Here is a 110684-nt window from a genome sequence, read left to right as displayed (position 1 = left end):
CCGGTGACGGCGGCCTTGGCCTCGCTCGGGGTGTGCAGCGCGACGGGCAGGCCGCGGCGGGCGGCGAGCAGCATGGCGATGCCGGCGGCCTGCGCCGTTCCCATCACGGTGCGGACGTTGTGCTGGGAGAACACGCGCTCGACGGCGACGGCGTCGGGGCGGAACTCGTCCATGAGCGACGCGATGCCCGTTTCGATGCCCAGCAGGCGCAGGGCGTGGTCCTCGTCGGGGGCGGTCCGCACGACCGACACGTGCACCAGACGCAGGCGCTTTCCGGGGGCGCCGTCGACGACGCCCACCCCGCACCGGGTGAGCCCGGGGTCCACCCCCATCACCCGCACGGCCGCTCCTTCGATCATCTGTTCGGCCGACAACGCTATCAATCCGCGCCGCCGGTCAGAAGTAATCGAGCGAGAACGGCATGGCCGCGAACGCGGCCGAGAGAGCGTCCGCGTCTCCGCCGTGGAGCAGGCCGGTGCGGCGCAGCGTAGGCACCGGGACCCCGGCATAGAGGGCCGACAGCCCGCACGGGCCGAGGCGCACGGCGGCGGTGTTCTCGGCGGAACGCTCCAGCCGCCCGTTCCCGTCCTTGACCTCCAGCGACCAGTGACCCGAGTTCGCCGGGCACTGCGGGTCGTCGATCTCCAGAGGGACCGCCGCGGTGACACCGGCCGGGTAGCCGCGCGCCTCGATCGCCGCGGGCGCGTCGACGACCCGCAGCATCCACTGGTGCCGCTCGACGGCCTCGTACTCGCGTTCCCGGAGCAGCCACAGCACCGGATCCATGGGCGACACGCACGCCCTCACGGACTCCGCGGTGGACGACCCGGACCCGACGATCGCCCACAGCGCCCTCAGCGTGCTCTCGGAGCACGCGACGAGCCGGGCGACCTCAAGCGCACTGTTGCCCTCCGCCCAGCGGTAGGCGAGAAACCCGTCCTCGGCCAGGTAGACGTAGTCGTCCTGGTTCTCCAGGTGGGCGCGCCACCTTGGCTCCGTCCAGCCGACGGGGCCGCAGTCCCGAGCCGTCTCGTGGACGCGGCCGATGACGGCGGCGACCTCGGCGGCGTCGTCCGGCCCCGCCCTGCGGACCGGGACCCGCCCGGCGGGGACGGTGCGCAGCGCCTCCGCGGAGACGGCGACGTGGTGCTGCGCGCCCGCGTGCTCCCAGCCGAGCGAACGGTACAGGCGCGTCGTCGCGGGATAGAGCACGGCCAGCGGGTGACCGAACGCGGCACAGCGCTCCAGCAGGTCGGTCATCAGCCGGCGTCCGAGCCCGCGGCCGCGTTCCTCCGGCGCCACCGTGATCGCGCTGACGCCCGCCATGGACACGGCCCGCCCGTGCCACCACTGCGTCATCTCGTGCAGCGCGCCCGTGGCGACGATCCGGCCGCCGTCGACACCCGCGAACACCCGACCGGCCTCCGCCGACGGCCGCCAGACCCGGACGCGGGGCTCCCACACCGCGTCCGGTATCGGGCCGAAGGCGCGGGCCCGGATGTCGCGGACGGCGTCGATCTCGTCTGGTGCCAGCGTGCGGATCTCCATGATCCAGACGGTAGGCCATGCCGGAGCCGCCAGGCCGGAGACGCCGAACGCCGCCGCCCGGAGCGCGGGCGGCGGCGTTCACGCGGATGACGGCGCCTCAGGCGTCGATGGAGGCCATGACCTCGTCGGGGACGTCGAAGTTCGCGTAGACGTCCTGGACGTCGTCGGAGTCCTCCAGGGCGTCCAGGAGCCGGAAGACCTTCTTGGCGTTGTCCTCGTCGAGGGGGACGGTGACGCTCGGCAGGAACTTGCTCTCGGCCGACTCGTAGTCGATCCCGGCGTCGACCAGGGCGGAGCGGACCGCGACGAGGTCACCGGCTTCGCTGACGACCTCGAAGTTCTCCTCGTCGAGCTCGTTGACCTCTTCGGCGCCCGCGTCCAGGACGGCCATCATCACGTCGTCCTCACTGGTGCCCGCCTTGGGGACGATCACGACGCCCTTGCGGGTGAACATGTACGAGACCGAGCCCGGGTCGGCGAGGGAGCCGCCGTTGCGGGTGAGGGCGACGCGGACCTCGGAGGCGGCCCGGTTGCGGTTGTCGGTCAGGCACTCGATGAGGACCGCGACACCACCGGGGGCGTAGCCCTCGTAGGTGATGGTCTGCCAGTCGGCGCCCCCGGCCTCCTCACCGGCGCCGCGCTTGCGCGCGCGCTCGATGTTGTCGTTGGGGACCGAGTTCTTCTTCGCCTTGTAGATGGCGTCGTAGAGGGTGGGGTTCGCGTCGGGGTCGCCGCCGCCGGTGCGTGCCGCCACCTCGATGTTCTTGATCAGCTTGGCGAAGAGCTTGCCCCGCTTGGCGTCGAGGGCCGCCTTCTTGTGCTTGGTCGTCGCCCACTTGGAATGGCCGGACATCTGTCAATCCTCCTCTGTCGTCCGGCGCACCAGATCGGCGAAGTAGTGGTGCACGCGGAAATCGCCGGTCAACTCCGGATGGAACGCGGTCGCCATGAGGCGCCCCTGGCGGACGGCGACGATCCTACCGGCGTTCGGCCCGCCCTCCGCGCGTCCGAGGATCTCCACGGCGTCGCCGACGGACTCCACCCAGGGCGCGCGGATGAAAACGGCGTGGTACGGCGTGTCCCCCATGCCGGTCAGCGGGACGGCGGCCTCGAACGAGTCGACCTGCCGGCCGAACGCGTTGCGCCGCACCGTCATGTCGATCCCGCCGGCGGTCTCCTGGCCGGCGGCGCCGTCCCGGATCCGGTCCGCCAGCATGATCATGCCGGCGCAGGAGCCGTACGCGGGCATGCCCGCCTCGATCCGCTTGCGCAGCGGGTCCAGCAGCTCGAACGAGCGGGCGAGCCGCCACATGGTGGTGGACTCCCCGCCCGGCAGGACCAGCCCGTCGACGCGTTCCAGCTCCTCGGGCCGGCGCACGGTCAGGGTGCGCGCCCCGGAGGCCTCCAAGGCGCGGACGTGCTCTCGCACGTCACCCTGGAGGGCGAGGACACCGATCGTGGGCACAGCAGTCACGTAGGAACCTTCCGGGGTACGGGGGTCGTCTCAACCCTAGACGTTCCTTACAACGCGGCACGACCTGGCCGGTCTTCCCCCGGCGGCGCGCCACGCTGGCACGGCGGGACGGCTCAGCCGGGAACGGCCTGGTTTCAGGCGTGCTTGAACCGGCGGACGGGGAGTTCCAGCGGGAGGAAGCCGTCCTTGCCCCGGTCGGCGATACCGCGGCCGAACATGTGCGCCTCGGCGAGGGCGAGGCCGAACTCCTCGGGGTCGAACGGCAGCGGGACGTCCGGGGCACCCGCGTCGATGGCCCGCCAGAACGGCCGCTCGGCGGGCAGCCGCTCGCCCTGGTCGACGACGACGCCGTCCTCGGCGGTGACGAAGACGTCGCGCAGGAGTTCGCCGGACTCGTACCAGCGGAACCAGCAGCCGTGGATGACGTTGTGCAGGACGAGCACGCCGCAGTGCGAGCCGGGGAGCGCGGCGGCGGCGGTGTCGGCGATCCGGCGGGCGTCGTCGTCGAGGCAGAACAGCCGCCGGTCGCACAGCAGGAGGGCCCGCTCGAACGCCCCGACGAACAGCTCGTCCTCGTACGGCCAGAGCGCGAAGTCCAGGACCGTGTCACCGGTCTCGGTCAGGGTGGCCGCCGGATAGAGGCCGCGCGCGATCGCCGCCGCGGCGTCCGGGTCGGGCACCAGGCCCGGCCGGAACACCTCGGTGAGTTCACCCGCGCTCGCGCACGCCAGCGCGACCGACCAAGCCATGCTCTCCCCTCCCGCGGCCGGGCACCGCCCAGGGCCTCGCCCTTCATTCTGGGGGGACGACCCCCAGACCCCCGGAACCGCTCCTGAACCGGCCGCGCCGCCAGCGTAACCCTGTCAGGGAGCGCTGTGGAGTGGAGTACCCAAGTATCCGCCCGGTCATCCGGACCGGGCGGATACTCCCCTCACGGCCGGTCCGTCACCAGCCGCGGCCGGCGAACTTCTGGTCCTCGCCGAGGGAGGCGGCGCTGATGCCGACCATCGCCTCGCCGAGGCCGCGGGAGACCTTGGCGATCACGTCGGGGTCGTCGTGGAAGGTGGTGGCCTTCACGATGGCCTCGGCGCGCTGGGCCGGGTTGCCGGACTTGAAGATCCCGGAGCCGACGAAGACGCCCTCGGCGCCGAGCTGCATCATCATCGCGGCGTCGGCCGGGGTGGCGATGCCGCCGGCGGTGAAGAGCACGACGGGCAGCTTGCCGGCCCGCGCGACCTCCTTGACCAGCTCGTAGGGCGCCTGGAGCTCCTTGGCCGCGACGAACAGCTCGTCCTCGGGCAGGTTCTGCAGGCGGCGGATCTCCTGCCGGATCTTCCGCATGTGGGTCGTGGCGTTGGAGACGTCGCCGGTGCCCGCCTCGCCCTTGGAGCGGATCATCGCCGCGCCCTCGGTGATGCGGCGCAGGGCCTCGCCGAGGCTGGTGGCGCCGCACACGAACGGGACGGTGAACGCCCACTTGTCGATGTGGTTGTCGTAGTCGGCGGGGGTCAGCACCTCGGACTCGTCGATGTAGTCGACACCGAGGGCCTGCAGCACCCGGGCCTCGACGAAGTGCCCGATGCGGGCCTTGGCCATCACCGGGATGGAGACCGCGCGGATGATCCCGTCGATCATGTCGGGGTCGCTCATCCGGGAGATGCCGCCCTCAGCGCGGATGTCGGCGGGGACCCGCTCCAGGGCCATGACGGCGACCGCGCCCGCGTCTTCGGCGATCTTCGCCTGCTCGGGCGTGACGACGTCCATGATCACGCCGCCCTTGAGCATCTCCGCCATGCCGCGCTTGACGCGGGCGGTCCCCGTCTCGGGCGCGGCGTTCTCAGGGGCGGAAGTGGAAGTGGACACGGGCATTCCTTACGTGGACGGACGACAAGTCACTTTCCATGATATTGCCTGCTCGTACGACCTCTCGACCCGGCAGAGTGTCAACGTGGGGCACCGGCCGCTTACGAACTGACGGCCGGATCCGGTGCGACGCTATGGCGTGTAGGGCTTGCCGTCGTTGACGAGCACCACCCAGACCTGGCCCCGGGCGAAGTTCATCGGCTTGCCGTCGGCGGTGGTGAAGGTGGTGCCCTTGCTCTCCGACGACCGTGACCACTTGGCCTTGTAGGACTTCCCGTCGCGCAGGACGACGGCACGCCCCGTGCCGGTGGTGTGGATCAGCGGCGTGTAGCTGCCGAGGAAGTCGTGGAACTTGGAGCGGGTCGTCTTGGCGTACTGGACGACGACCGTCTTGCCGCCCAGGCGTCCGCCCTCGGCGGCGCGGTCGGGGCGCCCGCCCCAGCTGGCGAGCCATCGCTTCTCCTTCGCCGACCAGGTGAAGCCCATCGTCGCGGCGGGCCATCTGGCGGTGAACGACCTGGTGGGCTTGCCGCCCTCCGGGGCGTCCCCGAAGGTGAACCCGATGTCGCGCGGCTTCGCCGCCTTCGGCGCCCGCTTGAGCAGGCTCTTCGGATCGCCGTAGAGGTTGTACGGGATCTGCTTGGCGCTGGACCGGACGTAGGCGCCGCCCGCGTTCTCCTGTGAGATGTCGTACAGGGGCGCCTTGCGGATGTACTTCTTCATCTTGCTCTGGACGCCGGAGAAGGCGAAGGCGGGACGGCCGAACTGCGGCAGGATGTGCAGGTCGGAGATGCGGGCGCTGCGGACCGGCCCGACCCGCTTCGGCAGCTTGGACGAGTAGACCGCCATCAGCCGGGTCTCCCCGCCCTCGACCTGCTCGACGTAGACGATGTCGGCCGCCGACACCCCGCTCTGCGGGAACGCGGGCGCCGTGTTCTCGATCTTGACGGCGAGGACGGGGTTGTCCAGGCCCTTCGTGCCGCCGTTGAACGGGTGGGTGGCGGGCTCGGGCGTCGCGCTCTGCGATGGCGCGCCCGTGCTGCTCGGCGGCGCCGCCGCCTTGGAGCCGCCCGATCCCGAGCCCGAGCAGGCCGACAGGGCGGCGCCCACCATGAGGACGCCGAGTCCCGCGGCCGCGCGGCCCGGGGCGGTGTCCCAGACGAATCGCACGAATACCCCTCCCTAGGACGATCTGCCAGAGGGTAGCGAACGCGGCCGGGTGCGCCGCCCGTCCAGCGGTACGGCCGGCCGGGCCGATCCGATCAACCCCGGGTCAGATCGCGGGCGGATCGTCGTCGATCTCGAAGAAGTCCGGGAGCGGGGCGCGCCCGGCGAGCGGCAGGAGCCGGATGAGCAGCTTGCGGCGCGCGATACGGGCCTGGGAGACGGCGTCGTTGTAGAAGCGGCGGGCGTAGGCGACCTTCGCGGCGGCGGACGACAGCTCCTCCAGCACCGCCTTCCCGTCGCCGGCGCCCCGGGCGGTGAGGGCGTCGACGAACCCCGGCTGGTCGACGGCAGCGCGGAGGGCCCGCGACAGGTCGCTCTCGGCGAACTCGCGGCCGTCGGCGTCGGCGGTCCGGGCCTCGTGGGCCGCGGTGGCCAGCACCAGGCTGGTGGCGGGGTCCAGGAGCCGTGAGGCGGCCACCTCCAGCGTCGCGGCGGCCCGCCTGACCAGCGCGGCGTCCAGCGCGGCGCGGGCCGTCTCGACGCGGACGTGCAGCCGGTCGAGCCGGGTGGCGCGCCACGACACGTACACGCCGACCAGGAAGACGACGGCGATCCAGAACAGGACGTCGATGATCCAGTCGTAGGACATCGGCGGCCCCCTAGGCGCCGAGGCCGGACTCGACGACGCGGGCGCCGCCGTCGGTGACGGTCTCGTACACCCGCAGCACGTCGCGGGCCACGGCCGACCAGTCGTAGGCGCGGACGGCGGCGCGCGCCTCGGCGGACAGCTGCTTGCGGCGGGCCGGGTCGTCGAGCAGTTCGCAGGCCGCCGCCGCGAGCGCCTCGTGGTCCCCCACCGGGAACAGCGCCCCGGCCCGCCCGCCGCGCAGCACCCGGTCGAACGCCTCGATGTCGCTGGCGAGGATGGGCGCGCCCGCCGACATGGCCTCGGCGAGGACGATGCCGAAGCTCTCGCCGCCGAGGTTGGGCGCGACGAACACGTCCACCGAGTGGTAGGCGCGGATCTTGTCCTGCTCGCTGACCAGGCCGAGGACGACGACGCGGTCGCGCAGCTCCGGGGACACGCGGGCCACGACGTCGTCGGCGTCGCCCGGCCCGGCGAGGAGCAGCCGAGACCCGGGCCGGCGGCGGCCGACGATCTCGAAGGCGCGCAGCAGCACCTGCAGGCCCTTGCGCGGCTCGTCCATCCGGCCGAGGAACCCGAGCGCTCCGCCGTCGCCGGCGTGCGGCGCCTCGGCGCGGCCGCGCCAGCCCGGGAGCGGCTCCGCCATCGCGTACCGCTCGGTCGCGACGCCGTTCGGGATCAGCACGGCGTCGCCGCCGAGGTGCTCGACGAGGGTGGTGCGGGCGGCCTCGGACACCGCGATCCGGCCGGTGATCTTCTCCAGGGCGCTCTGCAGGATCGGTGCGGTGACCGACAGCGCCCGCGACTTCTCGTAGGACGCGTGGAACGTGCCGACGATGGGCCCGTCCGCCGCCCAGCAGGCGAGCAGCCCGAGGGAGGGCGCGGCGGGCTCGTGGACGTGCAGGACGTCGAAGCCGCCCTCGTTGATCCAGCGCCGGACCCGCCCGGCCGACAGGAACCCGAACGCCAGCCGGGCCACCGAGCCGTTGTAGGGGACGGGGACGGCGCGCCCGGCGGACACGACGTAGGGCGGCAGATCGGCGTCGTCGTCGGCGGGCGTGATGACGGACACGTCGTGGCCGAGCGCGACCAGCGCCTCGGCGAGGTCGCCGATGTGCTGCTGGACCCCGCCCGGCACGTCCCAGGTGTAGGGGCAGACGATTCCCACCTTCATCGGACGGTCCTCATCGCCGGCCGTCCGCCAGGTCGTCCACCCAGACCTTCTGCAGCATGTGCCAGTCCTCTGGGTGGGCGGCGATGCCCTCCTCGAAGGCATGCGCGAGCTCCTGGGTCATGGCCTGGATCTTCTCCTGTCTGCCGCCCTCGCCCGGGACGGGGATCTCCTCGTGGACGCGCGCCGCCCAGTACTCCCCCTCGTACCAGAGTGTCACGGGAATGAGGGCGGCGCCCGTCTGGGCCGCGAGCGCGGCCGCCACCGCGGGCATCCGGGCGGTGGCGCCGAAGAACTCGACGTCGATGCCGCTCTCGGTCAGGTCGCGGTCGACGACGAGGCAGACCGGCCGCCCGGCGCGCAGCCGCTGGGCCATGCGCCCGTACGCGGAGGCGCCCCTGTGCGCGAGGACCTCCATGCCGAGGCTCTCGCGGAACTCGACGAACCGGTCGAACAGCGACTCCGGCTTGAGCCGCTCGGCGACGGTGGTGAACGGGTAGCCGCAGTGCACCAGCCACGCGCCGGCATGCTCGTAGTTGCCCATGTGGGGCAGGGCGAGGATGACGCCGCGGCCGGAGTCGAGGTTGGTGAAGATCTTCTTCTCGCCGGTGACCCGCATCCGGCCGAGGATCCGCGCCCGGTCGTACTCCGGCAGCCGGAACACCTCCAGCCAGTAGCGGAAGTAGGACCGCAGCACCTTCTTGCTGAGGATGCGGACCTCGTCGTCGACGGCGTCCTTGCCGAGGACGCGGCACAGGTTCTTCTCCAGCTGCCTGACGCCGGCACCGTAGCGGTGCCAGGTGCGGTCGGCGAGGGCGGCGAACGCCAGCCGCGCCGCGCTCTCGGGCATCTTGCGGACGACCGTCCAGCCCATCGCGTAGACGGCGTCGGTCACCTCATCGCGGAGCGACGGCGTCGCCTCTCCGCGGCGGGGCGTGGTCATGGACGCGGCTCCGGTGTCCTCTCGGCCCCGTTCCCGGCCGTGTCGGGGGCGCCCGCCCCCTCCTTCGCCTGCGCGTACACCGTGGCGAACCGCTGCCCGACGGTGATCGTGCTGAGCACCGCGAGCGCCCACAGCGCGACCGCGAGGATGAAGGGGACGCCGAGCCCGTCGAAACCGGCGGCGACCAGCGCGACGATGAGGCGCTCCGCGCGTTCGGCGATGCCGACGTTGCAGGTGTAGCCGAGCCCTTCGGCGCGGGCCTTGGCGTAGGACACCACGACCCCGGAGACCAGGCAGTACAGGGCGACGGCGGCGAGGGGCTCCTGGCCGTCCCGGTACAGCCCGATCATCAGGCCCGAGAAGATCGCGGCGTCGGCCACCCGGTCCATGGTGGAGTCCAGGAAAGCGCCGAACTTGGAGATCTTCCCGGTGACCCGCGCGACCGCGCCGTCGAGCATGTCGAACAGCACGAACGCGGTGATGACCATCGTCCCCCAGAAGAACTCGCCCCGCGGGAACAGGACGAGCGCGCCGGCGGCGACGCCGACCGTGCCGATGACGGTGATGGCGTTGGGCGAGACTCCGGTCCGCGCGACCGCCTGACCGACCGGGGTGAGGACGCGCCCCAGCGCGGGCCTGATCTTGTTGAGCATCGCCGTCCGTTCTCGTGATCGGAAAGGTTCCCGGGTCGCGGGGAGAAAGGGGCCCCCGCGGGCCGCCTCAGCGGGCCCATCGTAGTGCGGTCCGTGCCGGACGCATGGGCCGTACGGGTGGTCAGGGCGGGGTTTGGGGGCGGCACCGGGCGGACAGATCGCAGTTGATTGCCGTTCACCCCTTGAGATCCCGGCCCCCACGGGAAAGGGTGGTGAGCACGAGTGTGACGCCGGTCACGCACGTCAGGGGGATGGCCGAGCGCCGCACTCGGACGTCAGGCCCGGGCCGCCATGCCCGGGCGCGCGCTACGTCCGAGGAGGCATCATGGCGGACAAGCACAACCCGGGAGGCCCCGGCAGGGCACCGGAGGCCGGCGGGTGCGACAAGGTGCGCAATGTCGCGCTGGTCGGCCACTCGGGGGCCGGCAAGACCACGCTCGTCGAGGCGCTGCTCGCCGCCACGGGCACGCTGCAGCGGGCGGGCAAGGTCGAGGACGGCACCACGGTCAGCGACTTCGACGACGTCGAGGTGCGCCAGCAGCGCTCGGTCAACCTCGCGCTCGCCCCGCTCACGCACGGGGACGTCAAGGTCAATCTCATCGACACGCCCGGCTACGCCGACTTCGTCGGCGATCTGCGGGCCGGGCTCCGCGCCGCCGACGCGGCGCTCTTCGTGATCTCGGCGGTGGACGGCATCGACGGGCTCACCCGGATGATCTGGGAGGAGTGCGCCGCGGTCCAGATGCCCCGCGCGGTCGTCATCACCAAGATCGACCAGCAGCGTGGCGACTACGACGACGTGGTCCTGACGTGCCAGGACGTCTTCGGCGAGGGCGTCGCGCCGCTGTACTTCCCGGCCGCGGGCGAGGACGGGCTGAAAGGCCTGATCGGGCTGCTGTCGCAGCGCTGCCTCGACTACTCCAGCGGGGAACGCGTCGAGTGCATGCCGGACCCCGAGTACCTGGACCCGATCTCCGAGCAGCGCGCGTCGCTGATCGAGGGGATCATCCAGGAGAGCGAGGACGAGACCCTCATGGACCGGTACCTGTCCGGTGAGGAGATCGACGTCAAGGCGCTCATCGAGGACCTGGAGACCGCGGTCGCCCGGGGCAGCTTCTACCCCGTCCTCGCGACGTCGGTCCCGCACGGTGACCACCCCGGCCCGGTCGTCGGCATGATGGAGCTGCTGGAGGTCATCACCCAGGCGTTCCCGTCCCCCCTCGAACACGGCATTCCTCCTGTGACCCCGGTGAAGGGCGGACCGCCCAAGGAGTTCTCCTGCGACCCCGAGGGGCCGCTCGTCGCCGAGATCGTCAAGACCACGTCCGACCCCTATGTCGGGCGGATCTCCCTAGTCCGGGTGTTCTCCGGGACGCTGCGCCCCGACACGACCGTGCACGTCTCCGGCCACGGCCTGGAGGAGCGCGGGCACGAGGACCACGACGTCGACGAGCGCGTCGGCGCACTGACCTCGCCGCTGGGCAAGACGCAGCGGACCGCGTCGTCCTGCATCGCCGGCGACATCTGCGCGGTGGCGAAGCTCAGCCGCGCCGAGACCGGCGACACCCTGTCCGATCCGGGCTCGCCCATGGTCATGGCGCCCTGGTCGATGCCGGACCCGCTGCTGCCGGTCGCGATCCGCGCGAAGTCCAAGGCCGACGAGGACAAGCTCAGCCAGGCGCTCGGCCGCCTCGTCGCCGAGGACCCGACGCTGCGGCTCGAGAACAACGCCGAAACCCGCCAGTTGGTGCTGTGGTCCATGGGCGAGGCGCACGCCGACGTCCTGATCGACCGCCTCCACGCCCGGTACGGTGTCGAGGTCGAACGGGTCGAGCTCCGCGTGCCGCTGCGGGAGACCTTCGGCGGAACCGCCAAGGGCCTCGGCCGGCACGTCAAGCAGAGCGGCGGGCACGGCCAGTACGGCATCTGCCACATCGACGTGGAGCCGACGCCCTCCGGCGAGGGCTTCGAGTTCGTCGACAAGATCGTCGGCGGGGTGGTGCCCCGGCAGTTCATCCCGTCGGTCGAGAAGGGCGTCCGGCAGCAGATGGAGCGCGGCGTGTCCGCCGGCTACCCGCTGGTCGACATCAAGGTCACCCTGCACGACGGGAAGGCGCACTCGGTCGACTCGTCCGACATGGCGTTCCAGGCCGCCGGCGCGCTGGCGCTCAAGGACGCGGCGAGCCAGGTGCCGGTCCTGCTGCTGGAGCCGGTCGACGAGGTGGACGTCCTGATCGCCGACGACTACGTGGGCCAGATCATGTCCGACCTCACCTCGCGGCGCGGCCGGGTGCTCGGCTCCCAGGCGGTGCCCGGCGGGCGCACGATGATCAAGGCGGAGGTGCCGCAGCTGGAGATCATCCGGTACGCGATCGACCTGCGGTCGATGTCGCAGGGCACCGGCACGTTCAGCCGCTCGTTCCTCCGGTACGAACCGCTCCCCACGCACCTCGCCGAGAAGATGGCCGCCGGGTCCAAGCACTCCTAGTCTCGCGGAGACGGGCGGGGCCCGGCACGCGCCGGGCCCCGCCCGCCGTCCTGAGGCCCGCCGTCCTACGGCCCTGCGACGAGGGGCCCGCGCCGCGGACTCGACCTCCGGCGGATCCCGGCTCATCCCGCAGAGTGAGTGCGATTCGGCCGCTGGGCCGATGATCAGCGGGGGGCTCCGATGTCATCGTTGTTCCACAATGGAAAAAGCGGACGACCACCGGAATCCGGCCGCCCCCGGACGCCGGACGTTCCTCAAGGGGCTCGGACTCGCGGCCGCCGGTGCGGTGACGCTGGGCGCCGGGGCGGACACGGTCAGCGGCATGATCGATTCGGGGAGTGCGCCGTCGTCGGCGATGGCGGTGCCGATCGCCGGCCCGTGGCGGCCCGGCCACGCGCACGTGGAGGTCATCTGGGGGGTCGACACCAGCCAGAAGCTCGTCGCGCTCACCTTCGACGACGGCCCGATGCCCAACTGGACGCCCATGGTGCACGACATCCTGGACGCCGAGAAGGTCAAGGCCACGTTCTTCCTCGTCGGCGAGCGGCTCGTCCGCAACGCCCGGCTCGTGCACGGCCGGATGGACCGGCATGAGGCCGGCAACCACACCTGGCAGCACCAGGACCTCTCCCGCCTGTCCAACGACCGGGCCGTGGACCAGCTGCGGCGCGCGCACGACGCGATCGCGCGGATCGTCGGCAAGGAGCCCCGGTTCCTGCGGCCGCCGTTCGGCCACCTGGGCGGGACCACGCTGAGCGCCGCCTGCAAGTTCGAGTACGACATCGCGCTCTGGTCCATCAAGATGCTCGAGAAGACCTACGAGGACGACCCGCCGCAGCTCGTGGACTACATCGTCGGCAACACCGGTCCCGGCACCGTCCTGCTCGCCCATGACACGGGCAACCACGACCGCCTGGTCGCGATCCGCAACCTCGTCCCGATGATCCGGGGCCTGCGCGCCAAGGGCTTCGAATTCGTCACGATGTCGGAGCTGACGAGCGTCTCGCAGGCCCCGCCCCGTCCCGCCGTGCCCGGGCCCCGGCGCGGGACGCCGCCCGCGTAGACGCATCGACGCCGACCGAAGAACGGTCGACGGTCACGCGTCCTGCGGCCAGGCGTCGGCGAGCAGCCGGCGGGTGTCGCGGAGCAGCTGCGGCAGCACCTTGGTGTGCCCGACGACCGGCATGAAGTTGGTGTCGCCGCCCCAGCGCGGGACGACGTGCTGGTGCAGGTGCGCCGCGATCCCCGCGCCCGCGACGAGTCCGAGGTTCATGCCGACGTTGAAGCCCTGCGCGCCGCTCGCCTTGCGCAGCGCCGTCAGGGAGCGCTGGGTGAAGGCGGCCAGCTCCAGGTACTCCGGCTCCTCCAGGTCGGCGTAGTCGGCGACGTGCCGGTACGGGACGACCATGAGGTGCCCGGAGTTGTACGGGTAGAGGTTCAGCACCGCGAACACCGACTCGCCGCGGGCCACGACGAGGCCCTCGTCGTCGGTCATCTTCGGGATCTCACAGAACGGGCAGCCGTCGCCGGAGCCCCCGCCCGCCGGCTTGTTCTCGCCCTTGATGTAGGCCATCCGGTGCGGGGTCCACAGCCGCTGGAAGTTGTCGGGCGTGCCCGCGCCGCCCCGTTCCTCCTCGAAGCGGGGCATGCGCTCGTTCCCGGCGCCGGCCCCGGGCGCGTCCTCGCGCCCCTGCTGCACCACGGACTCCTCCGGCTCTGCGCTCAAGGCGGCGGTCTCCTTTTGTTCACGGCCTGACCAGCAGCATAGAGAGAAGGGGGCGCGGGACTGTAGCCGGGATCCCCTAGCATGGCCCGTCGGCGCGCCCCCGGACGCGCCCGCGATCCGGTGCCTGCGTGACGTCCCGCGCGTCGCTCCGACACCATGGTCACCCGACGAACCCCAGGGAGCGATCATGACCGGGCTCGACAAGCGCCAGACCGGGAACGCCGAGCAGGGGCCGGAGCCTGGCGCGAAACCGCTGTTCCCCGGTGCCCCCGCGAGCCGCCCGGGGACGGCGGCGCCCCAGGGGACACCGCTGTCCGCGCCTCCCGCGGCTCCCGCGCAACAGCAGGTCCCCCCTCCGCGGGGCGTCCTGTCGTCCGGGCAGAACCCGTCGTCCGGACCGAACCCGCTGCCGATGACGCTGCACGGCTCGTCCGGCGATCTCACGGCGCCGGTGGAAGGCCGCATCACCATCGGCGACGCGGTGATCGGGAAGATCGCCGCCCTCGCCGCGCTGGAGGTGGCCGGCGTCGCCGCGCTCACCGGCCCGGACGGGCCCGCCGGTGCGGGCGTACGCGTGGCCCAGGGCGATGACGAGGTGACGGTCGACGTCGCCATCGCCGTCGAGTACGGCACCGTGATCAAGGACGTGGCGAAGGTGGTGAAGGCCAACGTGGCGCGGGTGGCGGGACTGATGCTGGGTGCGCGGATCGCCGCGGTCAACGTGTCCGTCGAGGACGTCCGCATGCCCTCCGGGTCTCAGGCGGCGGGGCGGGCGTAGCAGGTCTGCATGGCCACGCCGACGGAGACCGTGGTGACCTTGACGCGCTCGACCAGCTGCGGCGGAACGCCCGTGAAGTGGAAGGTGTGCGGCCCGCCGCTCCGCACCGTGGTCTGCTGGGACTTGGGCGCCTGCCCCCGCAGCGACAGCTCCGCCCGGATCGCGCCGCTCGCGGAGACGGCGACGACGACGTCCACACCGGTGGCGGTGGCCTTGTAGTAGGCCGTTCCCTTCGGGCACTGGCCGATGCCGGCCGAGCCGTTCTGCGCGGGTATCTGCGGCCCGCCCCCCTGCCCGCCGGAGCCGTCGTTCTGCCCGCCCGGGTAGGGCCGGCCGCTCCCGCCCTGCTGCGGCCCCGGGCCGGTCGGAGTCACCGGGAGGCCGGACCCTCCTGGACCGCCGGTCCCGCCGCCCGCGGACGCCGAGGGGCTCACGGTCCCGGCGGCGCCGGCGCCGCCCTTCTTCCCGTCGTCCATCAGCGGCATGAGGAGGACGATGACGGCCGCCGCGACGAGCAGCAGCGTCCCGGTGTAGCCGGCGATCCGCGCCCAGAGCGACCGCGCGCGCCGCGCCGGCCTCCTGGACTTCATCGGCTGTCTCCCCGGTCGTCGCACGTGATCGATGAGGCTACCAACTCCGGGGGCCGTGCCCGCGCCGTGCGGGCACGGCCCCGGCTCAGATCTGGACGCGCGCCTCGACGGCCTTGACGATCTCGTCGACGGCCTCGCCGATCGGGATCCCGTTCTTCTGCTCGCCGCTGCGGTACCGGAACGACACCGCGTCCTTGGCGATGTCGTCGTCGCCCGCCAGCAGCATGTACGGGATCTTCTGCTTCTGCGCGTTGCGGATCTTCTTCTGCATCCGGTCGGAGGAGGCGTCGACCTCGACGCGGATACCGCGCTCGCGCAGCTTCGCCGCGACCTTCTCCAGGTGCGGGACGTGCGCGTCGCCGATCGGGATGCCGACGGCCTGGACCGGCGCCAGCCACGGCGGCATGGCGCCCGCGTAGTGCTCCAGCAGCACGCCGAAGAACCGCTCGATCGATCCGAACAGCGCCCGGTGCAGCATCATGGGCCGCTGCCGGGTGCCGTCCGCGGCCTGGTACTCCAGGCCGAACCGCTCCGGCTGGTTCGGGTCGACCTGGATGGTGGACAGCTGCCAGGTGCGGCCGATCGCGTCCTTGGCCTGCACGGAGATCTTGGGCCCGTAGAACGCGGCTCCGCCCGGGTCGGGGACGAGGTCGAGGCCGGTGGACTCGGCGGCCTCCCGGAGCGCGGTGGTCGCCTTCTCCCACATCTCCTCCGAGCCGATGAACTTGTCGGACTCGTCGCGGGTGGACAGCTCCAGGTAGAACTCGTTCAGGCCGTAGTCGCGCAGCAGGCCGAGGACGAATTCGAGCAGCCGCTTGATCTCCTCGCCCATCTGCTCCTGGCTGCAGTAGATGTGCGCGTCGTCCTGGGTCATGCCGCGGACGCGGGTGAGGCCGTGCACGACCCCCGACTTCTCGTACCTGTACACCGAGCCGAACTCGAACAGCCGCAGCGGCAGCTCCCGGTAGGACCGGCCGCGCGCCCGGAAGATCAGGTTGTGCATCGGGCAGTTCATCGGCTTGAGGTAGTAGTCGCCGCCGTCGACCTCCATGGCCGGGAACATGTCGTCCTTGTACCAGCCGAGGTGCCCGGAGGTCTCGAACAGGTGGCCCTTGGTGATGTGGGGGGTGTTGACGAACTCGTAGCCCTCCTCCTCGTGCCGGCGGCGCGAGTAGTCCTCCATCACCTTGCGGACGGCGCCGCCCTTCGGGTGGAAGACGGCGAGCCCGCTGCCGATCTCGTTCGGGAAGGAGAACAGGTCGAGCTCGGCGCCGAGCCTGCGGTGGTCGCGCTTCTCGGCCTCCGCGAGGAACTTCAGGTACTCGTCCTGCTTGTCGCGGGACTCCCACGCGGTGCCGTAGATCCGCTGCAACTGCGGGTTCTTCTCGCTGCCGCGCCAGTAGGCGCCGCCCGAGCGCATCAGCTTGAAGGCGGGGATGACCCGGGTGGACGGCAGGTGCGGGCCGCGGCACAGGTCCTTCCAGCGCAGCTCGCCGGACTTGGCGTCGAGGTTGTCGTAGATGGTCAGCTCGCCACCGCCGACCTCGACGTCCGCGCCGTCGGCCGCGTCCTCGACCGGGCCGGATCCCTTCAGGCCGATGAGTTCGAGCTTGTAGGGCTCGGCGGCCAGTTCCGCGCGCGCGTCGTCCTCGGAGACGGGACGGCGGGCGAACCGCTGGCCCTGCTTGACGATCTCGCGCATCCGCTTCTCGATGCGCTTGAGGTCGTCGGGGGTGAACGGCTCGGCGACCTCGAAGTCGTAGTAGAAGCCGTTCTCCACCGGCGGGCCGATGCCCAGCTTCGCCTCGGGGAACAGCTCCTGGACGGCCTGCGCCATCACGTGCGCGGCGGAGTGCCGCATGATCGCCCGGCCGTCGCCGGAGCCGATCTCGACCGGTTCGACGGCGTCGCCGTCGCGCAGCTCGCCGGCGAGGTCGCGCAGCTCGCCGTTGACCCGGGCGGCGATCACGGTGCGGCCGTCGGCCTCCAGTGCCTGGCCCGCGGTGGTGCCCGCCGGCACCGCCCGCTCGCTCCCGTCGAGGGTGATGCGCAGCTCAGACACGGTGGACACGGGTACTCCTCGCGATGACGGGTTGGGATCAGCGGATTCCGATGCTATCGACTCGGGGTGTCCCCCGGACGCATCCGGCTCCATCGGGCGTTCCTCTCCTCGGCGGAGGGCCCGGAGCGTCCCCGGAAAGCGAAGGGCCCCGGGGATCGCTCCCGGGGCCCTGCCGCATGTGATGTCAGTTCATGCCGCAGCCGCGCCGGGGATGACCCGGCGTCGTCGTCTCTGCGAACAGGTGCGGCATGACTCCACTGTAACCGACGGGCACACGCGCGGCACGGCGATACCGCCCCGTCAGACGCGCGCCCTGGGGGCGGCCAGCCGGTCCATGTCCTCCAGTTCGCGCCCCTTGGTCTCGGGGACCGCACGGATCACGAACACGAACGCCAGGATGGAGAACAGCGTGTAGATGCCGTAGGCCAGGCCGAGGGAGAAGCCGGAGATGCCGGGGAACGTCGTGGTGATCACCCAGTTGGCGAGCCACTGCGCGGCGGCGGCGACGGCCAGCGCGGAGGGAGACGGCCATGCCGGCGGCGCCGGCGAGCAGCAGCGGACGCCTCCCGATCCGGTCCACGAAGGCAATCGCGACCAGCGTGAACGCGACGTTGACGATCGAATTGATCACCGAGGTGAGCATCGTATCGCGTCGTTCTCGGAGAAGCCGACCGCCTGCCACAGCGAGGACGAGTAGTAGAAGATCACGTTGATGCCGACGAACTGCTGGAAGACCGACAGCAGGATGCCGACCCAGACGATCGGCAGCAGGCCGAGGCGGGCGCCGCGCAGGTCCCTGAGATGGACGGGGCGGTCCGCGGCGATGGACCGGGCGATCTCGCCGATCTTGACGTCCACGTCGCCGCGGCCCATGGCCCGCGCGCAGCACCTGCCGCGCGCGGGCCATCTATCTCGTCTATCGATCGTGCTTCTTGACGAGTTGACGCGCTCCCCGGCTGAAGGCCAGAGATCTGGTCCGTGCCACACCTCTCAGCGCGACACCCCCACGGCTTCCTGCTTCACCGACCTGAGCCGCCGCAGGCGACGGTCTTACCTGGTCTCCACAGGCTTTGAACCTTGAGGTTCCGTTCCCGCCCGTCCGGCGGTACCTGACGGTGGGATACCAGATTCCGACACGCTTTGGCAGCGAATTGACACTCTCCGCTACCGGCATGCAACCCGCTTTAGCTCAAGCCCAGAGACCCGACACTGGAGACGGTGCACCTCAAGGGCTCAAATGGCCGACCAGCCGCCAGAAGGTCAGGTCGACGGCGCTGAAGGCCAGCGCCGAGCCGAGCGAGCTGATCACGAACAGCACGGACGCGATGAGCAACACCCGCACCCGGCCGATCCGGTCGCTGCGGCCCCGCGAACCAGGCGCCGGCGGCGCAGCCGAGCAGCGCGGCGGACACCACGAAGCCGACGGCGAAACCGCCGAGGCCGAACTGGTCCTTGAGCGCGTCGACCGTCCCGTTGATCACCGAGGAGTCGTAGCCGAACAGGAAGCCGCCGAGCGCCGCCGCGCCCGCGAGGAGCGCCGCGACGGCCGCCGAGTGGGACGGCCCGTCCCGCTGCAGGTCGTCCGCCGGTGCCGGTCCGCCGCCTGGTGCTGTCATGGAGGCGGATCTTCCCGAGAGGAAGGACCTTATGCGAGCCCTTGTCCTCGGTCAGTCGCGGATTGCGATTCCGAGAACATGCGGTGAGGCCGGGTTGGCCCCGCCGGACTCCGGGAACTCGAAGTGCCGCTCGTCCCGGACGGCGAAGCCGCTGCGGGCGATCCACTCGCCCGTCGGGCGGGTGACGTGGCATCCGGCGGCGAGGAACGGCCACACCACGTCGACGCACCGCTGGAACCGCACCTTCCCGGGCGTGCTCCCCCGCACGTGCTCGTAGTAGCGCAGTTCGCCGCCCGGCTTCAGGACGCGCCGGATCTCGGCCAGGGCCCGGACCGGGTCGCGCACGGAGCACAGCACGAGCGACGCCACGGCCACGTCGAACGACGCGTCGTCGAGGTCGAGATCCTCCGCGACGCCGGGACGCACGGTGACCGGAACCGGCGCCCGGCCCGCGGCGTGACCGGCCTTCGCGCGCAGCCGCGGCTCGGGTTCGACCGCGACCACCTCGGTGACCTCCGGCGGGTAGTGCGCGAAGTTGGCCCCATAGCCGGCGCCCACCTCCAGCACCCGGCCGGACGCCCCGGCGAGCAGCTCGGCGCGGTGCGCGTCGCCGCCCGACTTGGCGCACTGGGCGTCCAGCCGCGGATAGAGCCGGGCGAAGATCGGATGGCTCAGGTCGGTCATTCCCGCAGTCTCCGCCGCCCCGGCGATCACCGCAAGATCGCGGCCACGGCCTCCCGGTTCACCAGTCGGCGGCGGACTCGTCGGCGAGGCGGACGAGCTCGCCGTCCGCGTCGACGTCGTAGCGGCGCATCGTGGCCAGCGGCGGTGAGTACACGTGCACGCTCACTGCGGGCGCGCCGGAGGTGTTGCGCACGTCGTGGACGTAGCCGGGCCCGAAGGCATGGGACTGCCCGGCGCCGACGTCGCGCCGGGCGCGGACGCGGTCCTCCTCCAGCGTCCCGAGGGCGACCGCGAACGCGCCGGCGGAGCCGCCGTGGTCGTGGAATCCGGTGGACTGGCCGGGAAGCCAGCTGATCAGCCAGACCTCGTGGTCCGCGTCCAGGTGAAGGCGCTCGTACCAGCGTCCGTGCGGGTCGAGCCGGACCCGGTGCAGCCACTCTTGCGGGGCGGCGGCGAGCTCACGGGCCTTCTCGGCCAGGCGCGGCGGTGTGAAGGCGGCGTCCCCGGACCCGGGCGCGACGAAGCCGGTCGTGGTGACGGTCATGGTGGGTTCTCTCTCCTCGCGGTGTGCGGCCGGTCGTCCTCGCTGGTTTCAGGACGGCCGGCGACACAGCGCGCTGGCCTGGCGGCGCAGGTCGACGTGCAGGCGCTCGTAGCGGAGTCCGGAGATCGTCACGGCGACCAGGGTGGCCCAGATTTCCTATAAAGTCAATCGGAAATAGCTGCTACGGTCTTCCGGCCGCGGCGAACGCGCCGGTCAGGGCCGACGGCGCTGATACCCGAGGGGGCGGATCGGATCTCCCTCCCCGGGGTCAGGCCGCCGGGGCGCCGCACGTTCTAGGCTCGCTGCCAAATGAACGATCCAGTCCACTCACCGTCCGGCCGCCGCGGCCGGCTGCTCGCCGGGGTCCGCGCCGCCCTGGTGCCCGGCGGCGACGACCGGCCGGTCACGCTGCTGCCCGGACGGCTCGTGCTGCGCATCCCGATCCTGGCGCTGCTGGCCGCGCTGACGATCGGCTTCACCGGCGGGTCGATCGCCATCCCGATCCAGGCCTACCACGTCCCGACGGGGCTGGCGTGGCCCCTCGGCGTGCTGCAGGCGACACCGCTGATCTTCGCGGCCCGGTGGCCGCTCGCCGCCTGGCGGGTGGCGGCCGCCGGCCTGCTGGTGACGGTCTTCGTCCGGCACGGCACCGGCTTCATGCCGTGGCCGGTGACCGCGATCCTGGCCCTGGTCGTGATCCTGTTCTTCACCGGGGTCGGCTCCGACCGGCAGACCACGGTCGGCGTCGGCGCGGTGACCATCGCCGGGGTTCTGGTGCCCGCCGTGCTGTTCGGCATGCCGGGCTGGTTCGGCATGATCCTCGCCGGGATCGCCGCGCTCGCGCTGACGTTCGGCGACGCGGTCGGGGGACGGCACTCGGCCGTGGAGGAGCTGCGCCGGCGCGAGGAGCAGCACCGGGCCGACCTGGCCCGGCAGGCGGTGCTGGAGGAGCGGGCCCGCATCGCCCGCGAGCTGCACGACGTGGTCGCGCACCACATGTCGGTGATCGCGATGCAGGCGGAGGCCGCCCCGTACAAGATCCCGGATCTGCCGGACGCCGCCCGGCAGACGTTCGGGGTGGTCCGGGACGCGGCGCGCGAGGCCCTCACCGAGACGCGCCGCGTCGTCGGGCTGCTGCGCTCGGACGACGAGGGCGCGGAGCGCGCCCCGCAGCCCGGCCTGGAGCGGCTGGACGAGCTGGTCGCCGCGGCCCGCCGGTCCGGGCTGGCGGTCGCGACCGTCGTGGTCGGGATGCCGCGCCCGCTGACCACCGGGGTCGACCTGTCGGCGTACCGGATCGTCCAGGAGTCGCTGAGCAACGCGTCCCGCTACGCGCCGGGCTCGCGGGTCCACGTCGAGGTGAAGTACGGGACCGACGCGCTGACGGTGTCGGTCGCCGACGACGGCGCCCGCTCCACGCCCGAGAAGTCACAGGGCGGCGGCCACGGCCTCGTCGGGATGCGCGAGCGCGTCACGATGCTCGGCGGCGGCCTGGACGCCGGCCCCCGCGAGGACGGCTGGGCGGTGGTGGCGGACTTGCCGTACGGAGATCCGGACTGATCTCCGGAGCCGTAGGGTTGGGTCGTGATGATTCGGGTGCTGATCGCCGACGACCAGGTGATGATCCGCGACGGCCTCGCGGCGCTGCTGTCCTCCGATCCCGGGATCGAGGTGATCGGGCAGGCCGGCAACGGCCGCGAGGCGGTGGAGATGGCCCGCCGGCTCGATCCGGACGTGATCGTGATGGACATCCGGATGCCGGAGATGGACGGCCTCGCCGCGACCGCCGAGCTGGCCGGCGGCGCCGACCCCGACGCCGACCCCGCCGGCGCACGGCCGAAGGTGCTCATGCTCACGACGTTCGACCTGGACGAGTACGTCTACGAGGCGCTGGGCGCGGGCGCCAGCGGGTTCCTGCTGAAGGACGCGTCGGCCGCCGATCTCGTGAACGGCGTGCGGGTGGTGGCGGCGGGCGACGCGCTGCTCGCCCCGTCCATCACCCGGCGGCTGATCGGCGACTTCGCCCGCCGGCGCCGGCACCAGCGGCCGAGCCCGCAGGCCACCGCGGGCCTGACACCGCGCGAGCTGGACGTGCTGCGGCTCATCGCGCGCGGCCTGTCCAACGCCGAGATCGCGGCCGAGCTGGTGCTGGCCGAGCAGACGGTCAAGACGCACGTGGGGCACGTCCTGACCAAGCTCATGCTGCGCGACCGCACCCAGGCCGTGGTGTACGCCTACGAGAACGGCCTGGTCGGCTAGCCGGCCTGGTCTCAGCGCGAGGGGTCGAGGACGAGCTTGCCGGTGGTGCGGCGGGCGCGCAGGTCCTCGTGGGCACGCCGCACCTCGCCGAGCCCGTAGTCCCCGCCGTGGATCACGCGGAGCCGGTCGCCGGCGGCGAGGCCGAACAGCTCGTCCAGGGCCTCGCGCATCACGTTGCCGGGGAGCTGGAAGACGTGCGCCAGCCACATGCCCGAGATCGTGGTGGAGTGCGCCATCAGCGTGGCGGGCCGGACGGGCGACGGCTCCTTCCGCGACGCCATGCCGTAGAAGGCGAGCCGCCCGAACGGCGCGAGGGCCTGCAGGCTCTGGTCGGTGACCGTCCCGCCGGTCATCTCCAGGACGGTGTCCACGCGCTTGCCGCCGTTGGCGTCGATGAGCGCGTCCTTGAGGTCGGGCTCGTTCGCGTCGATCGCGACGTCGGCGCCGAGGTCCAGGGCGAGGTCCCGCTTCTCCTTGGACGAGGCGGTGGCGATGACCCGCCCGGCGCCCCAGGCTTTGGCGAGCTGGACGGCGAGCGTCCCGACGCCGCCCGCGGCGGCGTGCACGACGACGGACTCGCCCGGGGCGAGGTGGACGCTGCGGCGCAGCAGCACCCACGCCGACGCGCCCTGGACGATCATGCCGAGCGCGGTGACGTCGTCGATGGCGTCCGGGACGTCCCAGGCCAGCGCTTCGGGCGCGACGGCCTTCTCGGCGTAGCCGCCGGTGCCGACGAGCGCGACGACGCGGCGGCCGTCCGCGGTGGTGCCGACGACCTCGCCGCCCGGCACCATGGGCAGCGTGGACGCCGACAGGTAGCTGTTCTCGGCCTGATGAGTGTCGGCGTAGTTGATGCCGGCCCGCGAGACGTCGATGAGCAGGTGCCCCGGCCCGGCGGACGGGTCGGGAAGCTCGGTGACGGTCAGGACCTCGGGCCCGCCGAACTCGGTGATCTGGATCGCGCGCATGTCTCTCCTGTCAGAAGTCTTCGGATGCTCAGCGGGGGCCGGGGACGCCGCGGAACCGGAACGGCTCGGACGGCCGGCCGGGCACCACGTACCAGGCTTCGCCGGCGCCGTCCGCGTCGAGGATCCGCATGAACGCCTCGACGACGTCGCCCACATCCAGGATCGGAAAGCCGCTCTCCTGGAGCTGCCCCTTCATCGGGGTCAGGATGTCGGTGTCGGCGAAGGACGGGCACAGCGCGTTCACGCGGATGCCCTCCTTGGCGAACGTGGGGCCGAGCGCGCGGACGAGACCGACGACGGCCGCCTTGTTCGCGCCGTAGACGGGGTCGAACGGCGTCGCGGTCAGCGCCGCCATGCTCGCGGTGGCGACGATGTCGCCGCCGCCCCGGGCGCGCAGCGCGGGAAGCGCGGCGTGCGCGCCGAACACGACGCCGTCGAGGTTGATGCCCATCGCCCGCCGGTACGCCGCGAGGTCGAAGTCGTCTCCCACTCCGCCGCCGTCGGCGACCCCGGCGTTGAGGAACGCCACGTCCAGGCCGCCGAAGCGCTCGACGGCGACGGCGACGGCCGCCTCGCTCTCGGCGGGCTCGCGGACGTCGCAGCGGACGAACGCCCCGTCCAGCTCCTTCGCGAGCGCGTCCCCGGCCGCCGCGTCGACGTCGGCGAGGACGACCCGGGCGCCCTCGCGGGCGAGCCGGCGCGCCACCGCCGCGCCGATCCCGTTGGCTCCGCCCGTGATCAGCGCGACCTTGCCGGTGCCGTCGAAGGCTGTCATGGGGACTCCCCTCCCGAAGTAACTGACCCGTCAGTTACTCTAGCGGAATGGACTTCGGTTTGAGCGAGCGGGCCCGGGACCATCTCGGCCGTCTCCAAGAATTCATGGACTCCCACGTCTACCCCGCCGAGCCGGTCTACACGGCCCAGCGGGCGGAACTGCGCGCGGCCGGCCGCGAGCACCACGTCCCACAGGTCGTCGAGGACCTCAAGGTCGAGGCCCGCAAGCGCGGTCTCTGGAACCTGTTCCTGCCCGACAGCGAGGACCCTGCACACGGCCTGACCGTCACCGACTACGCCTCACTCGCCGAAGTGACGGGGCGCTCCCCCAATCTGGCCCCTGAGGCCATCAACTGCGCGGCGCCCGACACCGGCAACATGGAGGTGCTGCACCTGTTCGGCACGCCCGAGCAGAAGGAGAAGTGGCTCACGCCGCTGCTGAACGGCGAGATCCGCAGCGCGTTCGCGATGACCGAGCCGGACGTGGCGAGCTCCGACGCCACCAACATCTCCACCCGGATCGAGCGGGACGGCGACCACTACGTCGTCAACGGCCGCAAGTGGTGGATCAGCGGCTCCGCCGACCCGCGCTGCAAGATCATGATCGTGATGGGCAAGACGGACCCGGAGGGTCATCCGTACCGGCAGCAGTCGATGGTGCTGTTGCCGATCGACACGCCGGGGGTGGAGGTCGTCCGGCCACTGCCCGTGTTCGGCTACCAGGACCAGCACGGCCACTGTGAGATCACCTTCACCGACGTCCGCGTCCCGGTGGAGAACCTTGTCGGCGAGGAGGGCGGCGGCTTCGCCATCGCGCAGGCCCGCCTCGGCCCCGGCCGCATCCACCACTGCATGCGCGCGATCGGGATGGCCGAGCGGGCGCTGGAGCTGATGTGCGAGCGCGCGGTGTCCCGGGTGGCGTTCGGCGGCCCGCTCGCGAAGCAGGGCGTGGTGCGCCAGCAGATCGCCGAGTCGCGGATGGCGATCGAGCAGGCCCGGCTGCTCACGCTGAAGACCGCGTGGCTGATCGACAAGCACGGCGTCCAGGCGGCCCGGTCCGAGGTCGCGGCGATCAAGGTGATCGCGCCGCGGGTCGCGCTGGACGTCGTGGACAAGGCGATCCAGGTGCACGGCGGCGCCGGCGTCAGCGACGACACCCCGCTCGCCGCGATGTGGGCGGGCCTGCGCACGCTGCGTCTGGCGGACGGACCGGACGAGGTCCACGTGCGGTCCGTGGCCCGCGCCGAACTGGGCAGGTACCCCGGCGCATGACGAACGACACGGGGGAGGCGGCGCCGGGCGTGCGGCGGCGCATGCCGCATGCCCGGCGGCGCGAGCAGCTGCTTCAGGTGGCGCTGGCCGAGTTCGGCAGGCGCGGCTACCACCTGACGCAGATGGAGCACGTGGCCACCGCCGCGCAGGTGTCCAAGGCGCTGCTGTATCAGCACTTCGCGTCCAAGGAAGAGCTGTTCGCCGAGGTCACCGAGGCGATCGTCGCCGAGCTCACGGCCCGGCTGAACGAGGCCGTGCTCGCCGCGCACGGCTCGGCGGACGGCATCAGGGCGATGATCCGGGTGCTGTTCGGCTACGCCACGGAGGAACCGGACGCGTGGGCGCTGCTGGTCCGGCACCTCGACAAGCCCGAGGTCGGGCTGGAACTGCGAGGGCTGCGCGACCGGCTCGGCGCCGCGTTCGCCGACCTGCTGCTGCGCCGCCGCCGGGCCGACCCGGCGCTGTCGCCGGCCGCGCTCGCGGTGAACGAGCGGCGCGCGCGGCTGCTCGTCCCGCTGATGTACGGGTCGATGCTGTCGATCGTGTCGTGGTGGCTGGAGCATCCCGACACTCCGCGGGACCGCGCCGAGCAGATGGCGGTGGAGTTCATCTGGCTGGGCCTGGACCGGCTCCGCTCCGGCGAGCGGCTGCCCAAGGACTAGGGCGGCCTAGCCGAACACGTCGTCGCGGACGAGGTCGAGGGCCGTCAGCACGGCACCGCGCAGAACGGCGTCGCCCTCGACCAGGCTCGCCCGCACCTCGGCGGCGGCCGGGCTGAGCTCACCGAGCCGCTCGCCGACCAGTCCGGCGAGCCGGTCGCCGCCCGCGCGGCCCAGCGACCCGCCGAGTACGACGAGCCCGGGGTCGAGGACCGCGACGAGCACGAACACGGCCTTGGCGATGCGGGCGGCGACGACCCGGTCGCCGAGGCCCGCCACGGCCCGCTCGTCCAGCAGGTCGCAGAAGTTCGCCCCGCCGAACTTCAGCAGCCCGACCTCGCCGGCGCCGCCGGACGCGCCGCGCCGCAGCCGGCCGTCCAGCACGACGGCGCCGCCGACACCGTCGTCCAGCCAGAGCAGCGCGAAGTCGTCGCGGCCCGCCGCGGCGCCCTCCCGGTGCTCGGCGATGGCGCCGAGGTTCACCTCGTTCTCCACCAGCACCGGCGCGCCGAGCCGGTGCTGGAGCGCCGCGCCGAGGTCGGGCCGATGGCCGGGGACGCCGCTCTCGCTCGCGAGGCCGGTGTGCGGGTCGATCAGGCCCGGGGTGCCGAGCACCACCGTGTGCGGGACACGGCCGCCGGCCGCCTCGGTGACCGCGGCGGCGACGACCGCGGCGAGATCCGCGGCCGGGGGGAGCGGCCGGGACGCCGCACCGGCCGGGTTCCCCGCGATGTCGGCGACGCTCACGTGCACCGCGTCCCGGCGCAGGTCGACCCCGGCCACGTGCGCGCGATCCGCGACGAGCCCGTAGAGCCGGGCGTTCGGGCCCCGCCGGTCCGCGCCCGTCTCCCCCGCGACCTCGATCAGCCCGGCGGCGCGCAGCCGCTCGATCAGGTCGGACACCGTCGGCCGGGACAGCCCGGTCAGCGCCCGCAGCTGCGGCGCGGTCAGCGGGCCGCGCTCCAGCAGCAGGTCGAGCGCGAGCCGGTCGTTGATCGCGCGGGCCATCGTGGGGTCGGCGGTCTTCACGCTGCCATGTTAGTAGGCAGGGAGCCTGCCTGAATCGCTTTTAATCAGGAAGCCTACCTGTTAGTTTTCGAAGCATGAGTTCTCCGCACCGCGCCATCGCGATCGTCTTCGCCTTGCACGGCGCCGTCGCCGGCACCCTCGCCACCCGCATCCCCTGGATCCAGGAGCGGCTCGACCTCTCCCCCACCGTCCTCGGCCTCGCCCTGCTGTGCCCGTCCATCGGCGCCTTCACCGCGATGCCCACCGCGGGCCGCCTCGCGCACCGGATCGGCGAGCGACGGGCGACCAGCCTCCTCATCGCGGCGTGGTGCGCGGCGGTGGCGCTGCCCGCGCTCGCCCCCGCACCCGTCTTCCTGTTCGCCGCGATGCTGCTCTTCGGCGCCGCCGCCGGCATGTCCGACGTGGTGATGAACGCGCACGCGGTGTCGGTGGAGCGCCACCTGCGGCGGTCGATCATGTCGGGCCTGCACGGCCTGTGGTGCGTCGGCAGCCTCGGCGCGGGCGGGGTCGGCATCCTCGCGGCGCACGCCGGGATCGACGCCCGGCTGCACCTCGGGGTGGTCGCGGCCGTGCTGCTGGCGGCCGGCGCCGTGGCGGGACGCGGGCTGCTGCACGTCCGCCCGGCCCCCGGCGATCCGGCCCCGCGCCGCTTCGCGCTGCCCACGCGGGCCGTCCTCGCCATCGGCGTGGTCGGCTTCTGCGCGACGTTCGCCGAGGGCGCGAGCGCGGACTGGACGGCCGTCTACCTCACCGAGGTGGCGGACGCGGGGCCCGGGCTGGCCGCCGCCAGCTACACGATCTTCATGTCGTGCATGGCGGGCACCCGGCTGGCCGGCGACCGGCTGGTGCGGCGGCTCGGCCCGGACCGGGTCGTCCGGTGCGGGGGCGTGGTCGCGGTCCTCGGCGGGGTCCTGGTCGTGGTGTCCCGCGCGCCGTGGCCGGCCATCGCGGGGTTCGCGCTGCTCGGCGTCGGGGTCGCGACGGTGGTGCCGCTGGTGTTCGCGGCGGCCGGCGACGTGGGCGCGACGCCGGGCGAGGGCGTGGCGGGCGTCGCGACGATCACCTACCTGTCCGGGCTGACCGCGCCGGCCATCACCGGCTGGGCCGCCGGGGCGCTGTCCTACCCGGCCGCGTTCGCGCTGATCACCTGCGTGGTCGCGGTGATGACCGTGACCGCCGGCGCACTGCGCCCGCGCGGCGGCGGGACGTCCGCGCCGGTGTCCGAGCCCGCCGGGACGGCCCTGCGCTAGGCGCCGGTGAGCCGGGCCAGCGCGGCGGCCGTCGCGCTGCCGGGCGGGGCATAGTGGACGAGCACGCTCTGGTCGGGGTCGTTCTCCACGTTGATCTTCATGAAGCGGAGCGTGATCTCCCCGAGCGCGGGATGGCGGAACCGGCGCTCGGACGGCGTGAACGGGGTGATGTCGTGGGCCGCCCAGAACGCGCGGAACTCCGGGCTCGTCGCGTTCAGCCGGTCCACGAGCCGCTGGAACCGGGGGTTGCCGGCCTGCCGTCCCGCCTCGTTGCGCACCAGGGCCGTCAGCCGGCGGGCCTCGGCCTCCCATTCGGGGAACCGGTCGCGCATCCACGGATTGTGGAACATCAGCCAGACGACGTTGAGGTCCTCCGCGGCGGGCGGCCTCGGCATGTCGCGGAACAGCGCGTCCACGGGCGCGTTCCAGGCGACGAGGTCGAAGCAGCGGGTCACCACGTGCCCGAGGTTCGGCTCCACCATCCGGAGGAGGTCGCGGATCTCGCGGGTCACCGCGGCGGGTGCGGCCGGTTCGGCCGCGGGGTCGCCGGCCAGCTCCAGCAGGTGCCGGTGCTCGGCGTCGCTCAGCCGCAGCGCGCGGGCGAGGCTGTCGAGGACCTGCCGGGACACCCCGTTCACCCGGCCCTGCTCCAGCCAGGTGTACCAGGTGAGGCTCACATCGGCCGCCGCCGCGACCTCCTCACGGCGTAGGCCCGGCGTGCGCCGGCGGGGGCCGGCCGTGAAGCCGGCGTCCTGCGGCGCGAGCCTGTTCCGCCGGGACCGCAGGAAGTCACCGAGTTCCCTGCGCCTGGCCTCGATCGTTCGTGTGGACAGGACCGGTCACCCCGCTTCACCCGAGCCTGTTAGTGCTGTTAATACCGTTAACTCTATCTTCATCCGGTCCGTCCGGACGCGGAGCATGGCCGCATGAGCACACGAACCGTTCTGATCACAGGTGCGGGCGGGGGCGTGGGCGGCGCTGCCGTCCACCGGCTGCACGACCTCGGCTGGGAGGTGTACGCGGGCGTCCGCCGGGCGTCGGACGCGGACCGGCTGCCCGGCGGGGTCCGCCCGCTCACCATCGACCTCATCGACGAGGAGACGGTCGAGGCCGCCGCGAAGGAGATCGCGGCGCGCACCGGCGGCCGCCTCGACGCGCTGGTGAACAACGCCGCCGTCATCGTGGAGGGACCCGTCGAGCTGGTGCCGCCGGACGACTGGCGCCGCCAGTTCGACGTCAACGTGACCGGCCAGATCGCGATGACGCAGGCGGTGCTGCCGATGCTGCGCGCCACGAAGGGCCGGATCGTCAACATCGGGGCTGTCAGCTCCCGGATGAGCGGACCCACGTTCGGGCCGATCGCGGCGTCAAAGGCGGCGCTGGCGTCGGTCACCGAGGCACTCCGGACCGAGCTGCGGCCGCTCGGCCTCGCGGTGTCGCTGATCGAGCCGGGACTCATGGAGACCGCGATCTTCGAAAAGTCCCGCACCGACCGCCGGGCGACCGGCTGGCGGGGCGACGCGGACACGCGGCGGCTCTACGAGGGGGTGACGGCGAAGACGGCCGAGTTCAACGCCCGCTCCACGGCGCGCCCGGTGGACGGCACCGTGAAGGTGATCGTCAAGGCGCTGACGGCGCGCCGCCCGAAGACCCGCTACCTCGCCGGGCGGGACGCCCGGATGATCGCCACGCTCGCGCGGCTGCCCGACCGCGTCAGGGACGGGCTCCTGCTGCGCAGCCTCGGCATCGACGCGGCGACGTACGGCGAGTAGGGACGCGAAAGGCCGGGGACGACGGACGTCCCCGGCCTGACGTGCGCTGTGGCGGGCCTTAGAGCGGGTAGACGCCCTCGGCCTGCGGGCCCTTCTGGCCCTGGGTGATCTCGAACCCGACGCGCTGGTTCTCGTCGAGGCTGCGGTACCCGTTGGTGGTGATCGCCGAGTAGTGGACGAACACGTCGGGGCCGCCGCCGTCAGGCGCGATGAACCCGAAGCCCTTTTCGGCGTTGAACCACTTCACGGTGCCTTCGGCCATGCTTTTTCCTTCTGGGTGTAACCTCACCGGCCCGCCGGGCGGCGGACCGGGCTGCAAGCGGACTCATCCCACGTCCGCCGGTCACCCGGAGAAAACGCTTCGAGACTGCTAGACGCCGGTCGGACCGACGTCATCGTGCAACGCATCCGAACTTACCCGATACAGCCCCCACTCATGCAACGACACTCCTAAAGAAGATCCACGAGAGCCTCGGCGGCGCGGTGGCAGTCGTGGAACGTGCAGTACAGCGGGACGGGCGCGAGCCGGATCACGTCGGGTTCGCGCGCGTCGGCGACCACGCCGTGCGCCTCGGCGAGCCGCCGGACGAGCCCGCCCGCGTCGCGGACCCGCAGCGACAGCTGGGCGCCGCGCGCCGCCGGGTCGGACGGCGTGATCACCTCGGCCACGGCAGGCGCGAGCCGGGACGCCAGGTAGCCGGTGAGCCGCTCGCTCTTGCCGCGCAGCGCGTCCATCCCGACCCGGTCGAAGATCTCCAGGGAGGCCAGCACCGGCGCCAGCGCCATGATCGGCGGGTTGGACAGCTGCCAGGCGTCGGCGGACGCGGGCGGCGCGATGTCCGGGTCCATCCGGAACCGGACGGACGGTTCGGTGCCCCACCAGCCCGACAGCCTCGGCACGGCGGCGTCCCGGACGTGCCGCTCGTGCACGAAGCATCCGGCGACCGCGCCCGGTCCGCTGTTGAGGTACTTGTAGGTGCACCAGGCGGCGAAGTCGACGTCCCAGTCGTGCAGGCGCAGCGGGACGTTCCCGGCGGCGTGCGCGAGGTCCCAGCCGACGACGGCTCCGGCGGCGCGGCCCGCCTTGGTGATCGCGGGCATGTCCATGAGCTGGCCGGTCAGGTAGTTGACGCCGCCGAGCATGACCAGCGCGACCGCGTCGCCCTCCCGTTCGAGGTAGGCGAGGACGTCCTCGGTGCGCAGGTTGTCCTCACCGTCGCGGGGTTTGAGCCGCACGACGGCCTCGGCCGGGTCCAGCCCGTGGTGGACGGCCTGGCTGGCCACCGCGTAGGAGTCGGACGGGAACGCGGGGTCCTCGATGACGATGCGGGTGCGCGTCCCGGCGGGCCGGTAGAAGCTCGCCATCATCAGGTGCAGGTTGACGGTCAGCGAGTTCATCGCGACGACCTCGTGCGGCCGCGCGCCGACGAGCCGGGCCGCGGGCTCGCGGAGCAGCTCGTGGTAGCCGACCCACGGACGGCGGCCCTGCGTGTGGGCTTCGACGGCGAGCCGCGCCCAGTCGTCCAGTTCCTCGCGGAGCCGCGCCGCCACGCTCCTCGGCTGGAGTCCGAGCGAGTTGCCGGCGAAGTAGGCGGCCTCCGCGTGGGCGCCGCCGGGTGCGGGCGGGACAAGGAACTCGCCGCGCAGCGTGGGCAGCGGGTCGGACTCGTCGAGCCGCCGCGCCTCGTCTTCCGGACTCACTGCGTTCTTCCTTCGGTGGTCACGAGGTCGGGGGCGGGCGCGTCGCGGGCGGTCGCGAAGAACGCCTCCGCGTTGCCGCCGAGCAGCAGGGCGCGCTCGGCGTCGTCCAGGCCGGGGCACGCCCGGATCGTCGCGCCCGGCTCCTTCTCGCCGAGCGGGAACGGGTAGTCGGTGCCGAGCATGACCCGCTCGGGGCCCATCACGTCCACGAGCAGCCGGAGCGCGCGCGGGTCGAACACGGCGGAGTCGACGTGGAACCGGCGGACGTACTCCGACGGCGGGCGCGGCGAGTCGGCACGGACGATGTCGCGGCGGTGCCAGGCGTTGTCGGCCCGGCCGAGCAGGAACGCGAAGCTGCCGCCGCCGTGGCAGAAGCACAGCCGCAGCGACTCCGGGATCCGTTCGAACGCGCCGGACAGCATCAGCCCGAGGATGCTCAGCTGCGTCTCGGCGGGCATCCCGGACAGCCACGGCAGCATGTGGCCGCGCATCCGGTCGGCGCCGAGCATGTCCCACGGGTGCGCCAGGACGGGCAGGCCCAGCCCGGCGCAGTGCGCCAGGAACGCGGTGATCCCGGCGTCGTCGAGGTTGCGGTCGCCGACGTGGTTGCCGATGTGGACGCCGCGGTGCCCGGCCGCCGCCGCTCGCGTCGCCACCTCGCACGCGAGGTCCGGGGCCTGAAGGGGGACCTGGCAGAGCGGCAGGAGCCGGCCGGGGGCGTCCGCGCAGAAGGCGAGGATGCGCTCGTTGACCAGGTCGCACCAGTCGGCGGCGCGGGACGGCTCGGCCGCGTACCCGAACATCAGCGGGGTGGACGAGACGGCCTGCGCGTCGACTCCGGCGGCGTCCATGTCCGCCACCCGGCGCGCCGCGTCCCAGAGCTCCTCGCCGACCGGCCGGTACTCCTCGTCACCGCACATGATCATGCCGGTGCCGCCCCCGTCGACGCGCAGCCACGGCTGCCCCGCGTCGGCGAGGACGCGGCCCTCGTCGCGGCCGATCCGCGGGAAGACGTGCGCGTGCACGTCGATGACCGTCACGGAACGTCCATCAGACACGGGGAGCCGTGACCGGGGTCATCGTCCGCGGCCACTTCTTGCCCGGGTGCACGGCGCCGCAGTCCGGGCACTTGCGGTCGCTGCCGTAGAAGCCCTCGAAGGCGGGCGGCAGGTCGTCCACGATGGAGCGGACCTGCAGTTCGGCGCGGTGGACGAGGTGGTGGCACTCGGTGCAGTACCACTCGAACGCCTCCTTCAGCCCCTCCGGCCGGGGGATCTCCACGACCAGGCCGATGGAGCCGGCCTCGGGCCGCTGCGGCGAGTGCCGGACGTGCGGCGGCAGCAGGAGGACGTCGCCCTCGTTGATCTGCAGGTCGGTCGGCGGGCTGCCCTCCTCCTCCATGACGCGGAGCACCATGTTGCCCTTGAGCTGGTAGAAGAACTCCTCAGTCGGGTCGTCGTGGAAGTCGGTGCGCTGGTTGGGGCCGCCGACCACCATGATGATCAGCCCGGCCTCGTCGAACACCTGGACGTTGCCGACCGGCGGCTTGAGCAGGTCGCGGTGCTCCGCGATCCAGGCCTCGAAGTTGAACGGCCGTCCGAACGACAGCTGCGGCAGGGTCATGTTGCGGCCTCCTCGCGTTCTCCGGGTAGGTGCGCCACGCACGAGATCTCGATGAGCAGATGCGGGTGCGGAAGCTGGTGGACGGCGACGGTCGTGCGGGCGGGGCCGGTCTCGTCGAAGTACTCCCCGTAGACCTCGTTGTAGCCGCCGAAGTCGTTCATGTTCACCAGGTAGGTGGTGACGTTGACGATGTCCTCCAGCCCTCCGCCGGCGGCGTGGAGGAGGTCGCGGATGTTCTCCAGGACCGCGCGGGTCTGCTCCCGGATGTCCAGTTCGGTGACGCCCATCGCGTCGGCGCTCGCCCCGGCGAACGTCCCGTCCGGGCGGCGCGAGCTCGTCCCGGACACGAAGACGAACTCGCCGGCCCGCTTGACGTGCGGGAACCGTCCGCGCGGCTTGGCCTTGCCCTCGACGAGGATCGCGTCGCCCATCAGGTGGTCACCTCAACGCTGCCGAGCCCGGCGCCGGTGACGCGGACGTGCGCGTCCTTCGGCAGCGGGACGGCGGCCGTCGCCGCGCCCGCGAGGACGACCCAGCCGGGTTCGAGCGCCATCCCCGCGCCGAGCGCGAGCCGGGCCGCCGCCCTCAGCGACCGGGCCGGGTCGCCGAGGATCGCCGCGGACGAGCCGGTCTGGACCGGACGCCCGTCGATCTCCATGAGCAGCCCGACGTTCGGCAGGTCGCGGGGCGGGTGCCAGGTCCCGAACCCGAACTTCGCCGCGGACGCGTTGTCCGCGATGACGTCAGGAAGAGTGAACCTGAAGTCGGCGTAGCGGGAGTCGAGCACTTCGAACCCGACGGCGACGCCGGTCACGGCCGACTCGACCTCGGCGGCCGAGCGGACCTCCCGTCCGATCAGGTAGGCGATCTCGGGCTCGATCCGCGGATGGATGAGCCGCGACACGTCGACGGAGGCCTCGGCCGTCATGGCGTCGGTGAGCAGTCCCCAGATGACGTCGTCCACGCCCATCTGGACCATCTTGGCGCGGCTGGTGAAACCCATCTTCACGCCGGCGAGGCGTTCGCCTCTGCGGCGCCGCCGCTCGATCCCGGCGCGCTGCACCGCGTACGCGGTCGCGACATCGAACGGCGTCCCGTCGGTGAGCTTCGGGATCGCCCGCACGTCCCGGGCGGCGTCGTCCAGCGTCGCCGCCAGCGCATGCACGTCCATCATGGGGACTCCTCTTTTCCGAAGGCGACGCGGACGTCACCGAGCCCGTCGATGCGGGCCTCGAACACGTCGCCCGGTGCGGCCGGGACCACGGGGCCGAGCGCGCCGGTCAGCACGGTGTCGCCGGCGCGCAGCGGGCGGCCCACGCGCGCGAGCGTGTCGGCGAGCCAAAGCGCCGCGTTCAGCGGGTGGCCGAGGCACGCGGCGCCGTTCCCGGTCGAGACCTGCTCGCCGCGCCGCTCCATGACCATGCCGCACAGGCGAAGGTCCACGTCCTTGAGCGGGACGGGACGGTTGCCCAGCGCGTACATGCCGGACGAGGCGTTGTCCGCGACCGTGTCTGCCAGCGTGATGTCCCAGTCGCGGACGCGGCTGCCGACCACCTCGATGGCGGGCAGCGCGAACGCGGTCGCGCGGATGACGTCGGCGACGGTGTGCCGCTCGTGGGTCAGATCGTGCTCCAGCACGAGCGCGACCTCGGCTTCGGCGCGCGGCTGCAGCACGGCGCCGGCGGGGATCTCCGCCCCGTCCGGCACGGCCATGTCCGCGAACAGCATCCCGAAGTCGGGGCTGTCCACCCCGATCTGCCGCTGGACCGCACGCGAGGTGAGGCCGATCTTGCGCCCGGCGAGGCGGTGCCCGCCGGCCAGGCGGCGTTCGGTCAGCCGGTCCTGGACGGCGTAGGCGTCGTCGGCCGTCGTGATCAGGTCGCGGACGGGCTCGCACGGCGTGCCGCTCGCGTAGGCGCCGAGGAGCCGCTCGGCGGCGGCTTCGATGTTCGTGGTCACGGGCTCGCTCTCAGATCTGGATGCAGACGTTGACGGGCTCGGAGAAGAAGTCCAAGGAGTACTCTCCCCCTTCCCTGCCGATCCCGGACGCCTTGACTCCGCCGAACGGGGTGCGCAGATCGCGGAGGTTCCAGCAGTTCACCCAGACGATGCCCGTCTCGATCCGCGGGGCGACCCGGTGCGCCCGTGACAGGTCCCGTGTCCAGACCGTGGAGGCGAGCCCGTAGGGGCTGTCGTTGGCGAGCGCGAGGGCCTCGTCCTCGGTGTCGAAGGGCGCGACGTGGCAGACCGGCCCGAAGATCTCCTCCCGCACCGTGCGGGCGGTCTCGGGGAGCCCGGTGAGGACGGTCGGCTCGACGTAGAAGCCGCCGTCCCGCTCGTCGCCGAAGACCGGGGCGCCGCCGCCGGCGACGACCGTGGCGCCCTCCTCGCGGGCCAGCCGGTAGTAGGACAGGACCTTGTCGCGGTGCTCGGCCGAGATCATCGGCCCGTAGTCGCCCAGCGCCCCGGCCCGCGCGCCGAGCCTCCCGGCGAACTCCTCGAAGACGGGACGCTCCACGTAGACGCGCTCGGTGCACAGGCAGATCTGACCGGAGTGGGTGAAGGACGAGCGGACCGTCCCGTCCACGGCGGCGTCCAGATCGGCGTCGGCGAACACGAGCGCGGGATTCTTGCCGCCGAGTTCGAACGACACCGGCGTGACATGGTCGGCGGCGTTCCGCATGATCGCCGCCCCGGTGGCCGACTCGCCGGTGAACGCGATCGCGTCCACGCCGGGATGCCCGGTGAGGAACTCGCCCGCCGCGCCCGCACCGTGCCCGTGCACCAGGTTGAACACGCCGTCCGGCAGACCCGCGTCGTCGATCACCCGCGCCAGCAGGGTCGCGGTGGAGGGCGTCTCCTCGGACGGCTTGAGCACGACGGTGTTGCCGCACGCCAGCGCCGGGGCGATCTTCCACGTCGACAGCAGCAGCGGCAGATTCCACGGCGAGATGACCGCCACCACGCCCAGCGGCCGCCGGACGGTGTAGTTGAGCGCCTGCCCGGTCCCCGCACTCCATCCCGGGACCTGCGTCGTGTAGGCCCGTTCGGGACGCCCGTACAGCAGGTCGGCGTAGGCGCGGAAGTTGCCGGCCGCTCTCGGGACGTCGACGGTCGAGGCGAACGCGCGGGGCCTTCCGGTGTCGGCGACCTCGGCGTCCACGAACTCCTCGAACCGCGCCTGGATCCCGTCGGCGACGCGCCTGAGCGCGGCCGCCCGCTCCTCGGCGCCCATCGCTCCCCAGGGCCCCTTCATGGCGGCCCGGGCCGCCATGACTGCATCGTCCACGACCTCGCGCGTGGCCTCGGGGACGCCGCCCAGCTCGGTGCCGTCCACGGGAGCGATGAGCGGGAAGGCCGTACCGTCCGAACGGAAGACGCCGCCGACGTAGTGCTCAGCCTTCATTCGCGTTCCTCCCGTACGGCTCGGCATTCCCGATCCTCCGCCCGGGAAGCTATGCCTGACAAATACCAAACGCCCCAGAAGCTATGACGAGCCCGTGATAGTAAGGGCGCCATGCGCGCGATCGACCTGCTGAACGGACGGCTGAAGCTCCGGCATCTGGTGCTCGTCGTCGCGATCGCCGACCAGGGCAGCGTCCTGCGCGCCGCCGAGCACCTGCACCTGGCGCAGCCGGCCGTGACCCGCAGCATTCGCGAGGTGGAGAACATCCTCGGCGTGGAACTGTTCACCCGCGGCCCCCGCGGGATGACGCCGACGATGTTCGGCGACGCGTTCGTCGAGCACGCCCGCGCCGTCCTCGCCGAGCTGCGGCGCGCGGGCGAGCGCATCACCGGCCTGGCGGACGGCCAGGTCGGCACGGTCACCATCGGAACCCTCCTGGCGGGTTCCAACGTCCTGCTCCCCCGTGCGATCGCCGCCCTCAAGAAGGACAGGCCGGGCATCACGGTGATCGTCCAGGAGGCGACCTTCGACGCGCAGGTCCCCCGCCTCCTCGACGGCGAGATCGACCTGATCCTCGGCCGCCTCAACCCGATCGACGACCTGCGCGGCCTCCGGCAGATCACCCTCTACGGCGAACCCGTCCGCCTCGTCGCCCGCCGCGACCACCCCGCCCGCTCACTCCCGGACCTGGGCCTCACCGACCTGCTCGCCTACCCGTGGGTGCTCCCGCTGGAACAGACGGCGCTGCGCTCGGAGCTGGAACAGGTCTTCCGCGCCTCCGGACTGGAGCTGCCGGAGAACCTGGTCGAGTGCACGTCGGTCCTGACGGTCCGCACCCTCGTCCGCGACACGGACATGATCGCCGCACTCCCCGAACTGGTGGCGCGCACCGACGCCGACATCGCGCCGCTCCCCGTGCCGTTGGAGACCGTCCGCCGCCAGGTCGGCGTCACGCTCCCCGCGCACCGCGCCCCGACGCCGTCCGCCCGGCTGATGCTCGACCACCTCCGCCGCGAGGCCGCCGAGATCAGACCGCGTGGACCAGATCGATGAGCGCCTTCCCTGCCATCGACCCGGCGTCGGCCAGATCGAGCACCACGTCGAAGTGGTCCCGGCCGGGCACGATCATCAGGTCACCGGCGTCCCAGATCGGATGGAACGACCGCGACTGCGCCAGGAACCCCTCGCCGTCGTTCTCCGCCACCGCGAGCACCACCGGACACCTGTGCCCGACTGGCAGCAGTGCCGGGCTCAGCGCCGCCGCCCGCTCCAGGTCCAGCTTGACGTACTCGTTCACATAGATGCGCGTGACGGGGCGGAGGTCGAACAGCCCGCTGAACGGCATGGCGGCCTTGACGACGTTCTCGGGAACACCGAGGCTCTCCTGCCAGCCGCCGACCATCGTCATCGCGGTCAGGTGCCCGCCCGCCGAGCTCCCGCCGACCACGATCCGCTCCGGATCGAGCCCGTGCTCCCGCCCGTGCCGGTACACCCACGCGATCGCCGCCCGCACCTGCCGGACGATCTCCTCCAGCGTCGCCTCCGGCGCGAGCGTGTAGTCGGGCACGACGGTCGCGATGCCCTGCTCGTGGAGCGTCCGCGCCATGAACGACGACACGTCCCGTGACAGCGCCATCCAGTAGCCGCCGTGCAGGAAGACGAACACGGGCCGCAACCCGTCGCCGATGCCCCAGACGTCCAGGCGCTCCCCGCTGATCTCGTCGTAGACGAGCCCCGGTTTCCCGGGCAGTCCCGCGACGGCCGCCTCCGACATGGACCGGTACCTCTCCATGTGCCGGTCGAACAGCTTGGGTCCCGCCTTCCGCCGCACGTTGTAGGCGACGTCCAGTTCCTCGTCGCTCAGCCCGCTCCCCGGCCAGTCGTCCACCAGCGCACCCCACCTCGGTCCCCTGCAGCCTCCCGCTCACCGCCGAAACGATCAAATACCCGTCCGGTCTCCGGCTATCACACCCCGGTCATAGGCTCCTTCCACAGCGGGGTGTCCGACTCCTGGACCAGGCCGGTGGACGCGAAGATCAGGTAGCGGTCGAAGTCGGCGGCGAACCAGCGGTCGTGGGTGACGGCCAGGACGGTTCCCGAGTATGACGCCAGTCCCTCCTGCAGAGCTTCGGCGCTGGCGAGGTCGAGGTTGTCGGTGGGCTCGTCCAGCAGCAGAAGGGTCGCCCCGGACAGTTCCAGCAAGAGGATCTGGAGCCGCGCCTGCTGGCCGCCCGAGAGCGTCTCGAACGGGCGGGAGCCGGCAGGGGCCAGTTCGTATCGGGCGAGCGCCGCCATCGCGTCGTTGCGGGTCAGCGCGTTCTCCGCCATGACGATGTCCGCGGGCACGCGTCCTTGCAGGTCGGGACGTGTGTGGGTCTGGACGAAGTGGCCGGGGGCCACCCGGGCGCCCAGCCGGAAGGCGCCGCCGTGCGGGACGTCGTCACCGGCCAGGAGACGCAGGAACGGCGATTTCCCCGCGCCGTTCGGGCCGACGAGCGCCGCCTTCGCCCCCTCGCCCACGCGGAAGGAGACGTCGTCCAGCAGCAGGCGCCCATCGGGCAGCGCGTAGGTCAGGCGGCTCACCTCGATGTGTCCCACAGCACTCCTCGCACAGTGTTCGAGTAGCTGGATCGTTGATCTAGCACTCGGCCAATGTACTAGCCTTGCCGCATGAGTGAGAGCGTGTGGCTGCGTGCGGATCGGCCCCGGCGCGACGCGCCGCCGCTGACGCGGGAGCGCATCGTCGCCGAGGCCGTGGCGCTGCTGGACGAGGAGGGCGCCGGACGCCTCACGATGCGCAGGCTCGCCGAACGCCTGGACACCGGGTCCACGACCCTCTACTGGCACGTCAAGACCAAGGAGGACGTGCTGGAACTGGCGCTCGACCACATCTTCGGCGACGTCCCGGTCCCAGCGCCGGGTCCGGACCGGCGCAGGGACGTGGTCGAGCTGATGTCAGGCTGGCGGCGGGCGATGCTCGACCATCCGTGGTCGGCCGCGGTCCTGGGCGGGCGCCCGCTCCTCGGCCCCAACGTCCTGGCCCGGACCGACCACCTCTACGCCGCCCTGGCCTCCACCGGGCTGAGCGGACCACGCGTGGCCACCGCCGCGTACGCGGTGGCGAACTACGTGATCGGCTCGGCGTTGATGGAGGTGGGAGCGCGCGGCGGCGAGGCGGACGACTCAGGCGCCGTGGCCCACCTCGCCCGTCACCGCGACGTATATCCGAGCCTCGCCGAGCACGGGCGGCTGAGCGGCGACGGCTGGGACGCGGCTTTCACCGAGGGCCTCGGCTGCCTCCTCGACGGGATCGCCCGCCGGACCGGGCGAGGAGACTAGAGGACCTTGCTGAGGAAGGCCTTCGTACGCTCGTTGGTCGGGTTGTCCAGGATGTCGGAGGGACGGCCGGATTCGACGATCACGCCGGCGTCCATGAAGACGACGCGGTCGGCGACCTCGCGGGCGAAGCCGATCTCGTGCGTGACGACGATCATGGTGAGGCCCTCGTCGGCGAGGGTCTTCATGGTGTCCAGGACGTCGCCGACCAGCTCGGGGTCCAGGGCCGAGGTGGGCTCGTCGAACAGCATCAGCTTCGGCCGCATGGCGAGGGCGCGGGCGATCGCGACGCGCTGCTGCTGGCCACCGGACAGGTGCCGGGGGTAGCTGCCCGCCTTGTCGGCGAGGCCGACCTTGGCGAGCAGCTCGGCGGCCCGCCGCCGGGCCTCGGCGCGGGACTCGCCGCGCACGCCCGTGGGCGCCTCGATGACGTTCTGCAGGACGGTGAGGTGCGGGAACAGGTTGAACTGCTGGAACACCATGCCGATCTCGCGGCGCTGCCGGGTGATGTCGCGCTTGCGCAGGTGCCGCACCTTCCCGCCGGACGCGGTGAACCCGATCAGCTCGCCGTCCACCTGGACGGAACCGCCGTCGATGGTCTCCAGGTGGTTCACGCAGCGCAGGAACGTCGACTTGCCCGACCCGGACGGCCCGAGCACCACGACGACCTCGCCGGGGCTCACGTCCAGGTCGACGCCCTTCAGCACCTCCAGGTGCCCGAACTTCTTGCGGACGCCGCGCGCCCGCACCATCGGAACCGTGGTCTGGGCGGTCGCGGTCACGGTGAAACCTCCGGGACGGGGCGGCGGCGCCGCATCAGGACGAAGTCCCAGAAGCCCTGCCGGGCGTCGCGGGTGGCGCCGCGCGAGTAGTGGTGCTCGATGAACGACTGCCCGACGTAGAGGATCGAGGTGATCACCAGGTACCAGAGGCAGGCGACGAGCAGCAGCGGGATGGTCTGGAACGTCCGGTTGTAGATGGACTGGACGGTGTAGAGCAGGTCGGCGAGCGCGATCACGCTGACCAGCGAGGTGGCCTTCAGCATGTTGATGACCTGGCTGCCGGTCGGCGGGACGATGAACCGCATCGCCTGCGGCAGCACGATCCGCCGGAAGGTGCGGACGCCGCCCATGCCGAGCGCCTGCGCGGCCTCGGTCTGGCCGGGGTCGACGGCGAGCAGCCCGCCGCGGATGATCTCCGCCATGTAGGCGGCCTCGTTCAGGCCGAGCCCGAGGATGGCGGCGATGAGCGGGGTGATGAGGTGGTTGGTGTCGCCGTGCAGGAACTCCGGGCCGAACGGGACGCCGACCGACAGCCGGGGCAGCAGCGCCGACAGGTTGTACCAGAGGACGAGCTGCACCAGTACGGGCACGCCGCGGAAGAACCACACGTACAGGCCGCAGAAGGTGCGGAGGAGCGGGTTGTCCGACAGGCGGCCGACCGCGAGCAGGATGCCGCCCGCGATCCCGACCGCCATGGCGATGAGGGTCAGCTCGATCGTGATGGCGATGCCGTCGCCGATGATGGAGGCGTTCATGTAGCGCCCGACGACGTCCCACTGGAAGTTGTCGTTGGTCCACAGCAGATGGACGAACTGGGCGGCCAGCACGAGCACGACGAGCGAGGCGACCCACCGCAGCGGGTGCCGCACGTGCGCGGCGCCGGCCACGTCGACGTCGGAGACGGTGTCGCGAGGGTGCTCCTTGGTCATGGTCACGGCCGGTTCACCCCTCTCTGGGCGCCATGTTGACGCCCGGCTTGCCGAGCATGTTCGCGGTCAGGCCCCACTTGGTCATGACCTTCTTGTAGGTGCCGTTCTCCATCAGCTTCCGGAACCCTTCGAGAAGGACGTCCCGCAGCGGCGAGCCCTTGGCGACCACCGAGCCCTGGTAGAGGTCGCCGAACCCGTTGGGCTGGCCCGTCCCGGCGAGCTCCAGGTCGTCGCCCGACTGCTTCACGAAGTAGGTGAGCGGCGCCTGCGAGGAGAAGAACCCGTCAGCCCGGTGGGACCGGACGGCGAGGATCGCGGTCGGCTGGTCCTTGTACGACTGCACCTCGACGGCGGGCTTGCCCTCCTGGACGCACGTGGCCGACTGCTTCTTGACGACGTCCTCGGCCGACCCCCCGGCCATCACCGAGATCTTCGTCCCGCAGGTGTCGGCGATGGAGCCGATGTGCTTCGGGTTGCCCTTCGGGACGGCGAACACGACGAACTCGCGGACCCAGTCGACGAAGTCGTCGGCGGCCTCGCGGTCCGGGAAGTCGCCGACCGGGCCCATCGCGAAGTCGTACCGGTCCGCCTTGATCCCGGTGAGCAGGCTGGGCAGGCCGTCCACGGTGACGTGCTCGATCCGCACGCCGAGCAGCTGGCTGAGCGCGGTCGTCAGGTCGGCGGACGCGCCGCTCAGCGACCGGCCGTCCGACCCCGCGATCTCGTAGGGCGGGAACGACCCGTTGTTGACCGAGATCAGCTTGCCCGACGACTTGTTCTTCGCAGGCAGCCGGTCGTGCAGCCCGTGGTCGAGGGTCTGGCGGAGCTCGGCGGCGCCGACGCCCTGCGACGACTTGCCGTTCAGGATGCCCTCCGCCTCCGGCGGGTTGGCCCCGCAGGCGGCGACTCCCGCGAGCAGGCTCGCCGCCGACAGGGCGGCGAAAGCGCGTCTCATTCGGACTCCTTTACCGGGCGGATGGACGGGTCGACACGGAACCTGCGATTCGCCAGCACCGGCAGCCGGCGCCGGGCCTCCCCCAGCTCGCCGCGGTCGGCGATGGCCCAGAGCAGGCCGGGGCGGTCGGCCAGCCGGTCCCGGACGATCCCGAGCGGATCGACGACCATGCTCGATCCGATGTTGCGGCGGCCGCATTCGCCGGATGCCGCGACATAGCAGGTGTTCTCCAGTGCGCGGGCGGTGACCATCACTTCCCAGTGCCGCTCCTTCGCGGGGCCGCGCACCCAGGCGGCCGGCACGGCGAGCACGTCGGCGCCCGCGTCCACCAGCAGCCTGGCCATCTCCGGGAATCGTACGTCGTAGCAGGTCATCAGGCCGACCTGCCAGCCGGCGCAGTCGAGGACGACCGGCTCGCCGTCGCCGGGCGTCACCCGGTCCGACTCTCGCGCCCCGAACGCGTCGTACAGGTGGACCTTCCGGTAGACGGCGACGATCGCGCCGTCCCGGATCGCGACGAGGGTGTTGAACACCTTGCCGTCCCCGGCCGGTTCGTGGACCCCGGCGACGACCGTGGTGCGGGAGCCCTCGGTGTGGGCGCGCAGGCCGGTGACGAACGGGCCGTCCAGCGGCTGCGCCGCCTCGGCGATCCGCTCCGGCTCGTCGATGAACAGGGCGAGGGAGTCCTCGGGCAGCACCAGCAGGCCGGCGCCGCCCTCCACGGCCTCGTCGATCAGCGTCATGCAGGTCTTGAGGTTGGTCTGCCAGTCCTCGGTGGACGCGAACTGGCCCACGGCGATCCTCATCCGAAGAGCTCCTCAGCCTTGATCGGTCGGGGCGCGATGCCCTGCTCGTGCAGTTCTTCGCAGAAGGCGGCGGTCATGGCCGCGTTGGCCTCGGTCCCGTAGGGCATCCAGTCGGGGCCGAAGATCCGCGCCTGCGTCTCCAGCTCGTCCAGCAGCCAGGGCGTGGTGTCGGCGAGCAGCCGGCGCCGCTCCAGCCACGTCCGCTTGGACTCCTCGAAGGCGTCCTGGAGGGCTTCGGGGAGCCCGGGGTGCCGGTCCACGACCTCGCGTCTGAGGGCGAGGAGGTGGATCCCGGGGACGAACCCGGTCCGGCCGAAGTACGCCGTCTCGGCGGCGCGGTAGTCCGCGATCAGGTGGCGGAACCGGCCGCCGGCGGCGAACATCTCCGGCGGCATGAACGGCGTGAAGATCGCGTCGAACGTCCCGTCGGCGAGCCCGTCGGCGAGGGGCCGGTCCGCGACCCGGACGTTGGCGGGCAGCGGGCGGGCGCCGACGCGGTCCTTGCCGGTCTCGCCGGCCGCGAGCGGCCCGATCCGCCACTGGACGCCCGCCAGGTCGACGCCCTCGGCCCGCAGCAGCGCCCGCGTCCAGGTATTGCCGGAGTCGGGCCAGCCGGTGAGCCCGACGGTGGCGCCCGCGAGGTCCGCCGGCGAGGTGAGCGGGCTGTCCCGGCGGACGAGGACGCAGCGCTGCCGGAAGCCGCGCATCAGGAAGACGGGCAGGCCGACGAGCCGGTCGTCGCCGGCGGCGCGGGCCAGGGCGTACCGGCTGAACGACGTCTCGCCGCCGTCCAGGCCCGGTTCGGCGAGCACGTCCGGGGTGATGTCCCGGGTCTCGATCTCCAGAGCCGCCCCGCGGGCGCCGGCCCGGCCCGTCAGCAACGGGACGAGATGGTCCCAGTCCCGCACCGCCAGGCGTATCCGTGGAATCGGCACAGCGCTCCATTTCCGCAAGTGAGAGGGGGTTTCGCTCGCGCCGGAGCGCGACGGGTCCCGACTCTAGGCGGAGTTTGTAGCCAGTACAATGGTGGTTTTGTTACTGCACAAAAATCCCCTTGATCGACCCGGCGGAGGAACCGTGATCGACGCGGCATGGCTGGCCGACCGCATCGGCGACCGCACGTCCCGCGGCATCAGCGCCGCGATGACGAGCCTGATCCGCAGCGGGGAGATCCCGGCGGGCACCCGGCTGCCGACCGTCCGCGGCCTCGCGGCCGAGCTGGGGGTCAGCCCCGGCACGGTCGCCGACGCCTGGACGACCCTCCGCCGGCACCGTGTCGTCAGCGCCCAGCGGCGGCGCGGCACCGTGGTGATCGGCCCGCCGAACGTCCCGCACCCGGCCCGGTACGAGCGGATCGGCGAGTTCGGCACCCGGCTCGCGATCGACCTCGCCGTCGCCGCGCCCGACCCGGCCCTGCTGCCACCGCTGGACGCGGCGCTCGCGGCGGGCGCGCGGACCCCGAACCTGAACGACTACACCCGCGAGACGATCACGCCCGCGCTGCGCGCCGCGGTCGAGCCCGGCTGGCCGTTTCCGGCGCCCGGCCTGCTGACCGCCGGCGGCGGCTACGAGGGCGTCCAGCTCGTCTGCCGGACCGTCGCCGTTCCCGGCGACCGGATCGCGGTCGAGGACCCGACCGGCGCCCGCCTGCTGGACATCCTGGAGGCGCAGGGAGCCGAGATCGTCCCGGTCGCCTGCGACGCCGAGGGACCGATGCCGGACTCGCTCGCCGAGGCGCTGGCGTCCGGGCCCGCCGCGTTCGTCTACCAGCCGCGCGCCCAGACGCCCCGCGGGCACGCGCTGACCCCGGGCCGCGCGGCCGCCCTCGCCGCGCTCCTCGCCCCCGCGAACACCCTGGTGGTCGAGGACGACGGGACCGGCGAGGCGTCCACCTCACCCGCGGTCAGCGTCGGGACGCACCTGCCGGACCGGACCGTGCTCGTCCGCTCGTACTCCAAGTCGCACGGACCCGACCTGCGCATCGCCGTGATCGGCGGCGCGGCGGAGCCGGTCGAGCGGGTCCGGGTGCTGCGCAGCTTCGGAACGGGCTGGACGAGCCGCATCCTCCAGGACGCCCTCGCGCACCTGCTGGCCGACCCGTCCGCCGGCGAGATCGTCGCCCGGGCCCGGGCGACCTATGCCGAGCGCCGCGAGAGCCTGGCCACCGCGCTCGCCGAACGCGGCGTCGCGACGGGGAACCGCGACGGCCTGATGCTGTGGGTTCCGGTCGCGGACGAGTCCGAAGCCCTGGTCACGCTGGCCGCGCACGGCGTCGCCGCCGCGCCGGGGAGCCGCTACCAGATCGTCCCATCCGGCCCGCACCTGCGGATCGCGACGAGCCGCCTGCACGACACCCCGTTCCCACTCCCCGAACTGGCCGACCTCATCGCCCTGGCGGCGCGCCCTCGCTAGGGGACGAGCCCGGAAAGGTCGGCGGCGTGGTCCTGGAGGTATGCGCCAAGGGTGGCCGGGATGAGGTCGATCGGCGCCAGATCCGCGGACGTGCAGGGGACGAGGTCCACGTCGTAGCGGCCGTTCGCGGGGTCGTCGAACTCGGGGCCGTGCCGGCGGGACAGGTCCATCGTGAGCAGGCGGCAGACGTAGAAGGTGTTCAGGCGGTGCAGGTCGGGGTTCTGCTCGGCGCACGCGAAGACCTGCCGGACGGCCCCGGCGGTCGCGCCGAGCTCCTCGTCCAGCTCCCGGCGCAGCGCCGCCTCGGGCGACGCGTCGGCGGGCTCGATCTTGCCGCCGGGGGTCGTCCAGTAGACCGGACGGCCGGGCTTGGTGCGGCGCAGCAGGACCAGCGCGTCACCGTCCAGAAGAAGCGCGCGGACGCTCCGGCGGACCCTCATGAGTTCAGGTAGGCCAGGACGGCGAGGACGCGCCGGTGCCCGCCGTCCGCGGGCGGCAGGCCGAGCTTGGCGAAGACGGCGCCGATGTGCTTGCTCACCGACCGCTCGGTGACCACCAAGGCGGCCGCGATCGCGGCGTTGTCGAGCCCCTGCGCCATCAGCCCGAGGACCTCGTGCTCGCGCGGCGTGAGCGCCTCCAGCGGGTCGTGCCGGGACGTCATCAGCTGGGACACGACCTCGGGGTCGAGGGCGGTCCCCCCGGCGGCGACGCGGGCCAGCGCGTCCAGGAACTCGTCGACGCGGCCGACGCGGTCCTTGAGCAGGTAGCCGATGCCCGCGGCGCCGCCGGCGAGCAGTTCGGCGGCGTAGGTCTCCTCGACGTACTGCGACAGGACCAGCACCGGCAGCCCGGGCAGCCGTTTGCGCGCCTCGATCGCGGCGCGCAGCCCCTCGTCCCGGAACCCGGGCGGGAGCCGGACGTCGAGGACGGCGGCGTCCGGGCGGTGCTCCAGCAGGGCGGGCAGGACGTCCGCGCCGGTGGACGCGGCGGCGACCACCTCGTGGCCGCCCGCGTCCAGCAGCATGACCAGGCCCTCGCGGAGCAGGACGTTGTCCTCCGCGATCACGATCCGCACGGCAGGTCCACCTCGAGCGTCGTCCCTCTCCCGTCGGGGCTGTCGATGCGGGTCGTCCCGTCGAGCGCCGCCACCCGGCGGCGGATGCCCGCGAGGCCGCTGCCCCGGTCCGGGTCGGCCCCGCCCTTGCCATCATCCCGCACGCTGATCGTCAGGCGGGCGGGTTCGCGGCGGACGGTGACCCGTCCCTGCCGGGCGCCACTGTGCTTGGCGATGTTGGTGAGAGCCTCGGCGACCACGAAATAGGCGGCGGCCTCGACGGCGGCGGGCGCCCGGCCGTCCTCGACGTGCATCTCGACGGGGATCGGCTGCCCGGCGGCGAGCGCACGCAGCGCACCGGCCAGGCCACGGTCGGACAGGATCGGCGGGTAGATGCCGCGGATCACCGTCCGCAGCTGGGTGAGGGCCTCCTCGATGCCGTCCCTGGCCTCCAGGAACAGCGTCCGGGCAGCGTCCGGGTCGCCGTCGAAGCGGCGGTCGGCGAGCCCGAGCCGCAGCGCGGCGGCGACGAGCTGGGCCTGGGTCCCGTCGTGCAGGTCGCGTTCGATGCGGCGCAGCTCGGCGCCGTGCGCCTCCAGGGCCTCGGCGCGGGTCTCGGTGAGCTCCTCGACCCGTTCGGTGAGGCTGGTCCGGCGGGTGGGGCCCAGCAGGACCTCGGCGAGCCGGGCCTGCCAGCGGACGAGCCTCGGCACCAGCCACAGCAGGATGAGGAGGTCCATGGCGCCCTGCAGGAACGGCAGCGTCAGGGCCTTCGGCCAGCTGTCCAGCGTGACGAACGCCGACTGTGAGCCCTCGGGCGCGGCCCACCACCACAGGGGCAGCGAGAGCGTGAACGGGATGGCCGGCCACACCGCCACCGCGATCAGCGCAGCCTGCAGGCCGGTGAGTCCGTGCACCGCCATCCAGGCCGCGTCTCGCCAGGTGGCCGGTGAGCGCAGCAGGCGGCGCGCCTCGTCCAGGCCGTCTCCCCGGGACGGCCGGTACGGCTCGGGGATCTCGCGGCCGAGGACGCGGCCGGCCCGGCGCCGCTCGGCGTTCGCGAGCGCACGCAGCGGCTTCACGGCCGACGGCAGCCACGGCAGGGCGATGAGCAGCAGCACCAGGACGACCGTGAGCGGGACGAGCCCGGCCATCGCGGGCAGGCTCGTGCGCAGGGCGCGGACCAACTCCCCGGTCGCGTCCGCGCTGCGTCTCAATGCCCTTTTCATCTCACCTCGCAGCACACCGTAAAGGACGGCCGGGGGCGGCGCACCCGGGCGTTCACCCCGGCCTTTGGTGTAGCCCGCTACACCATCGATTCGGGAGTGCGGAGGCATGTGTCCGGCCCCGCCCCAGACCTAGGTTCGTCGAGGTGAGAGGCGGCATCCCGCGGAGGGGAATCATGACGACGATGACGGCCGAGGCCACTGTGCGGGCGACGGGCCCGGAGGCGGTCGGCCTCGACTCGGTCACCAGATCCTACGGCGAGGTCCGGGCGCTGGACGGCATCACCTGGACGTTCCCGCGCGGCGGGTTCACCGCGGTGATGGGCCCGTCCGGGTCGGGCAAGAGCACGTTCCTGCACTGCGCGTCCGGGCTCGACCGCCCGAGCGCGGGGACCGTCCGGATCGGCGGCGTCGACATCGGCCGGCTCAACGAGGCGAAGCGGACACGGCTGCGCCGGGAACGGATCGGGTTCGTGTTCCAGGCGTTCAACCTGATCCCGTCCATGGACGTCGAGCGGAACATCACGCTCCCGCTCCACCTCGGCGGCGTCGAGGCCGACCCGGCCTGGCTGGAGGAGGTCGTCCGTCGGGTCGGGCTCGCGGACCGGCTGCGGCGCCGCCCGTCCGAGCTGTCGGGCGGGCAGCAGCAGCGCGCGGCCCTGGCCCGCGCGCTGATCACCCGCCCCGAGGTCGTCTTCGCGGACGAGCCGACGGGGGCGCTCGACCCTCGCACGGCCCGCGACGTCCTGCGGATGCTGCGGGAGGTCGCCGACCTGACGGGCCAGACGATCGTGCTGGTCACGCATGACCCGATGGCCGCCGCGTGGGCCGACTCCGTGGTGTTCCTGAGCCGGGGCCGGATCGTGGACGAGCTGGCGGCCCCGACGGTGTCCGCCGTCATGTCCCGGTGGGAGACGCTGTGAGGACCAGAGGCGCGTCCGCGGGGATCTTCGTCGCGCTGGCGTTCGCGGCGACACTCGTCGGGGCGTGCGGGGTGCTGCTGGAGTCGGCGCTGCGGGCGCACGCGCCGGTCGAGCGGTTCGGCGCCGCCACGGCGGTCGTGACCGGGCCCCAGAGCGTCACCGGCAAGATGAAACGGCTCGGGGAGGAGCCGGAGGAACAGAGCCGGCCCCTGACCGGGCGCGCGGCCGTCCCGATCGCGACGGCCGCGAAGCTGCGCGCCGTGCCGGGCGTCCGGGACGTGGTCGCGGACGTGTCGTTCCCCGTGCTGCTCTCGTCGGGGCGGACGATGACGGGGCACGGCTGGGAGTCGGCCGCGCTTCGTCCCTACACGCTGAGCACGGGGCGTGCCCCGCAGGCACCGGACGAGGTCGTCCTGAGCCGCTCCTCGGGGGTTGCGCCCGGCGCGGTGGTCCGGATGCAGATCGACGGGACGCCCCGTCCCTACCGGGTCTCCGGCCTCGTCGCGGACGGTCCCGAATCGGTGTTCTTCACCACGGCGACGGCCGCCGCTCTCAACGGGAGCCCTGGCCGGGCGGACGCCCTCGCGGTGCTCGGCGACGCCGGCGCGGACGCGCTTCGCGAGGCCGCGCCCGGGCTCACCGTCGCGACCGGGGCGGCGCGCGGCGACGCGGAGGACCCGGCCGTCGCCGCCGCGCGTCCCGACATCGTGGAACTGGCCGCCTCGTTCGGCGGCGTCGCGGTGATGACCGCGCTCGTGGTGGTCGGCGGCCTGATCGTCCTGTCCGTGCGGGAACGGTCACGCGAACTGGCGCTGCTCCGCGCGGTCGGCGCGACGCCCGGGCAGGTGCGGGGACGCGTCGTGCGCGAGACGGTGCGGATCGCGGGTGCGGCCGCGCCCGCGGGCGGCCTCCTGTCCCTCGGCGCCGGTGCGGGGATGCACGCTTCGATGATCCGCAAGGGCGTCCTGCCGGACGGCTTCGGGCTGTCGCTCGGCCCGCTGCCGGCCCTGGCGGCGGTCGCGATCACGCTGCTCGCCGCGGCCGCGACCGCGTTCCTCGCCTCCCTCCGCGTGTCGCGCATCCGCCCGGTGGAGGCGCTGGGCGAGTCCGCGGCCGAGCCGGCGACGCTGCCCCGATGGCGCGTCATCACCGGTGCGGTGTTCCTCGTCATCGGCCTGAACGCCCTCGGTTTCTCGGCCGGAGCCACCGGCCCGGCCGCGAGCGCCTCGATCGGCGGGCTCGTCATCTCCCTGATCATCGCGACGGCGTTCCTCGGGCCGCTCGTGGCCCGGTGCGGGAACCGGGTGCTGGGCCGCGCGGCCCGGGCCGTCTCCCCGGTGTCCGGGCGGATGGCCCAGCACGCGGCGGGCGCCGCCGCCCTGCGCGCCGGGTCGCTGATCACTCCGGTCGCCCTGGCCGTCGCGTTCGCCGGCGTCCAGTTGTTCGCGCAGACCACCGTCGTGCACGCCACGCAGGTGCAGGCGCGGGACGGGAACCGCGCCGACCAGGTCGTCGTGGCGGCCGGGCCCGGCCTTCCGGCAGGTGTCGCGGGGGCGGTCCGCCGCGTCGCGGGCGTCACTGCGGCCACGCCGGTCAAGCGCACCACCGCCGTCATGGCGGTGAAGGAACTGGGCGAGAAGAACCTCCGCTCGCTGAACGGCAGCGGCATCGGCGCGGACGCCGCCGCGACCATGGACCCGGACGTCTCGTCCGGCCGGCTCGGCGACCTGCGCGGCGCGACCGTGGCCCTCAGCCGGGACGTCGCCGGCGGCCTCGGCACCGGGTCCACGGCGCGGCTGTGGCTCGGCGACGGGACGAGCGTCACGGCCCGCGTGGTGGCGATCTACGACCGGGGGCTCGGCTTCGGCGACGTGCTGCTCCCCCACGACCTCGTCGCCGCGCACTCGTCCTCGCCGCTGGACGACCGCGTCCTCGTCCGCGGGCAGGCGGACCTGCGCGCCGTCACCGCCGCCTACACCGGAACCCGGGTGCTCTCCCCGGAGGATTTCCAGGCGAACCTGTCGCAGGAGGTCAGGCTGCAGGGGTTCGTCAGCCGGCTGGTCGTGGCGGCGATCACCGGGTTCATCCTCATCGGGCTCGTCACCACGCTCGCACTGGCGACGGCGGCGCGCCGCCGTGAGTTCGCCCTGCTTCGGCTGGTCGGGGCCACCCGCCGGCAGGTGCTGCGGATGCTCCGGCTGGAGGCCGTGATCGTCCTCGGCACCGGCATCGCGGCCGGGGCCCTCATCGCGGCGGTGACGCTGCTGACGTTCGCCGCCGCCGTCACCGGACTCCCGCTGCCCTCGATCCCACCGCTCACCTGCGCGGCGGTCCTCGCCTGCGTGGCCGGTTCCGGCGCCGCCGCGATCCTGCTCCCCGCGCGGGCCGTGCTGCGCCCGCGCACCTCTCCCACCCTTTCCTGAAAGGCAGTAGCGACATGAGCAACTCCACCCGCTGGACGCTGGTCAGCATCCTCATCGCCGCCAACGTGATCTCCAACGTGGTCCTCGGCGACACCTGGGTCCAGATCACCGTCAGCGTCATCACCGGCGCCGCCGTCGTCGCGGTGCTGATCGACTATCTGCTCCGCGGCCGCCGGGAACCGTGACCCCGGTCGCCGGGCCGCCCGGGAAGGACGAACCGCACGGCTCGTCCCCCGGGCGGCCTCCTCGCCGTTACGATCGCCACTGGCATGCTCTGTACCGGAACGGCGTGAAATGGATGATGTGGAGGTCCGGCACCTGCCGGGCGACCTGCCGCAGCTGTTCGACGGCGGCGTCGACGACGACGCGGCCGGGCGGACGCTGTCGGTGCCGCTGCCCGACGGGGACCTGGTCTGGCCCGACCCCGGCTACCCGCAGCGGCAGCTCCTCCTGCGGCCCGCGCTGTGGCTGAGCGACGAGCCGGCCGGCGGGGACCTGTGGGCGAGGCTCCGCGCCGAGCACGCCCGGTCGGGCCTGTGGCCGCTGATGATGGACGAGACCGACCAGCCCTGGGCGGCCGGCCAGATCGCGCCGGAACCGGTCGCCGAGATCGGCAACTACCACCCCCACGCGTTCATGTACGAGGTGTGGGCCGACTGGGCGGAGCAGGCCGCCGACGAGGACCACCATGACCTCGCCCCCTACGGGCGGCACTGCCCCGGGCCCGCCCCCGCCGGCGTCCCGGTCGACGACCCCGACGCCATGGCCGACCGCTGCGCCCGCGTCCTCGGCGGCCGCGGCATGTCGCTCGGCCTGGTCGCGGTCGACCGCGGCGCCGACGCCCTCGCCGCCGTCGGCTGGCAGGGCGCCCTCAACCACAACGAGTGGACGGCGCCGCTCGCCGCCGTCCTGCGCAGCTGGGAGGACCGGTTCGGCGCCCGCGTCGTCGGGCTCGGCTTCAACACCCTGGAGCTCAGCGTCGCCGCACCGCCCGTCACCACCCGGCACGCCGTGCACGTCGCGGCCGAGCACTGGACGTTCTGCCCCGACATCCTCTTCCAGGGCCCGGGAACGCTCGCCGGCTACGCCGAGGAGATCCGCGGCAAGACCAACTGGTCATTCTGGTGGGACTGACCAGCAAAGCCAAAAACTGGTCATCGCAGATGAACGTCCAGGTCATCGAGGGCGGCGCGGCCGGTTTCGCCGGTTACGGTGGTGCGGGTGAGTACCGGGTGGCGCGGCCTGGACGAACGCCCCGAGTGACCGCGCGGCGGCAGCCCTCCTAGCCATCGCCGTCCGGTCCGGGGCACGGATGGGGGCTCGGCCATGACCGACGGATCAGCCGACGGACGGATCACGGAGTTGCTCCGCTCCTGGGAGGAGCCGGTGCTGGACCGCTGGATCGAACTGGTCGGCGGCAGCGTGCGCGGCCGGATCACCGAGCCCGAGCTCCGGTCGGAGCTGACCGAGCTGTACGGGCTGGTCCAGCGGGCCTTCGACGGCGACGACACCGCCGCCGGCGAGCTTAGGGCGGCGCTGGCGGAGATATCGCGCGCCCGGGCCCGGCACGGGTTCAGCCCGAGCGAGACCGCGATCGGCGTGTTCGCGCTGAAGCAGGCGCTCTACGAGCGGATCCGGACCACCCGGGACCAGCGGGCCTACAGTGACCTCATCGACTTCTCGGCCTACGTCGACGAGCTCGGGCTGGCGACGTTCGAGACCTACGCGGCCACCCGCGAACAGGTCATTGCGAACCAGGCCGAGGAGCTCATGGAGCTGTCCACGCCCGTGGTGAAGCTCTGGGACGGGATCCTCGGGGTGCCGCTGGTCGGCACCCTGGACTCGGCCCGCACCCAGGTCGTCATGGAGACGCTGCTGCAGACACTGGTGGACACCCGCTCCCGGTTCGCGGTGATCGACATCACCGGGGTGGCCGCCGTGGACACCGAGGTCGCCCAGCATCTGATGAAGACCGTGATGGCGGCCCGGCTGATGGGCACGCAGTGCGTGATCTCGGGGATACGGCCGCAGATCGCGCAGACGATCGTGACGCTCGGCATCGAGTTCGGCGACATCGTGACCAAGGCCTCGATGGCGGACGCGCTGGCCTACGCGCTCGACCGCAGCGGGGTGCGGGTGACCGGCGGGCCGGAGGACTGATGGAACGCGTGCCGATACTCAAGATCGGGAACGTCCTGCTCGTGTCGATCCAGGTCGACCTGCGGGACCAGACCGTGCTGGCGCTGCAGGAGGACCTTGCCGAGCGGATCGTCGGCACCGGCGCGCGCGGCGTGGTCATCGACATCACCGCGGTGGACATCGTCGACTCGTTCATCGGCCGCGCGTTCGCCACCGTCGCCGCCATGTCGCGGCTCATGGACGCCGAGACGGTGGTCGTCGGGATGCGGCCCGCGGTGGCGATCACGCTGGTCGAGCTCGGGCTGTCCCTGGGCGGGGTGCGCACCGCGCTGGACCTGGAGGAGGGCATGCGCCTGCTCGACGCGGGGACGGCCGAGGCCGTCCCAGCGCCGTCCGAGCCCGGCCCAGCGCCGTCCGAGGCCGGCTCCGCGCTGTCGGAGGCCGGCTCCGGCCTGGTGGACGGCCCGTGACGATCCCGCCCGGCGAGGAGGTAGCGATCACCTCGAACGACGACGTGGTCCGCGTCCGGCACGTGGTGCGGGCCGCCGCGGCGGCGGCGGGCCTGTCCCTGGTGGACCAGACGAAGCTCGTCACCGCGGCCAGCGAGCTGGCCCGCAACACCTTCGCCCACGGCGGCGGCGGCACGATGCGGGTGGAGCGGGCCACCGGCGAGCTGGGCCGGCGGGGGGTGCGCGTCGTCTTCACCGACGACGGTCCCGGCATCGCGGACGTGGAGCAGGCGCTCACCGAGGGCTGGTCGAGCGGGGCGGGCCTCGGCCTCGGCCTGTCGGGCGCGCGCCGGCTGAGCGACGAGTTCAGCCTGCGCAGCGAGACCGGGAAGGGCACCACGGTGACGGTGGCCAAATGGCTGCGCTGACCGGTGCCGGATGGACGACCGGCCCGCCCGCGGGCGAGTCGCTGTGGGTGCGGGTCGAGGACCCGAGCGCCGCGGCGGGCGTGCGCCGCCGGATCACCGTGCTCGCCGAGCGGCTCGGGTTCGGCGCGGACGGCCTCAGCCGGATCCACCTGGCCGCCACCGAGGCGGCGACGAACCTCGTCAAGCACGCCCGGCACGGCGAGATGCTGCTGCGCATCGTGCGGGACGGCGAGAGCGCCGCGCTGGAGTTCCTCTGCGTCGACCGCGGACCCGGCATCACCGACGTGCCGGTGTCGCGGATGGACGGCTACTCGACCAGCGGCACGCTCGGCCTCGGCCTGGGGGCCATCGAGCGGCTCGCCGACCAGAGCGGCCTGTGCTCGCGTCCCCGGGCCGGCACCGTGCTGTACGCGCGGTTCCGGCCGCGGGGCGCGCCCGCCGGTGCCGCCGGCCCGCCGTTCGCCGGGCTGACCCAGCCGATCGACGGCGAGGAGGAGTGCGGCGACGCCTTCACGGCGCGGCTCCTGGACGGCACCGTCTACGCGATGCTCTGCGACGGCCTCGGGCACGGACCGCTGGCCGCGCGCGCCGCGTGGGAGGCCGTGCGCGGGGCGCACGAGACGTCCCTGCCCGGCCGGCCCGCCGACGTCCTCGGGCACGTCCACCGGCGGATGGGCTCCACCCGCGGCGGCGCGGTCGCCGTCGCCGCCGTAGAGCCGGCCGCCGGGCGGGTGCGGTTCGCCGGGCTCGGGAACGTCGCCGGGTGGATCCTCGGGCCGGAGCGCCGGTACGGGATGGTCTCCGTTCCCGGGATCGCCGGCACGCACGACGGGCGGATCCGGGAACACTCCTACGATCTGCCGCCGGGAGCCGCGGTGGTACTGCACTCCGACGGGCTGACCAGCCGCTGGGACCTCACCGACCAGCTGGGCCCGCTCAGCCACGACCCGCTGCTGATCGCGGCGGCCCTGCTGCGCGACGCCGGAGTGCGTCACGACGACCGGTCGGTGCTCGCCGTCACGACGTCCGGGTGGAGGTGACCGGATGGCCGAGGAACTGCTCCGTATGGAGATCGTCGACGAGCAGGGCGTGTTCACCGTCCGGCAGGCGGGCCGGCAGGTGGCCGCCGCGGTCGGCCTCGATCATCAGAACCAGGTGCGCGTCGCCACCGCGCTCAGCGAGGCCGGGCGGGAGCTGCACGCCTCCTCCCCCAGGGTGTCGGTCACGTTCCGCCTCGACCGCGAGCGGCCCGCCGGCCTGGTGATCGAGCTCTTCCTCGTGCCGCGGATCGGCCGGGACCGGCCGGAGGCGGGCCGGGCCGCCACCCGGCTGATGAACCGGGTCGAGGAGGAGGAGACCGGCGGCGGGGTCCTCATCCGGCTCCGCAAGGATCTGCCCGGCGGGGCCGTGCCCGTCGGCGACGTGGAGCTGGAGGACCTGCGCTCCCGGCTCCAGCGGCTCAGGCCGGTTCCGGCGCTCGAAGAGCTCCGCACGCAGAACGCCGAACTGATGGCCGCGCTCGAGGACCTCCAGCTGCAGCAGGAGGAACTGCGGTCCCTCAACACCGAGCTGGAAGACACCAACCACGGCGTGATGGCCCTCTACAACGAGATCTCGGAGGAACTGGAGGAGACCAACCGGGGTGTGGTGGCGCTCTATGCGGAACTGGAGGAGAAGTCGGACCAGCTGCGCGAGGCGGGCGAGGGGAAGAACCGGTTCTGGGCGAACATAAGCCACGAGCTGCGCACCCCGGTCAACGGCATCATCGGGCTCACGAGGCTGCTGCTCGACCCCGCCGCGGCCCCCGTCACCCCCGAGCAGCGCCAGCAGATCTCCCTGATCGGTGACACCGGCGGCACCCTGCTGACGCTGGTGAACGAGCTGCTGGACATCGCCCGGGCCGAGCAGGGCCGGCTGGAGCCGCGCCTTGTGCCGGTGAACATCCCCTCGCTTCTGGAGGACCTCACGGAGCTGCTGACCCCGATGGCCGGGCAAGCCGGGCTGACGCTCACCGTGGAGGCCGCCACCGCACCGCCCGTCCTCGTCACCGACCCGGAGATGCTCTCCCGCATCCTGCGGAACCTGGTCGGGAACGGGCTGAAGTTCACCGCGGAGGGGGAGGTCCGGCTTCTTGCCCGGGAGACGCCCGCGCACACCGAATTCGTCGTCATCGACACCGGCGCCGGCATCACGCCCGCCGACCGGCAACGGGTCTTCGAGGAGTTCTACCGCGTGCCCGGCAGCGAGGCGCGCGGCACGGGCCTCGGCCTGCCCTACGCCCGGCGGCTCGCCCGCGCGCTCGGCGGCGACCTGTTCCTGGACAGCGTCGTCGGCAGGGGGACGACCGTGACACTGCGGCTGCCGCCGCACCGGACGCTCGCCGAGCTCGACCTGCGGCACGTCCTGATCGTGGACGACGACGAAGCGGCCCGCCGGAACCTGCACGGCCTGGTGGCGGAGGCCGTGCACCGGGTCGGCGAGGCCGCCGACGGCCGGGAGGCGCTGGCCGCGGTCGCGGCGGACCCACCCGACGTCGTGCTGCTGGACCTGCGCCTGCCCGACCTGGACGGGCTGGACGTCCTCACCGAGATGCCGCCCGGGATACCCGTCGTCCTGGTCACGGCGGTGGACGTGGGGGCTCTGCAGGATCCCCGCCTGGACCGCGCGGACGCGGTGCTGGCCAAGGACAGGATGAGCACCGAGACCCTGGCCGAGGCGGTACGCGCGGCCCTGACTCACAACACCGGGGCAAGGACATGACCGGCGGGCCGGTGTGCACGACGCTGGTGGTCGACGACAACGACACCAAGCGGTACATCATCGGCAGCTGGCTGCGCCGCGCGGGTCACACCGTGGTGGAGGCCGCCTCCGCGGCGGAGACCTGGCGGCGGCTCGCCGAGCACGAGATCGAGCTGGTGGTCCTGGACGTGCGGCTGCCGGACATGAGCGGGATCGAGGTCTGCGAGCGGATCAAGGCCGCGCCGGCCACCGGGTCGCTGCCCGTCATCCACATCTCCGCGCACGCCGTGGACGTCGCCGACCGTACGCACGGGCTGCGCCGGGGCGCCGACGCGTACATGACCGACCCGATCGACCCCGGCGAGTTCATCGCCACCGTCGAGGCCGTGCTGCGCTACTACCGGGCGCGGCGGCGGGCCGAGCGGATGGCCGGCCGGATGGCCGCGTTCACCCGCACCTCCCTGGAGATCAACGCGGCCGAGTCCCTGGAGGGGCTCGCGGCCGTCGCGGCGCGCGGCGCGCACGCCATCTTCGACACCCCGGCGGCGGTGTTCACCCAGACGCTGGAGGGGCGGGCCGTGCGGATCGTGGAACCGGGCACCGGGCCGGAGCACCGGGACAATCCACCCGGCCTGCTCGCCCGGCTGACCGAACTCGCCGGGCTCGGAGACGACACCGGGACCGACGTCACGCGGATCCCCGCGCGGCAGTGGCGGGAGTTGATGCCCGACACGGTGCTGGGCGAGGACGCCGTGCTCGTGGTGTCGCGGCTCAAGGCCGGCCGCCCGCCCGCCGGCATCGCGATCGAGGCACGCGGCGTGCCCTCGGAGGGCGACATCGACCTGCTGCGACAGCTCGGGCAGACGCTGGCCCTCGCGATGGAGGCGCTCAGGTCCTACACCGAGGAGCACACGATCTCGCTCACCATCCAGCGCAGCCTTCTCCCCGAGTCGCCGCCCTCGGTGCCCGGCTGGGGGCTCGCGGTCCGCTACGAGCCGGCCGGCGACCAGGCGGAGGTCGGCGGCGACTTCTACGAGGTCCTCGACCGGGGCGAGCGGGTGCTGGTGGCCATCGGGGACGTGCAGGGCCACTCGCTGCGCGCCGCCACGGTGATGGCGGAGATCCGGCACGCGCTGCGGGCGTTCGCCGCCGAGGGCCACGACCCGGTCACCATCCTCCGGCTGCTGAACGACGTGATGGAGCGCTACCACGACGACCAGACCGCGACGATGTGCCTGCTGACACTGGACCCCCGCAGCGGCGCCGCGCAGATCGCGAACGCCGGGCACATCCCGCCGCTGCACATCGCCGGCGGCCGGGCCAGCTACGGCGCGGGCGGCGGCCTGCTGCTCGGCTTCCCGGCGGGCGGCGTGGAGGTCGAGGAGACCGAGGTGCCGCCCGGCGGCACCGTCGTGCTGCTCACCGACGGGCTGATCGAGGAGCGCGGCATCCCGCTCACCGACAACCTGGAGCGGCTGCGGACCGTGGCGGCGAACGTGGAGGACGACCTCGAACGCTTCAGCGACCGCGTCCTCGCCGAGTTCGGGCACCGGGAGGACGACGTCGCCCTTATCGTCCTCCGCCGCGACGAGGTCGCCCTCGGCGCCTGACGGGTCGCGCGACCGCGACGGCCGGGAGCACCCGCCCGCTTCACCGCCCGGGGTTCAGGGAAGGTCCTGCTCGCACCAGACGACCTTGCCGCTCTTGGTGCGGCGGACGCCCCAGCGCTGCGCCAGCCGTCCCACGACGTGCAGGCCCCGGCCCGACTCGATCGCCTCGTCCTCCTCATCGTGGTGGTGGATCCGGGGCCGCCCGTCCGAGGAGTCGAACACCTCGCAGACCAGGCCGCCCTCCCGCACCAGCCGCAGCCCGATCCGGCCGCCCGCATGCCGGATCGCGTTGGTGACCAGCTCGGACGCCAGCAGGGTGGTGGTGTGGGTCATGTCGTCCAGGCCCCAGCGGGCGAGCCGGTCGCGGATGAGGCCGCGGGCCCTGCGGACGGCGGCGGGCTCGGCGGGCAGCTCCCACGAGGCGTGCCGGTCGGCCGGGATGCGCGCCAGCCGCGCCACGAGCATCGCGATGTCGTCGCGGTGCTGGTCGTCGTAGATGCCGTCGAGCGCCGCCTGGCACAGGTCCTCCAGCGGGCGGGCGGCGGCGCCCGGCCCGAAGGTGGCCTGCAGCCGGGCCAGCCCGTCGTCGATGTCGCGGGCCCGGTTCTCCACCAGGCCGTCGGTGTACAGGAACAGCAGCGTCCCGTCCTCGACGGTGAACTCGCGGCTGACGATCGGGCCGTCGCCGCCGACGCCGAGCGGCGGCGCGGGCGGCACCGGCAGGTACTCCGAGGCCGCGCCGGGCGGGGCGAGCAGCGGCGGAAGGTGCCCGGCGCTGGCGACCTCGCACCGGCCGCTCACCGCGTCGTAGACGACGTAGGCGCAGGTGGCGAAGTGCGGCTCGCGTTCGCCGAGCGTCCTCATCAGCGAGTCGAGCCGTTCGAGGGCCTCGGCCGGCGGCAGCTCCAGCCCGGCGAGGGTGTGGATCGCGGTGCGGAGCCGCCCCATGGTGACGGCGGCCTTGACACCGTGCCCGGCGACGTCCCCGACCACGAGGGCGACCCTGGCGCCGGGCAGCGCGATCGACTCGTACCAGTCGCCGCCGACCTCGATCAGCCGGCTGCCCGGCAGGTACCGGTGGTGGACCTCCACCGGCGACGGCGCCGACAGCCCGGTCGGCAGCAGGCTGCGCTGCAGGGTCAGCGCGGTCGCCCGTTCCCGCGAGTACTGCCGGGCGCTCTCGATGAAGATGGACGCCCGGCTCGCGAACTCCATCCCGATCTCGACGTCGTAGGCGTCGAACGGCCGGTGCGCGGCGTTGCGCGTGCAGACGAAGATGCCGAGGACGCCAGCCGCCGAGGTGATCGGGAGCAGCAGCATCGACGCGCCCCTGAGCAGTTCGGCGACCGGCGGCCGGCGCCACGCGGCGGCGAGCCTGGCCGCTCCCTCGGCGCCGAGGGAGCGCAGGATCGGCTCGCCCGACTCCAGGCACAGCACGTGCGGCGTCCCGTCCGGGTAGACGAGCGACTCGCCGGTCGGAAACGTCGCGTCCCAGGCCGGGTCCTGGTCGTCGAACCCGATCGCCATCCGGCGCAGCTGCGGGCCGTCCGGGCCCGCCGGCGCCTCGTCGGCGTCGATGTGGCTCTCCAGCAGCATCAGCGCCCCGGAATTGCAGAAGTGCGGGACGAGCACGTCCATCAGGCCGCGCGCCAGCATCTCCAGGTCGAGGGTGGAGCCGATCCGGGGGAGCGCGTCGTCCAGCAGCGCCCGGCGGATGACGGCCGGGTCGACGAACCGGTCCGCGAGCGGCACCGGAACGCGGACCACGGCGAGCGCCGCGATGTCGGGCACGCCGCCGCCCATCGGGTGGACGGTCACGACCGCGTCGAGCGTCCCGCCCGCCTGGGTCTCCACGGCGAGCATCGCGGTGCGCTCCCGCCCGGCCCTCAGCGCCTCCAGCAGCGGCTCCTTCGCGCCGGGGATCACCTCGTCCAGATGGGCGCCCAGCAGGTCGTCCGCATTCAGAGAGAGAACGGCGGTGGCGTTCCGGTCGAACTGGAGAATTCTCCCCGACGAATCCATGCCGAGAATGAGAATTCGGGTGGACGACTCCATCGCTCGATTATGGGACATGACGCGCCCCGATGAGACCGATACGGGAGGGGAATCGACCCCTTACCGATGTGCGTGGGTCTGGTCCAGGAACTGCCGCCAGGTCCGCTTCCCCGCCCCATGGTCCGGGGTCAGGTGGTGACCTTCGCGGAACCCGCGGGCGGCGGCTCCGGGAAGCGGGATCGGCACCCGGACGGGACGCCGCAGGCCCCGCGCCTTCAAGTAGTCCCGCATCATCTCCTCGGCCGTGAGCACCTCCGGCCCGCCGATGTCCTCGACCCGCCGCGCGGGCCCGGCGGCGAGCGCCAGTTCCGCGAGCCGTTCCGCGACCTCACCGACGTCGATCGGCTGGTCGCGCAGGCCTTTCGGCAGCGCCATCACACCGGGGATCTTGGTGAGCATGTTGAAGACCGTGTCCGGCAGCGTGTGGAACTGCGTGGCCCGCAGGATCGTGTACGGGAGGCCCGAGTCCTCGATCAGCTTCTCCACCGCGTACTTCGTCCGGTAATAGCGATAAGGGATCTTGTCAACACCGACGATCGAGATGTAGATCAGGTGCGGGGCGCCCTGTCCGCGCGCCGCCTCGATCAGCCGCTCCGCGGCGGGCAGGTCCCGTTTGGCGCGGAACGGATCGCTGGCGCAGTGCACGATCGTCTCCACGCCGTCCAGTGCCGCGTCGATCCCCTCACCGGTCGAGAGGTCGCCCTTGTGCCAGGTCACCCCGTCCTGCGGTGCCCTCGCCCGGCGGCTGAGCCCGTGCACGTCCGCCCCGCTCTCGGCCAGCAGGCGGGTGAGGGGCCGGCCCAGCGTGCCGCTCGCCCCGGTCACGAGAATCATGGATCGCTCCTTCGTCGGCTGTCGGGACCGCCGTCCGTCACTCGGACGGGGCGGCCCCCGCGAAATGTGACACGTCCGTTCGGCGGGGCTTCAGGACCTCCCGAAGACCTGCGGTGGCGGGACCGGCGTGACGATCTCCTCGCCGTCGCGCAGCGGCGCGGCCCCGGCGCAGAACGCGGCGAGGTCGCCGCCCTCCATCAGCCGGGCCCGGACGATGCCGCCCGCGGCGCGGCGCGTCAGCTCCGCCACCGGGAGCGGCTCCCGGGACGCGGCCACGATCAGGTTGCCGAACCGGCGGCCGCGCAGCACACCCGGGTCGCCCATCAGCAGCGCGTGCCGGAACACCGACCGGACCGTCGCGGTCACCCGGCGGGCGAACGGCAGCCGGAAGCCGTCGGCGACGTTGGCGAGGTAGACGCCGCGGGGGCGCAGCACCCGCGCGGCGTCCAGCACGAACTCGCGGGTCGCGAGCTCCGGCGGCATCGACGCCCCGGCGAACGCGTCCATCACCACCAGGTCGTCGGCCTCGTCCGCGAGCGCCGCGACGCCCCGGCGCCCGTCGGTGATCCGGATGCGCAGGCCGGGGACGCCCTTGACCGGCAGCTGCTCCCGGACGAGCTGCACCAGCTCGGCGTCCGGCTCCAGGACGACCTGCCGCGACCCCGGCCGCGTCGCGGCGATGTAGCGGGGCAGGGTGCAGCCGGCGCCGCCGACGTGGACCGCGTCGAACGCCTCTCCGTCGAGCCCGAGGGAGTCGACGACGTCGCCCATCAGCCGCATGTACTCGAAGTCGAGGTAGGTGGGGTCGGACAGGTCCACGTATGACTGCGGCACGCCGTCGACGAGCAGCATCCAGCCGCCGTCGCGGTCGGCGTCGCGCAGCAGCTCGGCCTCCCCGCCGGCGATCCTGTAGGTCCGCGGCCGGGGACCGTGCCTGCCCTTGCGTGCCATGGCCTCCACCCTACGGACCGTGCCCCACGGGGCCTGCGGTACCTCAGGTTTGTTCTGTGAGAGCGGCCTCCGCCGCGAAATGACATGCGCTGGGATGTGCGGAACCAGGCGTTTCCCCCGCCGGAGAACCGTCCCGCTCCTGGAGTGCGGGCTCCTGCTCGGCGCAGATGTCGGCGGCCTTCCAGCAGCGGGTGCGGAACCGGCAGCCCGACGGCGGGTCCAGCGGCGACGGCGGCTCCCCCTCCAGCTGGATCTGGCCCGTCCAGCCGGGCGCGTCCGGATCGGGCACCGGGACCGCCGACAGCAGCGCCTGCGTGTACGGGTGTGTCGGGTGCTCGTAGATCTGGGTCTCGTCGCCGGTCTCGACGACCTTGCCCAGGTACATGACGGCGACGCGGTCGGAGATGTGCCGGACGGCGGCCAGGTCGTGCGCGATGAACATGTACGCCAGCCCCAGCTCCCGCTGCAGCTCCGCCAGGAGGTTCATCACCTGCGCCTGGACGGAGACGTCCAGCGCCGACACCGGCTCGTCGCACACGATGACGTCCGGGCGCAGCGCCAGGGCGCGGGCGATCCCGACGCGCTGGCGCTGCCCGCCGGAGAACTGGTGCGGGTAGCGGCCGACGTGGTCGGGGTCGAGCCCGACGAGCTCCAGGAGCTCCTGGACGCGCCCGCGCCGCTCGCCCTTGGGCGCGACCTCGGGGTGGATCTCGAACGGCTCCCCCACGATGTCGCCGACCGTCATCCGCGGGTTGAGGGACGAGTACGGGTCCTGCATCACCATCTGGATGCGGCGGCGGAGCGCGCGCAGTTCCGCCTTCGGCAGCGCGAAGACGTCCCGGCCGTCGAAGCGGACCGTCCCGGCCGTCGGGCGTTCGGCGGCGAGCAGCAGCTTCGCCAGCGTCGACTTCCCGCAGCCGGACTCCCCGACGATGCCGAGGGTCTCGCCGCGGTTCAGCTCCAGGTCCACACCGTCCACGGCCTTGACCTGCCCGACCGCCCGCTTGACGACCACGCCGCGGGTGACCGGGTAGTGCTTGACGAGCCCCTCGACCTGGAGGATCGGCCCCTCATTCGGCTCCGGCACCGTGCACCTCCTCGGCGAAGTGGCAGGCGGCGTCGTGCCCGGGCGCGACGGTCACGAGCGGCGGCCTCTCGGCCGCGCAGACCGCCTCGGCGCGCGGGCAGCGCGGCTGGAACGGGCAGCCGGGCGGGAGCGCGGCCGGGTTCGGCGGCGTCCCCTTGATCGGGACGAGCGCCGCGCCGCGCCGGTCGAGCCGCGGCACCGACGCCAGCAGCCCCTTCGTGTAGGGATGGGCGGGCCGCGCGTACAGCTCGCGGGCGGGCGCCTGCTCGGCGACCGACCCGGCGTACATGACGACGATCCGGTCCGCGACGCCGGCGACGACGCCGAGGTCATGGGTGATCAGCACCATGCCCATGCGCAGCTCGTCCTGGAGCGTGGCGAGCAACCGCATGATCTGCGCCTGCACGGTCACGTCGAGCGCGGTGGTGGGCTCGTCGGCGATCAGCACGTCCGGTTCCAGCGCCAGCGCCATCGCGATCATGATGCGCTGCCGCATACCGCCGGAGAACTGGTGCGGGTAGTCCCCGAGCCGCTTCGCGGCGGACGGGATGCGCACCCGCTCCATCAGCTCGACGGCCTTGTCGCGGGACGCCCTGCGGCCGAGCCCGCGGTGCACCCGGTACATCTCGCGGAGCTGGTCGCCGACGGTGAACACCGGGTTCAGGGCGGACAGCGCGTCCTGGAAGATCATCGAAATGCGGTCGCCGCGGTAGGCGCGGCGGCGCCGCTCGGGCAGTCCGAGCAGCTCCTCGCCGCGCAGCTTCACCGACCCCCGCTCGACGCGGGCGGGCGGGACGTCCAGGATCCCCATCACGGCCTGCGCCGCGACGCTCTTGCCCGAGCCCGACTCGCCGAGGATCGCGAGCGTCTCCCCCTCGGCGAGGGTGTAGGAGAGCCCGTTCACCGCGTGGACGTCCTGGTCCCGCACGCGGAACCGGACGTGCAGGTCCTCGACCTCCAGGAGCGGCGCCCCCGAGCGGGGCGCCGGCACCGGGTCGTCCTTCAGGTCCGTGGTCATCTCTCCGGTCACCGCAGCTTCGGGTCGAGGGCGTCGCGGACGGCGTCGCCGAGCATCAGGAAGCTCAGCACCGTGGCCGACAGGAACACCGCGGGGAAGATCAGCAGATGCGGGTGGTCGATGAAGGAGTCCTTCGCCTGGTTGAGCTGCAGCCCCCAGGAGACCTCCGGGTACTGCAGGCCGACGCCCAGGAAGTCCAGCGTCGCCTCCCCCACGATCACGTGGCCGACGTTGAGGGTCGCGACCACGATCACCGGGGCGATCGCGTTCGGCAGGATGTGCCGGGTCATGATCCGCCGGTCGGACGCGCCGAGCAGGCGCGCCGCCTGCACGTAGTCGGCGTCCCGGACGGAGATCACCTGCCCCCGCATGATCCGGATCATCGTCGTCCAGCCGAGCAGGACCAGCACCAGGGTCATCGCCCACACGCCGTGCGAGGGGAACGCGACCAGGATCACCGTCGCGCCGAGCACGAACGGCAGCCCGAAGAAGATGTCGGTGAGCCTGGCGATCAGCGTGTCCAGGATGCCGCCGTAGTAGCCGGCGAGGAGCCCGAACACCAGGGCGATCAGGAGCGCGAACACGGTGACGGCGACGCCGATCAGCAGCGTGGGGCGGGCGCCGTGCACGACGTGCGCGTAGTAGTCGCAGCCCGCGAGGTCGGTGCCGAACCAGTGGCCGCCGGACGGTCCCAGCTTGGCGTCGTTCGGGTCGCAGCCCTCGTTGACGCCCCGGGACGTGAAGAGCCGCGGCACCGCGGCCATGACCGTCACGAGCCCGAGGATCGCCACCGAGCCCCAGAAGACCCAGCGGCGCCGCAGGTCGTGCCACGCGTCGTCCCACAGCGACGCCCGGCCGAGCTCGCCGCCGGCGACGGCGACCGCGGCGGCGCTCGTACCCGGGGCCCCCGCGCCGGGCGCCGGTTCCGGCTCCGCGCCCGGCGGCCCGGCGTCCGGCTGCTTGATCGTCATGCGCCCCTCACTCGTACCTGATCCGCGGGTCGAGCACCCCGTACAGCAGGTCCACGACCAGGTTGACCAGCAGGAAGATGAGCACCAGCAGGGTGACCGCGCCGACCACGACGGGGCCCTCCTTCAGCTGGATCGACTCGAACACCTGCTGCCCGATGCCCGGCAGGTTGAAGATGCCCTCCGTCACGATCGCGCCGGCCATCATGTTCCCGAAGTCGACGCCGAGATAGGTGACCACCGGGATCAGCGAGTTGCGGAGCGCGTGCCGGCCGACCACCCGGGCCCGCGAGAGCCCCTTGGCATTCGCGGTCCGCACGTAGTCGGCGCGCAGGTTCTCCGAGAGGCTCGTCCTGGTCAGCCGCGCCACGTACGACAGGCCGAGCGAGCCGAGCACGATCCCGGGCAGCAGGTAGCTCATCGGCCACCCGTCGTCCGTCCCGGCCGTGGGGAAGATCTGCCAGTGCAGCCCGAAGAGGAGCTGCGCCGTGTAGCCGAGGACGAACACCGGCACCGCGATCACCAGCGTCGTCCCGCCGAGGACGAGGGTGTCGGCGAGCTTCCCGCGCCGCAGGCCCGCCCACGTGCCGAGCAGGATGCCGATGACCATCTCGTAGACCCAGGCGGTGACCGCCAGCTGCGCGGTCACCGTCCAGCGTCCGCTGAGCATCTCCGACACGCTCTGGCCGGTGTAGTTCTCCCCCAGGTCGCCCTGGAGGAGGCCCCACATGTACTTCGCGTACTGCACCAGCAGCGGGTCGTCCAGGTTGTACCGGTCCCGAAGCGTCTGCAGAACGTTCTCCGGGACCGGCTTGTCCCCGGCGAGCGCCTGGATCGGATCGCCCGGCAGCGCGAACACCATCGCGTAGATGAGCAGCGTGGTGCCGATGAAGACCGGGATCGCCTGCAGGAGCCGCCGGAGGACGTAGCGCCACATCGCCGGTTACTTCACCGTCACATCGGTGGCGACCAGGCCCGTCGAGAACGGGGTGATCGTGACGTTGTCGACCCTCTTCGAGCGGCCGCCCTCACCCGCCCACGTCCACAGCGGGATCATCGGCATCTCGCGGATGGCGACGTCCTCCGCCTGGTTGTAGAGCGCGATGGCCTGCTGCTGGTCGGCCGTCTTGTTGGCCTTGGCGATGAGGTCGTCGAACTCCTTGCTCTTCCAGCCCATCCGGTTGCCGGCCGAGCCCCACATGTTCTCCAGGTAGTTCTGCGGGCTCGGGTAGTCGGCCTCCCAGTTCTGCCGGTACGGGCCCTTCTCCTTCTGGTCGCCCAGCAGGGAGAAGTAGTCGGACGCGGGAACCTGCCGGAACTGGATGTCCTTGATGCCGAGGTTGTCGCGCAGGGAGTTGGCGACGATCTGCATCCACTGGGCGTAGGTCGGCTGCGCGTTGGAGAAGTACAGCTCCAGCGTCCCCGAGAACCCGCCGGCCTTGTCGAACAGCTGCTTGGCCTTGGCCGGGTTGTAGGTGCACAGCTCACCGCAGGCGTTGGCGCGGTGGCCGGGGATGATGGACGGGATCAGCGAGTCCGCCGGGAAGTAGCTGCCGTTGTAGACCGCCTTGTTGACGCCCTGCCGGTCGATGGACATCGAGATGGCCTTGCGCAGGTCGGCATTGTCGAACCGCTTGTCGAACAGCGGGAAGCCGAGGTAGTCGGTCGTGCTCATCTTGCGGGCGAGGAACCGGTCGCCCAGCAGCCGCTTCGCCTCGGGGACCTTGGCGGACGGGATGGTCTGCAGCACGTCGATCCGCCCGGCCCGCAGGTCGGTGTAGGAGGTGTCGGCGCTGGAGTAGCTCTTCCAGGTCACGCCCTTGTTCTTCGGCTTGCGCGCCCCGGTGTAGCCGGGGAACGCGACGAGCTTGACCTGCTTGTTCCGCTCCCACTTCCCGTCGATCATGTACGGGCCGTTGCCGATCGGGTGGTCGTCGAACGCCTTCGGGTCCTTGAGCCCCGCCTTCGGCATGGGCGCGTACGCCGGGTAGGTCAGCAGCATCGGGAACTGGCTGAAAGGGGCGTTCAGGGTCACCTTGAGCGCGTCCTGGCCGGTGACCTCCAGGCCGGACAGCGTGTCGGCCTTCGGCTTGGCGTTCTCGTCCTCGGGGTTCAGCTCGTCGTACCCCTTGATGTACGAGAAGTAGTCGTTGGCGCCCATGGCGTTCGGCCCGTACGCGGCGTAGTTCCACGCGTCGGCGAAGCTCTGCGCCGTCACCGGCTCCCCGTTGTGGAACTTCTGGCCCGGCTTGACCTTGATCGTCCAGACCTTCTGGTCGTCCGAGGTGACCGACTCCGCCGCCAGCGGGACGGCCTTGCCGTCGTTGGTCAGCGTCATCAGGTTGTCGAACATCTCGGTGATGACGTCGAAGGAGTAGCTGCTCGTGGTGTTGGCGGGGAGCAGATGGTCGGGCTCGGGGTGGCCCACGGTGAACGTGCCGTCGCTCGCCTTGGCGTCGTCCCCGCCGCAGGCCGTCAGGCCGAGCGACGCGGCCAGCGCCACCGCGGCGAGCCCCGCGACCTTCAGGCGAACACCCCTGGCACCCCTCAGGCTGGTCATGCTCCTCCTCGGCCCGTCGTTACGGCGCGCGGGCACCCTGGGCTCGCGCGATCCTAGATTGCTGGCAGCGTCGTCCCCACGGTGACGGTTTGGGTACGGCAATGACGGAGTCGAAACCGGATCGAGACGTTTTTGATCATTCATTGACACTGGTCAGCGAGGGAGCAAAATGAAGGATCGTTGCGGAAGGGACTCATGGGGGTAGAGGTGCGCGACGTGGGACGGGCGGACGCGGGCGAACCGGCGGACGTCGCGGCGGCGGACCGGGCCGGGGCCGAGGCGGCGGCGATCTGCACGGACCTGATCCGGTTCGACACCACGAACCGGGGCGAGGGCGTGGCCCATCCGGAACGCCCGGCCGCCGAGCACGTCGCGGCGCTGCTGGACGAGGTGGGCGTCAAGGCGACGATCACCGAGTCGGCGCCCGGCCGCGCGAGCGTGCTCGCCCGCGTCCCCGGGACCGACCCGTCACACCCGGCGTTCCTCGTCCACGGACACCTGGACGTGGTTCCCGCCGACCCCGCCGACTGGGCCGTTCCCCCGTTCTCCGGCGAGGTGCGGGACGGCTGCGTGTGGGGGCGCGGCGCCGTCGACATGAAGGGCAGCCTCGCGATGACGCTCGCGACCGTCCGGCGGCGGCTGCGCGAGGGGCGGCGCACCCGCGGCGACCTCGTCCTGGCGTTCCTCGCCGACGAGGAGTGCACCGGCGACTACGGCTCCCGTTTCGTGGCGCGCGAGCACCGGGAGTTCTTCGAGGGCTGCACGGAGGCGATCAGCGAGTCCGGCGGGTTCAGCGTCGACGCGGGCGGCACGCGCGTCTACCCGATCGCGACCGGTGAGCGCGGCACGACGTGGATGAAGCTGACGGCGCGCGGCACCGCCGGGCACGGCTCCAAGCCGGCGCCCGACAACGCGGTCGCCGAACTCGCGCACGCGGTGTCCCGGCTGGCCGCGCACGAGTGGCCGGTCCGGTTGACGCCGGGTGTGCGGGCGCTGCTGGACGGGCTCGCGGACGCACTGGGCACGACCATCGACCACGACCGGCTCGACGCGGAGGCCGCGCGCCTCGGCCGCGCCGGGCACCTGTTCGCCGGGACGATCCGCAACTCGGCGAACCCGACCCGGCTCGATGCCGGCTACAAGGTCAACGTCGTGCCGGGCACGGCGACCGCGCAGGTCGACGGCCGCTACCTGCCCGGCACGGGCGAGGAGTTCCTCGCCACGATCGACCGGCTGCTCGGCCCGAAGGTCACCCGCGAGTTCATCAACTACGAGGAGGCCCCCGCCGCGGACCCGGCCGGTCCGACGTTCGCCGCGCTCGCCGGCGTGCTCCGCGCCGAGGATCCGCTCGCCCGTCCCGTCCCGTACGTGATGGCCGGCGGCACCGACGCCAAGTCGTTCAACCGGATCGGCATCACCAGCTTCGGCTTCGCGCCGCTGCTGCTCGGGCCGGAACTCGACTACTTCGGGATGTTCCATGGCGTGGACGAGCGGGTCCCGCTGGCCGGGCTGGCCTTCGGGACCCGCGTTCTGGACCGGTTCCTCGACACCCGCTAGACGGCGTCGGGGGTGGCGGTGCGCCCCGACCACCGGAAGACCGGAAGCCTGCCCTCCGGGGTGTCCCGGTGCCGGGATGTCGCCTTGAAGTGCTCGTATCCGCCGCGGTACGGGAGCCTCAGCTCGGCGCCGGGCGGGGTGATCCCGACGATCCGGTGGGGAAGGTCCTCGGGACCGCCTTCCAGGATGGCCTTCAACGAGGTGTCCATGGTCGGATGGTCACACGGCGGGAACGTTCCGCCAATGCCCTCCGAGGACCTATCGCCCTATCACTGGGACTTCTGGTAACTCCTGAACGAGTAGATCGCCAGGCCCACGGCGGCCGTGGTGAGGACGAGGAGCCAGGCGCCGTGCGCGGCGGCCGTCCCCCAGCGGGGGTCGTCGGCGAGCGCGGCGCGGGCGGCGTCCAGGGCCCAGCTCACCGGGTTGCCGGCCGCCACGTGCCGGATCCAGGACGGCATCAGCTCCTTGGCCATGAACGCCGACGACAGGAACGTCAGCGGCAGCAGCAGCATCACGTTCAGGCCGATGATCGTGTTGCGGTCCCGGACCAGCAGCGCGAGCGTGTTCGACAGCGCCGCGAGGACGATGCCGATCAGCACCGACATGGCGACGAGCACCGCCAGTCCGGCGGGCCCGCCCGGGTAGTGCGCGCCCGCCGCCCAGCCCAGCAGGATGATGACGAGCGACTGGAACGCGGTGCTGAGGGCCTGCTCGATGACGCCCCCGTTCGCGATCGCGCTGCGCCGCACCGGGGTGACGAGGAACCGGTTGAGGGTGCCCCGCTCGATCTCGTCCATGGTCGCCATCCCGGCGAAGGAGTTCAGCGACACCGCGTTCATGATCACGACGCCGGGGACGATGTAGTCCAGGTAGGACTGCGCGCCGAAGCCGGGCAGCTCGACGACCTTCTTGAACAGCTCGCCGAACAGGAACAGCCAGATCATCGGCTGCACCAGCGTCATCACGAGGACGGCCGGGTTGCGCAGGAGCGCGGTCAGCCGCCGGTGGGTCATCCACCACGTTCCGGCCACGAGGGCGGTCATCGGGCACCTCCGGCGGTCACGGGCTCGGTGTGGTCGGCGGCGTCGGCCCGGGCGAAGCGGCGGCCGGCGTAGCGGAGATAGACGTCGTCCAGGGACGGCCGCGCGACGGTCGCCGCCGCGGCCGGGACGCCGGCCTGGTCGAGGGCGGCCAGGACGGCCGGCACGGCGGACGCACCGTCGTCGGTGCGGGCGCTGAGGCTCGGCCCGTCCAGGACGATCTCCCGGACGCCGGGAAGGCGGCCGAGCGCGTCCCGCACGAGCGGCTCGGGCGGCGCCTCCGCCCACTCCACGTGGACGGCGTCGCCGCGCAGCTCGCCTTTCAGGCCGTCGGGGGTGCCCTCGGCGACGACGCGGCCCCGGTCGACGATCGCGAGCCGCCGCGCGAGCCGGTCGGCCTCGTCCAGGTAGTGCGTGGTCAGCAGGATCGCGAGCGCGTCGTCGCCCGCCAGCCGCGCGATCTCGGCCCACATCGACGCGCGGGCCTCCGGGTCGAGGCCGGTGGTGGGCTCGTCCAGAAACAGCACCTGCGGCCGGTGGACGAGGCCGAGCGCGACGTCGAGCCGCCTCTGCATCCCGCCGGAGTAGGTCTTCACGGGCCTGGACGCGGCGTCCTCCAGGCCGAACCGGGCGAGCAGCTCGGCGGCGCGGCGCCGGACCTCCGCCCCGCCCATCCCATAGAGGCGCCCCTGCAGGACGAGGTTGTCGCGGCCGCTGGCCTCGGGGTCCGCGCCGGACTTCTGCGACACGACGCCGATGACGCGCCGGACCCGGTCCGGCCTGCGCCGCACGTCGTGCCCGGCCACGGCGGCGGTGCCCGCGTCCGGCCGGATCAGCGTGGTGAGGATCTTGACGGTGGTGGACTTGCCCGCCCCGTTGGGGCCGAGCAGCCCGAGGATCTCGCCCTGCCCGACCGTGATGGACAGGCCGTCCAGGGCCCGGACGTCGCCGGGATAGTTCTTCACGAGGCCCTCGGCCTCGATGGCGTGCGCCATGGTCTCCTCCGCGGGAAACGTGCGCGAAGGGTCCCGGATAGGCTGGTGTCGCGTGCTCGCCGCCCGGGCCCGCTCCGCGCGGGTTCTCGGTGGTGGGTTCTCCGGCCCGGCGGCGGTGTTGCCGCACCCCCGCCGGGCCTTTCTCGCTAGTCCTCGGGGGCTCCCCTCTCCGCCAGTTCGGCGATCTCCGGCGGGACCTTCCCGGTCTCGTGGAACGTCCGCCACAGGTCGAGGCCGGGCAGCGAGCCGTCCTCGATCTCGGCGACGAAACCCCGCACCCAGGCGGCCTCTGCCCGCCTGATCGCGAGGTCGTACTCGGACTCGACCAGGAAGAGCCGCGGCACCTCGGACGAGGCGTCCAGGGCCGCCTGTTCGTCGGCGATCTGCCGTTCCATCGTGTCGAGCCGGCCGCGCAGCAGGGACACCGTCTCGTCCGGGCCGAGGGCGCCGAGGACGGAGAGCCCGGCCTCGAACCGGGGCCGCTCACGCTCGGGCACCCCGATCAGCTCGCGGACCCAGTCGGCCAGTTCCTCAAGCCCCGCGTCGGTGATGCGGTAGACGGTCCGTTCGGGCCGCGCCCCTTCCCGGGTGCTGCCCTCCACGGCCAGGAAACCGTGCTTCTCCAGGTTGCCCACGACGGTGTAGAGCGACCCCCACTTGATGTCCATGTCGTGGTCCTTGCCACGCTCACGCATCAGCGAGGCCATCTCGTACGGGTGCATCGGCTTGACGGAGACCGTCGACAACACGGCGAGCCCCAGCAGGTTGCTCACCTTGCGCCGCTTGGCCATCTCGCCCTCCTCGCGAACGAATAATCGTGGACGAGTATAAGCAGATGACTTCCGGCGCGTCCACCCCTGATCCAGGGGGAAACCATGCGGGTAGAGATCAGGCGTGGACTTCTCCAGCGCGGCCGACGAGCTTTACGGCGTCCCGCCCACCGAGTTCGTGGAGACGCGGAAGCGGCTGGCCCAGGAGGCGAAGGCGGAGGGCGACGCGGCGCTCGCGAAGCGCATCGGGGCGCTGCGGCGTCCGCCCCTGTCGGCGTGGGCGGTGAACCTCCTGGCGCGCTCGGCCGCCGGCGATCTCGCGGACCTGCTGGACGTCGGCGAGGAGATGCGCACGGCGTGGGGGTCGGGCCGCGGGCTCGGTGACCTGGAGCAGCGCCGGGCCGGGCTGGTCCGCGCACTCGTCCGCACCGCCGCCGACCTCGCCGCGGAGACGGGCGGCCCGCTGCGCGAGCAGGCCGTCCGCGAGGTGGAGGACACCCTCCAGGCCGCCACGGTGGACGCGGCCGTCGCCGACGAGGTGCGCGAGGGACGTCTCCCGCAGCCGCGCAGCCACACGGGCTTCGTCCCGGTCGGCTTCCCGATGGCGCCCTCGGACGAGACGGAGCGCAAGAAGCCGGAGCCCCGGAAGAAGAAGGAGCCCGAGCGAGCGAAGTCGAACGTCACGCGCACGAGCGCGGCCCGGGCGCGCAGAGCGGAGACGCTCCGCAAGCGCGCCGAGCAGGCCGAGCGGAAGCTCGCCGAGCGCGAGGAACGGGCAGGCGAGGCCAGACGCGAAGTGGAGCAGGCGTCGGCCGAGGTGGGCCGCCTCCGGCACGAGCTGGAACGGGCCGTCGCCGACCGCGACGCCGCCTCCAGACGGGCGGAACGCGCCGAACAGAACCGCGCCCGAGCAGAGGAGGCCGCCCGCGAGGCCCGCAAGGCCGCCGCCGACGCCCGCAAAGCCGCCGCCCACGACGCCCGGCACGGCTGACCGGCGTCCGGAGCGGAGCGCCAGCGGAGCGGAGGACGGCGGCCAGCCCCCATCGGGGGTGTGGGGGCGCCCCCCACAAAAGACACCGCCCGGCGTCCGGTGCGGAGCGGAGAAGGACACGGCCCAAGGTTTGCCGGGGTCGGTTGTGCAGGGGGTTTTCGGGATGAAGTAGGTTCGGTCCGAACGTGATTCGGCAATCGAGGGAGCGCGCGGTGACGGCACCGGTCGTGGAGCAGCCGACTGACTGGACCGAACCGGGCGCTCATCCGGTGGCGCCGGGGGTGCACCGGATTCCCCTTGCGCTGCCGATCCCGTCGCTGCACGCCGTCAACGTCTACGTCATCGAGGACACCGAGGGACTCGTCGTCGTGGACTCGGGCTGGGCCATGCCCGATACGCGCGCCTCGCTGGAGGGCGCTCTCGCCACACTCGGCCACCGGCTGGAGGACGTGGCGCAGTTCCTCGTCACCCACGCGCACTGGGATCACTACTCGCAGGCCTTGGCGCTGCGCGAGTCGTTCGGGACGCGGGTGCGGATCGGGCGCGGCGAGCGGCCGTCGATCGAGGCGTTCGACGTGCGGCGGGGCCTGCATCCCCGGCAGGTGGAGCTGCTGCGCCGGTGCGGCGCGGGCGCGCTGGCCGACGAGATCTCCGGCCTGCCCATGGACCGTTCCGAGCGGGACGTCCCGCACACGATGCCGGACGCGTGGCTGGACGACGGGGAGCGCGTCGGGCTGACCGGCCGGGGGCTGGACGTGTTCGCCACGCCGGGGCACACGCGCGGCCACGTCGTCCTGCGGGACGCGGAGGCCGGGCTGCTCTTCGCGGGCGACCACGTCCTGCCGCACATCTCCCCGTCGATCGGGCTGGAGACCGAGCCGGAGCCGAAGCCGCTGCGCAGCTATCTGGAATCGCTGCGGCTGGTCCGCGACATGCCGGACACGCTGCTGCTCCCCGCGCACGGCCCGGTGACGCCGAGCGTCCACACCCGGGTCGACCAGTTGCTGGAGCATCACGCGGAGCGGCTCGACGCCGCGGCGGCGCAGGTCCGCGCGGGCCGCGCGACGGCCTTCGGGGTCGCGGAGGCCATGCCCTGGACGCGCCGCAAGCGCGAGCTCGGCGACCTGGACGCCTTCAGCCGGATGCTCGCCGTCCTGGAGATCGAGGCGCATCTCGACGTTCTCGCCGACCGGGGCCTGCTGGACGCCCACGAGGAGGGCGGCGTCTGCCGCTACGCCGTGCGGCGCTGAAAGGACGCGGCAGGCGCCCCCTGCCGCCTGGCGTCCGGAACCGCCCGGGTTACGCTGATCTTCTGGTCTCCCGGCGGAAGGAGCGGCGATGACGGTCGCCCCCGAGTTCACTGCGATCACGTCCGCGGCGGAGCTGCGCGAGCTTCTCGGCACGCCGATGCAGCGGGCGATCGACAAGGAGCGCGTCACGCTGCACGGCTGGGACCGCGAATGGCTCGCCAGGTCCCCGTTCTGCCTCATCTCCACCAGCGACGCCGACGGCAACTGCGACGTCTCCCCCAAGGGGGACCCGCCCGGGTTCGTGCATGTCGTCGACGACACGACGATCGCCGTCCCGGACCGGCCCGGCAACCGGCGCGCCGACGGGTTCCTGAACGTGCTGAGCAACCCGCACGTCGGCCTGATCTTCCTGGTTCCGGGACGCGGCGAGACGCTGCGGATCAACGGCAGGGCCACGCTCGTGCGGGAGGCGCCGTTCTTCGACGAGATGATCGTCAAGGGGCACCGGCCGCGGCTCGCGCTCGTCGTGGAGATCGAGCAGATCTTCTTCCACTGCGCGAAGGCGCTCATGCGCTCGAAGCTCTGGAAGCCCGAGTCCTGGGAGCCGGAGGCGCTGCCGCCGCACGCCCGCATCGTCAAGGACGTCCAGTACACCGAAGAGACGCTGGAGCAGCTCGAACAGCACTACACCGAGGCGAGCTACGCGAAGAAGCTGTACGGGGGCTGACCGCTCAGCAGGCGGGGGCGATCGGGTCGTCCGAGCCGGTGTAGAGGTAGGAGTCGGCCACGTAGCCGGAGCCGCTCCTGTCCCAGATGTCACTGGTGCCGTAGGTGCCGGCGACCGACGTCCCGCGCTTGTAGCAGGTGACGAAGACCGTCCCGCCATCCGGCACGGAGCCGATCTTGGCGTCGCCCGTGTGCGGCCCGGACCGCACCGCCAGCGAGACGCCGGCCGTGTTCACGGTGCCGGACCTGCCGACGCACTTGTTCTTGCTGGTGTAGTTCCGGCTCCCCCAGTAGGCGATCTGGGAGCCGTTGAACTTGATCTTGACGGCGGCGCCGTTGTAGCGCTCCTCGAAGTGCAGGTGCGGGCCGGTCGACCCGCCGCTCGTGCCGACCGTGCCGATCTGCTGCCCGGCCGCTACGCTCTGCCCGACCGTCACGAACTCGCCGGACAGGTGCGCGTACCTGGTCTTGTACGTGCCGCCGTGGTCGATCTCGATCCACAGCCCGTAACTGGTGCTGCCGAGGTTCTCGACGCGGGACACGGTGCCGGACGCGGCGGCGGTCACCGCGTCGCCGACGTCGTTCGTGCGGTTGAAGTCCACGGCGTTGGCCGGGCTGTGGTCCGAGCGGGTCTGGCCGCTCCAGGTCTGCCCGCACGGGAACGGCATCTGGAACGCGGGCGCGGCCAGAGCGGGTACGGCGGGCATCGCGGCGAGGGCGGGGACGGACGCGGTGAGGACGACGAGGGAGCGCACGGGAACGCGCATGGGCTGCTCCGTTCGGGGAGGCGGGGTCTGGTCGAGCGGTTCTGCTCGGTCGAGCGGGGCAGTCACCGGCGATTCATGGGGAGCATGCCCATGAGGGTGAATGGCCGGTTTTCGTCCTGCAATGGTTGATCACCACCAAATGCCCCATACCGTTTTCGGCGGAAATTCGAGAGGACCCCTGGTCGGGTGGCTCGAACGCGATCCGCGGCCCCGGAAACGGAACGACCCCCGCGCCTCCCGCGCGGGGGTCATCGGTCATGCGGCCGGTCAGCCGCTCTTGCGGCGGAACTGGCGCTGGTGATCGGCGCGGTCGTGGGTACCGCGCACCTTCGAGCCGTTCTTCCCGCCGGCGCCGGCGTTCTTGCCCGCCGCTCCGCGCTTGCGTTCCAGGGCCTCCCGGAACCTGCGCTTCATGTCGTCCTCGCCGTCTGCGGGTTCTCCTGCCGAGTCGGCCATGCGGACCTCCAGCTCTCGTATGGGCACACCTAGCGTCACATACCCGCGGTGACCGCGGTTCCTTGCACGCCCGGCAGATCATCGTGGGCGTTTCCAGCATAAACCGGCCACCGTCGAACGATGTCTCCTAGGGTTTGTGCACGTGGAGCCCCAGAACCCCCCCGCCGAACCCGCCCCCGCCCATCCGCCGCTGGAGTCGCTCGCGGTCCAGCCGCTGCCGAACCGCGACTACGAGGCCCGTCCCGCGGTGTTCTACGAGCGGCTGCGCGCCGAGTACGGGCCGGTCGCACCGGTGGACGTCCTCGGGGTGCCGGCCTGGCTCGTCATCGGCTACGCGCAGACGCTCGACATCCTGCGCGACGCGCGCGGGATCTGGAGCAGGCGGGTCGGCGCCTGGCGCGCCTACCGGGAGGGCGCGGTCCCCGCGGACTGGCCGCTGCTGCCCGTGGTGGAGTCCGACAACTGCGGGTTCCGCGACGGCGCCGACTCCACCCGGCTCCGCAGTGCCTGGAGCGAGGGGCTGCGGCCGTTCCAGGACCGGACCCGGCCGGAGGCGAAGGCGCTGGAGCAGGCCGCCCGGCGGTACGCCGACGAGCTGATCACGGTGCTGTCGCAGAACGGCGGCCGGTCCGGCGGGGCCGACCTGTCCGCACAGTACGCGAGACCGCTGCCGCTGATGGTGATCGGGCGGCTGCTCGGCACCGGGGCCGACGGCGGCGACGAGCTGATCTCCGACCTGTGGCGGGTGCTGGACGCCGGGCCGGACGCGCGGGAGGCGTCCGAACGGCTGACCGCGCGGGTCGCCGCCCTGTGCGCGGCGCGGGCGGCGGCCCCCGGCGACGACCTGCCGTCCTTCATGCTGGCCGCGGCGCCGGACCTGACCGCCGAGGAGCTGACCGGCGAGATGGTCATGATGACCGGGTTCGTCGGCGACGTGACAGGGACGCTGATCTGCAACACCATCACCGAGGTGCTCATCGGCGAGACCGGCGTCCGCGACAGCCTGTCCGCGGGCATGATCCAGGAGGCGATCAACCGGGCCATGGCCGCCAGCCCGCCGATCGCGAACCTGGCGTTCCGGTGGGCCAAGACCGATGTGCGGCTCGGCCGGTTCCAGATCGCGGCCGGCGACCCGGTCATGGTGTCGCCCGCCGCCGCACACCTGGACCCGGCGTTCACCTCGGCCGCCACGCCGGACTCGATCTACAGCTCGCGGGCCCACCTGGCCTGGGGCGCCGGGCCGCACGCCTGCCTCGGCCGCGACCTCGCCACCACCGTCACGGCGATCGCGGTGGAGCGGCTGTTCGACCGCTTCTCCGCGCTGCGGCTCGCGCTGCCCGCCGACCGGCTGCAGTGGCGGTCGTCCCCGCTGATGCGGGGCGTGCGGTCGCTGCCGGTCACTTACGAACTGGCCGGGGACCCGCCGGAACCTCGGCATCCGCCCACCGCTGCGGAGGAGGCACCGGACGGCGGGACGCCGCCCGGGGAGCAGAACTCGCTGGTGGGACGCGTCCTGCGGCTGATGCGGATCTCGCAGGCCTGACCCGGCGGCGGGCCCGGGGGTGTCACGGGCCGATGCCGTCGAGCTCCACGGTCCACACGCCGTCCATGACCTCGGTGAGGGTGAGCCGCATCACCGGCCCGGCGCGGCCCTCCCTCGCCGTCCACAGCGGGAATTCCACCCGGAACGCGCGCTCGTCCGCGGAGACCTGCCGGACATCGATCGCCTCGATCTCGCCGAACGCTTCCTCCGGCGGGCTGATCAGGCCGCGCCCGGCGACCGCGGCGGCCATCTCGGACGCGCTGAGCCGGCGGCCCTCGGTCAGCGTCTCCAGTTCCTCGTAGTCGCCCCGGACCAGCAGCGCGACCACGACGCGGACGGCGTTCACGCCCTCTTCCGGCAGCATGCGCCACACCGTACCGCGCCCCCGGCGGCAAGATCGCCCGCATGTTTGGACGCGCCCGCCCGGGAAGGTTGTGACCGATAGGCGCAGGGAGGACAACGATGCCGGACAAGAGCGACAAGCACGGCCCGAAGCTGGACGAGGAGATCGGCCGCGAGACGCAGGGCATGGTCAGGGGCGGTCATCCCACGCATGCCGAGGAGTTCAAGGAGACCGAACCCTTCTCCGACGACTATCCGGCCGACCCGACCGCGCCGGCCGCCGGCGAGCGGGAGGGCTCCCCGCCCGGGATGAGCGCGCAGGACGTCGAGGGCCGCAGTGCCCTGGCCCGGATGCTCACCGGCGTCCGGTACCCGGCCCGCCCGAACGAGCTGGTCCGGCACGCCGCCGAGGGCGGCGCGCCCGACGCGGCGGTCGAACAGCTCCGCACACTTCCGAGGCGCGAGTACGAGAACGTCGCCGACGTGGCCGAGGAGCTCGGCTACGGCCGCGAAGAGCGTCGTTACTAGGTCTTCCGGGAGGCCTGGGGGGCCGTCCCCCCACGATGAGACCGGCCGGCAGAACGTTCGCGGAGGAGCGGGATCTGGCCGCCGGCGGCGACCAGATCCCGCTGCCGCGCGGACAGCCGGTGCCGCGCCCGGTACGTCTCGTCCCTGGTGATGTTGCGGACCTCGATCTCGGTCCCGGCCTTCAGCGCGTCCTGGACGTTCTCGACGCGCAGCACATCACCCTGCTCGACCCGGTCGTAGTCGGACCCGTCGGCGAATTCGAGGGGCAGGATCCCGAAGTTGACGAGGTTCTGCCAGTGGATGCGGGCGTATCCGCGGGCCAGCACGAGCCGGAGCCCGAGGTGGCGGGGCGCGATCGCGGCGTGCTCTCGGGACGACCCCTGCCCGTAGTTGCGGCCGCCGACGACGGCGTGCGGCCCGGTGCCCCGCGCGCGCTCCGGATAGCCCTGATCGATCCGGACGAAGGCGAAGTCGGCGAGCTTGGCGATGTCGCTCCGGTACGGCAGCGCCTGCGCCCCCGCCATCAGGATCTCGTCGGTGGACACGTCGTCGCCGACCTTGATGACGACGGGCACCTCGATGTCGTCCGGGAGCGGGTCCAGTTCGGGCAGGACGCCGATGCTCGGCGCCTTCTCCAGTTCGACGTGGCGTGCCTCGTCCTCGGGCGGCGGCCCTTCGAGCATCTCGCGGTTCACGCTCGACCTGTCCGGCAGCCGGACAGCGGGAGGGTCCATGTCCAGGTCGCGCGGGTCGGTGATCCGGCCGGTGAGCGCGGCGGCCGCGGCGGTCTCGGGTGAGCAGAGCCAGACGAGATCGTCCTTGGTGCCGGAGCGGCCGGGGAAGTTGCGCGGGAACGTCCGCAGGCTGTTGCGGCCGATCGCGGGCGCCTGCCCCATGCCGATGCAGCCGAGGCAGCCGGCCTGGTGGATGCGGGCGCCCGCCTGGACCAGGTCGGCGGTCGCGCCCATCCGGGTCAGGTCGACGAGGATCTGCCGGGACGTCGGGTTCACGTCCAGCGACACCCGCGGATGCACCTGGCGGCCCTTCACGATCGCCGCGACGGACGCGAAGTCGCGCAGCCCCGGATTCGCCGACGACCCCACGACCACCTGGTGGACCTCCTCCCCCGCGGCGTCCCGCACCGGAACCACGTCGCCGGGCGAGCCGGGACGGGCGATCAGCGGCTCCAGCTCCGACAGGTCGATCGCCTCGGTGACGTCGTAGGTCACGTCCGGATCGGCGACCAGCTCGCTGAAGTCGTCCTCACGGCCTTCCGCGCGCAGGAACTCCAGGACCCGGTCGTCGGACGGGAACACCGTCGTGGTCGCGCCCAGTTCGGCACCCATGTTCGCGATGACATGCCGGTCCATCGCCGTGAGCGACGCGACGCCGGGCCCGTGGTACTCGATGATCCGGTTGACGCCGCCGCGGACCCCGTGCCGCCGCAGCATCTCCAGGATCACGTCCTTGGCGCTCAGCCACGGAGACAGTTCGCCGGTGAGGCGGACGCCCCATATCTCCGGCATCGTGAGGTGCAGGGGCTCACCGGCCATCGCCATCGCGACCTCCAGCCCGCCGACGCCGACCGCGAGCATGCCGAGGGACCCGGCCGCGCACGTGTGGGAGTCGGAGCCGACCATCGTGGCCGCCGGCACACCGAATCGCTGCATGTGCGTCGGATGGGAGACGCCGTTGCCGGCCTTGGAGAACCAGAGGCCGTAGCGGCGGCTCGCGGACCGCAGGAAGATGTGGTCGGCCATGTTGCGCTCGTCGGCCTGGAGAAGGTCGTGGTCGACGTACTGGACGGACACGTCCGTGCGGACCCGGTCCAGGTCAAGGGCTTCCAGCTCCAGCATCACCATCGTGCCGGTCGCGTCCTGGGTGAGGGTCTGGTCGACCCGGATCCCGATCTCCGTGCCGGGCGTCATCTCGCCGCTCACCAGGTGCGAGCCGATCAACTTGCCGGCGACGCTCCGGCCTCCTGTCCCGCCGGTCATGGCCCGGCCCTCCCGTCCCGGGGCCCGTCCTCCCCGGGGACGCTCTCGATCGGCTGCGGTTCGTGGACGGGCCGGTCGGCGGGACGTCCGCACCACTGGTTCAGCGCGTCCCGGATGGCCGCGGCCCTCCGGTCCGGCGCGGTCTCGTCGGTCGCCCAGGCGATGTAGCCGTCCGGCCGCACCAGCGCGGTCGTCCGGGTGGCGCGGCCTGCCAGCACGCAGTGCACCCGGCCGGCCCAGCGTTTGGTCGCCAGATAGGTGACCGCCGGGTCGTTCGCCGCGACGACCAGGACGAACTGCCCGTCGCCGAGCAGCTCATGCAGCCGTCCCGGGCTGCCGGCCAGCGGGACGTCCGGGGCCCGCCGCCCGACCAGGCGATGCGAACCACGCGGGGCCGGGTAGGCGATGTCGATGCCGGAGACGGCGCCCGCCATCCGCCGCGCGACGGGCCGGGCGTGCGTGGCGGCCCATGCCGCGGCGCCGCGCGCCGTCCGCAGCCAGCGCGGCTCGGCGAGGGCGAACCGCAGCAGCGTGCCGCTCCCCCGCAGGACCTGGCGCCCGACCGGGTGCCGCTCCTCGTGGTAGCTGTCGAGCAGCCACGACGGCGCCCATCCCCACAGTTCGGCGGCCAGCTTCCAGCCGAGGTTCGCCGCGTCCTGCATCCCGGTGTTCATGCCCTGCCCACCCGCCGGCGAGTGGACGTGCGCGGCGTCCCCGGCGAGGAACACCCGCCCCGTCCGGTACTTCGGGACCTGCCGCTCGTCGCTGTGGAAGCGGGACGTCCAGCGCGGGTCCCGCATGCCGTGGTCGGTGCCGAGGGCGCGGCGGGTCACCTCCCGCAGCTCGCCCATGTCGACGGGCTCGGAGTCGGGCGCCTGGTGGCGGCGGTTCCAGGCGATCACCCGGTACCAGCCGTCCCCGAACGGGGCGAGGAACGCGAACGCGTCGCCGACGGCCCCCGCGGTCAGCACGCCCGCCGGCGCCTCGTCCAGCCGGACGTCCGCGAGCATCACCGACCGCACCGCCGCATGGCCGGGAAACGGCAGGCCGAGCGCCCGCCGGACGGTGCTGCGGACCCCGTCCGCGCCGACGACGTACGACGCGCGGCGGGTCCGCGTCTTCCCGTCGGCCGTCCGCGCGTCGACGTCCACGCCCGTCGCGTCCTGGCGGAGCCCGACGACCTCGGCGCCGTGCACGATCTCCGCGCCCGCGTCCAGGGCCCGTTCCCGCAGCACGCGTTCCGTCTCGTACTGCGGCGTGACCAGGACGTACGGGAAACGGCCCGGCAGCCGCGACAGGTCGAGGGCGGCCGAGCCGAGCAGCCGCAGCGCGCCGACCCGCTTCCCGGTGGCGGCCAGTTCGTCCGCGACGCCCCGCGCGTCCAGCATCTCCAGGGTCCGGGCGTGCACGGCGAACGCCCGCGTCAGGTTGCTCGTCTCCGCCGCGCGACGTTCCAGCACCGTGCAGCCGATCCCGGCCGAGGCCAGGTCTCCGGCCAGCAGCAGCCCCGTCGGCCCCGCCCCCACGATCAGCACGTTCCCGGCCGGCCTCCCGGTCGGCCTCCCGGTGGGCGACATCCCGCTCCCCTCTCGCTCGGCGTCCGGCGGCCCGGCGCCGCGCAGGGAACACTTCCCACGAACCGCCGTACATCACCTGACCGGAGGGACGGCGCGGCAGGGGTTTCTCAGCCCTGGACGCGGCGTTCGCGTCCGGCCCACTCCCGCTCGCGGAGCTGGAACTTCTGGATCTTGCCGGTGGACGTCTTGGGCAGCTCGGTCACGAACTCCACCGTGTCGGGAGCCTTGTATCGGGCGAGGCTTCCGCGGACGTGCTCGACCAGCTCGATCTCGGTGGCGGCGTGCCCGTCGCGGAGCACCACGAACGCCTTCGGACGTTCGCCCCACCTGTCGTCCGGCACGGCGACGACGGCGACCTCCAGCACGGCCGGATGCGAGTCGATCGCCCGCTCGACCTCGACCGTGGAGATGTTCTCGCCGCCGGAGATGATGATGTCCTTGGACCGGTCGCGCAGCTCGACATAGCCGTCCGGGTGGCGGACGCCGAGGTCGCCGGAGTGGAACCAGCCGCCGCGGAACGCGTGCGCGGTGGCCTCCTCGTCCCGGTGGTAGCCCTTCATGACGTTGTTGCCGCGCATGACGATCTCGCCGAGAGTCTCGCCGTCGGCCGGGACGTCGTGCATGTCGTCGTCGACGACGCGCAGGCCGTCCGTCTGGAGCATCCCGACGCCCTGCCGGGCCAGCAGCCGGGCCCGGTCGCCCGCGGCCAGCCCGGGCCAGCCCGGCTGCGGCTCGCACACCGAGTACGGCCCGTAGGTCTCCGTCAGCCCGTACACGTGCACGATGCCCGCGCCGAGCCGCTCCATCTCCCCGATGATCGTCGGACTGGGCGGCGCACCCGCCGTCGTGACGGTCAGCGGACGCTCCAGCGGATGCGCCTCGGCCGCGTTCACGATCGTCACGAGGACTGTCGGGGCGCCGTTGAGGTGCGTGACGCGCTCCTCGTCGATGAGCCGCCACACCTCCCCGGCGACGACGGCGCGCAGGCACACCTGCGTCCCGCCGATCGCCACGAGCGCCCACGGCGTGCACCAGCCGTTGCAGTGGAACATCGGCAGCGTCCACAGGTAGACGCTCTCGGGCGTGTGCCACGAGTGGACGACCTCGCCGAGTGCGTTGAGGTAGGCGCCGCGGTGCGTGTAGACGACGCCTTTGGGCCGTCCCGTGGTACCGGACGTGTAGTTGATCGAGATGGCGGCGTTCTCGTCCTGGACGTCCCACGGCAGCGGATCGTCCGACCCGCGCGCCAGCAGCTCGTCATAACCGATGCCGCCGACCGCGGGATCGGGCTCCGCACCGGTCGCCGGGATGGTGACGACCTGCGGCAGGCCGCCGGACAGCGGAGCCACGGACGGGTGCAGGCCCGCGTCCACGACCAGCGCCTTCGCCCCCGAATGCTGCAGGATGTAGCGGATCTCCTCGGCCGCGAGCCGCGTGTTGATCGCGACGAGGACCGCCCCGGCCAGCGGCACCGCGAAGTGCGCCACCAGTAGTCCGGGGATGTTCGGCGCCAGGTAGGCGACCCGGTCACCCGGCTCGATCCCGGACGCCCGCAGCGCGTTGGCCAGCCGCGTCGCCTCGGCGGCGAACTCGGCGTAGGTGGTGCGCCGGTCCCCGTAGGCGTAGGCGGTCTTGCCGGGGAACACCTCCGCCGACCGGTTGAGGAACGCGAGCGGCGTGAGCGCCGTGTAGCCCGGGCCGTTGTCCATCGGGAGCCTCCGGTGCCGTCGGATGTGGCCAGCACCCCAAGGATTCCACCTGCCGCCTTCCGAGCCTGGGCACCGGCTATCGGTCGGCGTTGCGGGTCAGGATGGAGACGGCCTTGACGGTGGCGTAGCCGCTCCACTCCAGTTCGGCGGCGGGCGAGTAGGAGGCGAAGTCGACGCGCCATCCGCCGTCGTCCCGCTGCTCGCCGTCGAGACGCCGCAGCTCGGCGGTGATGACGTCCGGTTTGAAGAGGGATCGGACCGGACGGCCCGGGTAGGGCGCGAAGTCGAGCGGCCGCATCATCTCGTCCTCCAGGCCGCCCTGGACGTGGACGAGGCCGTTGTCCGGGATGTGCTCGCCGAGCAGCGCGATGGCCTCGGTGTCGTCGACGGCGTCGGCCAGCCACAGCGCGAACGCCAGTTCCAGGGCATGCAGCTCGTCCTTCGCGCGGAGGGCGTCGAGGCAGTAGCGGGTGGCGCGGTCGAGCCACGGATGCTCGGCGACCGCCCTGTCATGGACGGCGACGCGCTGCGCCGTGGCCGCGACCACCGCGGTGATCTGCAGTGAGGACGCCCCCGGATCGGCGCCCGCCCAGAACGGCGCGCACCCGGCGGGGTCGGGGACGTGCAGCCCGAACGGCAGGCCGCCGTCCGGCAGCGTCACCGACGCCAGCCAGTCGCACAGCGCCACCGCCTCGGGCGCCGTCACCGGGGCGAGCTCCTCGAAGACCTCGAACGCGTGCAGCGCGGGGCCCGGCTGGCTCGTCCGCGACCGCAGGTCGGGCTCCAGGCCGTGGCCATAGCCGCCGTCGGGGTTCCGGTAGGCGTTGAGCGCGGCGAGCAGCGCCTCCCGGTCCCCCTCGCCGGTCAGCAGCTCGAAGCGGCGGCGGTCCAGTGGACGCGCGTACATGGCCATGAACTCGGATGCCTTGGTCAGGTTCATGTGTCCAGCGTGACCGCCGCCCGCGCAGCCGTCTTGTAGGTTTCGGCCAACACCCGGTAAGGACCGGCTAACCCGCCTGCAGCGACAGCCCCAGCGTCCGGAACTGCTCGACCGGACGGTGGTAGCCGCGCTCGATGTGGTGGACGCCGCGCAGCGTGGACGGCCCCTCGGCGACGGCCGCCGCCAGGACCGCCGAGAACCCGGCCCGGATGTCGGGCATGGTCACGTCCCCGCCGCGGAGCTTCGACACTCCGCGCACCACGGCCGAGTGCACCGCCGCCGTGTCGTGATACCGGCAGGCGGGGCCGCCCAGGCACGTGTCGTAGACCTCTATCTCCGCGCCCATGCTCTGCAGCGCCGGGACGTAGGCGAGCCGGTTCTCGTAGACGGTCTCGTGCAGCACCGACATGCCGTCCGCCTGGGTGAACAGCACCATCAGCGGGGTCTGCCAGTCCGTCGCGAACCCCGGGTGCGTGTCGGTCTGCACCGCGGCCGGGTGCAGGCCGTCCGGCGCGGACGCCATGATCCACTCGTCGGTGATCTCGAACTTCGCGCCCATCCCGGTCAGCGTCGTGATGGCGGTGACGAGCCGGTCCTGCGGGCAGCCGTGCACCCGTACCTCTCCCCCGGTCACCAGGCCCGCGACCAGGTAGGAGAACGCCTCGATCCGGTCACCGCCCAGCCGCGTCTGCGCGCCGCTCAGCCGCTCGACGCCCTCGACCACGATGCGCCGGTCGGGCGCGAACGAGATCCGCGCCCCCATCCGCTGCAGGAACAGCGCCAGCTCGATGATCTCCGGCTCCGTCGCCGCGTTCCGGATGACGGTCTTCCCCTCGGCCCGCACGGCCGCCAGCAGCACCGTCTCCGTCGCGCCGACGCTCGGATACGGCAGGTCGACGCGCGTCCCCACGAGCCGCGTGGCGTGGGCGTGGATCCCGTCCGCCGCGTGCGACACCTCGGCGCCGAACGCCCGCAGCGCCTCCACATGGAAGTCGACCGGCCGCCGCCCGATCGGGTCGCCCCCGACCAGCGGGACGAACGCCTCACCCGCCTGATGCAGCAACGGTCCCAGCATGAGGATCGGGATGCGGTTCAGCCCGGTGAACGCCTTGCCGACGCTCGGGTCCGACACCGGCCCCGGGACGACGGTCACCTCGCCGCCGGAGCGTTCCACGGTCATCCCGACGTGCTCCAGCATGCCCGCGGTGATCCCGACCTCGCCGACGTCGGGGGCGTTGCCGATGGTGCTCGGCCCGTCCCCCAGCATCGCCGCGACCATGTGCTTGCTGACCGCGTTCTTCGCCCCCCGCACGGTGACGTCCCCGCGAAGCGGCCCCGACGGCTCAATACGCCACAGCTTCTCAGTCATCCGAGAAGACTACGGGGTCGGCGGTGACCGCCCATCGAATTCACCGCATCCCCGGCGCGACCCGCTCGTTACGACACGGTCAGGGGCGGTCGGCCAGGAGGTTCGCCGCGAAGCCGATGAACGCGACGCCGCTGACCTGCTCCAGGCGCCGCCGGAACGACGGCCGCCTGAGCCGCTCCCCGAGCGCCGCCGCCGCACCCGACACGATCCAGTACCAGACGGCCAGTTCGACCACGTCGATCGCGGTGAACAGGACCGTCGTGCCGAACACCGGCGCCCCGTGCGGCATGAACTGCGGGACGAGGCTCATGTAGAAGACGCCGGCCTTGGGGTTCAGCAGGTTGGTCCCGACTCCGGCGCGGAACGCGGCCGCCCGCCCTGCGACGACGACGGGCTCAGGCCGGACGTCCTCACCGGTCTTCTTCCGGGCCCGCCACAGCGCCGTCGCCCCCAGCCACACCAGGTAGGCGGCACCGCAGACGCGCACCACGTCATACGCCAGATGCGAGGCGGTCAACAGCGCGGTGAGCCCGACCGCCGTGGCGAGCCCCCAGACGGCGCACCCGGTCAGAATGCCGAGCGCCGCCGCCAGCCCGCACCGCCGCCCCTGCGCGACGGACGTCCTGAGCACGAGGAAGGTGTCCAGCCCCGGCACCACATTGATGATCAGCGCTGCGGCGGCGAAGGCGATCACGGCAGTCATCATGATCGAATAATACCGACGCTCCTTACGGGCCGCCTCGCCCGGACATGATGACCCGAGCACATGGAAGAGTGCTGTGCATGGACGTTGACGCGGCGGTGTTCGATGTGTTCGGAACGTTGACCGACTGGCGTTCAAGCGTCACCGGGGAACTGGCGGAGATCGGCGGACGGGCCGGTCTGCACGCCGACTGGCCCGCCGTGACCGACGCCTGGCGGCGCCGCTACCGTCCGACGCTCCGCAGGGTCGTCGCCGGCGAACTGCCGTGGCGGCCCTTGGACGATCTGCACCGCCTCATGCTCGACCGGGTACTGGCCGAACACGGACTCGACGCCCTCACCGCCGCCCACCGGGGCGATCTCGTCCAGGCCTGGCACCGTCTCCGCCCATGGCCGGACGCGCCCGAAGGCCTGGAACGACTGCACCGGAGCCCCGTCCTCACCGCCACGTTGTCCAACGGCGGCGTGGGCCTGCTCACCCGCCTCGCCAAACACGCCGGTCTCCGCTTCGACTGCATCCTGTCCGCGGAGCTGGCCAAGTCCTACAAGCCCGACCCGCGCGTCTACCGCATGGCCGCCGAACTCCTCGACGTCGAGCCGCGACGCCTCCTCATGGTGGCGTGCCACCCTGAGGATCTCGAAGCGGCGGCAGCGGCGGGCCTCCGCACCGCCTTCATCCCCCGCCTCGAATGGGGCCCGGATGCGGAGCCCGGCCCGCCGCCCTCCGACCCCGACCTCGTCGCCACCGACCTCATCGACCTGGCCCGCGCCCTGACGGACTCGCCCTGACCTACGCCCGACTGCTCCGCCGCTAAGGTTCACGCATGTGGAGAGAGGTCGCGGCCGAGGCATTCCCAGACGTCGAGTTCAGGCCGCCCGTCGACACCGCGGCGGTCACCGCCGCCGAGCAACGTCTGGGCTGCCCGCTCCCCTCCCAGCTCACCGGTCTCCTCCAAGAGACCGACGGCGTGATCGGGCACTACGGCGTGGACACGGTCTGGTCGCTGGAGCAGATCGTCGAGCAGAATCTTCATTTCTGGACGGACGACTCGCTCGCCGGCCTCTACATGCCTTTCGACGCGCTGCTCTTCTTCGGCGACAACGGCGGCGGCGACCGGTTCGCCTTCGTCCGGACGCCGCCGCGCGCGGACGTCTTCGTCTGGGAACACGAAACGGACAGCCGCCGCTGGGCGGCCGGAGACCTGGGCGACTACCTCGGCCGCTCCCTCTCAAGCGACGAGGACGACTGGTACCAATGACACACCCGGGCGGAACCCGGGCCCATGCATGTGAAAGCGAAGGAATCGGCGCGGACGCCGATGATGATCAGTAACGTGCCGGGATGAGCGAAGTGAGTCCACGACACGTGCTGTGCGTCCTCAGCTCCGAGCTGGGTCTCCCGGAGATGGAACGGATCGCCGCCGGCTTCGGCGGTTTCGTGCTCGACCGCGAGTACTCCGAGGAAGAACCCGACCCGAGGATGCCGGACGCTTTCGAAGCCAGCCTGGCCGCGGCCTCCTTCGACGAGGCGGACTGGGCCGCCGTCGAGTCCCACGACACCGTCGGCTACCTGCTGTCCGCGCCGATGATGCGGGAGCTTGCGGCCGACACGTCACGGCGGCTGCTCGCGGCGACCGCCGCTCTGCTGGGCTCCGGCGCGTCCGCGGTGAAGAACGAGAGCAGCGGGATCACGCACGGCCGGGACCGCTGGCTGGCGCTGGCCGACCTGGCGGCCGGCGCCGAGAACGAGGACCTGGCCGATGCGCTCGTCTCCGCCTGGGTGAAGCGGCCGATCTACGACGGCCAGGTCCTCTACAGCTGCGGCATGCACCTCCTCGGCGCGCCCGAGGTGGAGATCGAGGCCGAGAGGGAGGACCTGACCGACGACGATCTGCCCGATCTCGTCATGCATCTCGACGCGCTGGCGATCTACCTGCTGACCGATCCCCGCGCGGAGGAGATCGAAGACGGCGCGGGCTTCCGGATGACCGAGGACGCCCCCCGCTGGGTGCTGCGCACCGGCACGTGCGACCGCTACGACGAGGACGACCTTTTCTTCAACCCATACGGATACGTCCGCCTGACCCGCACCGGCTGAAGCGGAGCGACGCTCACAGGATGCCGCGCGCGGCGAACGCCTCCCGGGTGGCCTGCGCCGCCTGCGCGCCATAGAGACGCTGAGCGGCGGCGACGGTGGCGTTGGCGGCAGCCTTGAACGAGGTGTCCGGAGCGAACGCGAACTGGGCCTCGACGATCAGGGTCCCCGCCTTGGTGTCGCCGAGCGCCTGCCGGATGTCCCACAGGGCCCGCGACCAGATCTCGCCGTCGGCGTGGACCTCGCCCACCATGTCCTCGGGGTAGTGCTTGGTCCCGTCCAGCCTCCGCAGGCAGTGCGTCGGACCGGACGTGTAGGACACCGAGTCCCAGTCGGCGACGCACGGTTCCGGGGTCTTGGATGGTGTACCGGTAGCCCAGCTGGTGACCGCCACAGCCAGGTAGTCGCCGAACGCCTCGCCGATCGCACCCGACTCCAGGTTCGTGCCGAACCCGGTGACCTGGCCGTCCTGCACGGAGTGACCGTACTCATGGACGATCACCTCGGCGTCCTCGGCGTCGTCCACGCCGCCCTTGCCGAGCGTGATGTTCGCCTTGTCGCCCCGGAAGAACGAGTTGTCGCCCCCGTACTGGTCGATCCGCAGCTCGATCTGCCGCTGGTTCACCGGACGGAGCGCGGACCCGAACCCGAGGTGCTGCAGGTACTTCTGCGCGGTCGTCACCCAGTAGTAGCCCATGACCTGCTCGAACTGGTCGGAGTCGCGGTGATAGGCGGTCAGCGCGCCATCGTCGATTCGGGCCGCCTTGCCTGTTTCGCTCTTGACCCGCACATATCGGCCGGTGAGCGACCCGGAACCGTCGAGGTCGGTGAGGGTGACCTGGCGGTAGGCGGACGCCAGCGCGGCGTAGTCCGCGTCCTTCGCATCGGTGAGGGACTCGTCGCCGAGCTGCTGGACGGGGTTGGGGTAGAAGACGGTCCCGGTCGCGGTCGTCGCGGAATCCGCGGCCGACGCGGGCGGCATCGCCATGACGAGAGGAAACGCGGCCACGGCCACCAGGGCGAAACGTCGTGTGTTACGCATGGGCGGACGGTATGGTCCGGTCTCTTGCGGGAACAGGTCCAATCCGCGCCGCGTCCAAGTCTGGCGGGCATCGCCCGTCCGCGGCACCGAATGCTGGCGAAGTTTGTGCTGGTGTCCGCGCCCATCAGGCAAACGCGACCCACTCCAGCCAGAAGGCCAGCAGTTCCTGATCGCCGAAGATCTCCAACCCCTCGGCCGTACGCCGCCGGTAGACGAGCAGGAGCAGTTCGATGACCGGGCCGCGTCCTTGATCGAGGACGTCAGCAGCTCCGTCCAGGTGACGATCTCGGCACTGAGGCGATCATGATCCATGCCGGGTCGCGTTAGTCCGTCCGGCCTTCGCTCACCGTCCAGGAGTCGGCGAGCTCGCACAGTTCGTCGAGCGCCCTTTCGACGCGTTCCCGGTCGCCGGTGGTGAGGAAGTCGGTCTGCAGGCCGGAGTAGGCGCTGTTGAGGAACGTCGCGTTGACGCGCGCCCGGGCCGGGTCGAGGCCGCGGGCGGTCAGCGCGCCGGCGACGAACTCGGCCCTTTCCGTCAGGAATGCCGGGACCCGGCCACCGAGACGTCCGGCCGCCGCGAGGCCCTCGATCTCCCGCACGAGCCGGGTGTGCGCGATGTTCTCGGGCGCGAGATGGCGGTCCCAGGAGTCGCGGACGATCGCGCCGATCCCCCGCGTGGTGTCGTCCCAGCCCTCGGTCGCGTGGAGTTGCGCGTGCTGGACCTCGTCCAGGCGTTGCAGCAGCGCGGCGAGGAGCGCGTCCTTGTCGGCGAAGTGGTGGGTCAGGACGCGTGTACTCTGCCCGAGCGCCTGGGCGATCGGACGCATCGAGAGGCCGGACATTCCGTGCTCGGCGAGGTGGTCGAGTACCGCGTCGAGGATCTCGGTGCGGCGGTGCGGGTCGCGCGGCCTGGCCACTGACGGGTCTCCTTCGTTCACCGGGCGTCCGGCCCATAAGGTAACGAGTGTTACCTTAACTCAATGCCCCTCTGCCGACGCTCCTCCGGCGGGCTCTGGCTCACCGCCCTTACCCTGACCGCCTTCACCCTCCAGACCGACGACTTCGTGATCGTCGGCGTGCTGCCGTCCATCGCGGACGGCTTGTCGACCGGCGAGGCCGCGGCCGGGCAGCTCGTGACCGTCTTCTCCGTCATCTGCGCCGTGGTCGCGCCCGCGGCGGCCGTGCTCACGGCGTCCTGGCCGCGGCGCCGACTGCTCACCGGCGGGATGCTGGTGTTCTGCGCCGCCAACCTCGCCGTCCCGCTCGCCACGTCCTTCGCAGCACTGATGGCCGCGTTCGCCGGCCGCCGTCCTGCCCGCGGTGTTAGCGGTCACCGCAGCTCTTTCCCCGTCCGGGCGGCAGGGCCGCGACCTGGCCACGGTCATGGCGGGGCTGACGGGCGCCGTCGTCGTCGGCGTCCGGGACGGGCGGGCTCCTGGGCCTCGCCGCCATGGTCTTCCTGCGCGTCGCCGTGCCGGACGTGGCACCGCCGCCCGCGGCTGGGCTGGGTGAACGCCTTCGTCCGCTTGGCCGTCCTGCCGTGATGTGCGTGCTCCTGGCAGCCGTCGCCGCGGTCCTCAGCAACCTGCTGATGCAGACCTATCTGGCGCCGTTCCTGGACGAGGTGGCGGGCGTGACTCCGTCCGGCCTCGGCGGGCTGCTGATCCTCACCGGCATCGCGGGCATCGTGGGAGGGGGTTTCAGCGGCACCTTGGGTGACCGGTTCGGCCCAGCGAGGACGTTCGCGCTGGCCGTCGCCGTCTTCATCTCGGCGATGGCGGGACTGGCGGTGTCCTGGTCGCTGCGTCCTGCGCATCTGGCGTTCGTCGTCCCACTGTTGCTGCTGTGGTCGGCGGCTGCCTGGTCGGTTCCACTTCCCGTCCAGACGCGTGTTCTGGCGCTGGCCGGCCCCGAAAGCGATCCGCAGGCGTTGGCGCTCAGCAGCAGCGCGGTCTATGTCGGAGCCTCACTGGGCGCGGGCCTCGGGGGCTGGCTGCTCGGTGCCGCCGGCTTGGGATCCCTCCCGGTCGCCGCCGCGGGCTGCGCCCTGCTGGCCTTGGCGTTGTTCGGCCTTGCCGAACGCACCGTAGCGACGACCGCCTCGGTGAACGTACGCAAGGGCCTGGGGGATCGCGAGGCGAACGTCTGAGCGTATGTGCGGGGCGGTGGCCGCGCCGGTGCAAGGTGTGTGGGTTGGCACCGGCGCGACCATGATCCCGACAGCTGTCGAGCGGTCCAATTCTGCCTCGCCCCACGTTGCACAATCGTTGCGCCGGCCTCTCGTGTCCATCGGGTCACATGAAGTGTCCATGGCTGACGGACAGGAACCCACCTCACTTTGGGTGTCGGCCCTCACGCCTGTCTGGGTGCTCCGCTGGCCAGGGTGGAGTTCAACATCCTCCCCGAGGCAGCTGAGCCGTCGTAGCCGTGACGCCCGTCTTCATCACGTACCAGCCGACGTCATCTGGTACATCTCCACCACGTCCGTGCCCCTTGGCCCGGCCTCAGGCACGCGAGCGCATGATGGTGGTCGTATTCTGTGGTTCATGATCAATCCCGTCCCTGAGTGGGAACGGCGAATGGCCGACCTGTGGGCGACGTTCGACGACCATGAGCCCGATGACTTCCTCGCGAAGGTCGAGGAACTGACCGCTGAACTTTCGCCGGCGACGCCGTTGGCGAGTACGAACTGGCTTCCGCCCATGACTCGATCGGTAACGAGGCTGCGGCGGCAGGGCACTACCAGCGAGCCTTCGCAGCCGGGCTCCCAGAGTCGCGTCGGAGGCAGGCCACGATTCAGTACGCCAGCACCCTCCGCAATCTCGGCCGGGCCGACGAAAGCGTCGCCCTCCTGACCGCTGAACGGAAGGCCGGCTCCGACGAACTCGACGACGCCGTCACCGCGTTCCTCGCTCTCGCGCTCACCGATGTCGGGCGGGAGCGCGAGGCGGCCGGACTCGCACTCGGAGCGCTGTCACGCCATCTTCCCCGTTACAACCGTTCGCTCTCCAATTACGCGAAAGCATTGCTGGATATCGAGACATAAAGAAAGGGCCCCGCCGTGTCGGCGGGGCCCTATCCATAATAGAGTCCGGCGGTGTCCTACTCTCCCACACAGTCTCCCATGCAGTACCATCGGCGCTGAAGGGCTTAACTTCCGGGTTCGGGATGGGACCGGGTGTTTCCCCCTCGCCAAAACCACCGAACGACCAACCCCCAACACCCCCAGCAGGGGTGCGGGAAGAACTCGTCCGAGCAACCAAGGCTCGATATTATGTTGTGCGGGTTCCCGGTTGTTTCCTGGGAACCACACAGGGACGCGAACATCGTCTCGCAGCGAGATGCTTTGAACGTTCAGTGTGTTCAAGCCACTCGGCCTATTAGTACCGGTCGACTCCACACGTCACCGTGCTTCCATCTCCAGCCTATCAACCCGGTCGTCTACCGGGGGCCTTACACCCCACAAAGGGGGTGGGAGAACTCATCTCGAGGAAGGCTTCCCGCTTAGATGCTTTCAGCGGTTATCCCGACCGAACGTAGCCAACCAGCCGTGCCCCTGGCGGGACAACTGGCACACCAGAGGTTCGTCCGTCCCGGTCCTCTCGTACTAGGGACAGACCCTCTCAATTCTCCTACGCGCACAGCGGATAGGGACCGAACTGTCTCGCGACGTTCTAAACCCAGCTCGCGTGCCGCTTTAATGGGCGAACAGCCCAACCCTTGGGACCTACTCCAGCCCCAGGATGCGACGAGCCGACATCGAGGTGCCAAACCATCCCGTCGATATGGACTCTTGGGGAAGATCAGCCTGTTATCCCCGGGGTACCTTTTAGCCGTTGAGCGACACCACTTCCACACGTAGGTGCCGGATCACTAGGCCCTGCTTTCGCACCTGCTCGACACGTCCGTCTCACAGTCAAGCTCCCTTGTGCCCTTGCACTCGCCACCTGATTGCCAACCAGGCTGAGGGAACCTTTGGGCGCCTCCGTTACTCTTTGGGAGGCAACCGCCCCAGTTAAACTACCCACCAGGCACTGTCCCCCACCCGGATACACGGGTGCGGGTTAGACGCTCAAAACGACCAGAGTGGTATTTCACCAATGACTCCACCCAAACTGGCGTCTGGGCTTCACAGTCTCCCACCTATCCTACACAAGACGCTTCAGGCGCCAATGCCAAGCTGTAGTGAAGGTCCCGGGGTCTTTCCGTCCTGCTGCGCGAAACGAGCATCTTTACTCGTACTGCAATTTCGCCGGGCCTGTGGTTGAGACAGCGGGGAAGTCGTTACGCCATTCGTGCAGGTCGGAACTTACCCGACAAGGAATTTCGCTACCTTAGGATGGTTATAGTTACCACCGCCGTTTACCGGCGCTTAGATTCTCAGCTTCGACACCCGAAAGCGTCTAACCGGTCCTCTTAACGTTCCGGCACCGGGCAGGCGTCAGTCCGTATACAGCGTCTTACGACTTCGCACGGACCTGTGTTTTTAGTAAACAGTCGCTTCCCCCTGGCCTCTGCGACCCCACCCAGCTCCCCGTGCAAGACGGTTCACCAAGCGTGGTCCCCCTTCTCCCAAAGTTACGGGGGCAATTTGCCGAGTTCCTTAACCACAGTTCACCCGATCGCCTTGGTATTCTCTACCTGACCACCTGAGTCGGTTTAGGGTACGGGCCGCCGATACACTCGCTAGAGGCTTTTCTCGACAGCATGGGATCACTCACTTCACCTAAAACGGCTCGGCATCACATCTCACCCTTAAACGGTGCACGGATTTACCTGCACACCGGGCTACATGCTTACCCCAGGACAACCATCGCCTGGGCTGAGCTACCCTCCTGCGTCACCCCATCACTCACCTACTACCCCCTCGGGCCCCACGCTCCCCACACCCAGAGCCCGAAGGCCCCGAGCATAGTTCGGGTGGTTAGCATCAGAGGGTTCAGCGTTGGCGCATACCAGCGGGTACGGGAATATCAACCCGTTGTCCATCGACTACGCCTGTCGGCCTCGCCTTAGGTCCCGACTTACCCTGGGCGGATTAGCCTGCCCCAGGAACCCTTGGTCATCCGGCGCACACGTTTCTCACGTGTGATTCGCTACTCATGCCTGCATTCTCACTCCCACACCCTCCACCCCTGGGTCACCCCGAGGCTTCACCGGACGCAGGACGCTCCCCTACCCATCACACCCAAAAGGATGCAATGCCACGGCTTCGGCGGTGTGCTTGAGCCCCGCTACATTGTCGGCGCGGAATCACTTGACCAGTGAGCTATTACGCACTCTTTCAAGGATGGCTGCTTCTAAGCCAACCTCCTGGTTGTCACAGCAACTCCACATCCTTTCCCACTTAGCACACGCTTAGGGGCCTTAACCGATGATCTGGGCTGTTTCCCTCTCGACTACGAAGCTTATCCCCCGCAGTCTCACTGCCACGCTCTCACTTACCGGCATTCGGAGTTTGGCTGACGTCAGTAACCTTGTAGGGCCCATCAGCCATCCAGTAGCTCTACCTCCGGCAAGAAACACGCAACGCTGCACCTAAATGCATTTCGGGGAGAACCAGCTATCACGGAGTTTGATTGGCCTTTCACCCCTAACCACAGGTCATCCCCCAGGTTTTCAACCCTGGTGGGTTCGGGCCTCCACACCGTCTTACCGGCGCTTCACCCTGCCCATGGCTAGATCACCCCGCTTCGGGTCTACAGCATGCGACTAAAACGCCCTATTCAGACTCGCTTTCGCTACGGCTACCCGCCACCGGTTAACCTCGCCACACACCATAACTCGCAGGCTCATTCTTCAAAAGGCACGCCATCACGAACAAGAGAAACAAGTTCCCCTCGAGGACGCTCTGACGGCTTGTAGGCACACGGTTTCAGGTACTATTTCACGACCCCTCACCGGGGCACTTTTCACCTTTCCCTCACGGTACTAGTCCGCTATCGGTCACCAGGAAGTATTCAGCCTTACCACGTGGTCGTGGCAGATTCACACGGGATTTCACGGGCCCCGTGCTACTCGGGAACACACCCAGAAGCCACTCGAATTTCGTCTACCGGACTCTCACCGTCTACGGTCGGCCATCCCAAGCCGTTCAACTATCCGAGCAGTTTATAACTCCTCGATCCAGCGGCAGCTGGACCCGGATGGTCCCACAACCCCGCACACGCAACGCCTGCCGGCTATCACACGCGCACGGTTTAGGCTCCTCCGCTTTCGCTCACCACTACTCACGGAATCACAATTGTTTTCTCTTCCTGCGGGTACTGAGATGTTTCACTTCCCCGCGTTCCCACCAACCTGCCTATACATTCAGCAGGCGGCGACACCCCATGACGAGTGCCAGGTTTCCCCATTCGGAAATCCCCGGATCAAAGTCTGGTTGCCGACTCCCCGAGGCATATCGCAGGCTCCCACGTCCTTCATCGGCTCCTGATGCCAAGGCATCCACCGTATGCCCTAAAAAACTTGAACACACAAAACGATCAAAACAAATCGCAGACAAACAACAAAACCCCACAAAACCAACCCCCAAAGGGATCAGCCTGCAAGATCTCATCATTCGCCAGAGATGCTCGCGTCCACTGTGCAGTTCTCAAAAAACAACCGGGCCCACCAAAACCACACCCCGATGAAGGAATGTGGTCCTGGTCCCGCGATCCAGAGGCACCCGGGCGAAGCCCGTTCCCTCAGGACCCAACAGCGTGTCCAACCCTCTACCCGCCCGAGGCCGCCGTTCCCACTCCCCACAGACCCGAGGGTCCTTGAGGCGGTACTTGCCGGCTCACACAGGCAGTGAGCTGAGTAGCCAGTGCTCCACATCTATGAGCAGCCACCTGACGAACATGCGCCGTCACTGGCGGCCACCGACCTGAGCCTTCCCGGAAGGGAAGCAGCTCGGGCCAGTTGGTGCTCCTTAGAAAGGAGGTGATCCAGCCGCACCTTCCGGTACGGCTACCTTGTTACGACTTCGTCCCAATCGCCGGCCCCACCTTCGACCGCTCCCCCCACACAAGGTGGTTGGGCCACGGGCTTCGGGTGTTGCCGACTTTCGTGACGTGACGGGCGGTGTGTACAAGGCCCGGGAACGTATTCACCGCAGCGTTGCTGATCTGCGATTACTAGCGACTCCGACTTCACGAAGTCGAGTTGCAGACTTCGATCCGAACTGAGACCGGCTTTAAGGGATTCGCTCCACCTCACGGTATCGCAGCCCTCTGTACCGGCCATTGTAGCATGTTTGCAGCCCAAGACATAAGGGGCATGATGACTTGACGTCATCCCCACCTTCCTCCGAGTTGACCCCGGCGGTCTCCCATGAGTCCCCACCATAACGTGCTGGCAACATGGAACGAGGGTTGCGCTCGTTGCGGGACTTAACCCAACATCTCACGACACGAGCTGACGACAGCCATGCACCACCTGTCACCGGCCCAAAAAGGACCCACCATCTCTGATGGTTTTCCGGCAATGTCAAGCCTTGGTAAGGTTCTTCGCGTTGCGTCGAATTAAGCAACATGCTCCGCCGCTTGTGCGGGCCCCCGTCAATTCCTTTGAGTTTTAGCCTTGCGGCCGTACTCCCCAGGCGGGGCGCTTAATGCGTTAGCTACGGCGCGGAATCCGTGGAAGAACCCCACACCTAGCGCCCAACGTTTACGGCGTGGACTACCAGGGTATCTAATCCTGTTCGCTCCCCACGCTTTCGCTCCTCAGCGTCAGTACAGGCCCAGAGAACCGCCTTCGCCACCGGTGTTCCTCCCGATATCTGCGCATTTCACCGCTACACCGGGAATTCCATTCTCCCCTACCTGCCTCTAGTCTGCCCGTATCCACCGCAGACCCACGGTTAAGCCGTGGGCTTTCACGACAGACGCGACAAACCGCCTACGAGCTCTTTACGCCCAATAATTCCGGACAACGCTTGCGCCCTACGTATTACCGCGGCTGCTGGCACGTAGTTAGCCGGCGCTTCTTCTGCAGGTACCGTCACGTTAGCTTCGTCCCTGCTGAAAGAGGTTTACAACCCGAAGGCCGTCATCCCTCACGCGGCGTCGCTGCGTCAGGCTTCCGCCCATTGCGCAATATTCCCCACTGCTGCCTCCCGTAGGAGTCTGGGCCGTGTCTCAGTCCCAGTGTGACCGGTCGCCCTCTCAGGCCGGTTACCCGTCGTCGCCTTGGTAGGCCATCACCCCACCAACAAGCTGATAGGCCGCGAGCCCAACCCTGACCGAAAAACTTTCCACCACCCACCATGCGGAGAATGGTCATATCCGGTATTAGACCCGGTTTCCCAGGCTTATCCCAAAGTCAGGGGCAGGTTGCTCACGTGTTACTCACCCGTTCGCCGCTCGAGTACCCCCGAAGGGGCCTTTCCGCTCGACTTGCATGTGTTAAGCACGCCGCCAGCGTTCGTCCTGAGCCAGGATCAAACTCTCCATCAAGGTCCAACGACCAACCAGGGGGCGAACCCCAGCCGACCAAACCTCAGGAAACAATCCCAGCACCACGATCCCCCTCACACGAGAAGGACCGCATTGCCTCAAAGAAATCCCCGACCATCCAAAGACGGCCACGGGGCGACCCGGCCAACAAACAGACCGGGCCGATAAAGGCACTGGCTTTTAACACGCTGTTGAGTTCTCAAGAAACGGACACCCACCGCGCCGAACCCCGCTCCCGCAGGCCCCGGCTCCGGGGCAACCCTTCTAACTTACCCGATACCCGCCGTCTGTCAAGCCGATCAACCAAGATCTTTTCGACGAGCCGGAGAGAGTCCAGGCCCCCACACGACGACACACCCCCAGGCCGAAAACCTGGAGAGATCATCTCGTGGGAAGTGCCCTGCGGGCCGGCCACCTCTCGGCGTCCTGCATCCCGTCCTGGGCTGGTCGGACCATCCTACAGCAGTCCGAGCGAGGCTCGAGCCATTTTCGGAGATCCAGCCCCGGGGCCGGCCGCCTCATGGCGTCCCGCGCCCCTTGGAGCAGGAGAGACATTAAGGCGACCCGCGGAGACCGTCAAATCGGAGCGCTACAGCCAATTGCCACCCTTGTCGCTCAAGAACCCCAAAGACCACTCTGACCTCGCTTTTCACGCACTATGTGTGCCGGGTCACAGTGGGGTACGGTGCCCAGACCGCTCAACCGCCCGACATGCAGCGGTGGCTCCCGGCACGACCGTTGACCGAGGTCAGGAGGATCCTCGTGAATGTGCCCGTGGCCGCCCGCTCTCCGGCAGCGCGGCTGGTGGTCGCCGCGACGATGGGGCCCACGATCCATGACGTGCACGCCTGGCGGTTCAAGGTCGTGCAGGGCCTGATCGAGCTGCACGCCGACCCGGTCAGATTCCGGCCCATGCATGATCCCTCGGGACGAGGGCTGCATCTCAGCAGCGGCGCCGCACTGGTGAATCTCCGTCTGGCCGCTGCGCAGCTCGGCCACGAGGCCGTGGTGCGGCTGCTTCCGGACCCCGGACGGCCGGCAGTCCTCGCCTCAGTGCGGCTCGCCGGGCGTCATCGGGTGACCCAAGAAGAGCGGCTGCTCTACGCCGCGACCCTCCGTCCCTTCCTCGGCGACCGTCCCAGAACGGGTGCCTGCCCTCGCCCTGCCCTGATCGACGAGCTGAGCGGCGTGGCGCGGCTTGAGGGGACGGTGCTCCATCCGCTTCCCTCGCGCGCGGACTCGACAGCGCAGCGGGCAGTGCTCACGACCCGCGGAGACTCCCCTGCCGAGTGGCTTCGTGCGGGCCAGGCGCTCCAGCGCCTCCTGCTGAGCGCCAAGACTCGCTCGCTCTCAGCATCGTTCCTGTACGAGACGGTCAACGTGCCCAACATAAAGGACGTCACGGCTCCAGGGGAGGTGCCACAAGTGCTCCTGGAGATCACGCAGAACGTGAACGTGCGCCTACTCAAGCCGCCGGTAGGTCGACAGGACAAAGGACAGAGGCGTCGACAACGGGTCCGATAGCCGCTCCAGGCGTTCTCGCAGCCGGTCAGCCGGGACGTGGTGCGCGCTCGGCCCCATGCCTACAAGCGTTGCGACCTCGTCGTGCGTCAGGGCGGCCTCGGCTTCGAGCTCCTGACGTGAATCCAGCTTGAAGTAGCCGGCGAGCGCGGTGTCCATGCGCTCGGTCTTGCGCTTGTCGATCGACAGCAGCCCCAGCGACTCCACAAGCGCGCCGAGATGCCGCGGCGACGGCGTCACCGTGAACAGGAGCCCGTCCTCGCGGAGGACCCTGTGGAACTCCGCCGCGTTACGGGGAGCGAAGACGTTCACCACCGTGTCGGCGGCGCCGTCGCGGATCGGCAGCGGACGCCACAGGTCGGCCACAACGGCACCGCAGCGTGGATGCGCCCTTGCGGCACGGCGGGCGGCGTGTTTGGAGATGTCGAGGGCGAGGCCGATCGTGTCCGGTGACCGGTCGAGTATCCGGCTCAGGTAGTGCCCGGTTCCGGCACCCGCGTCGAGGACGAGTCCGGATCCCGCCTGGGAGACGTTCCAGGCGAGCCGATCGGCGGGGGCCGTGAAGTGTCCGGCCCTGAGGAACTCGTCTCGCGCGCGCACCATCTCCGGCGTGTCCGCGGTTCCAGGGCGGGCGTTGCCCGGCAGGAGGTTCGCGTATCCCTGGCGCGCGATGTCGAAGGTGTGCCCGCCCGGGCAGAGCAGCCTGTGGCCGGCCAGTTCGAGATCGGCTCCGCACACGGGGCACACCAGGAAGGGGACGACATCGGCGAGCATCCGTCCATCATCGACCATGCCGGCCATGGAAGGGGCGGCACAGTCCGCTTCTTTGCCGTCGCGCCGCCCGCACGCCGCCCGCTCGCCCGGCGGGCGCCTCGTCGGCGCAACCTGGCAGGCCGTGCGCTCAGGACTCGGCGCGCCGCCGGACGTCCGCCATGTCCAGGCCGCGGACCTGCTCGATCACGTTCTCCAGCACCGGCTCGGGCACCGCGCCCGGCTCGGCGAAGACGATCATTCCGTCGCGGATCGCCATCAGGGTGGGAATGGACCTGATCCCGAACCGTTCCGACAGCTCCGGCTCGGCGTCGGTGTCGACCTTGCCGAAGACGATGTCGTCGTGCGTGCCCGCCGACTTCTCGAACACGGGCGCGAACCTCTTGCACGGGCCGCACCACTCCGCCCAGAAGTCGACCAGCACGATGCCGTCGCCCTGAGCCACCTCGTCGAAGTTCTCAGCGGTCAGTGTGACCGTCGCCATGTCGGTTTCTCCTCATTCGGGGTATCAGGTCGTAGAGCGGCTTACAGCCTCGCAGTATTCCCCACCCGGGAATCACAGAGCGGTAATTAGCGTTGTCCCCTTAGGGAGATCGCACCGGAGAAGGGTCAGGATGGCTGCAACCCGTACCAAGGGCGACAGGGTCGACGTCCCCGACAAGGATCTTGTCGGAGCGTACCTCGACCGGATCGGCCGCACCCCCCTGCTCGACGCGCAGGAGGAGGTCGATCTGGCCAAGGCGATCGAAGGGGGCCTGTACGCCGAGCAGCTTCTCGAGGAGGGGAGGGTGCCCGACGGCGCCTCCCGCGAGGAGCTGGAGGAACTGGCCGCGGCGGGGCTGCGTGCGAAGCAGCGCTTCGTCGAGGCCAACCTGCGGCTGGTGGTCTCGATCGCCCGGAAATACCCGACCGACTCGTTGCCCCTCATCGACCTCATCCAGGAGGGGAACCTGGGGCTGATGCGGGCGGTGGAGAAGTTCGACTACCGCCGCGGTTTCAAGTTCTCCACGTACGCGACATGGTGGATCAGGCAGGCGATCGGCCGTGGGCTCAGTCACACCGCCCGCACCATCCGGCTGCCGGTCCACGTCGAGGAGGAGCTCTCGCGGCTGCGCCGCGCGGAGCGCCAGCTGGGCCGCGAGCTCGGCAGGGAGCCGACCCGCGAGGAGCTCGCCGGGCACCTGGGCGCCGATGCCGAGCACGTTGACGAGCTGCTGCGCTGGCGTCGCGACCCGGCGAGCCTGGACGCGACCGTCGACGACGCCGGCGAGACGCCGATGGGCGACCTGCTGGAGGATCCGGACGCGGTCACCCCGGAGACGGAGATCCTCGCGCTGGACGACATCGAGGGCCTCGGACGGCTGCTGGAACGGCTTCCGGAACGCGAGTCCGCGATCCTGCGGGCCCGGTTCGGGATGGACAACGGCCAGCCGCTCTCGTACGCGCAGATCGGCGCCCGGTACGGCCTTAGCCACAACCGGGTGCGGCAGATCACCGACCGTTCGCTGCGGCGGCTGCGGCAGCTGGCGAGCGAGACGGACCTGAGCGGCCGCCGGACGCTGGCCGGCGGTCCGGTCGGCGGCCAGGGCCCCGCCCGCGAGCCCGCCACCGCCGGCAGCCGGGCGGCCTGACGACCGCCGGCCCCGCCTCCCCCGCCCCGTGATCATCGGCCGGGCGGCCCCCGCACCGGGGCCGCCCGGCCGGCGTTTCCGGGCGGCCGGGCAGGTCACGGCGCCCTCGCTCACACGCCGTCCGGCCGGCTGCCGCCGGGCTGGGCGTCACCGCGGGGCGGGCGGTGCCATAGCCTTTTCAGCGTGAGTACATCCGCCGTCACCGGGGACCTCGACGCCTGGCGCGCCCTCCCCGCACTCCAGCAGCCCGATTGGGATGATCCGGACGAGGTCCGGGCCGTCGCCGCCGAACTGGCGGCCCAGCCGCCGCTCGTCTTCGCCGGCGAGTGCGACCAGCTGAAGGCACAGCTCGCGGACGTCGCGCGCGGTCAGGCGTTCGTCCTGCAGGGCGGCGACTGCGCCGAGACGTTCGACGGGTCGAACGCCGACGCGGTGAAGAACAAGCTCAAGACGCTGCTGCAGATGGCGGTCGTGCTCACCTACGCCGCGAGCGTCCCGGTCGTGAAGATCGGCCGGATGGCCGGCCAGTTCGCCAAGCCCCGCTCCAAGCCCGCGGAGGTCCGCGGCGGCGTGGAGCTGCCCGCGTACCGGGGCGACGCGGTGAACGGGTTCGACTTCGACGCGGCGTCCCGGCGCAACGACCCGCACCGCCTGCTGAAGGCGTACCACTGCTCGGCGGTGACGCTGAACCTGTGCCGGGCGTTCACCAAGGGCGGCTACGCCGACCTGCGGCAGGTGCACGCCTGGAACCAGGACTTCGTGGCGCAGAGCCCGGCGGGCCGCCGCTACGAGCAGCTCGCCGGTGAGATCGACCGCGCGCTGACGTTCATGAAGGCGTGCGGGGCGAACCCCGACGAGTTCCACGGGGTGGAGTTCTACTCCAGCCACGAGGCGCTGCTGCTGGAGTACGAGCGGGCCCTGACCCGCATCGACCACCTCAGCGGCCTGCCGTACGACGTGTCCGCGCACTTCCTGTGGATCGGTGAGCGGACCCGGCAGCTGGACGGCGCCCACGTGGAGTTCCTGCGGCACATCCGCAACCCGATCGGGGTGAAACTCGGCCCGACGACGTCCGCGGACGACGCTCTGGCGCTGATGGAGCGGCTGAACCCCGACCACGAGCCGGGTCGGCTCACCTTCATCACCCGGATGGGCGCCGACCGGATCCGCGACGCGCTGCCCCCGCTGATCGAGAAGGTGCACCAGAGCGGCGCGCCCGTCGCGTGGATCTGCGACCCTATGCACGGGAACACGTTCGAGGCCCCCAGCGGGCACAAGACGCGCCGCCTGGACGACGTGCTGGACGAGGTGGCCGGGTTCTTCGAGGTCCACCGGGCTCTCGGCACGCACCCGGGCGGCATCCACATCGAGTTCACCGGCGACGACGTCACCGAATGCGTCGGCGGCGGGCACGGCCTCACCGAGACCGACCTGCACGAGCGGTACGAGACGGCCTGCGACCCGCGCCTCAACCGCGGTCAGTCCCTGGACTTGGCCTTCATGGTCGCGGAGCTGTACCGCAAATCCGCCTGATCATCCCCAGCAGGCCCGGACGGCCGTCGGCCGTCCGGGCCTGTCGCATGTGTGACACGGCACAGGCGCGCCGGGGGACCGGGCCATGATCGCGTCAGCGCTCACGGGAGGTCTTACGGGACGGCACGTTCCAGGCGGGACGATCCGTCAGATGTCGACCTCGGCCCAGACGACCTTGCCGCCGGTCACCGGGTCGGCGCCCCAGGAGTTGGCGAAGCGGTCAACGATGAACAGGCCGCGGTGGGACTCGTCCAGGGGGCCGGGAACGGTCAGCCGGGGCAGCTGGGCCGCGCGGTCGCGGACCTCGACGCGGACCCGGCCGGTGCCGCGCAGCAGGCGCAGTTCCAGAGCCGTCCCGGCGTGCCGGACGGCGTTGGCGACGAGCTCCGCCACGATCGCGGTGACGAGTTCCTCGCGGTCCATGAGCGCCCAGGTGCGCATGGTCCGGGCGGCGAGCCGCCTCGCGTACTCGACCGCCTCGGTCTGCGGCGCCGCGCGCAGTGTGGTCTCGGTCATCGGGTCGGTCACTCCGCCCGCTCGCCGTTCCGCATCGTCGTCCCCTCACCGTCCATCGGCCGACGCCTCCTCCGCCTGGTCCTCGATGAGGAACCGGTCGAGCCCGGTGGTGCGCAGCACGTTCTCGACCCGGCCGTAGGCACCGGTGACGGTGAGCGTGGCGTTCTGCGCGCGTGCGTGCTTGTACGCCCTGACGAGAACGTTGAGCCCGGAGGAGTCACAGAAATCGACCGCCGCGAGGTCGACGACGACCGCCCTCTCGCCCGCGTCCACGAGCTCGGTCAGCCGAGTGCGCAGCTCTTCGGAGGAGTGCAGGTCGATGGAGCCGCGCGCGGCGATCGTCGCGCGGCCGTCCTGTCGTGTCGTGTGCAAGGCAAGCCCCACGCCACCCCACCTTACCGATTGTTGGTCTCCATCATGACGCCCGCAGAACGATGAGGGCAACGTCGTCGTTCGAGGGTTCAGGGCCGAAATCGCGCACCGCGCGCTGGATGCGGGCCGCGACCGCGCCCGCGCTCAGCCCGGTGCAGCCGGCGAGCAGCCGTTCCAGGCCGTGCCCGTCGCCGAGCAGCCGGTTGCCGGCGCGCCTTTCGGTCACGCCGTCGGTCACGCAGAGCAGGACCTCCCCGCGGCGCAGGTCGACGGCGTCGGTGTGGAACTCCACGCCGTCGAAGACGCCCAGCAGCGGCTGCGGCGAGGCGGCCTCGCGGACGCCGCCGTCCGGGTCGAGGATCAGCGGCGGCGGGTGCCCGGCGCTCGTCAGCCTGATCGTCACGCCGTCGGAGCGTCGCCGGGCCGCGATCTCTCCGTGCAGCAGGGTGAGCAGCCGCCCGCGCTCACCCTCGCCGAGGATGAGCCGGTTGAGGCGGGTGAGGACGGCCGGGACGGACATGTCCTCGGCGGCGAGGATGCGCAGCGCGTGCCGGGCGAGGCCGGTGACGGCGGCGGCCTCCGGGCCGGTGCCGCACACGTCGCCGATGGCGAACCGCCAGCGGGACGCCAATGCGGGGCTGCCCGGCCGCAGGCCGCTCTCGAAGACGTCGTAGAAGTCACCGCCGACCTCGCTGCCCTCCCCGGCGGGCTCGTACACCACCGCGACCTCCAGGCCGGGGATCTCGGGGATGCCGGGCGGCAGGAGGCTGCGCTGCAGCGCGCTGCTCATGGCGGTCTGGGCGGAGAAGAGGCGGGCGTTGTCGACGGCGAGGGCGGCGCGGCGGCTGAGCTCCTCGGCCAGCTCGATCGCGCTGCGGGGGAAGCGGTCGCCGGACGGGCGGCCGATGGCGATGGTGCCGATGCGCCGGCCGCGGGCGATCAGCGGGAACGCGTAGACCTGGTCGCCGGAGGTGTCGCCGGCCGCGACGCGGAACTCCGCGGGAGCGGCGGCGAACCCGTTCCAGGGCCCGGGAACGTCGGTCGGAGGGGCGGCGCCCGCGTGTTCGAGCAGCTCGCGGAGGCCGTCGGCGCGGTTCTCGTCGGCGTGCCAGACGTACGCGAGCCGGTCGGGCTCGGCCTCGGTCACGGTGTAGACGGCGCACCAGGTCGCCAGCCGGGGCACGACGAGCTGGGCGACCAGCGCCATCGTGCGTTCCTGGTCGAGGGTGCCCGCGAGGAGGTCGCTGGCCTCGGCCACGAAGCTGAGCCAGCCCCGCCAGGACCGTTCCAACTCCCCCACCCTGGCCTTCTCCAGGGAGAGCGACATCTCGTCGGCGAGCCGGCCGAGCCGGACGCCGTCGGCCTCTCCGAAGCGGCCGGAGGCTGACGAGACGGCCACGATGAGACCGGTCAGCCGGCCCTGGGACTCCAGCGGCGCGGCGGCCAGCGACCGCGCCCGCAGCGCGGCCGCGGTGGGATCGGAGGCGTCGGCGGCCACCCAGGCCGAGCCGGCGCGGGCGGCGGGGGCGAGGGAGCCGACCGACAGCTCGCCGAGCGGCATCTCGGCGGCGGTCCCGGCGGACGACCCCATGATCAGGCGCCCGTCGCGCTCGGTCAGCAGGACGGCGGCGCCCTCGGCGCCGAGGACCTCCCGGACGGCGGCGACGCCGTCCTCCATGGCCTCTACGGCCGCCGGGGAGCGCAGTAGCCGGTCGCCGGCGACAGGGATCTCGCCGGCCCCGCCGGCGAACCTGCCCTGGACGGCGGCACCGGCGCCCTCGCGCGCCGGCTCGGCGCCGTCGCGGGGGCCGCGGTCGCGGACCGGGTGGTCGCCCCGCGCGGAACCGTTGCCGGCGATCTCGGCGGTGCGGGCGGCCTCGGCGGTCTCGGCGGTCTCGGCGGCCACGGTGTCCGGCGAAGCCGCGCCTTCCGCCGCGCCCGGACCGGGTAGCCGGAACCAGACGCCTTTGGAGCGCCGGTCGTAGGAGACCCCCCAGGACGCGGCGAGCCGGGAGATCGACGGCAGTCCGCGCCCGCTGGAGGCGGTGACGCCCGGCATCTCGATGCCCCGGGTGGGATGGCGGTCGCGGACCTCGATCTCGACGGCCCCGTCATGCAGGCGGCAGGCGACCTCGAAGGAGGTCCCGGCGTAGGCGATGGCGTTGGTGGCGAGCTCGCTGGTCGCCAGGACGGCGTCGTCCGCCACCTCGTCCATGCCCCAGTCGGCCAGCACCTTCCGGACGAACCGGCGCGCGTCCGCCACCGCAGGGGCGGTGGACGGGAAGGTGGCCGACGCCGTCTGGCGATCCAACTGTCGTCCCTCGTTCGAAACGTTTTCTACCGGGTCTGGCTATCGTGACAGACTGGTCGGCCGCCCGGCCACGAGAGCCGTGAACCGGTCCGTAACCTGCGTCCGGCCTCGGTGTTCGCGACCCCCCGCCACGACACGACAGACCGTAACACGAAGGCTACAAGGGCGGATGCACGGTCAGTACCGTCCGGTCACCACCAGTGCGCGGAGGGTTCCGCCGCCGCGCGGCGACGTAGAGTACAGGTGCTGCCGGAAGAGGCCCCCAGAACAGGAGTCCGTGGTATCCGGATAACCGATGAATCGCGGGCCAGGAGGATGAAGAGCATGCCGCGTACCGCGTCTCGTGCCCGCCCCGGCGGCGGGTACCGCGACACCGCCCCGCGTTACAGTGACGCAGATCTCGAACCGCTCCTCAAGGCGCTGATCGCCGTCCGGGACGGCAGGGCGAGGTCGGAGCTGGACGTGCCGGGCGAGGGCGCCGTGGCGGAGGCCGCGGCGATCCTGGAGGAGATCCGGCAGAACGGCATGGAGCTGTCCTCGGGACTGAGCCGCGTCCGGCGCGAGATCGGCCGGGAGGGCCAGTTGCGGGGCCGGCTGACCCCGGGCACGCTGCGGGGCACCTGGGCCAGCGCGGTGGAGGACTCCAACGCGATCATCGACAAGCTCACCGACCTGGCCACCGGGATGAGCCAGGTGGTGGAGGCGGTGGCGGCCGGCGACCTGAGCCAGCGGGTCGAGCTGCGGGTGCGCGGCCGGCCCATGCGCGGCGAGCTGCTGCGCATGGCCAAGTCGGTCAACGGCATGGTGGAGCTGCTCGACCAGTTCACCTGGGAGGTCACCCAGTTCGCCCGCGAGGTCGGCACCGAGGGCCGGCTCGGCGGGCAGGCCCCGGCGCGCGGCATGACCGGCCGGTGGCGGGACGTGACCGCGTCGGTGAACGTGATGGCGGCGCGGCTGACATCGCAGGTCCGCGACATCGCGGAGGTCACCACGGCGGTGGCCAGCGGCGACCTGACCCGCAAGGTCACGGTGGAGGCGACCGGTGAGCTCCAGGAGCTGAAGCTGACCGTGAACACGATGGTCGACCAGCTGTCGGCGTTCGCCGACGAGGTCACCCGTGTGGCACGCGAGGTCGGCACCGAGGGGCAGCTGGGCGGGCAGGCCAACGTGCCGGGCGTCAGCGGCGTCTGGAAGAACCTGACCGACAACGTCAACGCGATGGCGAACAACCTGACCTACCAGGTGCGCAACATCGCCCAGGTCACCACCGCCGTCGCCGAAGGCGACCTCGGCAAGAAGATCACGGTCGACGCGCAGGGCGAGATCCTGCAGCTGAAGGACACCGTGAACACGATGGTCGACACGCTGTCGGCGTTCGCCGACGAGGTCACCCGGGTCGCCCGCGAAGTGGGCACCGAGGGACGGCTCGGCGGCCAGGCCCGCGTCCCGGGCGTCAGCGGCGTCTGGAAGGACTTGACCAACAACGTCAACGGGATGGCGTCCAACCTGACCTACCAGGTGCGCAACATCGCCCAGGTCACCACCGCCGTCGCCGAAGGCGACCTCGGCAAGAAGATCACGGTCGACGCGCAGGGCGAGATCCTGGAACTGAAGGACACCGTGAACGCGATGGTGGACACGCTGTCGGCGTTCGCGTCCGAGGTGACCCGGGTCGCCCGCGAGGTGGGCACGGAGGGGCGGCTCGGCGGCCAGGCGATCGTGCCGGGGGCCGGCGGGGTCTGGCTCGATCTGACCGACAACGTCAACTCGATGGCCAACAACCTGACCAACCAGGTGCGCGGGATCGCGCAGGTGACCACCGCGGTGGCGCAGGGCGACCTGACCCGCCAGATCGAGGTCGACGCGCAGGGCGAGATCCTGGAGCTGAAGACCACCCTGAACACGATGGTCGACACGCTGTCGGCGTTCGCCGACGAGGTCAGCCGCGTGGCCCGCGAGGTGGGCACCGAGGGCCGCCTCGGCGGCCAGGCCCGGGTGCCCGGCGCAGGCGGGATGTGGAAGGACCTGACCGACAACGTCAACGGGATGGCGTCCAACCTGACCTACCAGGTGCGCAACATCGCACAGGTCGCGACGGCGGTCGCGCACGGCGACCTGACGCGGCGCATCGACGTGGACGCGCAGGGCGAGATCCTGGAACTGAAGACGACCTTGAACACGATGGTGGACACGCTGTCGTCGTTCGCGTCGGAGGTCACCCGGGTCGCCCGTGAGGTCGGCATCGAGGGCCGGCTCGGCGGCCAGGCCGAGGTCGAGGGCGTGTCCGGCACCTGGAAGCGGCTGACCGAGAGCGTCAACGAGCTGGCCGGCAACCTGACCACCCAGGTCCGCGCGATCGGCGAGGTCGCGAGCGCGGTCGCCACCGGTGACCTGACCCGGACGATCACCGTGGAGGCGCGCGGCGAGGTCGCGGAGCTGAGCGACAACGTCAACCTGATGGTCGCGACGCTGCGCGAGACGACCCGCGCCAACGAGGAGCAGGACTGGCTCAAGACCAACCTGGCCCGGATCGGCGGGCTCATGCAGGGCCACCGCGACCTGATGCAGGTCGCCGAGCTGATCATGCGGGAGCTGACGCCGACCGCGAGCGCCCAGTACGGCGCCTTCTACCTGGCGGAGAACGCGGGCGAGGAGACCGAGCTGGTGCTGATCGCCGGGTACGGAACCCGTCGGCACCGTGGGGGCATCGTCCGGTTCAACCTGGGCGAGGGACTCGTCGGGCAGGCCGCGCAGGAGCGCCGGCCGCTGCTGATCGCCGACGCGCCCGCCGACTACGTCAAGCTCGGGTCGGGGCTGGGCGAGGCGTCCCCGGTCAACA

General features: G+C 71.7%; 108 protein-coding genes, 3 rRNA genes and 1 pseudogene (2 of these 112 running past the window's edge). 38 read left to right on the top strand and 74 right to left on the bottom strand.

Annotated features, from left to right (window positions below):
- The 11 genes from ruvC to pgsA all read right to left on the bottom strand — a co-directional run.
- Positions 1–341: the 5' portion of a crossover junction endodeoxyribonuclease RuvC gene (gene ruvC / locus ACQPXG_RS19830; protein WP_433470006.1), read on the bottom strand. The gene continues 235 nt to the left of window position 1, outside the view; the window shows 341 of its 576 coding nt (coding positions 1–341); it begins with the start codon at positions 339–341; its stop codon lies off the left edge, out of view.
- Positions 342–396: 55 nt separating this feature from the next.
- Positions 397–1548 carry a GNAT family N-acetyltransferase gene (locus tag ACQPXG_RS19825; RefSeq protein WP_433469177.1) on the bottom strand — a complete coding sequence of 384 codons (1152 nt, stop codon included), beginning with the start codon at positions 1546–1548 and terminating at the stop codon, positions 397–399.
- 97 nt (positions 1549–1645) lie between these two features.
- On the bottom strand, positions 1646–2401 hold the full coding sequence (locus ACQPXG_RS19820) for a YebC/PmpR family DNA-binding transcriptional regulator (RefSeq protein WP_433469176.1): 756 nt from the start codon (positions 2399–2401) through the stop codon (positions 1646–1648).
- A gap of 3 nt (positions 2402–2404) precedes the next feature.
- Positions 2405–3022, bottom strand: coding sequence for a pyridoxal 5'-phosphate synthase glutaminase subunit PdxT (gene pdxT / locus ACQPXG_RS19815; RefSeq protein ID WP_433469175.1), 618 nt, complete (start codon positions 3020–3022; stop codon positions 2405–2407).
- Positions 3023–3156: 134 nt separating this feature from the next.
- Positions 3157–3771, bottom strand: a complete 615-nt coding sequence (locus ACQPXG_RS19810) for a DUF6928 family protein (RefSeq protein ID WP_433469174.1) — start codon at positions 3769–3771, stop codon at positions 3157–3159.
- Positions 3772–3967: 196 nt separating this feature from the next.
- On the bottom strand, positions 3968–4891 hold the full coding sequence (gene pdxS, locus ACQPXG_RS19805; protein ID WP_433469173.1) for a pyridoxal 5'-phosphate synthase lyase subunit PdxS: 924 nt from the start codon (positions 4889–4891) through the stop codon (positions 3968–3970).
- Between the two features lie 126 nt (positions 4892–5017).
- Positions 5018–6055, bottom strand: a complete 1038-nt coding sequence (locus ACQPXG_RS19800) for a DUF3048 domain-containing protein (RefSeq protein ID WP_433469172.1) — start codon at positions 6053–6055, stop codon at positions 5018–5020.
- Between the two features lie 103 nt (positions 6056–6158).
- Positions 6159–6701 (bottom strand): hypothetical protein, encoded by a 543-nt coding sequence (locus tag ACQPXG_RS19795; protein ID WP_433469171.1) that lies wholly within the window; start codon positions 6699–6701, stop codon positions 6159–6161.
- 10 nt (positions 6702–6711) lie between these two features.
- Positions 6712–7872: a glycosyltransferase family 4 protein gene (locus ACQPXG_RS19790; protein WP_433469170.1), complete on the bottom strand. Its 1161-nt coding sequence runs from the start codon at positions 7870–7872 to the stop codon at positions 6712–6714.
- A gap of 10 nt (positions 7873–7882) precedes the next feature.
- Positions 7883–8812, bottom strand: a complete 930-nt coding sequence (locus ACQPXG_RS19785; protein ID WP_433469169.1) for a phosphatidylinositol mannoside acyltransferase — start codon at positions 8810–8812, stop codon at positions 7883–7885.
- Positions 8809–9465 (bottom strand): phosphatidylinositol phosphate synthase, encoded by a 657-nt coding sequence (gene pgsA, locus ACQPXG_RS19780; protein WP_433469168.1) that lies wholly within the window; start codon positions 9463–9465, stop codon positions 8809–8811. The genes ACQPXG_RS19785 and pgsA overlap by 4 nt, the downstream gene beginning before the upstream one ends.
- A gap of 325 nt (positions 9466–9790) precedes the next feature.
- Between pgsA and ACQPXG_RS19775 the strand changes: the two genes are divergently transcribed.
- Entirely contained in the window at positions 9791–11953 is a 2163-nt protein-coding gene (locus ACQPXG_RS19775) for an elongation factor G-like protein EF-G2 (RefSeq protein ID WP_433469167.1), read from the top strand.
- A 199-nt stretch (positions 11954–12152) separates the two neighbouring features.
- On the top strand, positions 12153–13016 hold the full coding sequence (locus tag ACQPXG_RS19770) for a polysaccharide deacetylase family protein (RefSeq protein WP_433469166.1): 864 nt from the start codon (positions 12153–12155) through the stop codon (positions 13014–13016).
- Positions 13017–13049: 33 nt separating this feature from the next.
- Here ACQPXG_RS19770 and ACQPXG_RS19765 read toward each other — a convergent pair whose 3' ends face one another.
- A complete protein-coding gene (locus ACQPXG_RS19765; protein WP_433470005.1) occupies positions 13050–13601 on the bottom strand; it encodes an HIT family protein in 552 nt (183 codons plus the stop codon).
- Between the two features lie 265 nt (positions 13602–13866).
- Between ACQPXG_RS19765 and ACQPXG_RS19760 the strand changes: the two genes are divergently transcribed.
- The gene (locus ACQPXG_RS19760) at positions 13867–14457 is read left to right on the top strand and encodes an Asp23/Gls24 family envelope stress response protein (RefSeq protein ID WP_433469165.1); all 591 of its coding nucleotides are present in this window, start codon (positions 13867–13869) and stop codon (positions 14455–14457) included.
- On the opposite strand, the gene ACQPXG_RS19755 is transcribed toward ACQPXG_RS19760, so the two are convergent.
- The 9 genes and pseudogenes from ACQPXG_RS19755 to ACQPXG_RS19715 all read right to left on the bottom strand — a co-directional run bounded on the left by ACQPXG_RS19755 (position 14436) and on the right by ACQPXG_RS19715 (position 20085).
- A complete protein-coding gene (locus ACQPXG_RS19755) occupies positions 14436–15047 on the bottom strand; it encodes a hypothetical protein (protein ID WP_433469164.1) in 612 nt (203 codons plus the stop codon). The two genes, ACQPXG_RS19760 and ACQPXG_RS19755, sit on opposite strands and share 22 nt — an antisense overlap.
- Before the next feature lie 85 nt (positions 15048–15132).
- The gene (gene thrS / locus ACQPXG_RS19750) at positions 15133–17118 is read right to left on the bottom strand and encodes a threonine--tRNA ligase (protein ID WP_433469163.1); all 1986 of its coding nucleotides are present in this window, start codon (positions 17116–17118) and stop codon (positions 15133–15135) included.
- A gap of 291 nt (positions 17119–17409) precedes the next feature.
- Positions 17410–17697 (bottom strand): MFS transporter, encoded by a 288-nt coding sequence (locus tag ACQPXG_RS19745; protein ID WP_433469162.1) that lies wholly within the window; start codon positions 17695–17697, stop codon positions 17410–17412.
- Positions 17698–17752, bottom strand: a pseudogene (locus tag ACQPXG_RS19740) (hypothetical protein); the annotation flags it as partial.
- Positions 17737–17982 (bottom strand): MFS transporter, encoded by a 246-nt coding sequence (locus ACQPXG_RS19735; protein ID WP_433469161.1) that lies wholly within the window; start codon positions 17980–17982, stop codon positions 17737–17739. The gene ACQPXG_RS19735 and the pseudogene ACQPXG_RS19740, both read right to left, overlap by 16 nt.
- 311 nt (positions 17983–18293) lie before the next feature.
- Complete coding sequence (locus tag ACQPXG_RS19730; protein WP_433469160.1) at positions 18294–18725, bottom strand: hypothetical protein; 432 nt, start codon at positions 18723–18725, stop codon at positions 18294–18296.
- A 51-nt stretch (positions 18726–18776) separates the two neighbouring features.
- Complete coding sequence (locus ACQPXG_RS19725) at positions 18777–19409, bottom strand: class I SAM-dependent methyltransferase (RefSeq protein WP_433469159.1); 633 nt, start codon at positions 19407–19409, stop codon at positions 18777–18779.
- A 58-nt stretch (positions 19410–19467) separates the two neighbouring features.
- On the bottom strand, positions 19468–19953 hold the full coding sequence (locus tag ACQPXG_RS19720) for a cysteine dioxygenase (protein ID WP_433469158.1): 486 nt from the start codon (positions 19951–19953) through the stop codon (positions 19468–19470).
- 48 nt (positions 19954–20001) lie between these two features.
- The gene (locus ACQPXG_RS19715; RefSeq protein ID WP_433470004.1) at positions 20002–20085 is read right to left on the bottom strand and encodes a putative leader peptide; all 84 of its coding nucleotides are present in this window, start codon (positions 20083–20085) and stop codon (positions 20002–20004) included.
- A gap of 177 nt (positions 20086–20262) precedes the next feature.
- Between ACQPXG_RS19715 and ACQPXG_RS19710 the strand changes: the two genes are divergently transcribed.
- Both ACQPXG_RS19710 and ACQPXG_RS19705 read left to right on the top strand, forming a co-directional pair.
- On the top strand, positions 20263–21513 hold the full coding sequence (locus ACQPXG_RS19710) for a histidine kinase (protein WP_433469157.1): 1251 nt from the start codon (positions 20263–20265) through the stop codon (positions 21511–21513).
- Between the two features lie 27 nt (positions 21514–21540).
- Positions 21541–22212 (top strand): response regulator, encoded by a 672-nt coding sequence (locus ACQPXG_RS19705; protein ID WP_433470003.1) that lies wholly within the window; start codon positions 21541–21543, stop codon positions 22210–22212.
- Positions 22213–22223: 11 nt separating this feature from the next.
- Here ACQPXG_RS19705 and ACQPXG_RS19700 read toward each other — a convergent pair whose 3' ends face one another.
- Together ACQPXG_RS19700 and ACQPXG_RS19695 are read right to left on the bottom strand one after the other, a co-directional pair.
- On the bottom strand, positions 22224–23180 hold the full coding sequence (locus ACQPXG_RS19700; protein WP_433469156.1) for a quinone oxidoreductase family protein: 957 nt from the start codon (positions 23178–23180) through the stop codon (positions 22224–22226).
- 28 nt (positions 23181–23208) lie between these two features.
- Positions 23209–23955, bottom strand: coding sequence for an SDR family oxidoreductase (locus tag ACQPXG_RS19695; RefSeq protein WP_433469155.1), 747 nt, complete (start codon positions 23953–23955; stop codon positions 23209–23211).
- A gap of 47 nt (positions 23956–24002) precedes the next feature.
- Between ACQPXG_RS19695 and ACQPXG_RS19690 the strand changes: the two genes are divergently transcribed.
- Positions 24003–25226, top strand: a complete 1224-nt coding sequence (locus ACQPXG_RS19690) for an acyl-CoA dehydrogenase family protein (RefSeq protein WP_433469154.1) — start codon at positions 24003–24005, stop codon at positions 25224–25226.
- Entirely contained in the window at positions 25223–25888 is a 666-nt protein-coding gene (locus ACQPXG_RS19685) for a TetR/AcrR family transcriptional regulator (protein ID WP_433469153.1), read from the top strand. Before ACQPXG_RS19690 ends, ACQPXG_RS19685 begins: the two co-directional genes overlap by 4 nt.
- 6 nt (positions 25889–25894) lie before the next feature.
- Here ACQPXG_RS19685 and ACQPXG_RS19680 read toward each other — a convergent pair whose 3' ends face one another.
- Positions 25895–26914 (bottom strand): ROK family transcriptional regulator, encoded by a 1020-nt coding sequence (locus tag ACQPXG_RS19680; protein ID WP_433469152.1) that lies wholly within the window; start codon positions 26912–26914, stop codon positions 25895–25897.
- A 74-nt stretch (positions 26915–26988) separates the two neighbouring features.
- Between ACQPXG_RS19680 and ACQPXG_RS19675 the strand changes: the two genes are divergently transcribed.
- The gene (locus ACQPXG_RS19675; protein ID WP_433469151.1) at positions 26989–28164 is read left to right on the top strand and encodes an MFS transporter; all 1176 of its coding nucleotides are present in this window, start codon (positions 26989–26991) and stop codon (positions 28162–28164) included.
- Here ACQPXG_RS19675 and ACQPXG_RS19670 read toward each other — a convergent pair.
- Positions 28161–28982 (bottom strand): helix-turn-helix transcriptional regulator, encoded by an 822-nt coding sequence (locus tag ACQPXG_RS19670; protein ID WP_433470002.1) that lies wholly within the window; start codon positions 28980–28982, stop codon positions 28161–28163. The two genes, ACQPXG_RS19675 and ACQPXG_RS19670, sit on opposite strands and share 4 nt — an antisense overlap.
- Positions 28983–29090: 108 nt before the next feature.
- On the opposite strand from ACQPXG_RS19670, the gene ACQPXG_RS19665 reads away from it, so the two are divergent.
- On the top strand, positions 29091–29936 hold the full coding sequence (locus tag ACQPXG_RS19665; protein WP_433469150.1) for an SDR family NAD(P)-dependent oxidoreductase: 846 nt from the start codon (positions 29091–29093) through the stop codon (positions 29934–29936).
- Positions 29937–29994: 58 nt separating this feature from the next.
- Here ACQPXG_RS19665 and ACQPXG_RS19660 read toward each other — a convergent pair whose 3' ends face one another.
- The 8 genes from ACQPXG_RS19660 to ACQPXG_RS19625 form a co-directional block, all read right to left on the bottom strand.
- A complete protein-coding gene (locus tag ACQPXG_RS19660) occupies positions 29995–30198 on the bottom strand; it encodes a cold-shock protein (RefSeq protein ID WP_067639228.1) in 204 nt (67 codons plus the stop codon).
- Positions 30199–30386: 188 nt separating this feature from the next.
- Positions 30387–31637: a kynureninase gene (gene kynU, locus ACQPXG_RS19655; protein WP_433469149.1), complete on the bottom strand. Its 1251-nt coding sequence runs from the start codon at positions 31635–31637 to the stop codon at positions 30387–30389.
- Complete coding sequence (locus ACQPXG_RS19650; RefSeq protein WP_433469148.1) at positions 31634–32677, bottom strand: amidohydrolase family protein; 1044 nt, start codon at positions 32675–32677, stop codon at positions 31634–31636. Before ACQPXG_RS19650 ends, kynU begins: the two co-directional genes overlap by 4 nt.
- 10 nt (positions 32678–32687) lie before the next feature.
- Positions 32688–33260, bottom strand: coding sequence for a 3-hydroxyanthranilate 3,4-dioxygenase (locus ACQPXG_RS19645; protein WP_433469147.1), 573 nt, complete (start codon positions 33258–33260; stop codon positions 32688–32690).
- Positions 33257–33691, bottom strand: coding sequence for a RidA family protein (locus ACQPXG_RS19640; protein ID WP_433469146.1), 435 nt, complete (start codon positions 33689–33691; stop codon positions 33257–33259). The genes ACQPXG_RS19645 and ACQPXG_RS19640 overlap by 4 nt, the downstream gene beginning before the upstream one ends.
- Positions 33691–34434 (bottom strand): 2-keto-4-pentenoate hydratase, encoded by a 744-nt coding sequence (locus ACQPXG_RS19635; RefSeq protein WP_433469145.1) that lies wholly within the window; start codon positions 34432–34434, stop codon positions 33691–33693. The genes ACQPXG_RS19640 and ACQPXG_RS19635 overlap by 1 nt, the downstream gene beginning before the upstream one ends.
- Positions 34431–35219 carry a 2-keto-4-pentenoate hydratase gene (locus ACQPXG_RS19630; protein ID WP_433469144.1) on the bottom strand — a complete coding sequence of 263 codons (789 nt, stop codon included), beginning with the start codon at positions 35217–35219 and terminating at the stop codon, positions 34431–34433. The genes ACQPXG_RS19635 and ACQPXG_RS19630 overlap by 4 nt, the downstream gene beginning before the upstream one ends.
- Positions 35220–35229: 10 nt before the next feature.
- On the bottom strand, positions 35230–36666 hold the full coding sequence (locus ACQPXG_RS19625; protein ID WP_433469143.1) for a 2-hydroxymuconic semialdehyde dehydrogenase: 1437 nt from the start codon (positions 36664–36666) through the stop codon (positions 35230–35232).
- Between the two features lie 111 nt (positions 36667–36777).
- Between ACQPXG_RS19625 and ACQPXG_RS19620 the strand changes: the two genes are divergently transcribed.
- The gene (locus ACQPXG_RS19620) at positions 36778–37719 is read left to right on the top strand and encodes a LysR substrate-binding domain-containing protein (protein WP_433469142.1); all 942 of its coding nucleotides are present in this window, start codon (positions 36778–36780) and stop codon (positions 37717–37719) included.
- On the opposite strand, the gene ACQPXG_RS19615 is transcribed toward ACQPXG_RS19620, so the two are convergent.
- Together ACQPXG_RS19615 and ACQPXG_RS19610 are read right to left on the bottom strand one after the other, a co-directional pair.
- Positions 37694–38554, bottom strand: a complete 861-nt coding sequence (locus ACQPXG_RS19615; RefSeq protein WP_433469141.1) for an alpha/beta hydrolase — start codon at positions 38552–38554, stop codon at positions 37694–37696. The two genes, ACQPXG_RS19620 and ACQPXG_RS19615, sit on opposite strands and share 26 nt — an antisense overlap.
- A 77-nt stretch (positions 38555–38631) precedes the next feature.
- Positions 38632–39264 (bottom strand): ATP-binding cassette domain-containing protein, encoded by a 633-nt coding sequence (locus ACQPXG_RS19610; protein ID WP_433469140.1) that lies wholly within the window; start codon positions 39262–39264, stop codon positions 38632–38634.
- A gap of 72 nt (positions 39265–39336) precedes the next feature.
- Here ACQPXG_RS19610 and ACQPXG_RS19605 point away from each other — a divergent pair, with 72 nt between their 5' ends.
- A complete protein-coding gene (locus ACQPXG_RS19605) occupies positions 39337–40005 on the top strand; it encodes a TetR/AcrR family transcriptional regulator (protein WP_433469139.1) in 669 nt (222 codons plus the stop codon).
- Here ACQPXG_RS19605 and ACQPXG_RS19600 read toward each other — a convergent pair.
- Genes ACQPXG_RS19600 through ACQPXG_RS19580 form a run of 5 tightly spaced genes read right to left on the bottom strand, consistent with a single transcriptional unit; the run spans position 40002 to position 44409 of the window.
- Positions 40002–40754, bottom strand: coding sequence for an amino acid ABC transporter ATP-binding protein (locus ACQPXG_RS19600; protein WP_433470001.1), 753 nt, complete (start codon positions 40752–40754; stop codon positions 40002–40004). The two genes, ACQPXG_RS19605 and ACQPXG_RS19600, sit on opposite strands and share 4 nt — an antisense overlap.
- 26 nt (positions 40755–40780) lie before the next feature.
- Complete coding sequence (locus tag ACQPXG_RS19595) at positions 40781–41713, bottom strand: amino acid ABC transporter permease (protein WP_433470000.1); 933 nt, start codon at positions 41711–41713, stop codon at positions 40781–40783.
- A 13-nt stretch (positions 41714–41726) separates the two neighbouring features.
- Positions 41727–42668 (bottom strand): ABC transporter substrate-binding protein, encoded by a 942-nt coding sequence (locus ACQPXG_RS19590; RefSeq protein WP_433469138.1) that lies wholly within the window; start codon positions 42666–42668, stop codon positions 41727–41729.
- The gene (locus ACQPXG_RS19585) at positions 42665–43474 is read right to left on the bottom strand and encodes a nitrilase-related carbon-nitrogen hydrolase (RefSeq protein WP_433469137.1); all 810 of its coding nucleotides are present in this window, start codon (positions 43472–43474) and stop codon (positions 42665–42667) included. The genes ACQPXG_RS19590 and ACQPXG_RS19585 overlap by 4 nt, the downstream gene beginning before the upstream one ends.
- Complete coding sequence (locus tag ACQPXG_RS19580; RefSeq protein ID WP_433469136.1) at positions 43471–44409, bottom strand: hypothetical protein; 939 nt, start codon at positions 44407–44409, stop codon at positions 43471–43473. Before ACQPXG_RS19580 ends, ACQPXG_RS19585 begins: the two co-directional genes overlap by 4 nt.
- Positions 44410–44551: 142 nt before the next feature.
- On the opposite strand from ACQPXG_RS19580, the gene ACQPXG_RS19575 reads away from it, so the two are divergent.
- The gene (locus ACQPXG_RS19575; protein ID WP_433469135.1) at positions 44552–45886 is read left to right on the top strand and encodes an aminotransferase class I/II-fold pyridoxal phosphate-dependent enzyme; all 1335 of its coding nucleotides are present in this window, start codon (positions 44552–44554) and stop codon (positions 45884–45886) included.
- Here ACQPXG_RS19575 and ACQPXG_RS19570 read toward each other — a convergent pair.
- The 3 genes from ACQPXG_RS19570 to ACQPXG_RS19560 are packed head-to-tail and all read right to left on the bottom strand — an operon-like array spanning position 45883 to position 48157.
- A complete protein-coding gene (locus ACQPXG_RS19570) occupies positions 45883–46326 on the bottom strand; it encodes an NUDIX hydrolase (RefSeq protein ID WP_433469134.1) in 444 nt (147 codons plus the stop codon). The genes ACQPXG_RS19575 and ACQPXG_RS19570 overlap by 4 nt on opposite strands.
- Positions 46323–46961 (bottom strand): response regulator transcription factor, encoded by a 639-nt coding sequence (locus ACQPXG_RS19565; RefSeq protein WP_433469133.1) that lies wholly within the window; start codon positions 46959–46961, stop codon positions 46323–46325. Before ACQPXG_RS19565 ends, ACQPXG_RS19570 begins: the two co-directional genes overlap by 4 nt.
- On the bottom strand, positions 46949–48157 hold the full coding sequence (locus ACQPXG_RS19560; protein ID WP_433469132.1) for a sensor histidine kinase: 1209 nt from the start codon (positions 48155–48157) through the stop codon (positions 46949–46951). The genes ACQPXG_RS19565 and ACQPXG_RS19560 overlap by 13 nt, the downstream gene beginning before the upstream one ends.
- A gap of 185 nt (positions 48158–48342) precedes the next feature.
- On the opposite strand from ACQPXG_RS19560, the gene ACQPXG_RS19555 reads away from it, so the two are divergent.
- The 10 genes from ACQPXG_RS19555 (at position 48343) to ACQPXG_RS19510 (ending at position 58877) form a co-directional block, all read left to right on the top strand.
- Positions 48343–49089 carry an ABC transporter ATP-binding protein gene (locus ACQPXG_RS19555; RefSeq protein WP_433469131.1) on the top strand — a complete coding sequence of 249 codons (747 nt, stop codon included), beginning with the start codon at positions 48343–48345 and terminating at the stop codon, positions 49087–49089.
- Positions 49086–51512: an FtsX-like permease family protein gene (locus tag ACQPXG_RS19550; RefSeq protein ID WP_433469130.1), complete on the top strand. Its 2427-nt coding sequence runs from the start codon at positions 49086–49088 to the stop codon at positions 51510–51512. The genes ACQPXG_RS19555 and ACQPXG_RS19550 overlap by 4 nt, the downstream gene beginning before the upstream one ends.
- 14 nt (positions 51513–51526) lie before the next feature.
- Entirely contained in the window at positions 51527–51697 is a 171-nt protein-coding gene (locus ACQPXG_RS19545) for a hypothetical protein (protein WP_433469129.1), read from the top strand.
- Between the two features lie 109 nt (positions 51698–51806).
- Positions 51807–52646 carry a DUF4253 domain-containing protein gene (locus ACQPXG_RS19540; RefSeq protein ID WP_433469128.1) on the top strand — a complete coding sequence of 280 codons (840 nt, stop codon included), beginning with the start codon at positions 51807–51809 and terminating at the stop codon, positions 52644–52646.
- Between the two features lie 192 nt (positions 52647–52838).
- Positions 52839–53672, top strand: a complete 834-nt coding sequence (locus tag ACQPXG_RS19535) for an STAS domain-containing protein (RefSeq protein WP_433469127.1) — start codon at positions 52839–52841, stop codon at positions 53670–53672.
- On the top strand, positions 53672–54121 hold the full coding sequence (locus tag ACQPXG_RS19530; protein WP_433469126.1) for an STAS domain-containing protein: 450 nt from the start codon (positions 53672–53674) through the stop codon (positions 54119–54121). Before ACQPXG_RS19535 ends, ACQPXG_RS19530 begins: the two co-directional genes overlap by 1 nt.
- Positions 54122–54123: 2 nt before the next feature.
- Positions 54124–54528 (top strand): ATP-binding protein, encoded by a 405-nt coding sequence (locus ACQPXG_RS19525; RefSeq protein ID WP_433469999.1) that lies wholly within the window; start codon positions 54124–54126, stop codon positions 54526–54528.
- The gene (locus ACQPXG_RS19520) at positions 54516–55568 is read left to right on the top strand and encodes an ATP-binding protein (RefSeq protein WP_433469125.1); all 1053 of its coding nucleotides are present in this window, start codon (positions 54516–54518) and stop codon (positions 55566–55568) included. The genes ACQPXG_RS19525 and ACQPXG_RS19520 overlap by 13 nt, the downstream gene beginning before the upstream one ends.
- 4 nt (positions 55569–55572) lie before the next feature.
- On the top strand, positions 55573–57288 hold the full coding sequence (locus ACQPXG_RS19515) for an ATP-binding protein (RefSeq protein WP_433469124.1): 1716 nt from the start codon (positions 55573–55575) through the stop codon (positions 57286–57288).
- Positions 57285–58877: a SpoIIE family protein phosphatase gene (locus ACQPXG_RS19510; protein WP_433469123.1), complete on the top strand. Its 1593-nt coding sequence runs from the start codon at positions 57285–57287 to the stop codon at positions 58875–58877. Before ACQPXG_RS19515 ends, ACQPXG_RS19510 begins: the two co-directional genes overlap by 4 nt.
- A 54-nt stretch (positions 58878–58931) precedes the next feature.
- Here ACQPXG_RS19510 and ACQPXG_RS19505 read toward each other — a convergent pair whose 3' ends face one another.
- The 8 genes from ACQPXG_RS19505 to ACQPXG_RS19470 form a co-directional block, all read right to left on the bottom strand.
- The gene (locus ACQPXG_RS19505; RefSeq protein ID WP_433469122.1) at positions 58932–60932 is read right to left on the bottom strand and encodes a SpoIIE family protein phosphatase; all 2001 of its coding nucleotides are present in this window, start codon (positions 60930–60932) and stop codon (positions 58932–58934) included.
- Between the two features lie 60 nt (positions 60933–60992).
- Positions 60993–61766 (bottom strand): SDR family oxidoreductase, encoded by a 774-nt coding sequence (locus ACQPXG_RS19500; RefSeq protein WP_433469121.1) that lies wholly within the window; start codon positions 61764–61766, stop codon positions 60993–60995.
- A gap of 90 nt (positions 61767–61856) precedes the next feature.
- Positions 61857–62717: a spermidine synthase gene (locus tag ACQPXG_RS19495; protein ID WP_433469120.1), complete on the bottom strand. Its 861-nt coding sequence runs from the start codon at positions 62715–62717 to the stop codon at positions 61857–61859.
- 43 nt (positions 62718–62760) lie between these two features.
- Positions 62761–63804: an ABC transporter ATP-binding protein gene (locus ACQPXG_RS19490; protein WP_433469119.1), complete on the bottom strand. Its 1044-nt coding sequence runs from the start codon at positions 63802–63804 to the stop codon at positions 62761–62763.
- The gene (locus ACQPXG_RS19485; RefSeq protein WP_433469118.1) at positions 63788–64822 is read right to left on the bottom strand and encodes an ABC transporter ATP-binding protein; all 1035 of its coding nucleotides are present in this window, start codon (positions 64820–64822) and stop codon (positions 63788–63790) included. Before ACQPXG_RS19485 ends, ACQPXG_RS19490 begins: the two co-directional genes overlap by 17 nt.
- A gap of 8 nt (positions 64823–64830) precedes the next feature.
- Positions 64831–65793, bottom strand: a complete 963-nt coding sequence (locus tag ACQPXG_RS19480; protein WP_433469117.1) for an ABC transporter permease — start codon at positions 65791–65793, stop codon at positions 64831–64833.
- A 7-nt stretch (positions 65794–65800) separates the two neighbouring features.
- On the bottom strand, positions 65801–66727 hold the full coding sequence (locus ACQPXG_RS19475) for an ABC transporter permease (protein ID WP_433469116.1): 927 nt from the start codon (positions 66725–66727) through the stop codon (positions 65801–65803).
- Positions 66728–66733: 6 nt separating this feature from the next.
- Complete coding sequence (locus ACQPXG_RS19470) at positions 66734–68350, bottom strand: peptide ABC transporter substrate-binding protein (protein ID WP_433469115.1); 1617 nt, start codon at positions 68348–68350, stop codon at positions 66734–66736.
- 195 nt (positions 68351–68545) lie between these two features.
- On the opposite strand from ACQPXG_RS19470, the gene ACQPXG_RS19465 reads away from it, so the two are divergent.
- The gene (locus tag ACQPXG_RS19465) at positions 68546–69907 is read left to right on the top strand and encodes a M20/M25/M40 family metallo-hydrolase (RefSeq protein ID WP_433469114.1); all 1362 of its coding nucleotides are present in this window, start codon (positions 68546–68548) and stop codon (positions 69905–69907) included.
- Here the strand turns inward: ACQPXG_RS19465 and ACQPXG_RS19460 are convergent.
- The 4 genes from ACQPXG_RS19460 to ACQPXG_RS19445 form a co-directional block, all read right to left on the bottom strand.
- Positions 69904–70116 carry a DUF5988 family protein gene (locus ACQPXG_RS19460; protein WP_433469113.1) on the bottom strand — a complete coding sequence of 71 codons (213 nt, stop codon included), beginning with the start codon at positions 70114–70116 and terminating at the stop codon, positions 69904–69906. The two genes, ACQPXG_RS19465 and ACQPXG_RS19460, sit on opposite strands and share 4 nt — an antisense overlap.
- Positions 70117–70176: 60 nt before the next feature.
- Positions 70177–70953, bottom strand: coding sequence for an ABC transporter permease (locus tag ACQPXG_RS19455; protein ID WP_433469112.1), 777 nt, complete (start codon positions 70951–70953; stop codon positions 70177–70179).
- Positions 70950–71945: an ABC transporter ATP-binding protein gene (locus tag ACQPXG_RS19450; RefSeq protein ID WP_433469111.1), complete on the bottom strand. Its 996-nt coding sequence runs from the start codon at positions 71943–71945 to the stop codon at positions 70950–70952. The genes ACQPXG_RS19455 and ACQPXG_RS19450 overlap by 4 nt, the downstream gene beginning before the upstream one ends.
- 146 nt (positions 71946–72091) lie before the next feature.
- Positions 72092–72736: a PadR family transcriptional regulator gene (locus tag ACQPXG_RS19445; RefSeq protein WP_433469110.1), complete on the bottom strand. Its 645-nt coding sequence runs from the start codon at positions 72734–72736 to the stop codon at positions 72092–72094.
- A gap of 103 nt (positions 72737–72839) precedes the next feature.
- Between ACQPXG_RS19445 and ACQPXG_RS19440 the strand changes: the two genes are divergently transcribed.
- The 3 genes from ACQPXG_RS19440 (at position 72840) to ACQPXG_RS19430 (ending at position 75683) form a co-directional block, all read left to right on the top strand.
- Positions 72840–73706 (top strand): hypothetical protein, encoded by an 867-nt coding sequence (locus ACQPXG_RS19440; protein WP_433469109.1) that lies wholly within the window; start codon positions 72840–72842, stop codon positions 73704–73706.
- 212 nt (positions 73707–73918) lie between these two features.
- Positions 73919–74956 carry an MBL fold metallo-hydrolase gene (locus tag ACQPXG_RS19435; protein WP_433469108.1) on the top strand — a complete coding sequence of 346 codons (1038 nt, stop codon included), beginning with the start codon at positions 73919–73921 and terminating at the stop codon, positions 74954–74956.
- An 88-nt stretch (positions 74957–75044) separates the two neighbouring features.
- On the top strand, positions 75045–75683 hold the full coding sequence (locus ACQPXG_RS19430; RefSeq protein WP_433469107.1) for a pyridoxamine 5'-phosphate oxidase family protein: 639 nt from the start codon (positions 75045–75047) through the stop codon (positions 75681–75683).
- Between the two features lie 4 nt (positions 75684–75687).
- Here ACQPXG_RS19430 and ACQPXG_RS19425 read toward each other — a convergent pair whose 3' ends face one another.
- Positions 75688–76449, bottom strand: coding sequence for a peptidoglycan DD-metalloendopeptidase family protein (locus ACQPXG_RS19425; protein WP_433469106.1), 762 nt, complete (start codon positions 76447–76449; stop codon positions 75688–75690).
- Between the two features lie 267 nt (positions 76450–76716).
- Positions 76717–76905, bottom strand: a complete 189-nt coding sequence (locus ACQPXG_RS19420; protein WP_433469105.1) for a DUF5302 domain-containing protein — start codon at positions 76903–76905, stop codon at positions 76717–76719.
- A 142-nt stretch (positions 76906–77047) separates the two neighbouring features.
- On the opposite strand from ACQPXG_RS19420, the gene ACQPXG_RS19415 reads away from it, so the two are divergent.
- Positions 77048–78448, top strand: coding sequence for a cytochrome P450 (locus ACQPXG_RS19415; RefSeq protein ID WP_433469104.1), 1401 nt, complete (start codon positions 77048–77050; stop codon positions 78446–78448).
- 22 nt (positions 78449–78470) lie between these two features.
- Here ACQPXG_RS19415 and ACQPXG_RS19410 read toward each other — a convergent pair whose 3' ends face one another.
- Complete coding sequence (locus ACQPXG_RS19410; RefSeq protein ID WP_433469103.1) at positions 78471–78812, bottom strand: DUF7668 domain-containing protein; 342 nt, start codon at positions 78810–78812, stop codon at positions 78471–78473.
- 98 nt (positions 78813–78910) lie between these two features.
- Here ACQPXG_RS19410 and ACQPXG_RS19405 point away from each other — a divergent pair, with 98 nt between their 5' ends.
- Positions 78911–79318, top strand: coding sequence for a DUF2795 domain-containing protein (locus ACQPXG_RS19405; RefSeq protein ID WP_433469102.1), 408 nt, complete (start codon positions 78911–78913; stop codon positions 79316–79318).
- On the opposite strand, the gene ACQPXG_RS19400 is transcribed toward ACQPXG_RS19405, so the two are convergent.
- The 6 genes from ACQPXG_RS19400 to ACQPXG_RS19375 all read right to left on the bottom strand — a co-directional run bounded on the left by ACQPXG_RS19400 (position 79315) and on the right by ACQPXG_RS19375 (position 87616).
- Positions 79315–81315 (bottom strand): aconitate hydratase, encoded by a 2001-nt coding sequence (locus ACQPXG_RS19400; RefSeq protein WP_433469101.1) that lies wholly within the window; start codon positions 81313–81315, stop codon positions 79315–79317. The two genes, ACQPXG_RS19405 and ACQPXG_RS19400, sit on opposite strands and share 4 nt — an antisense overlap.
- Entirely contained in the window at positions 81312–82892 is a 1581-nt protein-coding gene (locus ACQPXG_RS19395) for an FAD-dependent monooxygenase (protein ID WP_433469100.1), read from the bottom strand. Before ACQPXG_RS19395 ends, ACQPXG_RS19400 begins: the two co-directional genes overlap by 4 nt.
- A 107-nt stretch (positions 82893–82999) precedes the next feature.
- A complete protein-coding gene (locus tag ACQPXG_RS19390) occupies positions 83000–84601 on the bottom strand; it encodes a long-chain-fatty-acid--CoA ligase (protein ID WP_433469099.1) in 1602 nt (533 codons plus the stop codon).
- Between the two features lie 76 nt (positions 84602–84677).
- Positions 84678–85541, bottom strand: a complete 864-nt coding sequence (locus tag ACQPXG_RS19385; protein WP_433469098.1) for a hypothetical protein — start codon at positions 85539–85541, stop codon at positions 84678–84680.
- Between the two features lie 67 nt (positions 85542–85608).
- Positions 85609–86910, bottom strand: a complete 1302-nt coding sequence (gene murA / locus ACQPXG_RS19380) for a UDP-N-acetylglucosamine 1-carboxyvinyltransferase (protein ID WP_433469097.1) — start codon at positions 86908–86910, stop codon at positions 85609–85611.
- A gap of 79 nt (positions 86911–86989) precedes the next feature.
- Positions 86990–87616, bottom strand: a complete 627-nt coding sequence (locus tag ACQPXG_RS19375; protein ID WP_433469096.1) for a LysE family translocator — start codon at positions 87614–87616, stop codon at positions 86990–86992.
- A 77-nt stretch (positions 87617–87693) separates the two neighbouring features.
- On the opposite strand from ACQPXG_RS19375, the gene ACQPXG_RS19370 reads away from it, so the two are divergent.
- From ACQPXG_RS19370 to ACQPXG_RS19360, 3 genes are all read left to right on the top strand, one after another.
- Positions 87694–88401, top strand: coding sequence for a haloacid dehalogenase type II (locus tag ACQPXG_RS19370; protein ID WP_433469095.1), 708 nt, complete (start codon positions 87694–87696; stop codon positions 88399–88401).
- A 35-nt stretch (positions 88402–88436) separates the two neighbouring features.
- Entirely contained in the window at positions 88437–88871 is a 435-nt protein-coding gene (locus ACQPXG_RS19365) for an SMI1/KNR4 family protein (RefSeq protein WP_433469094.1), read from the top strand.
- A gap of 83 nt (positions 88872–88954) precedes the next feature.
- Positions 88955–89710, top strand: a complete 756-nt coding sequence (locus ACQPXG_RS19360; protein WP_433469093.1) for a hypothetical protein — start codon at positions 88955–88957, stop codon at positions 89708–89710.
- A 13-nt stretch (positions 89711–89723) separates the two neighbouring features.
- Here the strand turns inward: ACQPXG_RS19360 and ACQPXG_RS19355 are convergent, their stop codons facing one another.
- A complete protein-coding gene (locus ACQPXG_RS19355) occupies positions 89724–90749 on the bottom strand; it encodes a M4 family metallopeptidase (RefSeq protein WP_433469092.1) in 1026 nt (341 codons plus the stop codon).
- Between the two features lie 323 nt (positions 90750–91072).
- The gene (locus tag ACQPXG_RS19350; protein WP_433469091.1) at positions 91073–91666 is read right to left on the bottom strand and encodes a TetR/AcrR family transcriptional regulator; all 594 of its coding nucleotides are present in this window, start codon (positions 91664–91666) and stop codon (positions 91073–91075) included.
- A gap of 63 nt (positions 91667–91729) precedes the next feature.
- Between ACQPXG_RS19350 and ACQPXG_RS19345 the strand changes: the two genes are divergently transcribed.
- The 3 genes from ACQPXG_RS19345 (at position 91730) to ACQPXG_RS19335 (ending at position 93795) form a co-directional block, all read left to right on the top strand.
- Positions 91730–92293 (top strand): MFS transporter, encoded by a 564-nt coding sequence (locus ACQPXG_RS19345; RefSeq protein WP_433469090.1) that lies wholly within the window; start codon positions 91730–91732, stop codon positions 92291–92293.
- Entirely contained in the window at positions 92200–92898 is a 699-nt protein-coding gene (locus ACQPXG_RS19340) for a hypothetical protein (protein WP_433469089.1), read from the top strand. Before ACQPXG_RS19345 ends, ACQPXG_RS19340 begins: the two co-directional genes overlap by 94 nt.
- 540 nt (positions 92899–93438) lie before the next feature.
- Positions 93439–93795: a tetratricopeptide repeat protein gene (locus ACQPXG_RS19335; protein ID WP_433469998.1), complete on the top strand. Its 357-nt coding sequence runs from the start codon at positions 93439–93441 to the stop codon at positions 93793–93795.
- Positions 93796–93838: 43 nt separating this feature from the next.
- Here the strand turns inward: ACQPXG_RS19335 and rrf are convergent.
- The 3 genes from rrf to ACQPXG_RS19320 form a co-directional block, all read right to left on the bottom strand.
- A 5S ribosomal RNA gene (rrf, locus tag ACQPXG_RS19330) occupies positions 93839–93955 on the bottom strand.
- A gap of 153 nt (positions 93956–94108) precedes the next feature.
- Positions 94109–97223, bottom strand: a 23S ribosomal RNA gene (locus ACQPXG_RS19325).
- Between the two features lie 446 nt (positions 97224–97669).
- Positions 97670–99190 (bottom strand): 16S ribosomal RNA (locus tag ACQPXG_RS19320).
- The 16S, 23S and 5S rRNA genes sit together here, the layout of an rRNA operon.
- Positions 99191–99952: 762 nt before the next feature.
- Between ACQPXG_RS19320 and ACQPXG_RS19315 the strand changes: the two genes are divergently transcribed.
- Positions 99953–100714 (top strand): hypothetical protein, encoded by a 762-nt coding sequence (locus tag ACQPXG_RS19315; RefSeq protein ID WP_433469088.1) that lies wholly within the window; start codon positions 99953–99955, stop codon positions 100712–100714.
- Here the strand turns inward: ACQPXG_RS19315 and ACQPXG_RS19310 are convergent.
- The gene (locus ACQPXG_RS19310) at positions 100652–101503 is read right to left on the bottom strand and encodes a putative RNA methyltransferase (protein ID WP_433469087.1); all 852 of its coding nucleotides are present in this window, start codon (positions 101501–101503) and stop codon (positions 100652–100654) included. The genes ACQPXG_RS19315 and ACQPXG_RS19310 overlap by 63 nt on opposite strands.
- A gap of 109 nt (positions 101504–101612) precedes the next feature.
- Positions 101613–101966 (bottom strand): thioredoxin, encoded by a 354-nt coding sequence (trxA, locus tag ACQPXG_RS19305; RefSeq protein WP_433469086.1) that lies wholly within the window; start codon positions 101964–101966, stop codon positions 101613–101615.
- A 130-nt stretch (positions 101967–102096) separates the two neighbouring features.
- Between trxA and ACQPXG_RS19300 the strand changes: the two genes are divergently transcribed.
- Together ACQPXG_RS19300 and ACQPXG_RS19295 are read left to right on the top strand one after the other, a co-directional pair.
- Entirely contained in the window at positions 102097–103113 is a 1017-nt protein-coding gene (locus tag ACQPXG_RS19300) for a sigma-70 family RNA polymerase sigma factor (RefSeq protein ID WP_433469085.1), read from the top strand.
- A 183-nt stretch (positions 103114–103296) separates the two neighbouring features.
- Positions 103297–104646: a class II 3-deoxy-7-phosphoheptulonate synthase gene (locus tag ACQPXG_RS19295; RefSeq protein WP_433469084.1), complete on the top strand. Its 1350-nt coding sequence runs from the start codon at positions 103297–103299 to the stop codon at positions 104644–104646.
- 147 nt (positions 104647–104793) lie between these two features.
- On the opposite strand, the gene ACQPXG_RS19290 is transcribed toward ACQPXG_RS19295, so the two are convergent.
- The 3 genes from ACQPXG_RS19290 to ACQPXG_RS19280 are packed head-to-tail and all read right to left on the bottom strand — an operon-like array spanning position 104794 to position 107845.
- A complete protein-coding gene (locus ACQPXG_RS19290; RefSeq protein ID WP_240808293.1) occupies positions 104794–105162 on the bottom strand; it encodes an ATP-binding protein in 369 nt (122 codons plus the stop codon).
- Between the two features lie 45 nt (positions 105163–105207).
- A complete protein-coding gene (locus ACQPXG_RS19285) occupies positions 105208–105534 on the bottom strand; it encodes an STAS domain-containing protein (protein WP_433469083.1) in 327 nt (108 codons plus the stop codon).
- A 43-nt stretch (positions 105535–105577) separates the two neighbouring features.
- Positions 105578–107845 (bottom strand): SpoIIE family protein phosphatase, encoded by a 2268-nt coding sequence (locus ACQPXG_RS19280; protein ID WP_433469082.1) that lies wholly within the window; start codon positions 107843–107845, stop codon positions 105578–105580.
- A gap of 324 nt (positions 107846–108169) precedes the next feature.
- Between ACQPXG_RS19280 and ACQPXG_RS19275 the strand changes: the two genes are divergently transcribed.
- Positions 108170–110684, top strand: partial view of a HAMP domain-containing protein gene (locus ACQPXG_RS19275; RefSeq protein WP_433469081.1) — the 5' portion only. 1739 nt of this gene lie beyond the right edge of the window; the window shows 2515 of its 4254 coding nt (coding positions 1–2515); the start codon lies at positions 108170–108172; its stop codon lies off the right edge, out of view.

The organism is Spirillospora sp. CA-128828 (assembly GCF_050945415.1).
Lineage (GTDB): Bacteria > Actinomycetota > Actinomycetes > Streptosporangiales > Streptosporangiaceae > Spirillospora.
This window is presented reverse-complemented; position numbering and strand designations above follow the sequence as displayed.

What these genes read in the sequence shown, in the direction of transcription:
- ACQPXG_RS19390 (WP_433469099.1), bottom strand. Translation starts at nt 84,601, where the DNA reads ATGGACAACGGCCCGGGCTACACGGCGCTCACGCCGCTCGCGTTCCTC.
- ACQPXG_RS19700 (WP_433469156.1), bottom strand. Translation starts at nt 23,180, where the DNA reads ATGCGCGCGATCCAGATCACCGAGTTCGGCGGGCCCGAGGTCCTGACC.
- ACQPXG_RS19370 (WP_433469095.1), top strand. Translation starts at nt 87,694, where the DNA reads ATGGACGTTGACGCGGCGGTGTTCGATGTGTTCGGAACGTTGACCGAC.
- ACQPXG_RS19365 (WP_433469094.1), top strand. Translation starts at nt 88,437, where the DNA reads ATGTGGAGAGAGGTCGCGGCCGAGGCATTCCCAGACGTCGAGTTCAGG.
- ACQPXG_RS19460 (WP_433469113.1), bottom strand. Translation starts at nt 70,116, where the DNA reads ATGGACACCTCGTTGAAGGCCATCCTGGAAGGCGGTCCCGAGGACCTT.
- ACQPXG_RS19585 (WP_433469137.1), bottom strand. Translation starts at nt 43,474, where the DNA reads ATGAGGATCGCCGTGGGCCAGTTCGCGTCCACCGAGGACTGGCAGACC.
- ACQPXG_RS19420 (WP_433469105.1), bottom strand. Translation starts at nt 76,905, where the DNA reads ATGGCCGACTCGGCAGGAGAACCCGCAGACGGCGAGGACGACATGAAG.
- ACQPXG_RS19705 (WP_433470003.1), top strand. Translation starts at nt 21,541, where the DNA reads ATGATTCGGGTGCTGATCGCCGACGACCAGGTGATGATCCGCGACGGC.
- ACQPXG_RS19340 (WP_433469089.1), top strand. Translation starts at nt 92,200, where the DNA reads ATGGTCTTCCTGCGCGTCGCCGTGCCGGACGTGGCACCGCCGCCCGCG.
- ACQPXG_RS19710 (WP_433469157.1), top strand. Translation starts at nt 20,263, where the DNA reads ATGAACGATCCAGTCCACTCACCGTCCGGCCGCCGCGGCCGGCTGCTC.
- ACQPXG_RS19675 (WP_433469151.1), top strand. Translation starts at nt 26,989, where the DNA reads ATGAGTTCTCCGCACCGCGCCATCGCGATCGTCTTCGCCTTGCACGGC.
- ACQPXG_RS19290 (WP_240808293.1), bottom strand. Translation starts at nt 105,162, where the DNA reads ATGACCGAGACCACACTGCGCGCGGCGCCGCAGACCGAGGCGGTCGAG.
- ACQPXG_RS19510 (WP_433469123.1), top strand. Translation starts at nt 57,285, where the DNA reads ATGACCGGCGGGCCGGTGTGCACGACGCTGGTGGTCGACGACAACGAC.
- ACQPXG_RS19760 (WP_433469165.1), top strand. Translation starts at nt 13,867, where the DNA reads ATGACCGGGCTCGACAAGCGCCAGACCGGGAACGCCGAGCAGGGGCCG.
- ACQPXG_RS19730 (WP_433469160.1), bottom strand. Translation starts at nt 18,725, where the DNA reads ATGACAGCACCAGGCGGCGGACCGGCACCGGCGGACGACCTGCAGCGG.
- ACQPXG_RS19790 (WP_433469170.1), bottom strand. Translation starts at nt 7,872, where the DNA reads ATGAAGGTGGGAATCGTCTGCCCCTACACCTGGGACGTGCCGGGCGGG.
- ACQPXG_RS19685 (WP_433469153.1), top strand. Translation starts at nt 25,223, where the DNA reads ATGACGAACGACACGGGGGAGGCGGCGCCGGGCGTGCGGCGGCGCATG.
- ACQPXG_RS19720 (WP_433469158.1), bottom strand. Translation starts at nt 19,953, where the DNA reads ATGACCGTCACCACGACCGGCTTCGTCGCGCCCGGGTCCGGGGACGCC.
- ACQPXG_RS19570 (WP_433469134.1), bottom strand. Translation starts at nt 46,326, where the DNA reads ATGAGGGTCCGCCGGAGCGTCCGCGCGCTTCTTCTGGACGGTGACGCG.
- ACQPXG_RS19360 (WP_433469093.1), top strand. Translation starts at nt 88,955, where the DNA reads ATGAGCGAAGTGAGTCCACGACACGTGCTGTGCGTCCTCAGCTCCGAG.
- ACQPXG_RS19770 (WP_433469166.1), top strand. Translation starts at nt 12,153, where the DNA reads ATGGAAAAAGCGGACGACCACCGGAATCCGGCCGCCCCCGGACGCCGG.
- ACQPXG_RS19555 (WP_433469131.1), top strand. Translation starts at nt 48,343, where the DNA reads ATGACGACGATGACGGCCGAGGCCACTGTGCGGGCGACGGGCCCGGAG.
- ACQPXG_RS19400 (WP_433469101.1), bottom strand. Translation starts at nt 81,315, where the DNA reads ATGACCGGCGGGACAGGAGGCCGGAGCGTCGCCGGCAAGTTGATCGGC.
- ACQPXG_RS19605 (WP_433469139.1), top strand. Translation starts at nt 39,337, where the DNA reads ATGAGTGAGAGCGTGTGGCTGCGTGCGGATCGGCCCCGGCGCGACGCG.
- ACQPXG_RS19625 (WP_433469143.1), bottom strand. Translation starts at nt 36,666, where the DNA reads ATGAAGGCTGAGCACTACGTCGGCGGCGTCTTCCGTTCGGACGGTACG.
- ACQPXG_RS19545 (WP_433469129.1), top strand. Translation starts at nt 51,527, where the DNA reads ATGAGCAACTCCACCCGCTGGACGCTGGTCAGCATCCTCATCGCCGCC.
- ACQPXG_RS19520 (WP_433469125.1), top strand. Translation starts at nt 54,516, where the DNA reads ATGGCTGCGCTGACCGGTGCCGGATGGACGACCGGCCCGCCCGCGGGC.
- ACQPXG_RS19795 (WP_433469171.1), bottom strand. Translation starts at nt 6,701, where the DNA reads ATGTCCTACGACTGGATCATCGACGTCCTGTTCTGGATCGCCGTCGTC.
- trxA (WP_433469086.1), bottom strand. Translation starts at nt 101,966, where the DNA reads ATGGCGACGGTCACACTGACCGCTGAGAACTTCGACGAGGTGGCTCAG.
- ACQPXG_RS19475 (WP_433469116.1), bottom strand. Translation starts at nt 66,727, where the DNA reads ATGTGGCGCTACGTCCTCCGGCGGCTCCTGCAGGCGATCCCGGTCTTC.
- ACQPXG_RS19480 (WP_433469117.1), bottom strand. Translation starts at nt 65,793, where the DNA reads ATGACGATCAAGCAGCCGGACGCCGGGCCGCCGGGCGCGGAGCCGGAA.
- ACQPXG_RS19310 (WP_433469087.1), bottom strand. Translation starts at nt 101,503, where the DNA reads ATGGTCGATGATGGACGGATGCTCGCCGATGTCGTCCCCTTCCTGGTG.
- ACQPXG_RS19375 (WP_433469096.1), bottom strand. Translation starts at nt 87,616, where the DNA reads ATGATGACTGCCGTGATCGCCTTCGCCGCCGCAGCGCTGATCATCAAT.
- ACQPXG_RS19725 (WP_433469159.1), bottom strand. Translation starts at nt 19,409, where the DNA reads ATGACCGACCTGAGCCATCCGATCTTCGCCCGGCTCTATCCGCGGCTG.
- pgsA (WP_433469168.1), bottom strand. Translation starts at nt 9,465, where the DNA reads ATGCTCAACAAGATCAGGCCCGCGCTGGGGCGCGTCCTCACCCCGGTC.
- ACQPXG_RS19530 (WP_433469126.1), top strand. Translation starts at nt 53,672, where the DNA reads ATGGAACGCGTGCCGATACTCAAGATCGGGAACGTCCTGCTCGTGTCG.
- ACQPXG_RS19455 (WP_433469112.1), bottom strand. Translation starts at nt 70,953, where the DNA reads ATGACCGCCCTCGTGGCCGGAACGTGGTGGATGACCCACCGGCGGCTG.
- ACQPXG_RS19645 (WP_433469147.1), bottom strand. Translation starts at nt 33,260, where the DNA reads ATGACCCTGCCGCAGCTGTCGTTCGGACGGCCGTTCAACTTCGAGGCC.
- ACQPXG_RS19500 (WP_433469121.1), bottom strand. Translation starts at nt 61,766, where the DNA reads ATGATTCTCGTGACCGGGGCGAGCGGCACGCTGGGCCGGCCCCTCACC.
- ACQPXG_RS19465 (WP_433469114.1), top strand. Translation starts at nt 68,546, where the DNA reads ATGGGGGTAGAGGTGCGCGACGTGGGACGGGCGGACGCGGGCGAACCG.
- ACQPXG_RS19425 (WP_433469106.1), bottom strand. Translation starts at nt 76,449, where the DNA reads ATGCGCGTTCCCGTGCGCTCCCTCGTCGTCCTCACCGCGTCCGTCCCC.
- ACQPXG_RS19595 (WP_433470000.1), bottom strand. Translation starts at nt 41,713, where the DNA reads ATGACCAAGGAGCACCCTCGCGACACCGTCTCCGACGTCGACGTGGCC.
- ACQPXG_RS19430 (WP_433469107.1), top strand. Translation starts at nt 75,045, where the DNA reads ATGACGGTCGCCCCCGAGTTCACTGCGATCACGTCCGCGGCGGAGCTG.
- ACQPXG_RS19355 (WP_433469092.1), bottom strand. Translation starts at nt 90,749, where the DNA reads ATGCGTAACACACGACGTTTCGCCCTGGTGGCCGTGGCCGCGTTTCCT.
- ACQPXG_RS19345 (WP_433469090.1), top strand. Translation starts at nt 91,730, where the DNA reads ATGCCCCTCTGCCGACGCTCCTCCGGCGGGCTCTGGCTCACCGCCCTT.
- ACQPXG_RS19640 (WP_433469146.1), bottom strand. Translation starts at nt 33,691, where the DNA reads ATGGGCGACGCGATCCTCGTCGAGGGCAAGGCCAAGCCGCGCGGACGG.
- ACQPXG_RS19695 (WP_433469155.1), bottom strand. Translation starts at nt 23,955, where the DNA reads ATGACAGCCTTCGACGGCACCGGCAAGGTCGCGCTGATCACGGGCGGA.
- ACQPXG_RS19470 (WP_433469115.1), bottom strand. Translation starts at nt 68,350, where the DNA reads ATGACCAGCCTGAGGGGTGCCAGGGGTGTTCGCCTGAAGGTCGCGGGG.
- ACQPXG_RS19410 (WP_433469103.1), bottom strand. Translation starts at nt 78,812, where the DNA reads ATGCTGCCGGAAGAGGGCGTGAACGCCGTCCGCGTCGTGGTCGCGCTG.
- ACQPXG_RS19505 (WP_433469122.1), bottom strand. Translation starts at nt 60,932, where the DNA reads ATGGAGTCGTCCACCCGAATTCTCATTCTCGGCATGGATTCGTCGGGG.
- ACQPXG_RS19765 (WP_433470005.1), bottom strand. Translation starts at nt 13,601, where the DNA reads ATGCCCCGCTTCGAGGAGGAACGGGGCGGCGCGGGCACGCCCGACAAC.
- ACQPXG_RS19635 (WP_433469145.1), bottom strand. Translation starts at nt 34,434, where the DNA reads ATGATGGACGTGCATGCGCTGGCGGCGACGCTGGACGACGCCGCCCGG.
- ACQPXG_RS19590 (WP_433469138.1), bottom strand. Translation starts at nt 42,668, where the DNA reads ATGAGACGCGCTTTCGCCGCCCTGTCGGCGGCGAGCCTGCTCGCGGGA.
- ACQPXG_RS19485 (WP_433469118.1), bottom strand. Translation starts at nt 64,822, where the DNA reads ATGACCACGGACCTGAAGGACGACCCGGTGCCGGCGCCCCGCTCGGGG.
- ACQPXG_RS19775 (WP_433469167.1), top strand. Translation starts at nt 9,791, where the DNA reads ATGGCGGACAAGCACAACCCGGGAGGCCCCGGCAGGGCACCGGAGGCC.
- ACQPXG_RS19665 (WP_433469150.1), top strand. Translation starts at nt 29,091, where the DNA reads ATGAGCACACGAACCGTTCTGATCACAGGTGCGGGCGGGGGCGTGGGC.
- ACQPXG_RS19445 (WP_433469110.1), bottom strand. Translation starts at nt 72,736, where the DNA reads ATGGCCAAGCGGCGCAAGGTGAGCAACCTGCTGGGGCTCGCCGTGTTG.
- ACQPXG_RS19810 (WP_433469174.1), bottom strand. Translation starts at nt 3,771, where the DNA reads ATGGCTTGGTCGGTCGCGCTGGCGTGCGCGAGCGCGGGTGAACTCACC.
- ACQPXG_RS19660 (WP_067639228.1), bottom strand. Translation starts at nt 30,198, where the DNA reads ATGGCCGAAGGCACCGTGAAGTGGTTCAACGCCGAAAAGGGCTTCGGG.
- ACQPXG_RS19495 (WP_433469120.1), bottom strand. Translation starts at nt 62,717, where the DNA reads ATGGCACGCAAGGGCAGGCACGGTCCCCGGCCGCGGACCTACAGGATC.
- ACQPXG_RS19450 (WP_433469111.1), bottom strand. Translation starts at nt 71,945, where the DNA reads ATGGCGCACGCCATCGAGGCCGAGGGCCTCGTGAAGAACTATCCCGGC.
- ACQPXG_RS19540 (WP_433469128.1), top strand. Translation starts at nt 51,807, where the DNA reads ATGGATGATGTGGAGGTCCGGCACCTGCCGGGCGACCTGCCGCAGCTG.
- ACQPXG_RS19785 (WP_433469169.1), bottom strand. Translation starts at nt 8,812, where the DNA reads ATGACCACGCCCCGCCGCGGAGAGGCGACGCCGTCGCTCCGCGATGAG.
- ACQPXG_RS19405 (WP_433469102.1), top strand. Translation starts at nt 78,911, where the DNA reads ATGCCGGACAAGAGCGACAAGCACGGCCCGAAGCTGGACGAGGAGATC.
- ACQPXG_RS19515 (WP_433469124.1), top strand. Translation starts at nt 55,573, where the DNA reads ATGGCCGAGGAACTGCTCCGTATGGAGATCGTCGACGAGCAGGGCGTG.
- murA (WP_433469097.1), bottom strand. Translation starts at nt 86,910, where the DNA reads ATGACTGAGAAGCTGTGGCGTATTGAGCCGTCGGGGCCGCTTCGCGGG.
- ACQPXG_RS19300 (WP_433469085.1), top strand. Translation starts at nt 102,097, where the DNA reads ATGGCTGCAACCCGTACCAAGGGCGACAGGGTCGACGTCCCCGACAAG.
- ACQPXG_RS19825 (WP_433469177.1), bottom strand. Translation starts at nt 1,548, where the DNA reads ATGGAGATCCGCACGCTGGCACCAGACGAGATCGACGCCGTCCGCGAC.
- pdxS (WP_433469173.1), bottom strand. Translation starts at nt 4,891, where the DNA reads ATGCCCGTGTCCACTTCCACTTCCGCCCCTGAGAACGCCGCGCCCGAG.
- ACQPXG_RS19620 (WP_433469142.1), top strand. Translation starts at nt 36,778, where the DNA reads ATGCGCGCGATCGACCTGCTGAACGGACGGCTGAAGCTCCGGCATCTG.
- ACQPXG_RS19535 (WP_433469127.1), top strand. Translation starts at nt 52,839, where the DNA reads ATGACCGACGGATCAGCCGACGGACGGATCACGGAGTTGCTCCGCTCC.
- ACQPXG_RS19690 (WP_433469154.1), top strand. Translation starts at nt 24,003, where the DNA reads ATGGACTTCGGTTTGAGCGAGCGGGCCCGGGACCATCTCGGCCGTCTC.
- ACQPXG_RS19820 (WP_433469176.1), bottom strand. Translation starts at nt 2,401, where the DNA reads ATGTCCGGCCATTCCAAGTGGGCGACGACCAAGCACAAGAAGGCGGCC.
- ACQPXG_RS19395 (WP_433469100.1), bottom strand. Translation starts at nt 82,892, where the DNA reads ATGTCGCCCACCGGGAGGCCGACCGGGAGGCCGGCCGGGAACGTGCTG.
- ACQPXG_RS19385 (WP_433469098.1), bottom strand. Translation starts at nt 85,541, where the DNA reads ATGAACCTGACCAAGGCATCCGAGTTCATGGCCATGTACGCGCGTCCA.
- ACQPXG_RS19755 (WP_433469164.1), bottom strand. Translation starts at nt 15,047, where the DNA reads ATGAAGTCCAGGAGGCCGGCGCGGCGCGCGCGGTCGCTCTGGGCGCGG.
- ACQPXG_RS19600 (WP_433470001.1), bottom strand. Translation starts at nt 40,754, where the DNA reads ATGGTGCGGGCGCGCGGCGTCCGCAAGAAGTTCGGGCACCTGGAGGTG.
- ACQPXG_RS19735 (WP_433469161.1), bottom strand. Translation starts at nt 17,982, where the DNA reads ATGGGCCGCGGCGACGTGGACGTCAAGATCGGCGAGATCGCCCGGTCC.